The 115,343-nt window shown below is 41.0% G+C and carries 117 protein-coding genes, 2 tRNA genes and 2 pseudogenes; 49 read left to right on the plus strand and 72 right to left on the minus strand.

The window, feature by feature from the left end; genetic code table 11:
- Positions 1 to 56 precede the first annotated feature (56 nt).
- The 12 genes and pseudogenes from C2M33_RS08680 to C2M33_RS08735 all read right to left on the minus strand — a co-directional run bounded on the left by C2M33_RS08680 (position 57) and on the right by C2M33_RS08735 (position 11,644).
- A tRNA-Lys gene (locus tag C2M33_RS08680) sits at positions 57 to 132 on the minus strand.
- A gap of 168 nt (positions 133 to 300) precedes the next feature.
- A complete protein-coding gene (ybgF, locus tag C2M33_RS08685; protein WP_063704742.1) occupies positions 301 to 1,062 on the minus strand; it encodes a tol-pal system protein YbgF in 762 nt (253 codons plus the stop codon).
- A 12-nt stretch (positions 1,063 to 1,074) separates the two neighbouring features.
- Complete coding sequence (gene pal, locus C2M33_RS08690) at positions 1,075 to 1,617, minus strand: peptidoglycan-associated lipoprotein Pal (RefSeq protein WP_063704740.1); 543 nt, start codon at positions 1,615 to 1,617, stop codon at positions 1,075 to 1,077.
- A 34-nt stretch (positions 1,618 to 1,651) separates the two neighbouring features.
- On the minus strand, positions 1,652 to 3,010 hold the full coding sequence (gene tolB / locus C2M33_RS08695; protein ID WP_063704738.1) for a Tol-Pal system beta propeller repeat protein TolB: 1,359 nt from the start codon (positions 3,008 to 3,010) through the stop codon (positions 1,652 to 1,654).
- A gap of 9 nt (positions 3,011 to 3,019) precedes the next feature.
- On the minus strand, positions 3,020 to 3,958 hold the full coding sequence (gene tolA, locus C2M33_RS08700; RefSeq protein ID WP_063704736.1) for a cell envelope integrity protein TolA: 939 nt from the start codon (positions 3,956 to 3,958) through the stop codon (positions 3,020 to 3,022).
- A 1-nt stretch (position 3,959) separates the two neighbouring features.
- On the minus strand, positions 3,960 to 4,394 hold the full coding sequence (gene tolR / locus C2M33_RS08705; RefSeq protein WP_054561289.1) for a protein TolR: 435 nt from the start codon (positions 4,392 to 4,394) through the stop codon (positions 3,960 to 3,962).
- Complete coding sequence (gene tolQ, locus C2M33_RS08710; protein WP_063704733.1) at positions 4,381 to 5,085, minus strand: protein TolQ; 705 nt, start codon at positions 5,083 to 5,085, stop codon at positions 4,381 to 4,383. Before tolQ ends, tolR begins: the two co-directional genes overlap by 14 nt.
- Positions 5,086 to 6,137: 1,052 nt before the next feature.
- The gene (ruvB, locus tag C2M33_RS08715; RefSeq protein WP_105174274.1) at positions 6,138 to 7,142 is read right to left on the minus strand and encodes a Holliday junction branch migration DNA helicase RuvB; all 1,005 of its coding nucleotides are present in this window, start codon (positions 7,140 to 7,142) and stop codon (positions 6,138 to 6,140) included.
- Between the two features lie 7 nt (positions 7,143 to 7,149).
- Positions 7,150 to 7,770: a Holliday junction branch migration protein RuvA gene (gene ruvA, locus C2M33_RS08720; protein ID WP_105174275.1), complete on the minus strand. Its 621-nt coding sequence runs from the start codon at positions 7,768 to 7,770 to the stop codon at positions 7,150 to 7,152.
- Between the two features lies 1 nt (position 7,771).
- Positions 7,772 to 8,295 (minus strand): annotated as a pseudogene (gene ruvC, locus C2M33_RS08725) (crossover junction endodeoxyribonuclease RuvC).
- A gap of 138 nt (positions 8,296 to 8,433) precedes the next feature.
- Positions 8,434 to 10,935: an ABC transporter permease gene (locus C2M33_RS08730; RefSeq protein WP_105174276.1), complete on the minus strand. Its 2,502-nt coding sequence runs from the start codon at positions 10,933 to 10,935 to the stop codon at positions 8,434 to 8,436.
- Positions 10,925 to 11,644: an ABC transporter ATP-binding protein gene (locus C2M33_RS08735; protein ID WP_105174277.1), complete on the minus strand. Its 720-nt coding sequence runs from the start codon at positions 11,642 to 11,644 to the stop codon at positions 10,925 to 10,927. Before C2M33_RS08735 ends, C2M33_RS08730 begins: the two co-directional genes overlap by 11 nt.
- Between C2M33_RS08735 and C2M33_RS08740 the strand changes: the two genes are divergently transcribed.
- Both C2M33_RS08740 and C2M33_RS08745 read left to right on the plus strand, forming a co-directional pair.
- On the plus strand, positions 11,645 to 12,262 hold the full coding sequence (locus C2M33_RS08740; protein ID WP_105174278.1) for an arylesterase: 618 nt from the start codon (positions 11,645 to 11,647) through the stop codon (positions 12,260 to 12,262).
- A gap of 105 nt (positions 12,263 to 12,367) precedes the next feature.
- Positions 12,368 to 12,444, plus strand: a tRNA-Pro gene (locus C2M33_RS08745).
- Positions 12,445 to 12,606: 162 nt separating this feature from the next.
- Here the strand turns inward: C2M33_RS08745 and C2M33_RS08750 are convergent.
- Both C2M33_RS08750 and C2M33_RS08755 read right to left on the minus strand, forming a co-directional pair.
- Positions 12,607 to 13,713 carry a replication initiation protein gene (locus C2M33_RS08750; RefSeq protein ID WP_105174279.1) on the minus strand — a complete coding sequence of 369 codons (1,107 nt, stop codon included), beginning with the start codon at positions 13,711 to 13,713 and terminating at the stop codon, positions 12,607 to 12,609.
- Positions 13,714 to 13,787: 74 nt separating this feature from the next.
- Positions 13,788 to 14,006: a helix-turn-helix domain-containing protein gene (locus tag C2M33_RS08755; RefSeq protein WP_105174280.1), complete on the minus strand. Its 219-nt coding sequence runs from the start codon at positions 14,004 to 14,006 to the stop codon at positions 13,788 to 13,790.
- 210 nt (positions 14,007 to 14,216) lie between these two features.
- Between C2M33_RS08755 and C2M33_RS08760 the strand changes: the two genes are divergently transcribed.
- The 3 genes from C2M33_RS08760 to C2M33_RS08770 are packed head-to-tail and all read left to right on the plus strand — an operon-like array spanning position 14,217 to position 15,662.
- Positions 14,217 to 14,606, plus strand: a complete 390-nt coding sequence (locus C2M33_RS08760) for a hypothetical protein (RefSeq protein WP_105174281.1) — start codon at positions 14,217 to 14,219, stop codon at positions 14,604 to 14,606.
- A 25-nt stretch (positions 14,607 to 14,631) separates the two neighbouring features.
- Positions 14,632 to 14,940, plus strand: a complete 309-nt coding sequence (locus C2M33_RS08765; RefSeq protein ID WP_105174282.1) for a hypothetical protein — start codon at positions 14,632 to 14,634, stop codon at positions 14,938 to 14,940.
- Positions 14,940 to 15,662, plus strand: coding sequence for an NYN domain-containing protein (locus C2M33_RS08770; RefSeq protein ID WP_105174283.1), 723 nt, complete (start codon positions 14,940 to 14,942; stop codon positions 15,660 to 15,662). The genes C2M33_RS08765 and C2M33_RS08770 overlap by 1 nt, the downstream gene beginning before the upstream one ends.
- A 126-nt stretch (positions 15,663 to 15,788) precedes the next feature.
- Here the strand turns inward: C2M33_RS08770 and C2M33_RS08775 are convergent, their stop codons facing one another.
- Entirely contained in the window at positions 15,789 to 15,986 is a 198-nt protein-coding gene (locus tag C2M33_RS08775; RefSeq protein ID WP_105174284.1) for a hypothetical protein, read from the minus strand.
- A gap of 88 nt (positions 15,987 to 16,074) precedes the next feature.
- On the opposite strand from C2M33_RS08775, the gene C2M33_RS08780 reads away from it, so the two are divergent.
- From C2M33_RS08780 to C2M33_RS08795, 4 genes are all read left to right on the plus strand, one after another.
- A complete protein-coding gene (locus C2M33_RS08780; RefSeq protein ID WP_105174285.1) occupies positions 16,075 to 16,341 on the plus strand; it encodes a helix-turn-helix domain-containing protein in 267 nt (88 codons plus the stop codon).
- 93 nt (positions 16,342 to 16,434) lie between these two features.
- Complete coding sequence (locus C2M33_RS08785; protein ID WP_105174286.1) at positions 16,435 to 17,040, plus strand: hypothetical protein; 606 nt, start codon at positions 16,435 to 16,437, stop codon at positions 17,038 to 17,040.
- Between the two features lie 651 nt (positions 17,041 to 17,691).
- Complete coding sequence (locus tag C2M33_RS08790) at positions 17,692 to 17,913, plus strand: hypothetical protein (RefSeq protein WP_105174287.1); 222 nt, start codon at positions 17,692 to 17,694, stop codon at positions 17,911 to 17,913.
- Complete coding sequence (locus tag C2M33_RS08795; RefSeq protein ID WP_105174288.1) at positions 17,906 to 18,787, plus strand: site-specific integrase; 882 nt, start codon at positions 17,906 to 17,908, stop codon at positions 18,785 to 18,787. Before C2M33_RS08790 ends, C2M33_RS08795 begins: the two co-directional genes overlap by 8 nt.
- A 5-nt stretch (positions 18,788 to 18,792) precedes the next feature.
- On the opposite strand, the gene C2M33_RS08800 is transcribed toward C2M33_RS08795, so the two are convergent.
- From C2M33_RS08800 to C2M33_RS08880, 14 genes are all read right to left on the minus strand, one after another.
- On the minus strand, positions 18,793 to 19,479 hold the full coding sequence (locus C2M33_RS08800) for a hypothetical protein (protein ID WP_158685578.1): 687 nt from the start codon (positions 19,477 to 19,479) through the stop codon (positions 18,793 to 18,795).
- Between the two features lie 2 nt (positions 19,480 to 19,481).
- Complete coding sequence (locus C2M33_RS08805; RefSeq protein WP_105174290.1) at positions 19,482 to 20,636, minus strand: AAA family ATPase; 1,155 nt, start codon at positions 20,634 to 20,636, stop codon at positions 19,482 to 19,484.
- A gap of 137 nt (positions 20,637 to 20,773) precedes the next feature.
- Positions 20,774 to 22,045, minus strand: coding sequence for a tyrosine-type recombinase/integrase (locus tag C2M33_RS08810; protein WP_105174291.1), 1,272 nt, complete (start codon positions 22,043 to 22,045; stop codon positions 20,774 to 20,776).
- Positions 22,046 to 23,154: 1,109 nt separating this feature from the next.
- Positions 23,155 to 23,592 (minus strand): hypothetical protein, encoded by a 438-nt coding sequence (locus C2M33_RS08820; RefSeq protein ID WP_105174293.1) that lies wholly within the window; start codon positions 23,590 to 23,592, stop codon positions 23,155 to 23,157.
- A gap of 301 nt (positions 23,593 to 23,893) precedes the next feature.
- The gene (locus tag C2M33_RS08825; RefSeq protein ID WP_105174294.1) at positions 23,894 to 24,427 is read right to left on the minus strand and encodes a hypothetical protein; all 534 of its coding nucleotides are present in this window, start codon (positions 24,425 to 24,427) and stop codon (positions 23,894 to 23,896) included.
- 107 nt (positions 24,428 to 24,534) lie between these two features.
- Positions 24,535 to 24,993: a hypothetical protein gene (locus C2M33_RS08830; RefSeq protein ID WP_105174295.1), complete on the minus strand. Its 459-nt coding sequence runs from the start codon at positions 24,991 to 24,993 to the stop codon at positions 24,535 to 24,537.
- Between the two features lie 108 nt (positions 24,994 to 25,101).
- The gene (locus tag C2M33_RS08835; protein ID WP_105174296.1) at positions 25,102 to 25,539 is read right to left on the minus strand and encodes an SUKH-3 domain-containing protein; all 438 of its coding nucleotides are present in this window, start codon (positions 25,537 to 25,539) and stop codon (positions 25,102 to 25,104) included.
- A gap of 785 nt (positions 25,540 to 26,324) precedes the next feature.
- Entirely contained in the window at positions 26,325 to 26,834 is a 510-nt protein-coding gene (locus tag C2M33_RS08845; RefSeq protein WP_063704672.1) for a hypothetical protein, read from the minus strand.
- Positions 26,835 to 26,955: 121 nt separating this feature from the next.
- Positions 26,956 to 27,309: a hypothetical protein gene (locus C2M33_RS08850; protein WP_105174297.1), complete on the minus strand. Its 354-nt coding sequence runs from the start codon at positions 27,307 to 27,309 to the stop codon at positions 26,956 to 26,958.
- A 784-nt stretch (positions 27,310 to 28,093) separates the two neighbouring features.
- Complete coding sequence (locus C2M33_RS08860; protein WP_105174299.1) at positions 28,094 to 28,315, minus strand: hypothetical protein; 222 nt, start codon at positions 28,313 to 28,315, stop codon at positions 28,094 to 28,096.
- Between the two features lie 100 nt (positions 28,316 to 28,415).
- Positions 28,416 to 28,892: a hypothetical protein gene (locus C2M33_RS08865; RefSeq protein ID WP_105174300.1), complete on the minus strand. Its 477-nt coding sequence runs from the start codon at positions 28,890 to 28,892 to the stop codon at positions 28,416 to 28,418.
- A 120-nt stretch (positions 28,893 to 29,012) separates the two neighbouring features.
- A complete protein-coding gene (locus C2M33_RS08870) occupies positions 29,013 to 29,282 on the minus strand; it encodes a hypothetical protein (protein ID WP_105174301.1) in 270 nt (89 codons plus the stop codon).
- 117 nt (positions 29,283 to 29,399) lie between these two features.
- Positions 29,400 to 29,753, minus strand: coding sequence for a hypothetical protein (locus C2M33_RS08875; RefSeq protein WP_138625615.1), 354 nt, complete (start codon positions 29,751 to 29,753; stop codon positions 29,400 to 29,402).
- 208 nt (positions 29,754 to 29,961) lie between these two features.
- The gene (locus C2M33_RS08880; RefSeq protein WP_105174302.1) at positions 29,962 to 30,243 is read right to left on the minus strand and encodes a hypothetical protein; all 282 of its coding nucleotides are present in this window, start codon (positions 30,241 to 30,243) and stop codon (positions 29,962 to 29,964) included.
- A gap of 233 nt (positions 30,244 to 30,476) precedes the next feature.
- Here C2M33_RS08880 and C2M33_RS08885 point away from each other — a divergent pair, with 233 nt between their 5' ends.
- A complete protein-coding gene (locus C2M33_RS08885; RefSeq protein WP_063704664.1) occupies positions 30,477 to 31,001 on the plus strand; it encodes a hypothetical protein in 525 nt (174 codons plus the stop codon).
- Positions 31,002 to 31,192: 191 nt separating this feature from the next.
- Entirely contained in the window at positions 31,193 to 32,737 is a 1,545-nt protein-coding gene (locus tag C2M33_RS08890; protein ID WP_233999133.1) for a DUF4153 domain-containing protein, read from the plus strand.
- Positions 32,738 to 32,861: 124 nt separating this feature from the next.
- Here C2M33_RS08890 and C2M33_RS08895 read toward each other — a convergent pair whose 3' ends face one another.
- The 7 genes from C2M33_RS08895 to lrp all read right to left on the minus strand — a co-directional run bounded on the left by C2M33_RS08895 (position 32,862) and on the right by lrp (position 41,342).
- Positions 32,862 to 34,406 carry an arylsulfatase gene (locus tag C2M33_RS08895; protein WP_105174303.1) on the minus strand — a complete coding sequence of 515 codons (1,545 nt, stop codon included), beginning with the start codon at positions 34,404 to 34,406 and terminating at the stop codon, positions 32,862 to 32,864.
- 163 nt (positions 34,407 to 34,569) lie between these two features.
- On the minus strand, positions 34,570 to 35,874 hold the full coding sequence (gene serS, locus C2M33_RS08900; protein ID WP_105174304.1) for a serine--tRNA ligase: 1,305 nt from the start codon (positions 35,872 to 35,874) through the stop codon (positions 34,570 to 34,572).
- Positions 35,875 to 35,883: 9 nt separating this feature from the next.
- Positions 35,884 to 36,270, minus strand: coding sequence for a fluoride efflux transporter CrcB (gene crcB / locus C2M33_RS08905; RefSeq protein ID WP_082389253.1), 387 nt, complete (start codon positions 36,268 to 36,270; stop codon positions 35,884 to 35,886).
- The gene (locus C2M33_RS08910) at positions 36,263 to 37,600 is read right to left on the minus strand and encodes a replication-associated recombination protein A (protein WP_105174305.1); all 1,338 of its coding nucleotides are present in this window, start codon (positions 37,598 to 37,600) and stop codon (positions 36,263 to 36,265) included. Before C2M33_RS08910 ends, crcB begins: the two co-directional genes overlap by 8 nt.
- A 3-nt stretch (positions 37,601 to 37,603) precedes the next feature.
- Positions 37,604 to 38,230 (minus strand): outer membrane lipoprotein chaperone LolA, encoded by a 627-nt coding sequence (gene lolA / locus C2M33_RS08915; RefSeq protein ID WP_063704654.1) that lies wholly within the window; start codon positions 38,228 to 38,230, stop codon positions 37,604 to 37,606.
- Positions 38,230 to 40,731, minus strand: a complete 2,502-nt coding sequence (locus C2M33_RS08920; RefSeq protein ID WP_105174306.1) for a DNA translocase FtsK 4TM domain-containing protein — start codon at positions 40,729 to 40,731, stop codon at positions 38,230 to 38,232. The genes lolA and C2M33_RS08920 overlap by 1 nt, the downstream gene beginning before the upstream one ends.
- Positions 40,732 to 40,862: 131 nt before the next feature.
- Complete coding sequence (gene lrp / locus C2M33_RS08925) at positions 40,863 to 41,342, minus strand: leucine-responsive transcriptional regulator Lrp (protein WP_063704651.1); 480 nt, start codon at positions 41,340 to 41,342, stop codon at positions 40,863 to 40,865.
- 142 nt (positions 41,343 to 41,484) lie between these two features.
- Between lrp and ald the strand changes: the two genes are divergently transcribed.
- The gene (gene ald, locus C2M33_RS08930; RefSeq protein WP_063704649.1) at positions 41,485 to 42,606 is read left to right on the plus strand and encodes an alanine dehydrogenase; all 1,122 of its coding nucleotides are present in this window, start codon (positions 41,485 to 41,487) and stop codon (positions 42,604 to 42,606) included.
- Positions 42,607 to 42,708: 102 nt separating this feature from the next.
- Here the strand turns inward: ald and rluB are convergent, their stop codons facing one another.
- From rluB to C2M33_RS08950, 4 genes are all read right to left on the minus strand, one after another.
- Positions 42,709 to 43,581: a 23S rRNA pseudouridine(2605) synthase RluB gene (gene rluB / locus C2M33_RS08935; RefSeq protein ID WP_063704647.1), complete on the minus strand. Its 873-nt coding sequence runs from the start codon at positions 43,579 to 43,581 to the stop codon at positions 42,709 to 42,711.
- The gene (gene scpB / locus C2M33_RS08940; protein ID WP_105174307.1) at positions 43,578 to 44,168 is read right to left on the minus strand and encodes an SMC-Scp complex subunit ScpB; all 591 of its coding nucleotides are present in this window, start codon (positions 44,166 to 44,168) and stop codon (positions 43,578 to 43,580) included. The genes rluB and scpB overlap by 4 nt, the downstream gene beginning before the upstream one ends.
- Before the next feature lie 130 nt (positions 44,169 to 44,298).
- Positions 44,299 to 44,820, minus strand: a complete 522-nt coding sequence (locus C2M33_RS08945; RefSeq protein WP_063704643.1) for an EF-hand domain-containing protein — start codon at positions 44,818 to 44,820, stop codon at positions 44,299 to 44,301.
- Between the two features lie 206 nt (positions 44,821 to 45,026).
- The gene (locus C2M33_RS08950) at positions 45,027 to 45,461 is read right to left on the minus strand and encodes a hypothetical protein (protein ID WP_063704641.1); all 435 of its coding nucleotides are present in this window, start codon (positions 45,459 to 45,461) and stop codon (positions 45,027 to 45,029) included.
- Between the two features lie 246 nt (positions 45,462 to 45,707).
- Between C2M33_RS08950 and xthA the strand changes: the two genes are divergently transcribed.
- From xthA to C2M33_RS08965, 3 genes are read left to right on the plus strand one after another with little or no spacing between them, the layout of a single operon-like run.
- Positions 45,708 to 46,517 (plus strand): exodeoxyribonuclease III, encoded by an 810-nt coding sequence (xthA, locus tag C2M33_RS08955; RefSeq protein ID WP_063704639.1) that lies wholly within the window; start codon positions 45,708 to 45,710, stop codon positions 46,515 to 46,517.
- Positions 46,514 to 47,164, plus strand: coding sequence for an energy-coupling factor ABC transporter permease (locus C2M33_RS08960; RefSeq protein WP_105174308.1), 651 nt, complete (start codon positions 46,514 to 46,516; stop codon positions 47,162 to 47,164). Before xthA ends, C2M33_RS08960 begins: the two co-directional genes overlap by 4 nt.
- The gene (locus C2M33_RS08965) at positions 47,161 to 47,958 is read left to right on the plus strand and encodes a putative RNA methyltransferase (protein ID WP_105174309.1); all 798 of its coding nucleotides are present in this window, start codon (positions 47,161 to 47,163) and stop codon (positions 47,956 to 47,958) included. The genes C2M33_RS08960 and C2M33_RS08965 overlap by 4 nt, the downstream gene beginning before the upstream one ends.
- On the opposite strand, the gene yfbV is transcribed toward C2M33_RS08965, so the two are convergent.
- On the minus strand, positions 47,955 to 48,401 hold the full coding sequence (gene yfbV, locus C2M33_RS08970; protein ID WP_063704635.1) for a terminus macrodomain insulation protein YfbV: 447 nt from the start codon (positions 48,399 to 48,401) through the stop codon (positions 47,955 to 47,957). The genes C2M33_RS08965 and yfbV overlap by 4 nt on opposite strands.
- 290 nt (positions 48,402 to 48,691) lie before the next feature.
- On the opposite strand from yfbV, the gene C2M33_RS08975 reads away from it, so the two are divergent.
- The 7 genes from C2M33_RS08975 to C2M33_RS09005 all read left to right on the plus strand — a co-directional run bounded on the left by C2M33_RS08975 (position 48,692) and on the right by C2M33_RS09005 (position 55,327).
- Positions 48,692 to 49,906 (plus strand): acetate kinase, encoded by a 1,215-nt coding sequence (locus tag C2M33_RS08975; protein ID WP_105174310.1) that lies wholly within the window; start codon positions 48,692 to 48,694, stop codon positions 49,904 to 49,906.
- Positions 49,907 to 49,910: 4 nt separating this feature from the next.
- Positions 49,911 to 52,067 (plus strand): phosphate acetyltransferase, encoded by a 2,157-nt coding sequence (gene pta, locus C2M33_RS08980; RefSeq protein WP_063704632.1) that lies wholly within the window; start codon positions 49,911 to 49,913, stop codon positions 52,065 to 52,067.
- Positions 52,068 to 52,276: 209 nt separating this feature from the next.
- Complete coding sequence (locus C2M33_RS08985) at positions 52,277 to 52,669, plus strand: ACT domain-containing protein (RefSeq protein ID WP_054552960.1); 393 nt, start codon at positions 52,277 to 52,279, stop codon at positions 52,667 to 52,669.
- Between the two features lie 3 nt (positions 52,670 to 52,672).
- Positions 52,673 to 53,170: a PTS glucose transporter subunit IIA gene (locus C2M33_RS08990; RefSeq protein ID WP_063704631.1), complete on the plus strand. Its 498-nt coding sequence runs from the start codon at positions 52,673 to 52,675 to the stop codon at positions 53,168 to 53,170.
- A 5-nt stretch (positions 53,171 to 53,175) separates the two neighbouring features.
- On the plus strand, positions 53,176 to 53,520 hold the full coding sequence (locus C2M33_RS08995) for an ArsC family reductase (protein WP_105174311.1): 345 nt from the start codon (positions 53,176 to 53,178) through the stop codon (positions 53,518 to 53,520).
- On the plus strand, positions 53,520 to 54,650 hold the full coding sequence (dapE, locus tag C2M33_RS09000; protein WP_105174312.1) for a succinyl-diaminopimelate desuccinylase: 1,131 nt from the start codon (positions 53,520 to 53,522) through the stop codon (positions 54,648 to 54,650). The genes C2M33_RS08995 and dapE overlap by 1 nt, the downstream gene beginning before the upstream one ends.
- Complete coding sequence (locus C2M33_RS09005; protein WP_105174313.1) at positions 54,647 to 55,327, plus strand: M15 family metallopeptidase; 681 nt, start codon at positions 54,647 to 54,649, stop codon at positions 55,325 to 55,327. The genes dapE and C2M33_RS09005 overlap by 4 nt, the downstream gene beginning before the upstream one ends.
- Here the strand turns inward: C2M33_RS09005 and C2M33_RS09010 are convergent.
- On the minus strand, positions 55,314 to 56,183 hold the full coding sequence (locus tag C2M33_RS09010; protein ID WP_105174355.1) for a DMT family transporter: 870 nt from the start codon (positions 56,181 to 56,183) through the stop codon (positions 55,314 to 55,316). The genes C2M33_RS09005 and C2M33_RS09010 overlap by 14 nt on opposite strands.
- 137 nt (positions 56,184 to 56,320) lie before the next feature.
- Between C2M33_RS09010 and C2M33_RS09015 the strand changes: the two genes are divergently transcribed.
- The 4 genes from C2M33_RS09015 to C2M33_RS09030 are packed head-to-tail and all read left to right on the plus strand — an operon-like array spanning position 56,321 to position 59,221.
- On the plus strand, positions 56,321 to 57,685 hold the full coding sequence (locus tag C2M33_RS09015; protein ID WP_105174314.1) for a COG3014 family protein: 1,365 nt from the start codon (positions 56,321 to 56,323) through the stop codon (positions 57,683 to 57,685).
- An 8-nt stretch (positions 57,686 to 57,693) separates the two neighbouring features.
- Positions 57,694 to 58,119, plus strand: coding sequence for a YcfL family protein (locus C2M33_RS09020; protein WP_054552954.1), 426 nt, complete (start codon positions 57,694 to 57,696; stop codon positions 58,117 to 58,119).
- A 10-nt stretch (positions 58,120 to 58,129) separates the two neighbouring features.
- Positions 58,130 to 58,741, plus strand: a complete 612-nt coding sequence (lpoB, locus tag C2M33_RS09025) for a penicillin-binding protein activator LpoB (protein ID WP_054552953.1) — start codon at positions 58,130 to 58,132, stop codon at positions 58,739 to 58,741.
- A gap of 12 nt (positions 58,742 to 58,753) precedes the next feature.
- Entirely contained in the window at positions 58,754 to 59,221 is a 468-nt protein-coding gene (locus tag C2M33_RS09030; protein WP_063704626.1) for a glycine zipper 2TM domain-containing protein, read from the plus strand.
- Between the two features lie 25 nt (positions 59,222 to 59,246).
- Here C2M33_RS09030 and C2M33_RS09035 read toward each other — a convergent pair whose 3' ends face one another.
- Together C2M33_RS09035 and C2M33_RS09040 are read right to left on the minus strand one after the other, a co-directional pair.
- A complete protein-coding gene (locus C2M33_RS09035) occupies positions 59,247 to 60,464 on the minus strand; it encodes a pyridoxal phosphate-dependent aminotransferase (RefSeq protein WP_063704625.1) in 1,218 nt (405 codons plus the stop codon).
- A 93-nt stretch (positions 60,465 to 60,557) separates the two neighbouring features.
- Entirely contained in the window at positions 60,558 to 60,902 is a 345-nt protein-coding gene (locus C2M33_RS09040) for an Hpt domain-containing protein (RefSeq protein WP_063704624.1), read from the minus strand.
- 129 nt (positions 60,903 to 61,031) lie between these two features.
- Here C2M33_RS09040 and C2M33_RS09045 point away from each other — a divergent pair, with 129 nt between their 5' ends.
- Both C2M33_RS09045 and C2M33_RS09050 read left to right on the plus strand, forming a co-directional pair.
- Positions 61,032 to 61,631, plus strand: coding sequence for a tRNA-uridine aminocarboxypropyltransferase (locus C2M33_RS09045; RefSeq protein ID WP_105174315.1), 600 nt, complete (start codon positions 61,032 to 61,034; stop codon positions 61,629 to 61,631).
- Positions 61,631 to 62,407: a CLCA_X family protein gene (locus C2M33_RS09050; RefSeq protein WP_105174316.1), complete on the plus strand. Its 777-nt coding sequence runs from the start codon at positions 61,631 to 61,633 to the stop codon at positions 62,405 to 62,407. The genes C2M33_RS09045 and C2M33_RS09050 overlap by 1 nt, the downstream gene beginning before the upstream one ends.
- Here C2M33_RS09050 and C2M33_RS09055 read toward each other — a convergent pair.
- Both C2M33_RS09055 and dcd read right to left on the minus strand, forming a co-directional pair.
- Complete coding sequence (locus tag C2M33_RS09055; protein WP_105174317.1) at positions 62,373 to 64,868, minus strand: EAL domain-containing protein; 2,496 nt, start codon at positions 64,866 to 64,868, stop codon at positions 62,373 to 62,375. The genes C2M33_RS09050 and C2M33_RS09055 overlap by 35 nt on opposite strands.
- Before the next feature lie 133 nt (positions 64,869 to 65,001).
- Positions 65,002 to 65,589, minus strand: coding sequence for a dCTP deaminase (gene dcd / locus C2M33_RS09060; protein ID WP_063704618.1), 588 nt, complete (start codon positions 65,587 to 65,589; stop codon positions 65,002 to 65,004).
- Positions 65,590 to 65,870: 281 nt separating this feature from the next.
- On the opposite strand from dcd, the gene C2M33_RS09065 reads away from it, so the two are divergent.
- Positions 65,871 to 66,197 (plus strand): hypothetical protein, encoded by a 327-nt coding sequence (locus C2M33_RS09065; RefSeq protein WP_063704615.1) that lies wholly within the window; start codon positions 65,871 to 65,873, stop codon positions 66,195 to 66,197.
- Between the two features lie 92 nt (positions 66,198 to 66,289).
- On the opposite strand, the gene C2M33_RS09070 is transcribed toward C2M33_RS09065, so the two are convergent.
- The 3 genes from C2M33_RS09070 to apbC all read right to left on the minus strand — a co-directional run bounded on the left by C2M33_RS09070 (position 66,290) and on the right by apbC (position 73,370).
- Complete coding sequence (locus C2M33_RS09070; RefSeq protein ID WP_063704613.1) at positions 66,290 to 69,241, minus strand: TonB-dependent receptor; 2,952 nt, start codon at positions 69,239 to 69,241, stop codon at positions 66,290 to 66,292.
- A gap of 78 nt (positions 69,242 to 69,319) precedes the next feature.
- A complete protein-coding gene (locus tag C2M33_RS09075) occupies positions 69,320 to 71,971 on the minus strand; it encodes a glycoside hydrolase family 16 protein (RefSeq protein WP_105174318.1) in 2,652 nt (883 codons plus the stop codon).
- Between the two features lie 319 nt (positions 71,972 to 72,290).
- Complete coding sequence (apbC, locus tag C2M33_RS09080; RefSeq protein ID WP_105174319.1) at positions 72,291 to 73,370, minus strand: iron-sulfur cluster carrier protein ApbC; 1,080 nt, start codon at positions 73,368 to 73,370, stop codon at positions 72,291 to 72,293.
- 177 nt (positions 73,371 to 73,547) lie between these two features.
- Here apbC and metG point away from each other — a divergent pair, with 177 nt between their 5' ends.
- Complete coding sequence (gene metG / locus C2M33_RS09085) at positions 73,548 to 75,572, plus strand: methionine--tRNA ligase (protein ID WP_105174320.1); 2,025 nt, start codon at positions 73,548 to 73,550, stop codon at positions 75,570 to 75,572.
- Between the two features lie 92 nt (positions 75,573 to 75,664).
- On the opposite strand, the gene C2M33_RS09090 is transcribed toward metG, so the two are convergent.
- Together C2M33_RS09090 and lepB are read right to left on the minus strand one after the other, a co-directional pair.
- Positions 75,665 to 76,477 (minus strand): hypothetical protein, encoded by an 813-nt coding sequence (locus tag C2M33_RS09090; protein WP_063704608.1) that lies wholly within the window; start codon positions 76,475 to 76,477, stop codon positions 75,665 to 75,667.
- A gap of 88 nt (positions 76,478 to 76,565) precedes the next feature.
- Positions 76,566 to 77,225: a signal peptidase I gene (gene lepB, locus C2M33_RS09095; protein ID WP_063704606.1), complete on the minus strand. Its 660-nt coding sequence runs from the start codon at positions 77,223 to 77,225 to the stop codon at positions 76,566 to 76,568.
- A gap of 184 nt (positions 77,226 to 77,409) precedes the next feature.
- On the opposite strand from lepB, the gene C2M33_RS09100 reads away from it, so the two are divergent.
- Positions 77,410 to 77,868 carry a hypothetical protein gene (locus C2M33_RS09100; RefSeq protein ID WP_063704604.1) on the plus strand — a complete coding sequence of 153 codons (459 nt, stop codon included), beginning with the start codon at positions 77,410 to 77,412 and terminating at the stop codon, positions 77,866 to 77,868.
- Positions 77,869 to 78,075, plus strand: a complete 207-nt coding sequence (locus tag C2M33_RS09105) for a helix-turn-helix transcriptional regulator (protein WP_054552938.1) — start codon at positions 77,869 to 77,871, stop codon at positions 78,073 to 78,075.
- A 56-nt stretch (positions 78,076 to 78,131) separates the two neighbouring features.
- Here the strand turns inward: C2M33_RS09105 and C2M33_RS09110 are convergent, their stop codons facing one another.
- The 4 genes from C2M33_RS09110 to aceK are packed head-to-tail and all read right to left on the minus strand — an operon-like array spanning position 78,132 to position 81,688.
- Complete coding sequence (locus tag C2M33_RS09110) at positions 78,132 to 78,392, minus strand: DUF2999 family protein (RefSeq protein ID WP_054561248.1); 261 nt, start codon at positions 78,390 to 78,392, stop codon at positions 78,132 to 78,134.
- A 53-nt stretch (positions 78,393 to 78,445) separates the two neighbouring features.
- Complete coding sequence (locus tag C2M33_RS09115) at positions 78,446 to 79,408, minus strand: zinc-binding dehydrogenase (RefSeq protein ID WP_063704602.1); 963 nt, start codon at positions 79,406 to 79,408, stop codon at positions 78,446 to 78,448.
- Between the two features lie 8 nt (positions 79,409 to 79,416).
- On the minus strand, positions 79,417 to 79,809 hold the full coding sequence (locus C2M33_RS09120; RefSeq protein WP_063704600.1) for a hypothetical protein: 393 nt from the start codon (positions 79,807 to 79,809) through the stop codon (positions 79,417 to 79,419).
- A 49-nt stretch (positions 79,810 to 79,858) separates the two neighbouring features.
- On the minus strand, positions 79,859 to 81,688 hold the full coding sequence (aceK, locus tag C2M33_RS09125; protein ID WP_105174321.1) for a bifunctional isocitrate dehydrogenase kinase/phosphatase: 1,830 nt from the start codon (positions 81,686 to 81,688) through the stop codon (positions 79,859 to 79,861).
- Positions 81,689 to 81,793: 105 nt separating this feature from the next.
- Between aceK and C2M33_RS09130 the strand changes: the two genes are divergently transcribed.
- Together C2M33_RS09130 and C2M33_RS09135 are read left to right on the plus strand one after the other, a co-directional pair.
- Complete coding sequence (locus C2M33_RS09130; RefSeq protein WP_105174322.1) at positions 81,794 to 82,741, plus strand: LysR family transcriptional regulator; 948 nt, start codon at positions 81,794 to 81,796, stop codon at positions 82,739 to 82,741.
- A 111-nt stretch (positions 82,742 to 82,852) separates the two neighbouring features.
- On the plus strand, positions 82,853 to 83,296 hold the full coding sequence (locus C2M33_RS09135) for a hypothetical protein (RefSeq protein ID WP_063704594.1): 444 nt from the start codon (positions 82,853 to 82,855) through the stop codon (positions 83,294 to 83,296).
- A 5-nt stretch (positions 83,297 to 83,301) separates the two neighbouring features.
- Here C2M33_RS09135 and icd read toward each other — a convergent pair whose 3' ends face one another.
- The 6 genes from icd to C2M33_RS09165 all read right to left on the minus strand — a co-directional run bounded on the left by icd (position 83,302) and on the right by C2M33_RS09165 (position 93,624).
- A complete protein-coding gene (gene icd, locus C2M33_RS09140) occupies positions 83,302 to 84,567 on the minus strand; it encodes an NADP-dependent isocitrate dehydrogenase (protein WP_105174323.1) in 1,266 nt (421 codons plus the stop codon).
- 92 nt (positions 84,568 to 84,659) lie between these two features.
- Positions 84,660 to 87,341, minus strand: coding sequence for a 7TM diverse intracellular signaling domain-containing protein (locus C2M33_RS09145; RefSeq protein ID WP_105174324.1), 2,682 nt, complete (start codon positions 87,339 to 87,341; stop codon positions 84,660 to 84,662).
- Positions 87,342 to 87,378: 37 nt separating this feature from the next.
- A complete protein-coding gene (locus C2M33_RS09150; protein ID WP_233999135.1) occupies positions 87,379 to 89,643 on the minus strand; it encodes a TonB-dependent receptor in 2,265 nt (754 codons plus the stop codon).
- Positions 89,644 to 89,785: 142 nt separating this feature from the next.
- On the minus strand, positions 89,786 to 92,017 hold the full coding sequence (locus tag C2M33_RS09155) for an NAD(P)-binding protein (RefSeq protein WP_105174325.1): 2,232 nt from the start codon (positions 92,015 to 92,017) through the stop codon (positions 89,786 to 89,788).
- Positions 92,018 to 92,019: 2 nt separating this feature from the next.
- A complete protein-coding gene (locus C2M33_RS09160) occupies positions 92,020 to 92,967 on the minus strand; it encodes an acetoacetate decarboxylase (protein WP_105174326.1) in 948 nt (315 codons plus the stop codon).
- Positions 92,968 to 93,012: 45 nt separating this feature from the next.
- Positions 93,013 to 93,624 carry a hypothetical protein gene (locus tag C2M33_RS09165; RefSeq protein ID WP_158685579.1) on the minus strand — a complete coding sequence of 204 codons (612 nt, stop codon included), beginning with the start codon at positions 93,622 to 93,624 and terminating at the stop codon, positions 93,013 to 93,015.
- Positions 93,625 to 93,950: 326 nt separating this feature from the next.
- On the opposite strand from C2M33_RS09165, the gene C2M33_RS21190 reads away from it, so the two are divergent.
- Both C2M33_RS21190 and C2M33_RS09175 read left to right on the plus strand, forming a co-directional pair.
- Entirely contained in the window at positions 93,951 to 94,118 is a 168-nt protein-coding gene (locus tag C2M33_RS21190; RefSeq protein ID WP_165381452.1) for a hypothetical protein, read from the plus strand.
- 113 nt (positions 94,119 to 94,231) lie between these two features.
- Positions 94,232 to 95,095, plus strand: coding sequence for a TIGR02285 family protein (locus C2M33_RS09175; RefSeq protein WP_063704582.1), 864 nt, complete (start codon positions 94,232 to 94,234; stop codon positions 95,093 to 95,095).
- Between the two features lie 61 nt (positions 95,096 to 95,156).
- On the opposite strand, the gene C2M33_RS09180 is transcribed toward C2M33_RS09175, so the two are convergent.
- The 8 genes from C2M33_RS09180 to rnm form a co-directional block, all read right to left on the minus strand.
- Positions 95,157 to 95,735, minus strand: coding sequence for a YceI family protein (locus tag C2M33_RS09180; protein WP_105174328.1), 579 nt, complete (start codon positions 95,733 to 95,735; stop codon positions 95,157 to 95,159).
- A gap of 1 nt (position 95,736) precedes the next feature.
- The gene (locus C2M33_RS09185) at positions 95,737 to 96,291 is read right to left on the minus strand and encodes a cytochrome b (RefSeq protein WP_063529650.1); all 555 of its coding nucleotides are present in this window, start codon (positions 96,289 to 96,291) and stop codon (positions 95,737 to 95,739) included.
- A gap of 286 nt (positions 96,292 to 96,577) precedes the next feature.
- Complete coding sequence (locus C2M33_RS09190) at positions 96,578 to 97,429, minus strand: GNAT family N-acetyltransferase (RefSeq protein WP_063704576.1); 852 nt, start codon at positions 97,427 to 97,429, stop codon at positions 96,578 to 96,580.
- Between the two features lie 53 nt (positions 97,430 to 97,482).
- Positions 97,483 to 97,854 (minus strand): hypothetical protein, encoded by a 372-nt coding sequence (locus C2M33_RS09195; protein WP_105174329.1) that lies wholly within the window; start codon positions 97,852 to 97,854, stop codon positions 97,483 to 97,485.
- A 114-nt stretch (positions 97,855 to 97,968) separates the two neighbouring features.
- The gene (locus C2M33_RS09200) at positions 97,969 to 98,331 is read right to left on the minus strand and encodes a hypothetical protein (RefSeq protein ID WP_105174330.1); all 363 of its coding nucleotides are present in this window, start codon (positions 98,329 to 98,331) and stop codon (positions 97,969 to 97,971) included.
- A 229-nt stretch (positions 98,332 to 98,560) separates the two neighbouring features.
- The gene (locus tag C2M33_RS09205) at positions 98,561 to 99,364 is read right to left on the minus strand and encodes a segregation and condensation protein A (RefSeq protein ID WP_063706122.1); all 804 of its coding nucleotides are present in this window, start codon (positions 99,362 to 99,364) and stop codon (positions 98,561 to 98,563) included.
- A gap of 41 nt (positions 99,365 to 99,405) precedes the next feature.
- Entirely contained in the window at positions 99,406 to 100,026 is a 621-nt protein-coding gene (locus C2M33_RS09210; RefSeq protein ID WP_063704570.1) for an L-threonylcarbamoyladenylate synthase, read from the minus strand.
- Between the two features lie 9 nt (positions 100,027 to 100,035).
- Positions 100,036 to 100,875 (minus strand): RNase RNM, encoded by an 840-nt coding sequence (gene rnm / locus C2M33_RS09215; RefSeq protein WP_105174331.1) that lies wholly within the window; start codon positions 100,873 to 100,875, stop codon positions 100,036 to 100,038.
- Between the two features lie 524 nt (positions 100,876 to 101,399).
- On the opposite strand from rnm, the gene C2M33_RS09220 reads away from it, so the two are divergent.
- The 6 genes and pseudogenes from C2M33_RS09220 to trpA all read left to right on the plus strand — a co-directional run bounded on the left by C2M33_RS09220 (position 101,400) and on the right by trpA (position 107,959).
- The gene (locus C2M33_RS09220; RefSeq protein ID WP_105174332.1) at positions 101,400 to 102,968 is read left to right on the plus strand and encodes an anthranilate synthase component 1; all 1,569 of its coding nucleotides are present in this window, start codon (positions 101,400 to 101,402) and stop codon (positions 102,966 to 102,968) included.
- Entirely contained in the window at positions 102,968 to 103,573 is a 606-nt protein-coding gene (locus C2M33_RS09225; RefSeq protein WP_062565123.1) for an aminodeoxychorismate/anthranilate synthase component II, read from the plus strand. Before C2M33_RS09220 ends, C2M33_RS09225 begins: the two co-directional genes overlap by 1 nt.
- Before the next feature lie 9 nt (positions 103,574 to 103,582).
- Positions 103,583 to 104,602 carry an anthranilate phosphoribosyltransferase gene (gene trpD / locus C2M33_RS09230; RefSeq protein WP_105174333.1) on the plus strand — a complete coding sequence of 340 codons (1,020 nt, stop codon included), beginning with the start codon at positions 103,583 to 103,585 and terminating at the stop codon, positions 104,600 to 104,602.
- A complete protein-coding gene (gene trpCF / locus C2M33_RS09235; RefSeq protein WP_105174334.1) occupies positions 104,595 to 105,959 on the plus strand; it encodes a bifunctional indole-3-glycerol-phosphate synthase TrpC/phosphoribosylanthranilate isomerase TrpF in 1,365 nt (454 codons plus the stop codon). The genes trpD and trpCF overlap by 8 nt, the downstream gene beginning before the upstream one ends.
- Positions 105,960 to 105,966: 7 nt before the next feature.
- Positions 105,967 to 107,150, plus strand: a pseudogene (gene trpB, locus C2M33_RS09240) (tryptophan synthase subunit beta).
- A complete protein-coding gene (gene trpA / locus C2M33_RS09245; protein ID WP_105174335.1) occupies positions 107,147 to 107,959 on the plus strand; it encodes a tryptophan synthase subunit alpha in 813 nt (270 codons plus the stop codon). The pseudogene trpB and the gene trpA overlap by 4 nt, the downstream one beginning before the upstream one ends.
- A 60-nt stretch (positions 107,960 to 108,019) precedes the next feature.
- Here the strand turns inward: trpA and C2M33_RS09250 are convergent, their stop codons facing one another.
- Together C2M33_RS09250 and C2M33_RS09255 are read right to left on the minus strand one after the other, a co-directional pair.
- A complete protein-coding gene (locus C2M33_RS09250) occupies positions 108,020 to 108,592 on the minus strand; it encodes a type 1 glutamine amidotransferase domain-containing protein (protein WP_063704556.1) in 573 nt (190 codons plus the stop codon).
- Positions 108,593 to 108,729: 137 nt separating this feature from the next.
- Positions 108,730 to 108,999, minus strand: a complete 270-nt coding sequence (locus tag C2M33_RS09255) for an HU family DNA-binding protein (RefSeq protein ID WP_054561225.1) — start codon at positions 108,997 to 108,999, stop codon at positions 108,730 to 108,732.
- 193 nt (positions 109,000 to 109,192) lie between these two features.
- Here C2M33_RS09255 and C2M33_RS09260 point away from each other — a divergent pair, with 193 nt between their 5' ends.
- Positions 109,193 to 109,780 carry an inner membrane-spanning protein YciB gene (locus tag C2M33_RS09260; protein WP_054561224.1) on the plus strand — a complete coding sequence of 196 codons (588 nt, stop codon included), beginning with the start codon at positions 109,193 to 109,195 and terminating at the stop codon, positions 109,778 to 109,780.
- Between the two features lie 58 nt (positions 109,781 to 109,838).
- Positions 109,839 to 110,477, plus strand: a complete 639-nt coding sequence (locus C2M33_RS09265) for a CPBP family glutamic-type intramembrane protease (RefSeq protein WP_054552911.1) — start codon at positions 109,839 to 109,841, stop codon at positions 110,475 to 110,477.
- Positions 110,478 to 110,538: 61 nt separating this feature from the next.
- Here C2M33_RS09265 and C2M33_RS09270 read toward each other — a convergent pair whose 3' ends face one another.
- On the minus strand, positions 110,539 to 111,963 hold the full coding sequence (locus tag C2M33_RS09270) for a sodium-dependent transporter (protein ID WP_063704554.1): 1,425 nt from the start codon (positions 111,961 to 111,963) through the stop codon (positions 110,539 to 110,541).
- Positions 111,964 to 112,138: 175 nt separating this feature from the next.
- Here C2M33_RS09270 and C2M33_RS09275 point away from each other — a divergent pair, with 175 nt between their 5' ends.
- The 5 genes from C2M33_RS09275 to C2M33_RS09295 all read left to right on the plus strand — a co-directional run bounded on the left by C2M33_RS09275 (position 112,139) and on the right by C2M33_RS09295 (position 115,252).
- On the plus strand, positions 112,139 to 112,438 hold the full coding sequence (locus C2M33_RS09275; RefSeq protein ID WP_105174336.1) for a YciI family protein: 300 nt from the start codon (positions 112,139 to 112,141) through the stop codon (positions 112,436 to 112,438).
- 151 nt (positions 112,439 to 112,589) lie between these two features.
- Positions 112,590 to 112,841: a PepSY domain-containing protein gene (locus C2M33_RS09280; RefSeq protein WP_063704550.1), complete on the plus strand. Its 252-nt coding sequence runs from the start codon at positions 112,590 to 112,592 to the stop codon at positions 112,839 to 112,841.
- Positions 112,842 to 112,843: 2 nt separating this feature from the next.
- Positions 112,844 to 113,518, plus strand: a complete 675-nt coding sequence (locus C2M33_RS09285) for a response regulator transcription factor (RefSeq protein ID WP_063704548.1) — start codon at positions 112,844 to 112,846, stop codon at positions 113,516 to 113,518.
- Positions 113,512 to 114,849, plus strand: a complete 1,338-nt coding sequence (locus C2M33_RS09290; protein ID WP_063704546.1) for an ATP-binding protein — start codon at positions 113,512 to 113,514, stop codon at positions 114,847 to 114,849. The genes C2M33_RS09285 and C2M33_RS09290 overlap by 7 nt, the downstream gene beginning before the upstream one ends.
- Positions 114,836 to 115,252: a hypothetical protein gene (locus tag C2M33_RS09295; RefSeq protein ID WP_063704544.1), complete on the plus strand. Its 417-nt coding sequence runs from the start codon at positions 114,836 to 114,838 to the stop codon at positions 115,250 to 115,252. The genes C2M33_RS09290 and C2M33_RS09295 overlap by 14 nt, the downstream gene beginning before the upstream one ends.
- Positions 115,253 to 115,343: the final 91 nt, after the last annotated feature.

Consider the following 115,343-nt stretch of genomic DNA (forward strand, 5'->3'; position numbering starts at 1 on the left):
ATGCTTATAAAAGCTATACGTAAATCCGTCGATTAAAGATTACCATTCTAATAGAATGGTGGGTCATGATGGACTTGAACCATCGACCAATGGATTAAAAGTCCACTGCTCTACCAACTGAGCTAATGACCCGCTCTTTTTTCCGCAATTCGGCTGTTGTTACCAATCGCCTGCTGCGGGCGCTTATAATACTTATTTAAATGCTGAGTGCAACAGAAAATATCTCTTTTTTTAAGTTTTTATGTCTAGATGCCTAATTTTAGACCGCTTAAGTCAAAAAGCAGTCTAATCAGGTCAAATCTACATTTGCGACAAACGTTCTGTGGCTAATTTTGCAGCGGTTGTACTTGGGTACTGATTAATTAAATCATTAAAGGTTTTAAGGGCTTGTTCGCCTAAACCTTGATCCGCTAATAAGTTTCCTAATTTTAACATCGCATCAGGGCGCTTGTTAGAATTTGGGTATTCATTCACAACTACTTTAAAGTGCTCAGTCGCACCCGCTGGATCGTTTTGAATTGTTAAAAGCTGGCCTAACCAATAATGTGCATTCGATGCATACACTGAATTAGGGTAAGTCGTTAAGAATGTTTGAAACTCAGGTATTGCTTGCTCATAACGCTTATCTTTCATGATTAACGCCACTGCACGCTCATAGGCTTCGTTTTCAGATAAATCTGAACTAATTGCCTGTGATGGACCCACATCCGTATAAGTGTTCGTAGGTTGAGTTTGTGTTGCAGCAGGCTGGCTATACGCTTGGCTGACACGGTTCTCAATCTCTTGATAAAGCTCACGCTGACGCTGAAGTACTTTTTCAAGCTTATAGCTTTGCTCTTCAGTAATACCACGTACTTGGCTTACTTCGTCTTGTAAAATATTAAGCTGCTGCTGAAGCTCAGCTTGCAATAAATTACGTGACTTCATCATGTTTTCTAAAGCGACTAAACGCTTCTCAATGCTCGATTGCGAGCTTGCAGCTTCTGAAACAGGAGCGGGAGCAGCCCATAACTGGGTGCTCCCGCTTAAGATCATTGCTGCCAAAATAATTTTCGGCTTCATAATGACTCTTTATTAGTAAACTAATACTGCGCGACGGTTCTTCGCGAACGCTTCTTCAGTGCGAGACTTAACCATTGGCTTCTCTTCACCATAGCTCACAACTGACATTTGGCTAGCAGAAACACCTAAACTTTGTAGGTATTTTTCTACTGCTTGACCACGGTGCTCACCTAGTGCGATGTTGTACTCAGGTGTACCGCGCTCATCTGCGTGACCTTCGATTAGTACTTTAACTGAAGGGTTTTGTACTAAGAACTCAGCGTGTGCTTGTAAAAGCTCAGCATATTGGCTTTGGATTTTTGCGTTATCAAAACCAAAGTAAATGATTTGCTCTTGACGTAACGCTTCGTATTTTTCACGAAGTGCTTCTTCAGCTTGTTGCTCTGGAGTAAGTGTTGCAACTTCAACAGTATCAGTGTTGTTTGATTGCTCAACCATACCTTGGTTAGATTGGTTTGCAGAACCTTCATCAACACCTGAAGAAGAGCTACACGCCGCTAATGTCATCACTGGCACAGCAATAAGCAGGCCTTTTAAAGTTTTATTAAGTTGCATTTAATTGATTCCTATATTGAGTAAACCAGTAAAATTACTGTAAATAAGGCGACCAAGCTGGTGCCTTTACTTGTCCGTTTAGCACAGGTAAGCGTGCTTTAAAGCGACCGTCCATAGAAACTAACGCCAACACCTGTTTATTATTATGAAGCGTGCTGTAGATAATCATCGAGCCGTTTGGAGCGATACTCGGTGATTCATCTAGGCGAGTTCGTGTTAACACTTGGAACGCGCCTGTAGCTAGCTCTTTCTTAGCAAGATGGTATTGACCGTTGGTACGATTCACCATCACTAATTCTTTCCCGTCTGGAGAAATCGAACCTGCAAGGTTCATATCTCCGTCAAACGTCATGCGTTTTGACCTGCCAGTTTGCAAATTTAACTTATAAATCTGAGCATTACCACCCCTTTCAGACGTAAACACAATATCTTCACCATTAGGGAACCACGATGGTTCAGTATCTATACTACGGTGGTTTGTAAGACGTCTTTCTTTGCGAGTTGCAAGGTCTAAAACATACACTTCTGTTGCACCATTGCGGTCTTTAGAAAGCACTAAAAGTAACTTTTTACCGTCTGGTGAAAACTGTGGTGCACCATTAATACCCGGATGGCTTGTGATTAGCTCACGTTTACCCGTGTATAAGTCTTGGATGTAAATTTGGCTTTGACGATTTTCAAATGTTACATAAGCAAGCTTAGTACCATCAGGTGACCAGGCTGGTGACATTAACGGTTCTTTAGAACGAAGTAACACTTGCTCATTAAAACCATCATAGTCAGCAACAACTAGTTGATAAGGCTTTGGCTCTTCTTCACGTACAATCACATAAGCAATCTTTGTTAAAAACGCACCTTTTTCACCTGTTAATGCTTCATAAACCACATCGCTAATGCGGTGCGCGTAACGGCGAAAGCCATTTTCTGCAATAACACTTTCACGAGCATCTAAGATATGGTCTTGGCTTTTAACAAGTTGGCCATTGCTCATCATTTGAGTTTGGCCACCGGTAATTTGGCCACGGATCACATCGATGAGCTCATACTTTACTAAGTAACGACCACCCGATTGTTGTTCAACTTTACCAACAAGGATTGCTTCAACACCTTTATTTACCCACGCACCGTAATCAACGTCAGTGTCAGCAGCAGGAAGTTGCGGCATCGTGTTCACATCAATTGGCTTAAACTTACCACTGCGCATTAAGTCAGCTGCAATTACTGAACTTAGTTTTTCAGGGATCGTTCCCACACCTTGATATTGAAATGGCACAACCGCTATTGGGCGTGCACCATCAATACCATCGGTGATCACAATTTCTAGTGCAGCACTGGCAATGCCATGAAAGCCCAGTAATACAATAAAACATGCTGTTTTTATCTGGTTAAACATATCATTCCTTTAAAATTGAGGCGCTATAGTTAAATTAATGTTTTTAAGTTGCTCAAATACTTCACGGTCTGGTGATACTGGTAATGTATCTGCCATACGCACTGCGCGCATTGCCGCTTCACATACCAAGGTATCGCCGCCCAGTGATTTTACTTGAGTCACTAAGCCATTGAAACCAAGACGAATATTAAGACGACATTCTTTGCCTTTCATCTTCTCATCTTTTAAGAAGTTTTGCTGAATGCGCGCCATAATTAACGCTTTATATTTTTCAACTTCGCCCACTACTTGTTGCTGACGCACTTTATTACGTGCAGCCTGTTCAGCAGCTAATTGTTCTTGCAGCATTTGCTCTTGCAATGCTTGCTGACGTTTACGTTCGGCTTCTTCTTCTTTGCGTTTACGTTCAGCTTCTGCTTCGGCCGCTTTACGCTTGCGTTCTTCTTCCGCTTTCTTTAACGCTTCTTCTTCAGCTTTACGTTTTTCAGCAGCCTCTTTCGCAGCGGCTTCGGCTTCTTGCTTTTGCTTTTCTGCTTGCTGCGCTTTGGCACGTTCTTTCTCTTGAATTTCACGTGCTTTTTTCGCTTGTGCTTCTGCTTCTGCTTTTTCTTTCTCTTTTGCGCGGCGCTGCTGTTCTAGCTTTTTAAGACGACGGTCTTCAGCTTCACGTTGCTTACGTGCATCGTTTGCACGGCGCTCAAGATCACGAATACGTTTTGCTTCGGCTTGTTTTTTTGCTTCTTCTTGCTTTTTAAGCTCGGCAATTTTTTGCTCAACCTTTTGCTGATCAACAGTTACCGCAGCAACCGCTTTTTCAGGTTCCGGCAAAGCAGGATTCAGCGTCACTTCCATCACCTTAGGTGCTGGCATGTGAAAACTCGCTGTTGCTACTAATAAACCAGCTATAGCAAGATGCAAAAGAACTGACTTTACTACTGATGCACCCATACTAGCCTTTCGTCCCCTCAAATGATTCGGTCATAAGACCCACTGAAGGCACACCGGCATTTTTCAAAAAGTCCATAAGCAGCAGCACTTCTTGATAAGAAACACGGCCTGAACCTTTGATCATCACAGGTGTATCTGGATTCTTTTGCAATTGAAGTTTAATCACCGCCGCAACATCCAACGCTTCCATTGGCGCTTCAGGATCAGTACCAATACTTACATAGTACTTACCCTCAGCATCAATTGATGCAATGATCGGTGGTGTGTCTTTAGTATCAACTAAATCCGATTCTTCCATTTTCGGCAAATCTACTTTTACGCCATGGGTAATAAGCGGTGCAGTTGCCATAAATATGATTAGCAGTACCAACATTACATCAATGTAAGGTACTACGTTTATCTCCCCAACAGGGCGACGTTTCTTACGCTGATACATTCGCTTTAGCCTCTATTTGCGCAGCTGCTTGGCGGTGTAAAATATTGGCGAACTCTTCCATGAAGTTAATGTAATTACCTTCAAGCTTTTCTACTTTGTTAGCAAAACGGTTGTAAGCAATTACCGCAGGGATTGCAGCAAATAAACCCATTGCTGTTGCAATCAATGCTTCGGCAATACCCGGTGCAACCATTTGTAAAGTGGCTTGTTTAACTTCACCTAATGCGATAAATGCGTTCATGATACCCCAAACCGTACCGAACAGACCGATATAAGGGCTAATAGAACCCACGGTTGCTAAAAACGATAAGCTAGACTCAAGCTTTTCAACTTCACGTGATAACGCAACACGCATTGAACGGTGTGTGCCTTCCATAACAATGCTTGCACTTTGAAATGTATTTTTCTTATGACGTGCAAACTCTTTAAAACCAGCAACGAATAATGCTTCAACACCTGATGCACCACCAGGACGAGCTGATACTTCGTTATATAATTTACTTAGGTCAATACCTGACCAAAATTTTTGCTCAAAACGCTTTGCGCCATTAAGTGCATCAGAAATCGCTTTTTTACGTTGAAAAATAATTGCCCATGACATTACCGACATACCGACTAATGCCAACATTACTAGCTGGACAAGTACACTGGCTTCTAGAATAAGATCTAAAAAGTTAAGCCCTGATCCCACGTTAAACTCCTAAAATAGATTTCTATGTAATTTGTTATATTTTTTACACTTGCATTTATTGACCACAAAGGTGGCCAAAAGTTACATCTAGTGTATCTAGTCAGTTATGAACTGACAACGCTCTTGCTGTGAATTAGCGGCAAATAACGGTAAAAAGCAATTTGCTTAGTTATTTTTTAGCCATATTAGCTTTTATCAACACTTTTATGCATATTTTCACCTTAATAATAAGTCATTACAGTGACACTAAAAAGCAACCAAAACACTCAAAAACACGGCGTTTATTCATAAATAACGCATAAACACCCAAAAGCACTTTTGCAAATCTACTACATAATACTTAAACTAATCCTGAATAAAGATCACAAAATTTATAAAAAGCCTTTTATTCAGTGATTTAAAACATAAACAGACAAAAAGTGAACAAAAAGAAAACAATTAGATTTTTTGCTCACATTAGTTTTTTTTATCTGAAAATAAAATTTTTCTAGTTTGAAGAAAAATCCACCATTGCGTATTATTTACCTATACCGAGCTAGCAACCTCATGAAAGTTTCTTTCATTAAGCTCCGTTTTTAGCAATATGAAGTTTCGTATTGCTCAGGTTTGCTTAAATCTGGATAAAACCTTATTTAAGTAGACCGTAGTTCCCTGGATTACTTCCTTCAACTTGTTGTTTGCCCGCATTCTTATGCGGGCTTTTTTTTGCCTATTCAAACGTCAACGAGAATACCTACCGATAACTTAACAGCATGTGAATTACAGATGTTAAAATGAGACAACAATCCACTGGTTAGTGGTTAGTGGTTAGTGGTTAGTGGTTAGTGGTTAGTGGTTAGTGGTTAGTGGTTAGTGGTTAGTGGTTAGTGGTTAGTGGTTAGTGGTTAGAACAAAGTAAAACCAATTTCATAGATAGCAAGCTTTATGTTTAATTACACAAAAAAATAAAACCACCCTCTCGATCAACTGATATCTAACTTCTGAAGTCTAACTACTAAAAAACCTAACTTCTAATGTCTAACTACAAAAAACCCCGCTTCGCGGGGTTTTAGTTATTTCGCTGGCGTTAGCCCAAAGTGTAAATAAGCGATATCTGAAACAAGTCGTCCGCGTGGGGTGCGTTGTATAAAGCCTTGTTGTATTAAAAACGGCTCTATTACATCTTCAATGGTTTCTTTTTCTTCGCCAATCGCAGCCGCGAGGTTATCAAGGCCAACGGGGCCGCCCATAAATTTTTCGATGATAGCTAGCAAGTATTTTCTATCCATGTAGTCAAAACCGCTTTTATCGACATCAATCATATCGAGGGCTTGCTCTGCAACTGTAGCATTCACTTTACCGTCTGATTTCACTTGGGTGTAATCACGAACGCGGCGTAATAAACGGTTCGCTATTCGCGGCGTACCACGTGAGCGCTTGGCGATTTCTGTTGCGCCTTCATCGCACATCGTTAATTCTAAAAAGCGTGCTGAACGGGCAACAATTTTTGATAAGTCTTCAACAGAATAAAACTCTAATCGTTGAACAATACCAAAGCGGTCTCTAAGAGGTGAAGTGAGTGATCCTGCACGCGTTGTCGCGCCTATTAGAGTAAATGGTGGTAAATCGAGCTTTATTGAGCGCGCTGCAGGGCCTTCACCTATCATTATATCCAGCTGATAATCTTCCATTGCGGGATACAAAATCTCTTCGACTTGCGGGCTCAAACGATGTATTTCATCAATAAACAGTACGTCACCTTCTTCAAGGTTCGTTAAAAGCGCGGCTAAATCGCCTGCTTTTTCCAGTACTGGCCCCGACGTCGTTTTAATATTAACGTTAAGCTCGTTGGCTACAATGTTTGCAAGTGTGGTTTTACCAAGACCCGGTGGACCAAATATTAATAAGTGATCCAGCGCTTCGCCTCGATGGCGAGCTGCCTCAATGAAAATTTCCATTTGTTGCTTAACATGCGGCTGGCCTGTGTAATCGGTTAACAGTTTTGGTCGTATGGCGCGATCAACACTGTCTTCGTTACTTTGTTCACTCGCATCTATTAAGCGATCTGCTTCAATCATGGTTTACTCACAACATTGATTTTAGAGCTTCTTTAATTAGAACCTCGGTCGTCATATCTGGTTTGTTCACTGTTTTAACCGCTTTTTGTGCTTGCGGTAGCTTATAGCCTAATGCCACAAGTGCCGATACAGCATCATCGGCAGCATTGTTTGCCACAAGGGTATCATTACTTGATGGCTCAATGACGGCATTATCGCTAAATGGCGTAAATAAGTCATTACCCCAATTTTTAAGCCTGTCTTTCATTTCGAGCACTAAACGCTCAGCCGTTTTTTTACCAACACCCGGCAGTTTAACCAGTGTGGTCGCATCTTCATTATTAACACAACTTACAAATTGCTGCGCCGACATACCCGATAAAATAGCAAGACCAAGTTTTGGCCCTACACCATTGGCTTTTAAAAGTTCTCTAAATAAAGCGCGCTCGGTTTTGTTGTTAAAGCCAAATAATAGCTGGGCATCTTCACGTACCACAAAATGGGTATAAATAATCGCTTGCTCACCCACTGCTGGTAAATCATAAAAGCAAGTCATGGGCATTTGCACTTCGTAGCCTACACCACTTACTTCGATAAGAATTTCTGGTGGCTGCTTTTCAACAAGTAAGCCATTTAATCGACCAATCATATTACTTCCTTAATCGTCCTCTTACGGTTTTGCTCGCACTACCCGCAAGTTTTATTAAATTTTGTTCTGAGTGTGCATGACAAATAGCAATTGCTAAGGCATCTGCGGCATCGGCTTGAGGGGTACCTGGCAGCTTTAAAATGTTTTTAACCATATGCTGTACTTGAGACTATCGGCTCCGCCATTACCTACGACGGCCTGCTTAATTTGCCTAGCTGAATATTCATAAACTGGCAGCTCTGCCATTGAAGCACCAACAATCGCTGCACCACGTGCTTGGCCTAGTTTAAGTGCCGAGTCGGGGTTATGCGCCATAAACACTTTTTCGATAGCAAAACTGTCTGGGGAGAATTGCTCTACCAATTGACTGATCCCTTGGTAAATCATTTTTAAGCGTACCGGAAAATCATGATCGGCCAGTTTAATGCAGCCACTGCCTAAATAAGTGAACTTAGCACCTTGGTGAGCAATCACGCCGTACCCTGTTAATCGTGAACCAGGATCAATTCCTAAAATAATCGCCAACTAACTGACTCGTCTATTATCATTATTATCTGCGCTTAATAATGCCAGAGCACTGTATAAATTACCAGTAACCAATTGCAATTCATAAAAAATGCCCGCAATTGCGAGCATTTTATAGTCAACATTTAATTAAGACATTTACGCGAGCGAGCGTAATAAGCCTTGGGTATTTTTTCGCATTGTGCGCGCTATCATCAAATAACCTAAACATGCCACAAATAAGCCCCCCACTGCTGGGCCAATCACCCAAATATGAGGGTGGAACTTACCTGCTAAATCAAATATTTGTTTTTGTACTATTAACAGGGCAATATCACTGACGATGGCAGCCACTAAGCCTGCGGTAACGCCTAATAATAAAAACTCATATAAGGTGGCATTTTTAATTAAGCGCCCTTTCGCACCTAAGGTTCGCAAAATAACAATCTCTTGCATACGCTCGCCTAAACTTGCTTGCACTTGTGAAATAAGTACTAAAGCGCCACAGGCAACCACAATCGCGAGTACAAAGCCAATCGCTAACGATACTTGCTCTATGGTTGAACGAATTTGTTTAATGAAACTCTCAACATCTATCACGTTAACCGTCGGATATTGACGCATTAGCTCATTAAACTCTCGTTTTTTCTCTGCTTTTACATTCACTGATGAAATATAAGTAGCAGGAAAACTCGCTAGCACATCAGGACTTAAAATAATAAAGAAGTTAGGTTTAAGCGTTGTCCAATTAACCTTGCGCACACTGGTAATTTTTGCATCGAATGATTGCGCACCAATCAAGAAAGTAAGTGTATCGCCAATTTTTACATCAAGGCGTTCAAGCATCGACTCTTCGACCGATGCCTCGGCCACAGAGTTTTCACTAAACCATGCACCGTCGATAAGCTCGTTTTGATTAGGTAAGTCTTTACGCCAAGTTAGGTTTAACTCACGGCCAATACCAGAGCGGGCTTCTTCGTCTTTCTTTTCGTTGTCTTCTTGTGATACTTCGCGGGCAACCAACTCACCATTAACGGCATTTACGCGACCACGCACAACCGGATAGAAATCAGACGTGGGCATATCGTTTTGCGCTAAGAAGCTAGTAATAGGCTCTAACTCTTGCTCAGTAATGTTCACTAAAAATGAATTAGGTGCATTTTCAGGAAGCTGAGACTGCCAGTCTGAAATCATGTCGTTCTTAAGTACAATTAAAAACAGTAATAGCTTGATAGCCAAAGCAAAGCTAATTAATTGCACGGCATTCACATTGGCACGCTTTTGAATTGATGCAATCGCCAATGACCAACTATTGCCCGGACTCAAGCCAAGTTTGCGGCCACCACCAAAAATAACCTTTGATAGACCAAATAACACAGCAATTAAAAATGCCGTCGAAAGGAACAAAATTGCACTTATTTTGAGGTTGTTACTAAATAACCACATCAATAAAAACACAGTAAGTGCCGACATAGCCAAGTGCACTTTACTTACTAATAAACGGTCACCTAAGTTACGGCGAAGTACACGCAGCGGCGGAATATCGAATAAATCGAGTAGCGGTTTAATCGAAAACATTACCGCACAAATCACGCCTGTGCTAATTGCAATGATCCAAGGTTTTGCCGATGCACTAGGCAGTGCTGAACCCATGGTTTGTGCTAAATAATCAGTGGCAATCGCTTGTAAACCATAACCAATCAGTAAACCCACAATCACCGACATTGAACATACAAGGCTTAAGTGCAGTAAATAGATTTTACGGATCATAGCGCGACTTCCGCCAAGCGTTTTCATCATCGCAACTGGGTCGTACTGACGTTCACAATACCGTTTTGCCGATACCGCGATAGCAACAGCAGCTAAAATAATGCCAAGCAAACCTGCTAGCAATAAGTAACTCTCAGCGCGATTTAAACTATTAGAAATTGGTGACTGGCGGTCTTTAACACCATACCAATTTTGGTTTTCTTTCATTTGTGGTTTTAACCACGCATAAAAGGCATCTAAATTGTCTTTGTCGCCAGCATAAAGTTGACGGTAAAATACCCGACTCCCCGGCTGAATTACCTCTGTAACAGCAATGTCTGCTTCATTGATTAAGATCCGCTGGCTGCTTGAAAACACATTAAACGGCGCATCTGGCTCTTCAGCTACAACATGACTAGCCGTAAACGTAGCTGCGCCAAGCTCTACTTTATCGCCCACGTTAATATTCAGCGCATAAAACACCGATTCACTTAACCATACTTCACCACGGCTTGGGATCTCGGTTGTTACTTCTGCTTGGCCAGTCAGGCTAGTTTTTACTTTTAACTCACCTTTTAACGGATAGGTGTTTGATACCGCTTTAACCGAACCAAGCTGCATTTCGTCACCGGCAAATAACATGGTGTCGAAGTAGGTTATTTTTGCGGTGCGTAAGTTATCTTGGTTGGCTTTTTCTAAAAACTCGGCAGGTAAAACATGATTACTTGCTAAAACGCGATCAGCCGCAATAAAGGCACTGCTCTTTTCTTCAATACTTTGGCCTATACGGTCAGTAACCATGGACAGAGTTAAAACAGTGAGTACAGCTAAGGCTATTGCTGCACTGATCACTGTTAATTCGCCACGCTTAAACTCACGTGAAAACAGTTTTAGTGCTAATTTAGCCCACATTCGCTTGCACTCCTTCGCTTTCTTTTACAGTAACTAACTGCCCTGCTTCAATGTGTAAAATTTGCTGACACTTTTGTGCAAGCTGCTCATCATGGGTTACTAAAATGAGTGTCGTGCCGTGCTCTTTATTTAATTCAAATAATAAAGACTCAATTAACTTACCGTTTTTGCTATCAAGGTTTGCTGATGGTTCATCGGCAAATAAGATTTTCGGTGTGCCAATAAATGCACGCGCAATTGCTACACGTTGCTGCTCACCGCCAGATAATTGCGATGGGTAATGACCAACACGATGTCTTAAGCCTACCTTTTCAAGTAACTCAAGTGCTTGTTGTTTAGCATCTTTGCTACCCGCAAGTTCTGCTGGAAGCATTACATTTTCAAGAGCTGTTAAGCTTTGTACAAGCATGAAAGACTGAAATACAAATCCTACTTTTTCAGCGCGAAGTGCTGCGCGTGCTTCTTCATCTAATTCGTGTAATGCGGCTCCGTCTAAATGAATACTGCCTCCAGTTGATTGGTCAAGGCCCGCCAATAAACTTAATAAAGTAGACTTACCCGAACCAGAGGTGCCCACCACGGCAACTGAGTCACCCGACTTGACATTAAAGCTGATGTCACTGAGGATGGTCAGGTCGCCCTCAACCGTGGTGACCGTTTTAGTAAGTCCTTTAACTTGAATGATGTTTAATTGAGAAAGCGCTGACATATGATGCATCCAATCCTACGTTTTATATTCGTTTTACTGTTAGTAATCAAACCACTTACGGCAGCAGCTGACAACACAATTTTAATTCTAGGTGACAGTTTAAGCGCCGCTTACGGACTTAAACAAGAGCAAGGCTGGGTTAAATTGTTACAAGATAAGTACGATGAAAAAGACCAATCTGTATACCTAGTAAACGCCAGTATTAGCGGTGAAACCACAGGCGGCGCCCTAAGACGGCTCGACGCGTTACTGAGCGAATTTGAACCCACTCATGTACTCATTGAGCTTGGCGGAAACGATGGTTTACGAGGTTTCCCTATTAAACGCCTGCAAGCTAACTTACGTGATTTAATTGCAAAAAGCCAAAAAATTGGGGCGAAAACCGCCATAATGGAAGTACAAATTCCACCAAACTATGGCCCGCGTTATACCAAACTTTTCACCGATAGCTTTAAAACCATTGCCGATGAAACAGATTCTGAGCTCATGCCCTTTTTCATGCTTAGCATTGCAGGCCGGCCAGAACTTATGCAAAACGATAACCTGCACCCAAATGCCGATGCTCAACCATTAATACGCGACTTTATGTACAAAACGATCAACGATTGGCTAGATTAACCTCTAGCCCATTGATTTAATGTGGATTACCTGAACAATAAACAAGCAATCAAACTGCGGGGATATTGATTTTTATAAAAAAAGCCGTACTATGGCTTGCAACGTCGGCATATAGCGCAGCTTGGTAGCGCACTGTCATGGGGTGTCAGGGGTCGCAGGTTCAAATCCTGCTATGCCGACCATCTTTTCTACATCCTAGTCAATAAGTTAACTAAGTTTATACGAAGCAATGTAGCAACTTAGATCAGTTAACATTATATAGATGTAGCATATATGTAGCTTGCTCTACTTCTCCATTTAACAGCTACATACATACTACTTGTACTGCCCTAAATTTATATCCCTTAACCCCTAATACCCTGAGGGGCAGCATACTTAACATCATCAATTAATTGCTTATACTTCGCGACTGTTTGTCGAGTAAGTCCAGTCTCAAGTGCAATGTTCTTTTGAGTAAGTTTGTGGCCTGTGTCGATTAATTTACTAATTGCTTGCCTTAGTAACGCTTCAGAGGTTTCACGTCTTTTCTGATGGGTATAACGCGCGCCTTCACGTTGAGCCAGTGCTGTCGATTGGATAGGTATTTGATACAACCAAGTTCCTGCAACCCCTCGATTGTGGTTAGGAAAGTACTTTTGCCAGGTCCAAGACGCTACACTTTGAGTAATCGACTGCAATTCTTTGTATTGCATCGGATATTCTTTTTCTAGTCCGAATCCTGCAAAGTTATTTAAGGTTTCCGCAACCTCAAATAGATGTTTACGCCAATCTTCAAATCGCCAATTTTCTCTGGCGTAATTAATTCTTTTATAGGCAATGAACCGCAGTTGATGAAATAAGTAACAGTTACGGGAGTTGGCCACACTATTCCAGTCAAATCCATGACCATACTCTCTTTTAGGCTTATGTAAGAAGTCATTTAGTTCATTTAAACTGTATTCATGCGCATGTAAGAAGGTCGTTTTCCAATGGGAGTGGAGCGGGTTTTTACAGAGTGGTCCTGTATAGCCCTCGTCTGCACCTAGCTTTATTCGCATAGCTTGATTTACATACTTCAGAAACGCGATTGGTTTGCGCCTACCTTTAAGGCTCGTTGTAACGCCCTGAATAGCGTAAAGCAGATGCGCCCCCCCTTGCGCCTCTACTTTATCTAATTTGCTTATAGATGGACCACTAACAATTATATTTGGGGCTGGAAGTAAATTGTCTTCCCAAGAAAATGCTGATTCGTCATCAATATCAAAGATCAGCCAATATTGAATAGCTTTTGGATTAACTTGAACATGGAGGTATTCATCCAAAGCTATTTCACCAAAACGGTAACGTCCCTTCGTTATATCTTCATTTGTGCATAATGTTCTTGGTGGAGTGGTGTTATAAAGTCTTTGAATGAGCTTTTCTCGCACACTCAAAGGCACAGCAGAAACTAGCTGTTTCGCGGCATTTGTCATAAAATATCCGTGTTGGAGTAAATTCAACACGGCAGGCGGATAGTTTTGTTGCTTACGCCTGCCGTATTCGCAAGTTAAGCAACGTCGCCGTACTTTCTTAGCCACGCTTCAAGCGCAGACTCTTCAAAAAGTAATTTCCCGCCAATTTTGATCGCCTCTGGAGCAACCTTTTTAGCAAGATCAGAATCGCCTTGTGTAAGCGCAGCCTTGCGTCTATTTCGGATATTGTATAAATGCTGAGGTGAGCAGTTTAAAAACTTTGCAGCTTCTTTTGTGGTAATAAATGTGGACATGAGCCCTCCTAACTAACCAAACCTGTTAAAAACGTATCAACCGTGCTTATGAAAAGCCGTTTGTTTCCTCGTTACGTGTAACAGGCAGCTTGCTAGAAGCGCCTTTTTTGGCACTGGATTTAACCAGTCCATTTAGGCTAAGGTATGATTAGTTAAAAGTAAAGCTAACTCACTACTTGAACTAATAATTTTTAAAAGGATTTAACTTTCATGGCAAACAAAGTCAGTGATGAAGAGCTACTAAGCGTACTTTTTCATAAAACCCAAACCCGCGCTTTTTTACGCAGAGTGAAGAAAAATTATCCCGACCAGTGGCTTCGAGTTATGGGCAACGTATTGATGGCAACTGAAGAGCTCCGAGATAGAAAAGAAATGAAGATGGTATACAGGATTGGAATTTTCGATCCAAATACCGACCTGTCTTGGCCTTGGCACTTTTCCCATTATGATGGCATCTACCTATCTAACAATAAACGCCCTTGCAAGATGTCTAAAGCTGCTAGGTTTGACTCTAAAGAAGAAGCTAGGCTCTTTTTTCATGATTGGAGCGGTAATTCAAAATATAAAATGGAGCTGATAGAAACCCGTGAAGAGGCTTAACCCACCAATAATAGGAATAATTCCCATGTGGTTTTTAACAAAAGTATCCCAGTCAAAACTGTTCTATAACTCTTCAGGGCAAGCAACAGAAGTATCTGATGTAGATTGGACTTACTCGACTAAACACGGTAATCAAATAATTACTTCTTCACATCCTGTAATAGCTAACCCGATGCAAGCTATTGCTGCATTATATGAAGCTAATATACCTGGGTTTCAAACTAAAGCACTGGCAAAGGAATTTGGTAAAACGTTGCCTCAAGGATCTTGGAAGTATCTGAAAATAAAGTATGATATAAGCTATCTTAAAACCGGACCATGGACTGGAATCTAATGAAAAAACAGAATTTAAATATTGCCGTATACATTGACATGGAAAATGTAGCTTCATCGGAGTTTGTTTTAGAAGACGTAATGAACTCATTCTTAAGTGCTGATGATGACTATAACTGTATATTTGCAATTAAAGCAGCATATGGAAACCAAGCCAGAGCCAAAAAATCCCTAAAGAAACAAATAGTAGAACATAATTTTAATATTGTAGATACACCTAAAATAGGATCCGAAAAGAATCGCTCCGACCTGATTCTAAGTTTAGATGCATTTGAGTCACTTTACCTAGATACACCTAGGATTGACCGCTACTGCTTTATGACAAGTGATGCCGACTTTACTGTAATTGCGGACAAGTTGAGGAAGTTTGGTAAAGAAGTTTGGCTTGTATGTAAGAAGTCAGATAAAGATAGAGCTATCCTCACAAAGTCCTTTGATAATTTACTATTTCTTGATGATTTTTGCCCTGACACTGCGCCTAAAGTATCTAATGATATTGATAGGCTGTTTATTCAAGCAGTTAGAAACATGAATCAAAGTAACCTACCGACTAATGTTTCAGTGGCAAACGATAGGATGAAAGCAATAGATCCAAGCTTTAGAGTAACTAATACAAACTACAAAACATTCATGAAACTCATAAAGGATATGGAATCTAAAGGTTATGTAGTGTCGGAAACACTTGATACAGGCGAGAATAGAATTACTGAAATATGTGTATAATATAAAACACCTAACTCGCCAAAAAGTTACGTCTTGCGTATTTTAGTAAGCTACGCAGCCTAGGGCTGCGTATCCCAGTGCCATTGTAAAAACCCGAATTAAGGTTGGCAGTAATTATAAGATAAATCAATAATAAAACTCACCTCGGTCATGCGCGTCGCGAGCCTCTTGCTCTGTGTGCTCATCTCCATAAAAGTTTACATTCCCAGCGCCATCACCATGCTCTTCAATGAACTTATCTTGGTCTGATTTCTTCCTACCGTCATCTTCCAACATCACTTCCAATGCAATCAGCGCTGTAGCTTTTAGTGCTTTCAAAAACATATACACCCCACAAAACTAAGGATTCCTGAGTATCTAAATCATATTAAAGCTAAGAAAATCTTAGTTTTCAAGTTTACTTTGTATTTATATGAAAACTAACGATGAATCGCCTTTTCCGAAACGACTAAAAGAAGCTCGAAAGGCAAAAAGTCTATCCCAAAAAGAACTCGGAATTCTGGCAGGAATGGACACATTCTCAGCCTCTGCCAGAATGAACCAGTATGAAAGAGGTGTTCACACTCCTGACTTTAAAACTGTTAAAGCACTCGCGCTAGTGTTAGAAGTTCCAACTGCATTTTTATTCTGTGAAGAAGATACACTCGCAGAAGAAATACTCAAATACAAAAGAAACTAGCCCAGAGTGAATACCAGTTTGTTATAACAGTTAATAAAATTTACTGTGAACAAATTAGAGAGCAACAACAAACTGAACCTCCGGAGAATTAAAATGAATTTCGAAAGCCTATTCATATCTGAAGACAAGCCTTACAAAGGAAAATCCAAAAGAGACAAATTCCTATCAAGAGTCTTTGGCATATTTAACGAAGAAATCTTCAGAATATGGTGTAACAACGAAAGGTCACCTTTCGTCGATTTGGGAAGGCCAACTATTTACGATAAAGACGGTCGTCACTACACGCTTGATTTCTTATTAGAGGATGAAAAAGGCCGTAAATTCATAACCGAAATGAAATGCGAAATCGAATATCAAAAGTATAAATTTTTAACTTTGTACCACCGAGACCAGCTAAAGCACCATCGAAACAAAAGAGCCTTCCAACTATTATTAGAAGTTGCCCAAGAACCGGAGGGGTATGAAGTTAGTTGTAACAAGGAAGCAGTACAAATAGCTGGCAGCTCACTAGTTTGGGGGCGAACGACTCAGCAAGGAATAAAGGATGTCAAAGGCGCATTCCAACTATCACATGTTCTATCTACGGAGAGCGTCGTAGCGGATTTAGTAAAATGGGGTGACCAAAATTATTTAGAACTTATTGGCCTTTACGAGTATTGGTCTTCATCTTTATTTCATGGACTAACAGGTAGAAGCTAAGGTTACAATAAGCATGCTTCGCTTCAATTTTCTGTTTTGCTCTGAGACACGCTATGAAACAGCAAATAAAAGAACAAAACAACACCCAGGATGAGTAAGTTACTGACGATTACAGGACCCATACTTATACTCCAACGATCGATACCTATCTAAGCCTAAATCCGTTTGTACTCAACTGCAAATTTTCCTAAAAACCAAGCCCTATTTAACCGAGGCATCATGAGCAATTCCCTCCTCTTTTAAAAGGGGCTACGCCCCCCGCTATGTCGAAGCGATAAATCGCTCGCTTCATAGCGGGGGTCTTGGTTTTTCATAGCTTATACGCAGGTTTTTATTTGCAGATTGCACCTAAGCAATTTTAACGCTAACCTGATATTGAAATAGCCCAATGGGCATTTACAAAAAACGGCGCTGTTCAGCTGCCGACAACACGTAGTGAGGACCCTCACTCCCTTCAATCTAATAGTCATGTCTCACGCCACATTTAAGGCGTTATACCGGCGCTCTCTGCTGCCGTTTTCACGTAAAGAGGAAATAAATTAAGGCGAGATCGGTCCGAGCCTTTCGCATGTGCGAAAAACAGGGGCGAATAGGCTTTAGTGTCGCTGAGTAACCTAGTTGCCAGTTAATCTTACAACCTAGGAGAACACCATGACTTTTAATGCAAATACTGAAGTCGCTTTGTTAAAAGCGCATACTAAACTACGAGCCCGTAAGCGACATAAACCGTCCAAACTGGATAAATACCGCACTCATCTTTGCAAACTCTACGAAGCGGGTGCAAGCAAAGCTGAATTACAACGTTGGCTTGAAATGAAAGGTGTCAATGTAGAATGGACGACTGTTAAAAGGTGGGTCGACAAAAATGCCTAAGTTTGCGAAAGCTGAAACTCAAGCAAAAAATGTCATTAAAGGACTAACTAAAGCACAACGCATAAAGTCTTTAGGCACTGCTAGAAACTATATGCAGTCGCTAAAAACGGTTGCCAACTGGTCTAAAGATATCGGCATTAATGGTATTCAGGCTATGACTATTCAGCAAGCACGTATGTATCTTGATTACAGAGCTGAGGTCGTTGGTCAAAAAGCCCTGGATATGGAACGCCAAGCGATACAAGCCATGATGCAATTAAACGGTAAATTACAACCGAAAGAAACTCTCTACCGAGTAAAGTCATGTTTAGACGAGATAAGGTGCTCTCGAGCTTACACAACTGAACAAGCTACTGCTATTTCACATAGACAAACAGAAAGGAATCAACTCGCAACACAAATCGCTTATGCGGCCGGCCTTCGAGCCCATGAGCTGCTTACACTTGCCAAGACCAATGAGCGAAATCCAGATAAACGCCCTGCTCTAGACTCAAAATGGCAAGGCCGAAATGGTGAACTTTACACAGTAGTTGGCAAAGGCGGCTTGATTCGTCATGTTCTTATTCCCAATATCCTTGCTTCTCAGCTAGAGCAACAACGCTTAGCTCAACCAATCACAGTAATTGACAGAGAAATTAACTATTCTCAGCGTTACAACATAGCTGGCGGTAAAAAATGGTCAGACTCATTTTCAAAAGCTTCTAACCGCACTTTGCTATTCTCTACAGGCGCTCACGGTCTTAGACATAGTTATGCTCAGGAACGAATGGTTGAACTGAAAAGCTTGGGGTATAAGTATGAAACGGCCTTAGAGACCGTTTCACAAGAGATGGGGCATTTTAGGCCAGAAATCACGACGGTATATTTATTTTAGATGGCTTAAGCATAAGCTCTATGCTTTAAAGATATCTCCTCCATAATCCCTACAAAATTCTGAAACATTGGTAGGTGATCGGTTTCCTTAACTCTTTTAATAAGTTCATTTGTGAAGCTCTCGCACAATATGGCTTTAGGGTTTCCCTTTGAGTATTTTATTCTTTTATCCATCAAAGCCTTACGAAGGTATTCCGCATGAAACTGGGAATGGGTAAAATCATCGGAGAAATTACCCATTAGCTCGGGATCCTGTAACGTGACATCATGGTAATTGAAATAACTAACAAATTGCGCATTATTAGAGTTTCTAGGAATAACTTTTCTATTACCTAATAAAATAGTTTCAAAGCATCTTTTTTGAATAATTACTTTAATTTCGGTGCGCTCATTGAGATTTTGAGGAGCAGTTTTATTTATTACTTCTTGATAACGTTCTTTTTCACAATCTTCATCACAGTCTAAAACGATAAATAAATAGTCAACATTTCCAATATTATTTACATTAACAATTGCGTTATCAATTTCGTTTAGGATTGAAGGATATCCATCTCCAGACATCAAATAAAATCCGTTATCGCTACTCTTAAAGCTCTCATAATCGTTATGGAAGGGAAGTTTAGGCAAAAAAGCATTTACCCACTTTGGGTAAACCCTCATTTCTGTACCTCTACCCTCCACTAAAAAATACATTTTCATCCTACTGCCCCATTAAGATAGATTTCACTATTTATCAGTTGCAAAAATTTATCATGTTGGCTAGATGAGTTATTGATGCTTTCAGCTTTGTAAGTTTTAATTTCACCGCCTTTACGAGAAACGATTCGCCACTTGCTAGGCGGAATATTATTTATTACTTTAGGGTGGTGAGTACTTAATATCGCTTGAGAGCGATTAGACTGAATAATTTCTAGAATATCGGAAAGACAATTAATTCCTAAGCTATTTTCTATTTCATCGATAACTAAAATACTCTTATCTGATGAAAATAAAAGCTCAGCCAAAATAGTTAAGGATTTAAACATCCCTGAAGACATACTGCCTTGGTCAATAATTGTACCATCGCTCAACTCTAATCTAATAAGGATTGCTGATCGGTTTATTCTGTGACGGATATCTTGAAAGTCTTCGACTATAACCTTTTCTACATTCGTGAAGATAGATGTATACATGTATTCAAATTCTTCGAATGACTCTTTATCTCCGTTAAAGCAATAATACATTTTTTCACGACAAGTTAGTTCTGGAAACTTTTCGCTAAACTGCTTTATATTCAGGTTTTCGTCCGCCATGAGTTTTTTATTTTTCTCACATGCTTCATTTCTTACTAACTGTAGTGCTGTATTATTTGTAAAATCCCTTGAGTTATTTGTAGCAATTTTAACACTACTTAAAGAATCATACACAGTCTCAATGAGTTTATCATTTCTCATTAAATATAATAGGCTGGTGTTCTTATCAATAAGAGGCAAAGAGTTATCATTATATTTTATTGAGTCCTCGTTTCTTTCAAAGATTAATTTACCTTCGATATAAAGAAACTCATTTTCAACAGCTGAAACCTCTATTTCATCATCATCTTCATCATCAGATAGGTCTAACTCGATATTAGCTGAAAACGTTCCTGACCATTTAATTTCCCTATCATGATTGTCTATGAACTCGATATCCCAAGAATCTCCAGGAGAAGAATTCCCTTTCGCAATATGAATCACTGTGTAAATAGCATTCATGATGGTGGTTTTCCCTGCACCTGAAGTACCTACAAAAATTGTTAAATTTTCAAAAGTTGTGTTTTCTATTGTGATGTTTTTAAGACTATCTTTTAAATATATACTTTTAAGTTTCATCCCTTCACCTCTAATGTAGGTGTATTCTTAGTCTTAATCATACTCAAAGAGTAATTAATAAGATACACTAACGTATGAATTTACCCATTTTTGACTACAAAAGCCTTAGATTGGTGTGATTATGCTAATGAGTAATACTAAATTCTCGCTTTACCAAAAAGCTTACTTTCCCATTTTAACAAAGCAACCTTTCTATCCATCATATATTCTTGCAAGTTATAAACCTTTTGCATACCTTGCAACTGGTGGTTAAGTATCTTCTCAACCACAATCGGATCAGCGCCAATATCATCATCACCTAACCGTGTAGCCATTGTTCTTCGCAGATCATGGGGCACAAACTTTGGTACACCTAGCTCGTTTTGTTTTCGGTTTACCGCCCTTGAAAGTGAGTGCCTATCAATGGGCTGTTCACCTACTGCGTTCGTGGTACAGCTTGTACTAGGAAACACATATTTTGAGCCTAAATAGCTGAATGAAGCTCTTAATCCATCAAGCATAACTATCATATTTTGAGTAATTGGCACTTTGTGAATTCGCTCCCCTCCTTTGTTTTGTTTTACTCGCTCGGCAGGAATGGTCCATATCATCTTTTCAAAGTCGAATTCACTCCACTGTGCTCCAGTCACTTCTATCGGCCTGCAACCAGTTAACGCAATAAATTTCAACGCATATATAACTTGAGTACTTACACCTAGCTTAGGCAAGCGCTCAAATACTTGTATCAATTCTTCAAACTCAAGAGCGCGTGTCCGCGACTTTTCAATACCGCCAACGTTCTTTTTCTTTGCAGTGCTTATCGGATTGCCCTGCATTAGGTCTCGCTCAACAGCGAAGTCGAACATCTGTTTGAGAATTGAAAGAGTTTTATTGGCTTGAGTACCAGCTCCCCTGTCGGTTATTGGGTCTAATACTTTGCTTAAAATATCGCGGCGGGTAATGTCTTTTAATTTTACGCCTCCTATCGCTGGTAGAACGTCTTTATTAAACATACGCTCAACCTCTATAGGATCTTTACGGTGTACCTTGATAAAGCGCGTGTAGAACTCCTGAAATAGTGCCTCAACTGTGGGTGATGTATCTTCAATGAATTGCTGTTTAATATTCTGTTGTCTTGTTTCATAAACATCTTCGCCTGAAGCAATGCGACCTTTTAAACTTTCTACCTCTTTTCTCACTTGCTTTAATTCACGTTCACCGTAGTAGCCAAGATGGTAGTTACGCTGTTTGCCCTTAGCGCCACCCAAGCGATAATTCAAATACAGTGCTACACGAGCTGTTTTATTGGTGTTAGTTGGTTTGCCTACACGAGCATGGAAGCCACTCAGCTTAGTATCATTGATACGTTTTATTTGATCAGGGATATTACTTAACGTTGAGTCACTCAGAAGCATTTTTACTGTTGCCATATGTAGCACCTACTTTTAATAAACCAACTACATGCAGCATATATGTAGCATAAACGCAGAACAACTACTTATTTCTAATTAGAGCTAATCATCCCTAATTAAAAATATAATCAACTGATTTTATTAAATTAAAAAATATGAAATGCACCTACTTAATTCTAATTAAAGCTACTTAAAGCTAATCGTTATTATTATGGGGTGTCAGGGGTCGCAGGTTCAAATCCTGCTATGCCGACCATTTTTCTACACTCTATTCAATTAGTTAATTAACTTACCTATTTACTTTATCGCACCTAAACTCTACATTCTTTTATTTATATCGCACATTTATCGCACCATATTAATTTAAACTTATTTTCTCATTTTTAGGTCAGATTAGGTGTTGATTGGGGGGGGGATATATAGGAAGACAGCTAATGGCACCTCAGTTAGCCTTATAAGTTTTCACTTGCCACCGATACGATGGAGTGACGAATTAAAACAGTGTTCCAATTGTTCATAAATCATCAGATTTTTTTCAATATAGTCGTTCACCATTTCAATGAAGCTTTCAATTTCTTCTTTGTCATATGGTATCACAATAATTTTGGTGATCACCCTATGATTGATTTCGTTTAACCATTTGATCCTATCGAGCTTTTCGCTGAGATCCAATTCCTTATCCCACAAATAAACACGAACAGACACAGTTAATGAGTGAGCTAACATTCGAAAAAAGTCGCATCTTTCACTGTCAGATAGCGATTCTATTTTATCGATGAAACTATTGAGCTTAATACCAATCTCCTTTTGAGAACAGCGCCATTACTATTAGGCGCATAAATGCTTGGCTAAATCAGCGACGGAGAAGCAAACGCCGACTGTTTTATCCTTTTTTAATTTCTTGTTATGTTTGAATATCACTAATATATGTTCTTTTGATTTCATAATAGAATTGCCGAATCCAAAACAGCAACCTTTTTAAAAGGTCAAAAGGGATCACTACCAATTACGAGTAACGCAAATTCAGAGTTTTTAGTGAAATAGCGAGTTGCTATAGTAAGTATTTTAAAATAAACATCACAGCATTCGCTCTTTTAACAAATGCTGTGTAATTGACCTAGTTACCTTCACTTTTTAGAAGATAATGCCGCTTCTCTAGCTAGTGAAGTGATCTCATTAGTCAAAGCATCATCAAACGAAAATGAATAGACTCTCCAACCTTGCTTTACTTTAAAAAATTGAAACTCATAACGTAAAGGTTGTCTATCATAAGTAACTAAATAGGTAACATGCACAAAGTTGTCACCTACAAAATAGGTGTCTATTTTGCCTACGTTGTTTATCTCTCCAACGAGTCCTTCAAGAGCATTCAATTGAGTTTTAACATTTTTAACTTGATCAGGAATTGAAGATACGTATTTGTTCGTTTTGTAAATCGAATCTACGGCTTCATTTACCTTACCAGATTGGTAAAGCTTAAAAAAATCATCAATTTCAGATTGATAATCTGATGCTAAAGAATTGAAAGATAATAATGTCGCTATTAAAAACACTGATAACTTCATATTTGGTAATATTCCTTTAGTTATGAAACCCAAAATGGGCATATCAAGCTTGAATAAAATTCGCTAAAACGATCTCCTAGCCAACTTTAAACAACCTTCTTATTGTTTTTTTAGCTTACAGTTCTTATCCTTAAAGAGAAAGTTATAATTGTTTATCTTTAAAGTGTGTTGCATTGATAGTTGTACAATAATTCCTTGCGCGTTATCTTAAAGAATTATGAAAAACATTCCTCTTTAAGTTATTCCATATGAAGCAATTTACAGATTAAATCAAAACTTCTTTAAATGGATTTCTTAATATCTAAAACGTTAATAACGTTGAAAAGCTATACACTAATTTACCATCAACAGCCTCATGATCTTTAGCTACAAATTGTGCCGTCCAACCTTTTTTATCACTTGATGCTAAACCTGAAGAATTCAACTGACAAAAGAGTTGCTCTAAAAATAATGATTGGTAACTAATTAAGAGATCTTCCAACTCTGATTTACTTTTTGAAACTGGAATATTTATTTTTGCGTTGTAGATAGCGTTAATGGATTTTGGTTTATAAGCATTGAATTTAGTATATAAATCAATATTCTGATTGATAAATGAATCGAGTTCATCTCGCTCTGCTTGTTGCAAATGATAAACAAATGCTGAATCACAGCATTCTGTTGCAAAGGATCGCTTATAAGCGTCGTTTACAAAGCGTGAAGAGAAAACAACAGTTCTAGGTTTGTTAGTTTGACTTTGAATATCAAAATCATTGAGTTCTAGAATTCGATGAACTCTCCATATCCCTGAACCATAGCTTCTGACCCAGTCTCCGACCTTCATATTATCGCCCATACTTTCCTTGATGCCTAACGCAGTGATAAACGGAACAAAATAGCAGGCTACAATTTAGAGCGTACACGGCCTGATGTTTTCTGTTCGATTTAATTACCTTGTTAAGGTTATAAAGCACCTTTTTTGATTGAGTGTGCTTCAAGTTCTTTTGCTATTAAATCTCGATCTATATCTTTCGGTAATAAAAATGTAATTTCACTATCATCTGTAAACTTAAAAACTATGCCGTCAACAATAAAAGTATACGAAGATATCAGCTCCCAAGGTATCGAAGTTATATTATCTGCTTTGATTCTAATAAGACCTTTGGGGCCGGAATCAATTTTCACTGGTGACAGCCACCTGATCGTATACATGCCCCAAGCTAAAATGAAACCTCCTGCAGGCGCAATCCAAATAGTTTTAACCAGATGATTGATAAAGTCATCTTTAGTCAACAGACTTACAACTGCCAAAATAACGAAAAACAACGTCCAAATAAGGCAGCTGATTAACACCCCTTTTGAAATGAGGCTATATCTTTCTTGCTTTTGGATTGATTTAACCCAAGGCTCAGTCCACTTCATTGTCTGATTGTAACCCTAACGCCGCATAGAGGGCGGATAAAGCTTGGCTAAAATTAGAAACGAAGGAGCGCAAGCCAAGCGTTTTGCGTCCTTTTCATAATTACTTAATTAGGTTTTGCTTAGCGCATTTCGGTAATTTATACCAAGTAAGACTTTGTTAACTGTATCTTGAAACGAGCCACCGAAATATAATTGCTCATCTGGATCTGTAAAGATATAAAAGTTATTAAATTCATCGACAACTATTTGCATGTGATCTCGATGAGCTGAGGCAACAGAGAAGAGGCTATTTATGTTAGTCCAATATTTATCAAACTCTTTGCCTAAATCAAAAGTTTTAGAGTAAAAACAAATTTCACTCGCTGAAAAGTCTCGACCTGGAGCGACTTCACCTACGGTTAGACCTCCGTATTCTTTTAGAACTCTTATTGCGTTTTTGTATGCTGGCTTAAATAAATCCAAAATATTAGTTTGTACTTTTACATTTCTTCCTTCATACCAACCAGAGTCGTCAAACAATTTCTGAATATATTGCTCGGTGTCCATTAAAAACCTAACATGTTTATAGCGAGCAAATCGGGTGTTTTTCTACCACAGTATCGCTCGCTTTTCTGAATGACTCATTTGTAACAAACTTCTTAAGTAATTGCCAATACTACTAAAATGCAGGAGCTTTAGCTTTTTCTTAGGACAAGAACGAGCTATAGGATCGTTTTCCTGACTATAAAAGCTATATTCTTTGACGAAATAGAAAAGCAATTGTGTACAGACGAAGGACGGCTCTATAAAAGAAAGGCCTTGGTAACACCCAGTTAGGGGCTGATTAATGTTTGGCTAAAATGCAAAGGTAGCGAAATCGAACCAAGCTTTAGCAGTCCCATGCTTAAACAGCTTGTTAGGTTTTCTTATACACATAGAACCTAAATATCATTGCTTGGGACAATGCAGTCAGCGCAAATAATACAGAATCCTGACTTTGAACAAAATACAACGTTAAGCTTACTAGAATACTAACTACCATATAGATCTTGAAGGAAGCATTTGCATATTTACAAATTACCCAATGAACAGGAAAGCCGACACATAGCCACCCGACCAAGGATACAAGTAAATAGACACCTAGAAAAAGTAAACTTGATACAAATAAGTCAGCAATATCACTAGCGGTTGTAGATAGTGAAGCCATAACCGAAGTTATTACGATTATTCCTAAGGCTACCCATGACAGGCTTTTGATAATTGCGCTATCCCAGTTTCCTAAGTCCACCACTCCTCCATTAAAACATAACGATAAGCTCTGCTGCGTCGTTGCTTGAGTGCCTTGTTATGTGTTAGTTATTCGATTCTCTGCAATTACCATAATAATCGAATTGCATAGGTGAAGCTTCTTTTGATTTTCCATCAATACGGACTAATTCAGCTTTACAGTATGAGTCATAAGCACCTAACTTACCCGACACGTTTATTTCATAATTCTGCTCTGCTTTTGGCTTGAATGAAGCGTAAGTTGTACAATTGCTCATGCCTGCAACAGACATAATCATGAAGGTGTATTTTTTATCAGCAACAAGATTTACGCCATCTGGATTTAATGGCGAAATTAAAGGATTACTGTCATCCAAAATAACTAATTGAGCTGCACTTTCCGCACCAAACGATTTTCCACATGATTCCTCTTCTGAGTGAACATTTACAAATGTAGAGTAACCAAGAAAAGGCGCATTGAAATCATGATTTATTTTTAGTGTCGCTGTAGGCTGGTTTGCTAGAGGAGCTTTATACTTAGGTAAGCCTGCACAACCACTTACAATTAACGGTATTAATAAAAAGCCAACTCTCATAATAAATCCTTTCCTAAAATATTCGGGTAACAGCAACGCTTGCCTAACCGCCGCAAAATAGCAGGCTAAAATTAGCGACGTAGGAGCGCAAGCCTGCTATTTTGCGTCCTTTGTTATATGCCTAATTGCATGTGACACGATTGTCTTTGTGCACTGAAATAACAACACGTTTATTTATTTCGTTGTTAGTAACGTATCCGCAACTACCGTGATTTGCAACCGAATTTGCAGTGATAAATGTATAGTTGTATACACCCTCTTGCTGTTGCGCCAGAGAATAATGAAGGGTATTGCTTGCACCGTTAGAAATTGCACCAAAATCTAAGTGGCTATTTGGTAAATCAATTTCCGCTTGAGATATGGTTGCACCCGAATAATTCACGATTGTGATAGCAGGTAAAATAAAGAAGCTAGACCAATAAAGCACGACCAGTAAAGTGAGAACTGATAAGGCAATTTTCAACAGAAGTTTCATCTAGCTCCTATAGGCATATAACGCCGCCTTAAGAGGTGATTAATAGTTGGCTAAACTGTGAAGCGAAGCGGAACCGAGCCAACTGTTACGAATCCAACTTTAAGGCCTTGTTAGGGCATGTTATTTCAAAAACATATGCTTGATTTGGTGTCTCTCCGCAACCACCAGACCGACATTCGTAGCTAATGACAACAATCATGTCATCTCTCAGAGTAACTTCATAATTGCTGCCACAATATTTACCCGAAAACTTATTAATTTCTTCCAAATAAAATGAATAACTTCTAGAAGGATATGAGACTACTTTTGCCAATATTATCTCTGCATTTCGGCTCATTATTACAATACCTTCACCGGAGTCAGCATCATCTATGACTTTCAGGCTAGAAGAGCAGCCTGCAATAGCGACGATTAAAAATATGGTGAGGAATCTCATAGTGCCCTAACAATTTTATAGTGCGCGCGTCGCGCATCATTCTGCTGATGTCACGCTCATGTATTAATAAATCTATTTTTAACAAATAACGTAATGCATTGCCAATTCTAATTTTTTATTGATACTAAAGATATTCAGAAAAAGAAAATGCGCATACTACACAGTATGGAAATCAATTAACTCTTATTTTAAGCCAACCTAATGTTTAACTATCTATGAAAATAGATCTTTAGAGGATTTTTCGGGAACACTCTACTTGTGGACATTTATAGTTGGTTAAAACTGTTGCCGGCAGTGAAACCATCCAACTGTTAACTCACCCGCTTAAGTGCCTTGTTAGTGTGCTATTTACAACCAGCCATCTTTTTGCGGCTCATCGCCTAATACTTCAATTGCAACAGCACACAAATCCTCCCCTAATATTTGATTGGAACCCCAATTTTTATTCCATTTAATTGCACACTCCTCTGCAACACCACGGAAAGAGTACTCTTCGTTAACTCTCAAATGTTTAATCCATTTGGCAGCTTCAAGGCTTATCAATGGTCTTAATTCATCCTTAAAATCCAAACTTTTACTCCTTACACTCTAAAGCCCGCATAATAGGGAGATAATGCTTAGCTAAAATTAGCGTCAGCCAAGCTTTTTGCGTCCACCCTTAGTGCGATTGTTATATTGCATTGTAAACCATTGGCTCACAAGGCTTTGGTTTATATTCACAATACCAATATTCAATGGTTACAATTTGAGCGACAGCTTGCTCTTTTGATACTTGAGTAAATAAACCATTCTTTAATACATAAAATAGCTCATTTTTATTAGCTGCTACTTTTAGTTGATTCCATTGACCAGCATCAACCAAGGTTGAATGGTGATTGAAGCGATATTGTATAGTTGCATCTTCGGCTAATGTAATTGAACTGTAGGATCCAAAATATAGCTTACTATTAATGCCGTTAACTTTTACTTGTTGGTACGCACTCGGATCTTGGTATGCAACCGGAGATATTAGATATACGATTGTACTTTCGGTACTAGGCAGAATAGGAAATTGATACTCAGCTGATTTGGATTTTAAAATTTCAGCAGGAATTCCAACGCAAGATATTAGTGCCGAAGCGACTAAAATAATGATTAGATTACGCATAGCTCCCCTTGCAATATAACGCTTGCCGTAAACGGCACAAAATAGCAGGCTAAAATTGGCGACGAAGAAGCACAAGCCTGCTGTTTTGCGTCCTTTGGTTTGGGCACTTGTTATGTGTTTTTATTCAGGTTTTAAACCTGACAACTTAACGCTTTCACCTTTTGAAATTGACTTTGCTTGGTCTAAAGTAAACTGAAACCAAAATTCAGTGCGATTCTCATCGAAATAACTAAAGCAAAACTCCACTTCATCAGCGTCAAAGCCACCAACAAACGATGGAGACTGAAACATATCGCTCGACTCTATTTCAAGCCATTGATGAGTTGAGTAGTCTTGGTTAACTATCTCAATACAATTAGATTTTAATTCATCTTCAATTGGTATATCCATCACCGACCTATTAGAGCCAAAGCCCGCATAATGAGCGGATTAAGCTTGCTAAAATTAGCGAGGAATGAGCGCTAGCCAAGCTTTAGGCGTCCATTCATTGATGCGTTTTTATGTGCTTTATTTATACCTACATACTTGAGTAGCACTAATTTTATGACTTGCCACTTGGGATGAATCATTCACTGCAAAGCGCAAAAACAAACTGGTATAGCAATTAGGGACTATCTTGCTTTTTAATCTCTCTAATTCGGCTGAATTTGAATCACCACCAAAGTTTTTTTGCATATCATTTTTCATAGCATGAGCATTTAGCCAAACTTCTAAATCAGAATAGTCAGTAGATGCTTGAAGTTGGGCGCCAATTTTTACATTCCACGCGTCTTTCGCCTCTTTGATTGCTTGAATATCAATATTTTGTTGCTCTGAGCATCCGAAAAGAATAATCAACATCAAAAGCAAAGCGACACGCAACGGAAACCTCCTAGCACATAACAATTTTATAGTGCGCTCGTCCCGTATCTTTCTGCCGATGTTACGCGCATGTATAAATAAGTCTATTAGTAACAAATAACTTAAAGCATCGCCAACTCTAATTTTTCTATTAGTACTTAAAGATATTCAGAAAATGCGCTCGTCGTTCATCCTGGGGCAAAAATAAGTTACCCCAAACTCCTTTCAATTATTTATCCATCTGTACTTCAAACTCCTTAAAAATACTGTTCACATTCACTTTTGCGCCTAGCTTTACGGCGATTAAAAACAGGCCTGCTAGTTTTCTGTGAACGAACAAGGCATCTACCGGTGGTGCGTGCCAATGCTCTGAAGCGGTGCTCATTTTAAGGCCAAGTTCTTTAATGCGTTTTGGTAAGTCGCTATTTGCAAAGTCATACTCACCTTGGTGGCGCAGTGGCTCGCAGGCGAATAGAAATATATCAACGACATTATCTATATTCTTGAGCAAGTCCTTGTTGAAAATAGCCAATGTGCTGCTCTACTGTTGCAATACATGCACTGTATTATTGAGTTTCATTGCCTAATAATCTGAATTTAGTTAAATATTTTCAGTTACTTCAATTACCTGTTTACTTTAGATGTTTGTAGTGGAAATATGGGAACAGCTTAATAAAAATTAATTTTCCAGTAACAAACAATAAACTTAAGCCTTTGACGTACAGCTTATTAAAAGGAGTTATTTTGAAAGTATATTTACTATTTTTTATTGTTTTTCTGTGTGGTTGTAATTCTACTCCCGAGCAAGACTTATCAACAAAACCGCTGCAAACCACAGAAGTACCTAAGTCTCAAAAGATTTATTTCTTTCAACATAAAATTCTCCCCGAATGGACTTTTACAACAGAGGGGAAATTTTATGATGACCTGTTAAAAGGTGACTTGAGTCATTTAAAAACAGTAGCAACAGATATTATCTCGATTGAATATGCAAACGGCATTAGTAGTGAAGTGTTAGAAGACGCTGTGTTAATTAAATTCCCAAAACCAATTGCCATGGCAAACTGTTTTTTTGTTTTAATATTAAAATCTAACGATGGGTTTAAGTTTTATACTTACGAGAAGACAATGAGCTTTGGCGACGATGATCCTGTCATTGGTGTTGTTGGTAGCTGGTCACCCGAAGGTAGCCACGGAAACTTGGGTGGTAGAACATATAGCGAGGCAGCAAAATTTGTCTCTGATGTACTCGAAAATGCACATTTTTAAAAACTTATAATAAAGAAAACTATGGATACTCACTTACCCAAACGCCTTATAATTTCGTTCTCACTTATTCAAAGTATAGTTCTTACGTTGCTTTATCGTAGTGCTGAACATGAATTTTGGCCCGGAACAAGCCCTGTTTGGTTATTTTCATTAGTAACTTTTTTTATAAGCTTTCCTCTTTTAGTTTCTCTATGTATTACCAAGACAAATTTAAAAGATACAATAAAATTTTTTTACTGCCATTCTCAATTACTTTATCCCTTTTAGGTGCTTATGTAGGCTTTCAACAAGAACCAAAAGCATTTATAAACAATAGCAATATTATTTCAGTGTTTATTTTTACAGCTTTAATTGCCTGTTTTAAAGTACTTATGTATGTACAACAATACATCGATAATAAGAAATTTAGTTACAGCTCGTTAGTTGAGCTCTCTTGGCAAAACTTCATTGTTTTCTCTTTTAGCTGCCTATTCATTGGAGCACTTTGGGGAATTTTAAATTTAGGTGCTAGTTTATTTGCGGTGCTTGAAATTAATTTTTTCAAGGAGCTTTTAGAAAAAGATTGGTTTGTCATTCCTGTACTTAATATTGCATTTGGCTTTGCGGTCTTCATTTTTAGAAAAATAATACATACCGTCGAAACTGTTTCTACGATGCTACAAACTTTACTTAACTTTATGCTGCCTACGCTTACAGTTATCTCTTTAGGGTTTTTAGTTACCCTGCCTTTTACTGGATTGAGTTCTTTATGGAAAACCGGTTCTGGTAGTTTATTGATTTTGTGGTTACAAGCGCTTACTCTTTTCTGCGTAAATGCGGTATATCAGTACGGATCAGGGCATAAGCCCTATAGTCTACTTATTCACCGCCTTATTTTTATAGGTGTTGCGCTACTACCCATTTACAGTCTAATTTCTGCTTACGGACTTTGGCTTAGAATCGAACAATATGGCTTAACTGTTGATAGATGTTGGGCTATTTTAGTCTGGTCTGTTCTTACTAGCTTCTCCTTTGGTTACTTGATAGGCATTATAAAAAAAAGAGACGCATGGTTAGAAACTCTAGGCTCAGTAAACATTGCAATGGGCTTTATTGTTCTCACTCTTATGCTATTAGTAAACTCCCCTGTTTTAAATTTTCAGCAAATCTCTGCGAATAGCCAAATCGCTCGTTTAGATGAAGGTAAAGTCAATTTCGAAGAGTTTGATTATTATTATTTTGGGTATGCACTAGGTCGTCAGGGCTACTTAAAACTGCAAACACTCATTAATGAATCAAAGACTCTACCTAAAGAGCACATTGCAATTATTCAACGTATGTATATAAATCATAAACTTGCCAACAAAAACAGATCATTTACCAACTTTGAAAGTTTGATAACTTACTGGCCAAGCAAGGAAAGTATACCTGCCGATCTCGTAAAGAGTTTTTACGAAAGAGAAACACAATATGAGTGGTCTATTTATCAAACGAAAGATTATTACTTAATTGCAATAGATTTAGATGATGATACCAAGCCTGAGTTTATTGCAATTGAAGAGAGTAACGAATTAACAAATGCAGATATGTGGGTGATAGAACATGGACAATGGGTTGCAAAATACATGACTACATCTAACTCTGGTAAAGATAACTACATCAAAGAATTAATCAAAAGTGGTCAAATCGAAACGGTTAAACCCAAGTGGAAGAATATAAAGATTGGAAATTTAGAATTAAAATCACCAAACGATTAGTTAAAACCTATTTCAAATTCTTTTAGTTGTACTAGTTCAAAAATAAAAAAGCCGCATAGTTGTATATTAGCTTCCCTATGCGGCTTTGATTAAATTAAAACTCAATGAATCGCTTTATTGATTGTTACTGCTTACCAGACATCAACTGTTCCATTAACTGACTAAAGTCGAAGCTAGCCGCTTTTTGTAGTGGTGGATATTTTGATAATGACTGAATATGCTCACCAAGTAAGTGTTGCACAGGCTCATTTAGCCATTGCTTAGCTTGCACTATGTCTGAACGGTCAGTTAAGCCATCAAAGCTTTCAAACGGGTCCATGCGTAAGTTATAGATAATCGGGAACTTTTGTTTTTCGTACTGAGCGTAATAGTTTTCGCTCGTTTCGAAATGAAGTTTCCACTGTTTGTAACGCACAGCTTTAATGCTCGATTCGTAATAATACAGAAAGCTATCACGCGCACTCTCGTCCGTTTTACCTAACCAGTAATCTAAGTTATTTACGCCATCAATTGGTTGCTTGTGTTCTTTAAGGGCTTTTTTCACGATATTTGGTTCACCCGCTGCTGCTGCAAGGGTTGTATAAATATCCATGTGTGACTGAATGCCATTTAATACGGTATTTGCTGGAACTTTACCTGGCCAGCGAACAATCATAGGAACGCGTACGCCGCCCTCGTAAGTTGTCATTTTTTCACCGCGGAAGGGTGTTGTACCGCCATGTAATCGTGCACTGTGCTCAGGGCCATTATCAGTAGAATAAATCACAATGGTGTTATCTAGGGCGCCCATCTCTTCGAGCGCAGCCATCAACTCACCGACTTGTTGATCATGCTCAATCAAGCCACTACCATATAAATCATGCTCTGTGGTGTACTCTTCAGCTAAATAACGGCTTTCATCACTTAAACGCGTGTACATATGCATGCGGCTTGGGTTAAACCAAACGAAGAAAGGTTTATCAGCTTTTTGAGCTCGTTTAATAAAATCCAGACTCGCAGTCATAAACTCTTTATCGACATTTTTCATTCGCTCACGAGAAAGTTGGCCGGTATCTTCAATTTTTTGTTTACCCACTTTCCCAAAACGTGGGTCCACTGTTTTATCATCTACATTTGTGGCGTAAGTATGTAAAACACCTCGCGTACCATACTTTTTGAAAAATTCAGGGTCTTTTGGATAATCACGTTGCTCGAATTCTTCTTGCGTATTTAAGTGATATAAATTTCCGAAAAATTCATCAAAGCCATGAACTGTAGGTAGGTGCTCGTTGCGATCACCTAAGTGGTTTTTACCAAATTGCCCTGTTGCATAACCCTGCTCTTTTAAAACCTCAGCAAGCGTATAAGAACCCGCTTTTAAACCAAGCTCTGCGCCTGGTCGGCCTACCGTTGTCATGCCGCTACGAATTGGATATTGGCCTGTGATAAGTGCAGCGCGCCCTGCAGTACAAGATGGCTGCGCATAATGATCGGTAAACATTGTGCCTTCATGGGCGAGTTTATCGATGTTTGGCGTTTTGTAACCCATGGTACCTAGTCCATAAGCACTAACGTTTTGCCAGCCAACATCGTCGGGGAATATGATTAAAATATTAGGTTTGTCTTTAGCAAAAGCGACCGAGCTTGCTAAATACAAAGCAGCGGATGCTACGGCGAGTAGTTTTTTCATAACAGCAGTCCTTCGTGTATTGTGATTGAGTACTAATAAAATTTATTGTACGTTTTTCAGTCTACTAAAATTACTGTATACCGCAATTAATTATTATTGCTAGGCATAAAAAAACCGTATTTGCTTACACAAATACGGTTTTTAAACGTTATGAACTTAAATGTTATTTAATAACTTCTAAGCCACCCATGTAAGGGCGTAATACTTCAGGTACAACAATCGAGCCGTCAGCTTGTTGGTAGTTCTCTAAGATTGCTACAAGGGTTCGACCAACCGCTAAACCTGAACCATTTAGTGTATGAAGTAGCTCTGGCTTTTTCTCGCCTTGGCGACGGAAACGCGCTTGCATACGACGTGCTTGGAAATCAACCATGTTAGAACATGATGAGATTTCACGATAAGTGTTTTGTGCAGGTAACCATACTTCTAAATCGTAAGTTTTTGCTGCGCCAAAGCCCATATCACCCGTACATAAAATCACTTTACGGTATGGAAGTTCTAATGCTTGTAAGATTTGCTCAGCGTGACCTGTTAGCTCTTCTAGCGCTTGCATTGAATCTTCTGGTTTTACTAGTTGTACTAATTCAACTTTGTCGAATTGGTGCTGACGAATAAGACCACGTGTATCACGGCCATAGCTACCCGCTTCACTACGGAAACAAGGTGTATGTGCTGTTAATCGAATTGGTAAGTCGCTTTCGTCGTAAATTTCGTCACGAGCACTGTTCGTAAGCGGTACTTCAGCTGTAGGAATTAAGCTAAAACCTGGTTGTTGCTGACCGTCGTCATCAACTAAACCTAATGTGTGGAATAAGTCACCAGCAAATTTAGGTAATTGGCTTGTACCGTATAAGCTTGCGCTATTAACAAGGTAAGGCACATACATTTCTGTATAGCCGTTTTTGTCTGTGTGCGTATCAAGCATAAACTGCGTAAGAGCACGGTGCATACGTGCAACTTGACCACGCATAACAGTAAAGCGTGCACCACTGATTTTAACGCCCATTTCAAAGTCTAGGCCGTTTACGTCTTGACCAACATCTACGTGATCTTTTACTTCAAAGTCGTATGACTTAGGCGTACCCCAGGTTGAAATTTCAACGTTTTGGTCTTCATCTTCACCTACTGGTACTGACTCATCAGGTAAGTTTGGAATAGCAAGTGCAATTTGCTTAAGCTCTTCAAGTACTGCGTCTTGCTCAGCTTTAACGCTGTCTAGTTGATCACCAAGGTTACTTACTGAATCAAGCAGCTGTTGTGCTTTTTCGTGCTCGCCTTTCGCTTTTGCTTGGCCGATAGCTTTGGAACTTGCATTACGCTCGCTTTGAAGTTCTTGCGTTTGTACTTGTAATGTTTTGCGTTTTTCTTCAAGTGCAGTTACCGCTGCAATATCAAGTTCGAAACCGCGAGTTGCTAAACGTGCAGCCGCTTGTTCGATATCTTGACGTAAATATTTAGAATCTAACATGTTTGATTTTTAACCTTTTTGCATTACCAGCTGAAGGCCCAGCCAAGCCATAAATATACACACCACCACGTTTAGGGTGATATTGAGGGCCATTTTAAAAAAGTGACCTTGTTGCAAGAGCAACAACGAATCCATTGAGAATGTTGAAAAGGTGGTCAATGCACCTAAAAAGCCAATACCAATTAAGGTTTTAGCGGGGCTAACAGCGATTATTTCTTTTTCAATCAAGCCGTATAAAATGCCCATTAACAATGAACCAAGAATATTAACTGTCAACGTGCCAAAAGGGAATCCCCTACCGAGCAGTTTTAACATGGTTTCGCTAAGAAAATAGCGTAAACACGCCCCTGAAGCGCCCCCCATTGCAATCATCATATAAAGTTTCAAGCTATTCATAGCGTTTAATATCACTTTGCTCGTTGCGCTGGCTTAAATAGTCCAGCTTTTGTTTTATTTTTTGTTCAAGCCCACGGTCAGTTGGGAAGTAATACTGGCGATCATTAATTGCCTCAGGGAAATACTTTTCGCCAGCCGCAAATGCCCCTTCTTCATTGTGCGCATAACGATATTCAGCGCCATAACCCAAGTCTTTCATTAAGTTGGTTGGCGCATTACGTAAATGCTCAGGCACCGGATAACTCGGCTCATTTTTAGCATCTTGCAGCGCTTGATTAAACGCCATATACACGGCATTACTTTTCGGGGCACTGGCTAAGTAAATGGTGGCTTGTGCGATAGCGCGCTCACCTTCACTTGGGCCAACACGTTGAAAAATATCCCACGCGTTGAGTGCCACTTCCATTGCTCGCGGGTCAGCATTGCCAATATCTTCTGTAGCAATCGCTAATAAACGCCGAGCCACATAAAGTGGGTCGCCACCCCCTGCTAAAATACGGCAATACCAATATAAAGCGCCATCAGGTGAACTACCTCGCACTGACTTATGAAACGCTGAAATCAAGTCATAAAACTCATCACCACCTTTGTCGTACTTGGCTAAGTGAGTTGGCAGTACTTGGCTTAAAACATGTTGATCAACAAGGTATTTGCCCTGCTGCTCCGTAGTTAAATCAACCGCTTGTTCTAACAGATTCAGCACTTTACGTGCATCGCCATCACTTGCTTGGCAAAGCGCTTGTTTAGCGTTATCGGCAATGTCTATGTGTTTTTGACTAAGCTCTACGTCTTCACGTAAAGCGCGTTCAATGACGGTAAATAAGTCGGCTTGTTCAAGCGCTTTTAAAACATACACACGAGCACGAGACAGAATCGCATTATTAAGTGCGAATGATGGGTTTTCGGTGGTTGCGCCTACGAAAATAAAGGTGCCGTCTTCGATATGTGGTAAGAATGCATCTTGCTGAGATTTATTAAAGCGGTGCACTTCATCGACAAACAATAAGGTGCGTTGCCCTCGCCCGGCAAGGTTTGTTTTTGCTTCGCTTACTGCCTCACGAATGTCTTTAACACCTGCTGTAACCGCAGACATTTGAATAAGGCTGGCATCGGCATGGTTTGCAATAATCTGCGCTAAGGTGGTTTTACCAACACCTGGCGGCCCCCACAAAATAAGACTGTGGCATCGGCCTGCAAGAATCGCTTGGTAAAGAGGTTTATCGGGGTTTAAAAGGTGCTGCTGACCAATGTAGTCATTAAGTGTTTCAGGTCGCATGCGCGCCGCAAGTGGGCGCACATCAGGACCAAAATTAAATCCGAGGTTACTCAAGCCTTAATCACCTTGGCTTTGGTCGTCAACTTCAACGCCCTCAGGAATAGTAAATTCAAAGGTTTGAGCCGCCAGTGCTTCGTTTACCTTGGCATCTTTAAAGGTAAATAAAGACTGCTGACCTGAGGTATCTAATACCGTTAGTGATGCGAGGCCTTGCTCTTTAGCGTTAAAGCGAATGTCTAACTTTTCAACTTGGCTCTCAACGCCTTTGTTTGGCGTGACACTAAAGCCAGCATCGGTTGCCACAACTTGGTATTTAGCCCACTGCTCTGGATCTTTTGAGGTTAACAATACAAACGGTGTTGAATCAATCAGGCTGTGAGTATTCATAATCGTTACTTGCTCAGCAAAGCTGTCGAAGTAATACGTTTTATCGCCATTTGATACAAACAAGGTATCGTCTGGGCTTTGCTGTTGCCAACGGATCATCATAGGCTGCTGAAGGGCAATATTCCCCTCACCTTGCATGATAGCTTCACCTTGTGAATCGGTCACTTGCTGTGAGAACTGTGCTTTAAAACTTTTAATCGCAGCCAGCTGTTGTTGCAACGCTTCGCTGTCGTCTGCAAAACTTTGACCGCTTAATAAACAACCCACAATTAGGGCTAGGTATTTAATTTTTTTCATTAATTTGCTCCACCATTTGGCACTAAGACTTCGCGGGCACCGTTGTGACCTGGTGCGCTAACAATGCCTGATGTTTCCATTTGTTCAACTAAGCGTGCTGCGCGGTTGTAACCTACACGAAGCTTACGCTGTACACTCGATACCGATACTTTGCCGGTTTCAATTACAAATGATACTGCTTCATCGTAAAGCGGATCTGACTCTTCATCACCGTCTTCACTGGTTTCTCCTGGTAGTAAAATTTCTTCTGTGGCATCGCCACTTAAAATTTCATCAATATAATTTGGTTTGCCGCGTTTTTTCCAATCGTCTACAACCGCATGAACTTCGTGGTCGTCAACAAACGCGCCATGCACACGCACTGGTACACTGGTACCCGGCGGTAAGTAAAGCATGTCACCCATACCAAGCAAGTTTTCAGCGCCTTGCTGATCTAAAATGGTACGCGAGTCAATTTTACTTGAAACTTGGAACGCCATACGGGTTGGAATATTCGCTTTAATCAAACCAGTAATTACGTCAACCGATGGGCGCTGTGTTGCTAGCACTAAGTGAATACCTGCTGCACGGGCTTTTTGCGCGATGCGTGCAATAAGCTCTTCCACTTTTTTACCCACGATCATCATCATGTCGGCAAATTCGTCAATGACCACCACAATACTTGGCAGTTTATCTAGCTCTGCTGGGCCATCGGCCATGCCGTTGGTGTCTTTAAACAGTGGATCTAGAATCGGTTGACCCGCTTCTTTGGCATCCAACACTTTTTGGTTGTAACCTTTTAAGTTACGCACACCAAGTGCCGACATCAGCTTATAACGACGTTCCATTTCGCCTACACACCAACGCAATGCATTGGCTGCTTCTTTCATGTCGGTAACAACTTCACATAATAAATGTGGGATGCCTTCGTACACAGAAAGTTCAAGCATTTTCGGGTCGATCATGATCATACGAACATCATCAGGGCCCGATTTGTACAGTAAGCTTAATATCATTACATTAACGCCCACTGACTTACCTGAACCTGTGGTACCCGCAACAAGTAAATGTGGCATTTTGCCAAGGTCAGCACATACTGGCTCGCCAGCAATGTCTTTACCTAATACCATAGTTAGTGGTGATGGGTTTGATTCAAACTTAGGCGCGTTAATAACTTCACTTAAGCGCACGATTTCACGGTGTTTGTTTGGTAGTTCTATACCCACATAGGTTTTACCCGGAATTACCTCTACCACACGGACACTCACCGCAGACAGTGAACGCGCTAAATCTTTTGATAAACCTGTGATTTTGGCCACTTTAATACCCGGCGCTAAATCAAGCTCAAAACGCGTTACAACCGGCCCCGGGTAAACCCCAACCACCGCAGCTTGAATATTAAAATCAAGTAGTTTTGTTTCAACTAAACGCGAAATACCATCAAGCTCTTCTTGTGATAACGGGTTTTTAGCTTTGTCAGGGCGGTCTAATAAATCAAGCGACGGCAACGGATTTGCTGGCGGTTGCTCTTCAAGTAAGGCTTCAAACTTTTCTTTTGCCGTTGGCGGTGGCTGATACGCTGGTTTTGGTTTAGGCATTGGGCGCGCAGGCGAAACAACCGTTGTAACTGGTTTCTCTGGTTCTAAAACGGGGCTTTGATCAAGCGCATTAAGTGCTGATACTGTATCGAAAGATTCATCATCAAGGGCACTAAAACCAATTTCTTGGTCAAGAATATCGTCTAGTTCATCAAAACCTTGGAAGCCATCATTGGCTTTTTCAGCAGGCTTCTGCTGTGTTTTAGTCTGCTTTGGCTCATCTTTTTCAGCATCTTTAAAACCAATTGCAGGTTCGTTTTCTGGCTCGACAAAGTTTGCATCAGGCTCTGTGGTCGTAACGTCTTTGACGGCTTCTTTCTCGCGGTGCATCCAGGCAGAAAATTGCTCACGCAAAAAGTAGAATGTTTTCATCACCCATTTGCCAACAAAATCGACAAATTGTACCCACGAAATACCGGTTAATAAGGTTAAACCTGCAAAGAAAAAGCACAGTAATAAAATAGAGGTTCCGGTAAAATTAAAGGTCGGCATCATGGCTGTAGCGATGACATCTCCCACTACCCCACCGGATGAAAAATTATAAATATCATCAAAATTAATGCTGCTGATGGCTGTCGCTGAAGTAATAAACAGCGCAAAGCCAATTACACGTAAGGCAAGTGTGGTGTAATCAAGCTGAAAAATACGGTGTGGCTGTTTAAACAGTAAATAACCAAACAACTGAATAGCAACAGGCACTAAATAAGCAAGCCAGCCAAAAGTGAGTAATAGGATATCTGCAACCCAAGCTCCCGCTGTGCCGGTAATATTCTTAACATTAACAAATTCACCGGTTTGCGACCATGAAGGGTCGGCAGGATCAAAACTGATTAATGCACATAAAATAAATACTGCAGCAAAGGTGCTGATGATTAGCCCTGTTTCTAACAGTCTTGAACACCATTTAGGCGCATAGCTCCCTATTCCTTATTATTCTTTACTTATCGATTAGCAGTGAAATACCTTAGCAGGAAATGCCGTTTGATGCACTTTATCTTAACCTTGATGGACTGATAATGAACAAGTTTTTGTTACTCAATGTGTATTTTAACAGTTTAGGCGATATATGGGCGAATAATGACCCCTTGTTCACCTTTTACTTCTTCCATTACCACATAAGTTCGGCTTTCACTGACGTTGGGTAGTTTTAGCAGAATATCACCCAGTACATTGCGATATTCAGACATATCATTTACCCGCGTTTTTAATAAAAAGTCGAAATTTCCCGACACTAAGTGACATTCGATTATTTCGTCGTGTTTTTTAACTGCAGCGTTAAACTCTTCGAACACATCTGGCGAGGTTTTCGTGATAGTGACTTCTACATACACGGATAATCCTTGACCGAGCTTAGCAGGGTCTACTACCGCTTTGTATCCAAGTATATAACCTTCTCTTTCAAGCTTTTTAACCCGCTCTAAACATGGGGTGGCGCTTAGGCCTACACGCCGCGCGAGCTCTACATTAGAGATCCGACCATCGAGCTGTAATTCCATTAAAATTTTACGGTCTATCCTGTCGAGTAATTGGTGCATATGGCAAACCAGAGTTTTAAACTGTTATATATTAATTTTCAGAGTATATCACTAGAATACCACTTAAAAAAGGTGAGACACACTGGCAGGTCATGAATATAATAGTCAAAAATTTTACCCCGTTCTATTAAGGCGAAAAACTATGATTATTGGTGTACCTAAAGAAATTAAAAACCATGAATACCGTGTAGGTATGGTTCCTGCGAGTGTTCGTGAACTAGTAAACCATGGCCACCAAGTATTTGTTGAAACTGATGCTGGTATGGGCATTGGCTTCACAAACGAAGATTATGTAGCAGCAGGTGCTGAAATTTTATCAACAGCGGCAGAAGTTTTTGCTAAAGCTGAAATGATCGTAAAAGTGAAAGAGCCACAAGCTGTTGAGCGTGCAATGTTACGCGAAGACCAAATTCTATTTACTTACCTTCACTTAGCACCGGATCTTCCACAAACTGAAGACCTAGTGAAAAGTGGCGCTATCTGTATCGCTTACGAAACAGTAACTGATGCACGTGGCGGTTTACCTCTTCTTGCTCCTATGAGTGAAGTTGCTGGTCGTATGTCTATTCAAGCTGGTGCACAAGCATTAGAAAAATCTAACCACGGCCGTGGTATGTTACTTGGTGGTGTACCAGGTGTTGAGCCAGCTAAAGTTGTTGTTATCGGCGGCGGCATGGTTGGTCGTAGCGCAGCGCAAATGGCTGTTGGCCTAGGCGCAGACGTTGTTGTTCTTGATCGTAACATCGATGTATTACGTGCTTTAGACGCACAGTTTGGTAATAAAGTTAAAGCACTTTACTCAACTGCTGACGCGTTAGAAAAACACGTACTAGAAGCTGACCTTGTGATCGGTGGCGTACTAATCCCAGGTGCTGCAGCGCCTAAACTAGTAACTGCTGAGCACATCAAAGCAATGAAACCTGGTTCTGCAATCGTTGACGTTGCAATCGACCAAGGTGGTTGTATCGCAACTTCTAAAGCGACTACTCACGCTGATCCAACTTACATCGTTGATGACGTTGTTCACTACTGTGTTGCTAACATGCCAGGTGCTGTTCCACGTACTTCTACGTTCGCACTTAACAACGCAACGTTACCGTTTATCATCAACCTTGCTAACAAAGGCTACAAGAAAGCGCTTCTTGACGATGCACATTTCTTAAAAGGCTTAAACGTGATCAAAGGCCAAGTTACTTATAAAGAAGTAGCTGAAGCTTTCAACATGGAATATGTTGACCCACGTACAGCGGTTGAAAATGCTTAATAAGCATTGTGAATCGAAATAAAAAAAGCAGCGATATCGCTGCTTTTTTATGCCTGTTTGCAAGTGAAGAGCTCTACCTGCAAACAAGTTTGAATATAGTTTTTAACGACGCTTAGTTTGTTTAGCACGTTGATTGTGCTTTTTAACCGCTTTACGGATTTGGTTAATTTTAGCACGTTTATCTTTACGCTTTTCAGGAATAACCGACAGCTTAGTTTGCGTTTCGCGGCCAAGTTGTACTGTTTTACGTAAATAGTTAACCGTGTCTAAATCAAGCTCAGCCCAACCACCTTGTGGCAAACGCTTATCAAGCTCTAACTTACCGTAACGAATACGGATAAGACGCGATACTTCAACATCTTGTGATTGCCATAAACGACGAACTTCGCGGTTACGACCTTCTGTTAAAGTCACATTAAACCAACGGTTGATACCTTCACCACCCATAGGTTTGATGTTTAAGAATTTCGCAGGACCATCATCAAGCTCAACACCTTTTGTTAAAGTGCGCAGCGTTTCGTTTGTCACTTCACCAAATACGCGAGCAGAGTACTCACGCTCTACTTCGTAGCTTGGGTGCATTAAACGGTTGGCAAGCTCGCCATCGTTAGTAAACAGCATTAAACCTGCGGTATTAATATCTAGTCGGCCAACTGCAATCCAGCGCTCGCCATCGACACGTGGTAGGCGGTCAAATACAGTACGACGACCTTCAGGGTCTTTACGCGTACATAACTCACCTTCTGGTTTGTTATACATAAGCACACGACAAATTCGGTCGGCTTTGTCTTCGATTTTCACCACGTGACCATCAACACGAATTACATCGGTTGCTTCTACGCGGTCGCCTAAACGGGCCACTTTACCATTCACGCTCACGCGATTGGCATCGATGTATTTTTCCATTTCACGACGTGAACCCACGCCAGCACGGGCTAATACTTTTTGTAACTTTTCAGTTTCTACATTACTCATTCAGATAGTTCTCTCACAGAAGGATCGCTCAATAACTGGTTGATTTTACTCTCCTGAAGTTCAGGTAACGGCGGTAATTCATCTAAACCAGCTAATGAAAAATAATCTAAGAAAGCGGATGTTGTAGCATACAACGCTGGGCGCCCTGGCACTTCTTTATGGCCAACAACCCTAATCCACTCTCTTTCTATTAAGGTTTTAATAATCCCTGAGCCAACAGTCACACCCCGCACTTGTTCAATTTCACCACGGGTAATAGGTTGTCTGTAGGCAATCAAGGATAAAGTTTCTAGTAGTGCTCTTGAGTATTTAGGTGCGCGTTCTTGCCATAAGTTTGCCAGCCAAGGGGCTAAACTGGCACAGGCCTGAAACCTGTAACCGCTGCCAACTGCAACAAGCTTGATGCCTCGGGTTTGATAATGCGTTTGAATCTGTTCGATTGCATTATTAATGCGTGGCATAGATACGCTTAAATCAGCTAATACTGTCTCTTTTAAATGACGTTTAGACACAGGTTTTCCAGCAACAAAAATCGCGGCTTCTATGATCTCGACTAACTGTTCATCACTGATACGTTTTGTGGCCATTGCTACTAAAGGTCATTTTAAATCACTAACGCACTATTATGACAGAAGTCAGCCAAGGTTGGAAAAATTATTGTAAAAAAGCCAGTGTAAAACACTGGCTTTGGGGGATTTTTATGAATGAATATTGAAATTAGCTCTTTTTGACCATTTCAAGGGCATCATCTTCTGCCACATCGCTGCCATATTTGCTAATGTAGCTAATGAACTCGGTGCGACTTACACGCTTATCTTTGTTGCTATCCATGTAGCCAAAATGATTTGCGATGTCGTCGTCATCCGCTTCTTCAATAGAGATGTAACCATTTTTATCGTTGTCTAACGATTTAAAGTCACTTTCGATCGGGTCAAACTTAGCGATTTCTGCTTTAAATGCTGATTCAGACACCTCGCTATCTGTTGCCACTTTGCCTGTATTTAACTGCATGTAGGCGTTAAATTCTGTACGGCTAATTTGCTCATCCATGTTGGTATCGATGTTTGAGAAATGCTCCCAAATTGCATCGTCATCTGCTTCTACTTTCGAGATATAACCATCATGGTCGTTATCTAGGCTGCCAAAATCGCTGTCGATTTTTGCTAAAGAGTTACTTGCAGAACATGCTGATAGGCTTAATGCTGCTAAAATTGTTGATGCTAAAGTTAACTTGTTCATAAGACATTTCCTTGTAGTCGATTAGATTCAGTTAGACTATTTCAAGTTGAATGCCAAAATGCCTTATTGACTAAAATCAAGCACTTACAACTAAGTTAAGTTTTGGTTAAGCCTATGATTTAGAAAGCTTTTCATGGATTTCTGTAATTTTTTCATAAAAAAAGCGCTCCGATGAGCGCTTTTTACAAATCGCTAAAATGTCGCGATTAGATAGCTGCGTTTTGGTAACGCTTAACGAAATCTGTTACTGCTTCGCCATTACATTTTAAGGTATTTAAGTTACCAATTTTTTCACGCACAGGTGTTAAACCTTGCTTAAGTGCAGTAATACAAAGCTGAGTTTCTTTTTGCTCATTTTTAGCAAACACTTCAACAGCTGCTTTTGTTGCTGCTTCTTGTGATTGTGCTTTTTTAGCAATTTCACGGATATCTGTGCCGTTACATAAAATGCTTTGTGAAAAACGTGACATTGAAATGCCGTGTTTTGCTGCTTCTTTACGTGCAGCGGTAAACCCTTCGTTCGCACTTAAGCTACATAACTTTGATTCGATACGGTTATCAGCTGAAAAGTAGTGCGGGTTGCTTGCTAATGAGCCAAATGAGATACATGCAAGAGAAAGCATCACTAATTGTTTTTTCATGGTTTACCTTTAAATAGTACATAATATGAACGGGTGGTTTGCGCGCATTATATAAACAAAAATCAGTAGATCAACTGAATTATTTATTTAATTTAATAATTAATAATGAGTTAACAATGTCTTTAAAATAAGCAGCAATTGTTCAACATTTACTCAATTTGATTTTCGTAATTTGCTCATGAATAAGCCCTAGTTTGATGATAGAATTGCGCTAAACGAATAATCAAAAATACAGATAGGTAAACCATGAAGGTAATCTCATTTAACATTAACGGGCTGCGCGCTCGTTTACACCAATTGCAGGCCGTAATTGATAAACATCAACCAGATATCATCGGCTTACAAGAAATCAAAGTGCACGATGAGGCCTTCCCTCTCGAAGACGTACAAAAAATGGGCTATCACGTTTATTTTCATGGTCAAAAAGCACATTACGGTGTGGCAATGTTATGTAAGCAAGAACCTAAATCTGTAGTAAAAGGTTTTGCAACCGATACCGACGAATCACAGCGCCGTATGATCAGCGTAACAGTGACACAAGAAAATGGTCGCGACTTAACGGTAATGAATGGCTACTTCCCGCAAGGTGACAACATTGCCCATGAAACAAAGTTTCCTTATAAGCGTCAATTCTATAAAGATTTAATGACCCATCTAGAAGATAACCACACGCCTGATCAAGATGTTATCGTGATGGGTGACATTAATATTTCGCCAACTGATCTCGACATTGGTATTGGTGAACCAAACCGTAAACGCTGGTTAAAAACAGGTAAGTGTTCTTTCCAACCTGAAGAGCGTGAATGGTTAAGCACGTTATTAAACTGGGGCTTTAAAGATACCTTCCGTGAACTTTATCCAGAAAAAACAGAACAATATTCGTGGTTTGATTACCGCTCAAAAGGGTTTGATGACAACCGCGGTCTGCGTATTGATGTGATCTTAGCAACCCCTGCTCTTGCTGAGCGTTGTGTTGAGTCTGGTATTGATTACGAGTTGCGCGGTATCGAAAAACCATCTGATCATGCGCCAATTTGGTCAACATTTAACGCATGATAGACACACTGCAATGGCAGCTCCCATTGTGGAGCTGTGTGGCTATAATAATTTGGCTCAGCTTTGATAAGCAAAGCGCATCACATTTGCTGGCAACACCGATAAGACAAGTGGGTGTACTCGCATGTGCCCTTGTACTTGCGGTACTGTGGCGTATTAAAGCAGGCATATTACCTGGCCTCGAATTGCATATTTTGGGGGTCACCGCAGTGACCCTAATTTTAGGTTGGCGACTGGCTATTTTTGCAAGTACCTTGGCGAGTTTGTTGTTAGTGCTGGTTGCACAATTGCCAATCAGTTTATTGCCTGTGCATTTGTTATTTACAGCGTTCATTCCAATTACGTTGAGCTATCTGTGCTTTGTAATTTGTTATACCTATTTACCAAGACACTTTTTTATTTATATCTTTTTATGCGCGTTTTTAACCGCAGCTGTTATCGCCTGTATTAAAATACTCACCAGTGGTGTGCTTTATTACTTGCTTGGTGATTACAGTTTTATTGAGATTTCAGAAAACTATTTGATCCTGTGTGCCATAATTTGGTTTCCTGAAGCGATGCTCAATGGCATGGCAATCACCTTGTTGATCACCTATCGCCCTTACTGGGTTAAAACCTTTTATGATAAGGACTACTTAGACTCATGAGTCTTCACTATCACTGCCCGCTTTGCAAACTTGAACTGACGCTCACCGATAAAACGTACCGCTGTGACAATAATCACAGTTTTGATATCGCCAAAGAGGGTTATGTCAATTTACTTCCCGTGCAAAATAAAAAGTCGAAACAACCGGGCGATAACCTTGAAATGGTGCAAGCACGCCGCGTATTTTTAAGTGCCGGGCACTATTTGTTTTTACAGCACGCTATAGCTGAATTAGTAGCATCTCTCGCTCCAAGTTCAGTGATTGATTTAGGCTGTGGTGAAGGTTTTTACACTCAAGCAATTGCAGCACAATCAAGTGCCGATGTTTATGGTGTTGATATTTCGAAGCCGGCGGTAAAATACGCCGCTAAGCGGTATGAAAATGCGCATTTTAGTGTCGCGTCGATTAGCCAAGCCCCTTTTGGAGATGCCAAAGCGGATGTACTTGTTAGTGTGTTTGCCCCTTTATTTGCACAAGAACTTGCCCGCCTTGCCAAACCGCAAGCTAGTTTAATTGTTGCAAGCCCTGGCCCTTGGCATCTTAAAGAGTTAAAAGCGTTTATTTATGCCGATGTTAAACCGCATACAGAGATAGAACCACCAGCAGGCTTCAGCAACGAGTCAACAACATTATTAGAGCAACAGGTGCTGTTGTCTGTTGATGAGATTAAACATTTAATTATGATGACGCCGTTTGCGTGGAAATTCCGCCCAGAGCATTGGCAGCAGATTGAGCAGCAAGGCCCACAAAAAGTAACGTTATCGTTTTATGTGAGCCAGTTTATTCGTGATTAGAAGTGTTCTTTAGTAAAGGCTTTATCCATTTTTTCGAACATATCTTTTAATAGTTGAGCTAAATCTGAATAGCGTGGTTTTTCAGTCGTTAATTGTGACTGATAACCATGCGCTTTCATTTTACTGTGCAGCTCTGTGTACCAACTAAGCATTGCTGGTTCTAAGCGAGTTTCTGCACGGCGGCCTAGCCACAACAAACCTTGCAGCGGTAGTGATAAAAAGAAAAGCGCGATAGTGATTGCTTGTGGAAAATAATCACTACCTAAATAATTAACTTGCATGAATACAGTCAGCATTGCCAATATTGGCATCACTGTAATAGCCAGATCTGTGGCCTTGATCACTCTAAATTCGGCAAACAATGGAGCGAGCTCTTGTCGCATCGGCCATTTTTTAGCGTATTGACGACCTGTTTGCACTTGTGACATGACACCTTTTTGCATCATCACTCCTAGGGTCTTCATCTTGTTTCACAATCGAGTGTAACACACTCCCGGATACAATCCCTGCAAAACCTGTCCTAGTTTTAATACCAAATTAATGGTAATGAGACTAACGTTTAATGTCTAAATGAGATAAAATGTTATCGGCTTAAGTCAACCAGACTTTAGTATAATTACAGCCTAGCTTTGTTAAGTGTAGCAACAAAATACTTATTTACTATACTGGCAAAGAATTCTAATTATCAAGCCTTAATATACACTGACTGATATCGTATTTTTAGGACCTAGCTATGTCGACGCACCTTTGCTCACCACAACATGTTTTAGTACTGAACTGTGGTAGTTCAAGTTTAAAATTTGCCATTTTAGATGCCACTACTTCTGACGAAGTTATTTCTGGTTTAGCTGAGCGCCTTGGCTCAGACACGCCTTCAATCAAATATAAATATAATGGTGAAAAACAACTTATCGAACTGGCAAAGGGCCAAGCCCATGATGCAGCCATTGCTGAGCTTGTGAAGCTAGTTAATGAGTTAGGTCTGGCAGATAACTTAATTGCTGTGGGTCATCGTGTTGTGCACGGTGGTGAGCATTTCACTGAGTCTGTGCTTATCGACGATAATGTACTTACAGCTATCGAAAAAACAGCGGCACTTGCTCCACTTCATAACCCTGCAAATTTATTGGGCATTCGCACTGCACAGCAAGCGTTCTCAACGCTGCCACAAATTGCAGTGTTTGATACGGCATTTCATCAAACGATGCCAAATATTGCGTACTTATACGCCCTACCTTACTCGCTTTATAAAGAGCATGGCGTAAGACGTTATGGTTTTCATGGTACAAGCCATTATTATGTTGCTGGTGAAGCGGCAAAATTGCTAGGTAAAGAGCGTGAGCAAACCAATGTGATCAGTGCGCATTTAGGTAATGGTTGTTCGGTTTGTGCGATTAAAGATGGTAAGAGTGTTGATACGAGTATGGGTCTTACACCGCTTGAAGGCTTAGTGATGGGCACGCGCAGTGGTAGCATCGACCCGGGTTTATTCACGTTTTTAACTCAGCAACTTAATTATTCAGTGCAAGAAATTGATGACTTACTTAATAAGAAAAGTGGCCTGTTAGGTATTAGTGAATTATCAAATGACTGTCGCACTATTGAAGAAGCCGCTGTTGAAGGTCACTCGCAAGCAAACCTTGCACTCGATATTTTCTGCTACCGTTTAGCAAAACAAATCGCCGCATTCTTAGTGCCTGTACAACGCCTTGATGCACTTATTTTCACCGGTGGTATCGGTGAAAACTCAGATATCATTCGTGACAAAGTGATCACCCAATTAGGCTTTTTAGGCCTTGAGTGTGACGAAGCTGCAAACTTAGCGGCACGTTTTGGTAAAGAAGGCTTAATCTCAAAAGGCCAAGCACATGCTAAAGCGTTTGTGATCCCGACCAACGAAGAATGGGTTATTGCTAACGATGCAGCCCGCATTGCAAAGGAGGGTTAAGTAAATGGCACGTAGAATTATGTTGATCCCTATTTCGACAGGGGTTGGTTTAACATCTGTTTCTGTTGGTCTAGTGCGTGCGCTTGAGCAAAAGGCGCTTAAAGTAAACTTTTTCAAACCAATTGCACAGCCGCGTTCTGGCGATACAGGCCCTGAAAAGTCGACACAAATTGTCACCCATGGCTCACCAATTAATCCGCCTACTCCCTTCGATTTGAGCTATGCAGAACAAATGATTGGTGATGGTAAAGGCGACGACTTACTTGAAGAAATCGTCGAGCGCTTTGAAAACACCATTAAAGAAGATGAAATTGCAATTATCGAAGGTATGGTGCCAACACGTCGTCAGCCTTACGCAGGCCGTGTAAACCGTGAAATCGCGCAAACTCTGGGTGCTGATATTGTTTTTGTTTTAACGCCTAGTAACGATAGCAACGACCAAATTGAAGACCGTTTAGAAATCGCCTCAGGCAACTATGGCGGTGTTAACCACCCTCGCGTGTTAGGCTGTATTTTCAATAAAGTTAATGCACCTTTAGATGACGAAGGTCGTGCCCGTGCTGACCTTGTTGAAGCCCATGAGCCTGAACAACTTGAAAACGAATTAAACCGTTTAGCATCGCTGCCTATTTTCAGAAAGCACCCATTTAAATTATTAGGTTCAATCCCGTGGGATTTCGACCTAGTAGCGCCGCGTGTGCGTGATTTATGTGAATACTTAAAGGCCGAAGTTATTAACGAAGGCGACATGGCTCACCGTCGTTTACGTCGCGTTACTTTCTGTGCCCGTACAGTATCGAATATTTTAAGCCACTTTACCCCAGGTGCATTACTGGTCACTCCGGGCGATCGCTCTGATGTATTAGTTGCCGCTTGTTTATCGGCTATGAATGGCACCAAGCTTGGGGCTATTTTATTAACCGGTGGCTTTAAGCCGGAAGATCGCATCATGAAATTATGCGAACAAGCGATGGATACCGGCCTGCCAATTCTTGCAACAGAAGAAGATACGTGGCGCACGTCTTTATTACTGCACAACTTCAATATGGAAGTACCGTGTGATGATGATCAGCGTATCGATAAAGTAAAAGATCACAACGCCAGCCACATTGACTCTGATTGGTTAGACAGCCTAGCGCAAAGTGTTGGTCGTACTCGTAAAATGTCTCCGCCAGCGTTTCGTTTCTTACTAACAGACAAAGCCCGTCAAGCGAATAAAACCGTTGTTTTACCAGAAGGTAATGAGCCGCGTACAATTAAAGCTGCGGCAATTTGTGGCCAACGTGGCATTGCAAAAACAATCTTACTTGGTGACAAAGAAGAGATTTTACGTATTGCTGAGCAACAAGGTGTTGAGCTTAACGATAACGTAACTATTGTTGAGCCAGCGGATGTGATCAACGATTACGTTGCGCCTATGGTTGAAATTCGTAAAAACAAAGGCTTAACAGAAGTGGTTGCCCAAGAGCAATTACTTGATAACGTGGTGCTTGGCACCATGATGCTTGAACAAGGTAAAGTAGATGGTCTAGTGTCGGGTGCGGTTAACACCACAGCGAATACGATTCGCCCCCCGCTACAGTTAATTAAAACTGCACCGGGTTCATCGTTGGTATCGTCTGTGTTCTTTATGTTATTACCTGATCAAGTTCTGGTTTACGGTGACTGTGCAATCAACCCTGACCCAACAGCAGAGCAACTGGCCGATATCGCGATCCAGTCAGCTGATTCAGCGGCTGCGTTTGGTATTGAACCTCGTGTTGCAATGATCAGCTACAGTACGGGTACTTCGGGTTCAGGTGCTGACGTAGAAAAAGTGCGTGAAGCCACTAAACTTGCCCAGCAAAAGCGCCCTGATTTAGTGATTGATGGCCCGCTTCAGTACGACGCTGCAATTATGGAAAATGTAGCAATTAAGAAAGCACCAGACAGCCCGGTTGCAGGTAAAGCAACGGTGTTTGTATTCCCAGATTTAAATACCGGTAATACAACCTATAAAGCAGTTCAACGGAGTGCCGATTTAATTAGTATTGGCCCAATGCTGCAAGGTATGCGTAAGCCGGTAAATGACTTGAGTCGTGGTGCATTAGTAGACGATATTGTTTACACCATTGCCCTTACAGCGATTCAAGCTAAGCAAGTTGAAAGCTTAGAAAATTAACCCTTCAAAATTTAGGCTAATTTATAAAACCCTTATAAATTAGCCTATTACCTTCTTTATACTGACCTATTCCCATATTTATCCACAGAATCTGTGGACAACCTCAACAGCGATATTGAGTAAAACCTCAGCAATCAAAATTATTGCGCTTTATCTTAACTTTGTTTACCTATACTATAAATTCAAAGGCTTCAAAGATAGGATCGCAGATGTCAAAACAAACGTTACAACTTCATAGTGAAGAACTTACCATTCATAGTTTAGATGTCGATGCAACGATTGACCCTGCCTTACTCCAACAAGCTATTTTCTTTATTGCAAAAACGGCTGATGAGCTGTCTATTGTCTGCCCAAGTAGTTTCCAGCTCGACAGCCTGGACCAAGAAACCGACTGGCAAGCACTGGAAGTCATTGGCCCACTTGGTTTTTCGTTGACTGGTATTATGGCGAACATTTCTGGCGTGCTAGCAAAAGCGTCGATTTCGATTTTTGCTTTATCTACTTACGATACCGATTATGTATTAGTGAAAAAGCAAAGTATGGCCAAAGCCATTACAGCTCTGAAAAAAGACGGTTACCATGTGCTAGGTGATGTTAAATAAGCCATGACTAACGAAGTTCAATACTTACCCGAACGCAGCCTCAGAAAAGCGCGCTGCATGGCCATTAAAAGCCCATTTAGTGGGCGTGTAAAAAGCATTAACGAGCACCCTGAGCCATTTTTTCGTTTTGCCACCCTTGGCCCAGGGATTAGTGTTGAACTAACCAGCCACAACATCATTGCGCCATTCGATGGCACCCTATTACAAGTTAAAAATGCTGGTAAAGAATACATTTTACAAGCAAAAAACGGTTTAAAAGTTTTATTAAACTTATCGTTTTCATCGGTTGAAGAACATATCAACCACACCAATATCGCTAAATTAAACGGCAGTAAAATTAGCCAAGGTGAACGATTAGCCTATTTTGATTTACGCGAGTTGAGCAGCCCTATGCTTGGTACGCTTTGCGTTCTCAATAGCCAACACCTTGGACCCCTTTATTATTCACTATCTCAGGTCACTGCTGGGGTAGACACATTACTCACTGTAACTAAAAAGTAGAATTTATGACTATCATGTACGGTATCAGCAATTGCGATACAATTAAAAAAGCCAAGAAATATTTAACTGATAACAATCAAGAATTTACTTTCCATGATTACCGTAAAGACGGCATTAGTGCTGAGCTAGTTAATGAGTTAGCAGCGCATATTGATTGGCAAGATTTAGTTAATAAACGCGGCACAACTTATCGCCAATTATCTGATGAGCAAAAGCAAAACCTAGATAAAGAATCTGCATTAGCATTACTTGTTGAGCAACCTGCGATGATCAAGCGCCCGGTACTTGTGCATAATGGCCAATACCACTTAGGTTTTAAACCCGCTCAATACGATGAGATTTTTGCCTAATGACTCACCCTGTTATTGAACTTGCTCAAGCGCTTATCCAGCGTGAATCAGTGACGCCTGAAGATGCTGGTTGCCAAGCGTTAATGAACGAACGCCTTGAAAAACTTGGCTTTAATATTGAATCACTGTTTTTCACCGATACGCTAAATACTTGGGCTCGTAAGGGCGATGCGTCACCGCATTTTTGTTTTGCTGGTCACACTGATGTTGTACCAACAGGTCCTGAAAAAAATTGGCAGCACCCGCCTTTTTCTGCACTGGTAAAAGACGGTATGTTACATGGTCGCGGCGCAGCCGATATGAAAGGTTCACTGGCTGCTATGGTGGTTGCCACTGAGCGTTTTGTGGCTAAGCACCCAGATCACAAAGGTTCAATTTCGTTTTTAATTACGTCTGATGAAGAAGGCCCGTTTATCAACGGCACAACCCGTGTTATCGATACCCTCGAAGCACGAGGCGAAAAGATTGATTTGTGCCTAGTTGGCGAACCCTCTTCACGAGATGTGCTTGGCGATGTGGTAAAAAATGGTCGTCGCGGTTCATTAACTGGCTTTTTAACCGTGAAAGGTGTGCAAGGCCATGTTGCTTACCCGCATCTAGCGCAAAACCCAATTCATTTAGCTGCTCCTGCGTTAACTGAACTGAGTCAAACCGAGTGGGATCAAGGTAACGAATTTTTCCCTGCAACGAGTTTTCAGGTTTCGAATATTAACGGCGGTACCGGTGCCGGAAATGTGATCCCAGGTGAACTTGAGATTCAATTTAACTTTCGCTTTAGTACTGAAGTAACTCACCAACAGCTACAGCAGCGAGTGGTTGATATTGTTGAGAAACACAACCTCAATTACGAGCTAAATTGGATTGTCAATGGGCTGCCTTTTTTAACCGATCATGGCCCGTTAGTTGATGCTACCGTGCACGCTATAAAGCAGGTGACTGGACGCGACACCGCGCTTGAAACCACCGGTGGTACTTCTGATGGTCGCTTTATCGCACAAACGGGCGCCAAAGTCATTGAGCTTGGTCCTCGTAATGAAACCATTCATAAAGTAGATGAATGTGTTAGCACGGATGATTTAATTCAACTAGCTGATATTTACGAAGTGATTTTAGAGCAACTGCTTACATGAACCCAACCGAGCTTAAACAATGCGCCACGGGGTTAAGTAGCTCACATTTAGTTGAGCTACAAAACCATCGCTTGCATTGTGATATTGTCGATGATTTTTTAGCTCTGCAGCAAGGAGCAAAAGAAGCTGGTATTGATCTGACAATTGCCTCAAGCTTTCGTGATTTTCATCGTCAAAGTGCTATTTGGAATGCTAAATTTCAGGGCCTTAGACCGGTTTACACCCTTGAGCAACAAACGGTAGATTTAGAAAATCTAAGTGATACTGAAAAGTGCCACGCTATTATGCTTTACTCAGCACTGCCTGGGGCAAGTAGGCACCACTTTGGTACCGACCTCGACATTTACGATACCCGCCCTATTGACGATGATTACCAGCTGCAATTAACCCCTGATGAGTATTCGCCCACAGGGCCCTTTGCCAAGCTTGCTGCATGGCTTGACGATAACCTAGAAAAATATGGTTTTTATCGCCCTTATCAGGAGTACAAAGGTGGGGTTGCTCCTGAGCCTTGGCATATCAGTCATATTGGTGTGTCTGCTAAGATGATGGCGTTTTTGTCAGTTGCAACATTACAGCACTGTATTGAACAAAGTGAGCTGAGCGGCAAACAAGCGATACTAGCTGAACTTAACACCCTTTATGAACGCTACGTATTAAATATTAATACGCCCTAATTTTAGCCATTAAAAATACCAGTACAGCGCCAAGAATTAAGGCGCTGGCTAAAACTAAACGCGCTGTTAATTGCTCATCTAAAACCACCACCCCAGCTAATGTGGCAAGCACAGGCACGGTTAGCTGCACCACCCCTGCTTGGCTACTTTTAAGCCTAGGTAATGCTATGTACCAAATGCTATAACCAAGCCCGGACGCAAGCGCTCCTGAAGCTATCGCCAAATAAACCCCACTGGCAGTAATACCTTGCCAATCAACCACGGCTAGAAACACTAAAATTGGCACGAGTATTAAACTTCTTAGAAAGTTAAAGCTGGTTGCTTGCAAAGGTGAGCTGCATGATTTTCCGCGAATACTGTAAACACCCCATGCCACACCACTTAACGCCATGAGCATTGCCGGCATCAAAGAAGGCACCGTGGCTGAGGGCAGCATTAAGTATATAAAACCCACAAAAGCGACAAACAAAGCCCCCCACTGCACTTTACTGAGTGGTTCTTTATTTAAAACACTATGGCTTATCATGGTTAACTGTACTGCTGAAAATAAGATAAGTGCGCCTGTGCCTGTGTTTAAATCAACATAGGCAACTGAAAAGCACAGCGCGTAAACAAATAAGCTAAGCGCACTGATATTGTTACCTTTATCGGTTAAAGGTTTAGCTGTTGGCGATTTTGTTCGCCTTAGCTTTATTTGCCATAAAAGTAAGCCAAGCAACATAAACGCCCCACTGGCTAAGCGAATAGCAGTAAAACTTAACGGATCAATATCACCACTTTGTAATGCCATTCGGCACAGCAAAGAGTTAGCTGCAAACGCACAAAGTGCAATCAAGGTATACAGTATGGTGCTCAACAAATGAGTTATCCTTTTGGTTTTAAAAAAGATAAGACCTAAAATTAGACAATTAACTTACGATTTTTTACATAATTTATCATAGAAGGTTAAGCCGCGTATGCTAATCTCAGTACATTGTTTAAAAGGAGTGTTCAGTGCATCGACGTTTATTTATTGGAGCTGCTCTACTGTTATCTGGTTGCAGTACCATAGGTATTACTGATCTATTCCAAGATTATGCGACGCAGCTAAGACCTGTGCGCCAAGCTGTTTCTCAGAATAACATAGCAAGTGCGCAGCAACTTTTGCCAAGTAACAGCCGAGGCCATAGTAACTATTTGTTAAATCAGCTTGAAACGGCCCGTCTTGAGTTTTTGGCTAAACAAAATTCTCAGGCTAATGAGACCTTTGAAGCTGTTTATCAAAATATGGAAAAAAAGCGTCAAGCAGCCAAAGTACAGCTAAGTGCAGGCCTTGAGCAAACAAATTCATTATTAACCAATGACTCAGTGATTGGTTATGAGCCAGCAGCCTATGAAATGACCATGCTGCATAGCTACAAAGCACTGAGTTATGTATTTGATAAACAACTTGAATCTGCATTAGTTGAAGTTAGACGTGCAAATAAAGTTCAAGAAGATGCACTAAAAGACAATCAAGCTGTACTTGATGAACAAGCAGAAAAGGCCGCTGAAGGTTACCCTGATATGGCTGAGCTAATTGGTAATGTCAAAAATGGCTTTCAAAATGCCTTTACGTTTTATTTGTCTGGCCTACTTTATGAGGCAGATAAACAATTTGATGATGCCTATATCGATTATAAAAAAGCACTCGAAATAAATAGCGAAAATAGCTACTTACAGCAAACAGTGTTACGCCTTGCCAAAAAACAAGGGTTTGATCAGGACTTTGAAGAATTTAGCAAACGCTTTGGCAAGCTAAAACAGACTCAAGCAAACACGGGCCAAGTAATTGTAATTGCAGAGCAAGGTTTGATACCAGCAAGGCAAGAGTTTCATTTACGATTACCCATTTATACCTCCCGGGGTGATGCACGCTTTTACAGTATTGCCATGCCAGTTTATCGCGATGCGCCCTATGCGGGCAGTAATAAAACAGTGACTCTTGATGGCGAAAATTTGCCACTGACGCCCATTGTTAGGCTTGAAGCACTGGCAGCAAAAACATTGAAAGATCAAAGTGCTGGCAGAATAACCCGTCAAGTAATGCGTTTGGTAGCAAAAGAAAAGATGCGCGCAGAATTGGCAAGAAGCGGCGGCGATGTCGGTAATATTTTAGCGAATATTTATAACATAGCATCAGAGCAAGCTGATACGCGAAGCTGGTCGACTTTACCAAGTCAACTGAGTATTGCACAGCACGCGATGTCAGCAGGTCAGCACGCTTTAAGCGTGCCGGGACATGGCGAAATAGACTTTACGGTTAGTAAGCAAGGGTTAACCTTGATTTTCCTAACCTCTATAAATAACTACTACGACACACATGTTGTACAACTCTAGGAGCAATGATGAAATACTTAGTGCCACTATTAACCATTTTACTTGTTGCGGCTTGCTCCTCACGCCCTACCACTTCTGGCATTGGTGTTGAGCAGGCATCACAACAGTATAACCAACAACTGATTGTTAATAACCCTGAACTTGGCAAGAAATTAGCCATTACAGATGTAAAAACACGCCAAACAAATGGCTTAACCGATGTTGTTGTGACACTGGCAAGCCAGTATAAAAAGTCTCAATACTTACAATATCAATTTACTTGGTATGACGCTGATGGCTTTGTTATTCGCGGCAACCATTCACCTTGGCAACCCATTACATTATTTGGATTTGCTAAGACCCAATTACCGGGCCTAGCCCCGACAGCAAATGCTGTCACCTTCTCGCTTGCAGTGCGTGAAGTGTCAACAGAAGCACAAGAATTTGAAGATTAAGGATACTACAATGAAATTACTTTCTGTTAAGTCGGCTGCGGCCGTTGCAATGACAAGCGCTTTGTTGCTGTCTGGTTGTGCTAATAAAGCCGTTGTTAGCTATGGTGATGCGCAAGCTGTTGAAACCACAGATATCAATTTTGGCTCAACGGATCTACAAAAAGTAGCAAGCCAAATGACAGACTCGTTACTTGCTTCACCTGTGGTTGGCACCATGACAGCAAATACTCGCCCTATCGTGTTTGTTGAGCGTATTAAAAACAAAACGAGCGAGCACATTGATACTGAATCAATCACCGATTCAATCTCAACACAGTTATTACGCAGTGGTAAGTTCCGCTTTGTTGATATGACCCGTGTTGAAGCTGTGCGCGAACAACTTAATTTCCAAAACGTTGATCCTCTTGTCGATCCAAATACCGCTATCGCTTTTGGCCAGCAAGTTGGTGCGCAATATATGTTATACGGCAACTTATCGAGCATTGTTAAATCAAATGCTGACAAGGCTGATGTGTATTACAAATTCACCATGCGTTTAATGGATTTAAAAAGCGGCCTAGTTGAATGGGCTGATGAAACTGAAATCCGCAAAACACGTGAGAAATCAACTTTTGGCTGGTAGTCAGGAGGGGTTATGAAATACCTAGTAGCAATCCTAGCAAGCTGTTTATTACTGAGCTCGCCTAGTTATGCTGACTATCAGCGTAACAAAGCAGTACCAGTACAACAGGTGTTATTTGGCTCAGTACAATCAGTGCGAACCATTACCGAACAAGAACTGGTCAGAGACAGAACCAATGGCTGGGAAACCTTTGGTGGTGCGCTTATTGGCGGTGTTATCGGTAATCAGTTTGGTGGCGGCAGTGGCCGCACTGTAGCAACCATTTTAGGTTCGATGATTGGTGGCTCTGTTGCTCACAACCGCCAACAAAACAGTCGCGTCATACAATATCAGCTCGTTGAATTGATGATCAAAGTAGAAAGCGGCGAACAGTTTATGGTTGTGCAAGACAAAGACAACCAAATGCTGTTCAACCAAGGTGATAAAGTACGTTTGGTGTACCTCACCGATAACACGGTGCGTGTTGATAAAGCTTATTAAAAAAGCGAGCCTCGGCTCGCTTTTTTTAACTTTGTCGATAATCAGCGAAGAATCGCTGCATCTTACTCATGGCTTCTGTTAAATCATCTTTGTTTGGTAAAAATACCAATCTGAAATGATCAGGATCAGGCCAATTAAATGCGCGACCATGCACTAATAAGATTTTCTCAGCTTTGAGTAAATCTAAAATCATGCGCTCATCGTTTTTAATATTAAAGTGCGCCGTATCCACCTTCGCAAATGCGTAAAGTGCCCCTTTAGGCTTTTTACAGCTAATACCATCAATGGCATTTAAACCACGCCATGCAATATCACGCTGCACATACAATCGACCACCAGGGTTTATCAAGTTATCGATTGACTGCACACCGCCTAAAGCTTGTTGAATAGCATACTGAGCAGGCACATTGGCACATAAGCGCATGGATGCCAGCATATCTAGGCCACGACTTAAATCTTCCATCATGCTAGTACGACCGCTTAACACCATCCAGCCCATACGCAATCCTGCCGCGCGGTACGTTTTTGCTAGGCCATTAAAGGTGATAATTGGCACATCATCACACAGCGCACCAATCGAGCTGTGGCTGACACCGTCATACAAGATTTTCTCGTAAATCTCATCGCTCAGTAACAATAACTTGTGCTCGCGAGCAATATTAATAAGTTCCATCAACAGATCATCGCTATACACCGCACCGGTTGGGTTATTCGGATTTATAAGCACCAACGCTTTAGTCTTTGACGTGATCTTCGATTTAATATCAGCAATATCAGGAAACCAATCTTGTTCTTCATCACATAGATAATGCACAGGGTTACCCCCTGCTAATTTAACCGAAGCTGTCCATAGCGGATAATCCGGTGCTGGAATAAGCACTTCGTCGTCATTATCAAGTAATGCTTGTGTGGTCATTTGAATTAATTCGCTGACCCCATTGCCAATATAAATATTATCGACATCAAGATTAAATAAACCGCGTTGCTGATAGTGTTGATAGACAGCCACACGGGCTGAGTAGAGGCCTTTAGAGTCACAGTAGCCTTGGGCTGAGTATAAGTTACGAATGATATCTTTGTGCATATCTTCAGGCATATCAAAGCCAAAGGCAGCAGGATTGCCAATGTTTAGCTTTAATACTTTTTGCCCTTCGTCTTCCATTTTTCGAGCTTGTGCAAGCACAGGCCCACGTATGTCATAACAGACACCGTCTAGTTTGTGACTCTTTTTGATTTGTGACATGGTTACCTCTACTAATTAGCCTTAAGACTAACCCAGTACGGGGCCACCACGCCAGAGGATTTTTGCGGTTATAACTGAAATAAATTCAAGTTTTTAGCGGCCAGCAAGCCATACTTGTAATTTTTCGACTGAACCTGAAACTTGTTCATCAAGGGTTTGTGATTTTTCTTGTGCTGTTGCGACATCACCTTGGTTCAAGGTCAGTTCTATTTCTTGCGCAAGTGCTGACAAACTCATGGCACCAAATTGGGCGGCATTTGATTTTAAACTGTGTGCATGCCTTGCTGCTGCTTCATTATCTGAACCAAGATTTGCAAGTACTTCAGAGCCTAAACGCTGAAATTCACTGCAACAAAAGGTTAAGGTGTCGGCAAATTGGTCACCTAAAAGTGATTCCATTCCTTCAAGCGCACTCTCATCAATTGTGATTGTCGTCATCTTTATCCCTTAATCAAAAACGTAATTATATAAATCGCAACTTTAGCGGTTCATAGCCAAAAAGCAAACCTGCTTTGCGAGTTAAGCTCATGTATACTAGGCATAGTTTTGATTTACACCTGAGTTTGTATGGCTAGAGAATTGTGCTCACATTGTGGCTTTTCAGTTAAAACCTGTTTATGTGATTCAATAAGCATAATCAATAATAAACTAAAAATCATTATATTACGCCACCCTAGTGAGGAAAAAGTTACTAAGAACACCGCTAATTTGCTGAATTTAGGATTAGAAAATTGCCAGATCTTTGCAGGTGAGTCAGAACAAGACTTTTTACAGCTTGCAACATTGCCAAAATCAACAACCGCGGTACTCTATCCTGCTGATGATGCATTATGCTTAGATGAGCACACGGCCACTTCAAATGCTTTCAAACAGTCTTTGAGCCATTTAATTGTGATTGATGGTACGTGGAAAAAAGCTTACAAAATGCTGCAATTAACTCCAAGCCTTCAGGGGTTTCAGGCTGTGAGTTTTAAGCAAATACCCCAAAACAAATACGTCATTCGTAAAGCACCACGTGCAGATAGTTTATCTACTTTAGAAGCCGTTGCTCATAGTCTAAAACTGATTGAAGGCCTTGATGTAACACCGCTATACAGATTATTAGCGGCACTGGTCGATAAGCAAACCCAACATATGCCAGATGATGTTAAGGCGCGCTATTTATAATGCGTGTATCAAAACGACTTAGCGCGGGTTTTCATCGTCAAGGGCCAGACTATCGCTTTGATGATCAGGTTGATTTTGACGATATTCGCGACACCTTTGGTTTTCGTACCATGGTGGTTGGCAATTGGGTTAATAAGCAAGAGCGGCTTTTAGCAGCAAATTTAATTTACGATGCCTTAGCTGATCTTGCACAAATTCTGACTTTGCCACCAACAGCGATTGGCCTTAGGGGTAAGCTTAATTTTGCCTTTGGTCATGGTGGCCAAAAAGGTGTGCAGGCTCATTACAATGCCCACAGCCAAACTCTTGCGCTAGCTAAAAATGCTGGCGGTGGCGCTCTCGCCCACGAATGGTTTCATGCGTTTGATCACCATATTTGTCAGCATTTATTTAAGAGCAGAAAGAGCATGCAATTTTGCTCAGCGCTGTGGCTCGAACAGTCACCAAATTTAAGCCATCCACTAAATCAGCGTTTAAATGAATTTTACCATCAGGTTTTTTTAGATACCTCAGGTGCAAATCCAAATGAGTTCGTTAAGCAATCTATCGCTTTTGATAAGCAGGTAAAACAACTATATATGAGTATGCCTGAGGAGCTAGCTGCCCGCTGTTTTGAAAAGTGCATTACCATGCACCCTGATATAAAAAATAGCTTTTTAGTGAGTGGGTTATCGACAAGTGGCTTAATCTACCCAGATGAACAGCATACAATGCGCTGCTTTTCTGCACTGCTGAATTACTTTAATCAATTAGGTTTGCTGTTGCATCAAGGCTAATTTCAACTTTCTGCACATCGCTTATCCAAGCTAAGTAGTCATCTGCACAAAGCGGTTTTGAAAAATAATACCCTTGTCCAAACTGGCAGCCATAACTTTGCAGCATTGCTAAGCTTTGTTCGTCTTCAATACCCTCAGCAACCACCTGCGCGCCCAGAGTGGCAGCAATGTCGCAGGTTGCTCGACAGATACTCTGATCATTTACTGAAAACGGCAGATTTAACACAAATTGCTTATCTATTTTCACTTCGTCAAAGCCAAGTTGACTTAAATAAGCAAGTGAAGAATAGCCAGTACCAAAATCATCAATCGCGAGTTTTAAGCCAATTAAACGGTAGTCATCAAGTGTGGCTTTAATCTTTTTACTTTCTTCCAAAGTGGCTGATTCAGTCAGCTCTAACATCACGGATTCGGCACGCACTTTTTGCTCATTTAAAATGGTGATTAACAGCACAGGTAGGTCTTTATTTAATAGATCTTTTGCTGAAATATTAATAGAAATAACGTGATCGGGTATCAGTTTGCAAAACTTCGCTTGCCACTGGATACCATTTTCAACCACCCACTCTGTAAGCTGATTGATCACCCCTGCTGATTCTGCAATTGGAATAAATACATCAGGGCTCACCGCACCAAATACAGGATGATGCCATCGCAGCAATGCTTCACAGCCCACTACTTTTCCGGTTTTCAAACAAATCTGTGGCTGAAAATGTAAGCTTAACTGGTTTTCATCTATCGCCATTTTAAGCGCTGCAGCAATGGATAACCTTTGTTCAGAAAGCCGCGCACTCTCTGAGTCGAACATGCGCCAACGCTCACCTTGTAGGCGCTTTTCGGTCATTGCTTGTATTGCACATTGCAATATTTGCTTTGCGGTATTGCCATGCATCGGGTAATAAGCAACACCAATATCAACACTATCGACTAAGTTAATATCTTCATGGGTGAGCCCTTCTTCAAAGACCCCATGGATCAAACATGCAAACTGCTCTATATGACTGAGCTCTAATTCGCCAATAACTAAGCAACCAAATGTACTGTCATCAACGTGAGCAAGCCATGCGCTCCTGCTGGCTTGAATTTCAAGCTTTAATGCATTCATGGTCTGTAGCTGAGTATTTAAGATACTTAACCTTTCATTTATACAAATATTGGCTTGCTCAAAACCAAATGTAGAACGCGCGTTTGAAAGTACATGAGGTTTAAATAACAAAACTGAAAAGTGTTGTTTCTGCGATACTTTCTTCACCATTTGCGCGAGTAAAAATTGCTTATTTGGCAGTTTAGTGTCTGCATCATGCAGCATAGAATAACTAAATGCTGAAATTTGCTGACGATCTTTTAACAACAGCACAGAACATATCGCCAGTGATGTGATAAGCAAAATGGTGTTGTGAACTCCATGATAACCAATACCAAAGCCATTCCAAATAAATAGACTAAATACCTGAGTCACAATTGTCAGAAGCATAAAACAACGAAGATGAGTGCGGCTATTTTTACGCTGCATTAAACGCAAAAATACAGCAGCTGCAAAACTTAAGAACCCGATGCATGAAACTATAAATAACCATTGGCGATTAAATTGAGGCAGTAGTGATGACAACACGGCTGCACTGAGTAAACAAACCATCATAGCTTGCCACGCTTTTTTAAAGCGAGGTTTATAGGTATGGATTGCTAGAAAGTGATATAAAAAGTAGCTCGCAAAACATAATGCAAACTCATTAACGGGCCATTTTGCTTCCCAATCTAAACCATTAACGAGATAGTTTATTAACCCGTTATCAATCAAAAATCCGATACAAACCAACACGAAGTACGCATTCAGCACCAAGTATTTTGGTTGCTGCGATACAAAAAAATAAACAGCGCACACAAACATACATAAAATTAAGACGCCTAAGATTGCGCCATAGCTTAATATGATTTGATGGAGGTTTATTTCGAACGCTTTTGCAGCAACAACCCCAACTTCTAAAGTCAGTGCCCTATCGTGCTCAAAGTTAACCAATGCCCAGCGATGTCCTTGACTATGCTCTATTAACCAATGTGGTCGCACATTTGATAAGTTTTCGAGTGAGGCGAGCCGCTGATCATCAGTCGCCTGATAACTTTCATCTAACAGATAGAACTTTGCCCAGGTTAAGTTAGGCTCACCAAGATAGACAACGTAATTTTTATTGTCGGGTAGTTGGAATAAATCGATTATTAACCAGTGGGATGTTTGCGGGGCAAGACGAATGGAACTGCTTTCGAGTGCATTCAGCTGTTTAGCATTTTGTACTGATTCTTGCAGGGTTCCACTTAATTTGGCAAGTGGCTCGGGGGAGTCAAGCAGCCAAACCGAGGCATTATCACTGGCAGCAAAAGTGCTAACGCTGTGTAAAAATACACAACACATTATTATGGGCAGCGTTCTAACAACCCGATGGATGTGCTTGCCAATAAAATGCATTTTAGCTCCGTGCTTTAAACACCAGCTAAAAGTATGGGAGGAATACGCTTAAATTGCCAATTATGCAGGATTTAATTAGGTAAAAAGTTCAGTAACAAAATGTTATGTGGCCCGAAAGCCACACAAACTCTAATTATTTATTATCATCACTGATACGACTTGCAACCGCCGTATTTTGATCTTTATATTTTGCGTCTTTACGCGTGTTATACGGATTTTCTGCAGGACTTGTCATGGTTTCAAAGCTCATGGCACCAATTTTCATCATTGGGCGAAGCGCCAATGGCAATTTACCTGAGTTATAAAACTCTAACACGATATTACCAGACCAGCCTGGATCAATACGATGTGCTGTAACATGTACCATCAAACCAAGGCGAGCTAACGATGAACGACCGTCTAACCAACCAACAATATCTGCTGGTAATGTGACTTTTTCATGGGTAATTGCCAGTGCCAGTTCACCTGGGTGCAGGAAAAATGCTTCTTCATCAGCAAGCACAATTTCGTCACTCATGATTGATTCCATCGCCTTATTTAACTGATCTTTTGGACCACTTAAGTCAACATAGGCTGCGGTATGATCTTGGAAAACTCGAAACTTGTTGCCCAAACGCAAGTCTACCGTCACACCTGAAATCATTTCTTTACTCGGTGTTGGCTCAATAACAATGCGGCCTTCGTCAATATACTGCTGAATATGGGTATCTGATAATCTCATTTATTATTCTACCTAATACAACTTAAACATATGATTTTAAGTTGAAAAAACACGCTAAGCTTTAAACTAAACACACCAAAAATCGAGTGTGTATCAGCAAAGCCAAATGGGGTGGCTATAGTGTGCCATATATTACACAAATCATCAGCGTGTTGCGCGAATAATTCTCAACTAAATAAGATAAGCCATCTCAGGTAATAAGATCAGCTCTTTCTGATTTATCTGAAGTACTGAGTTTTGTTTTAATGCCCCGATTATAAGGAGAATGAGGATAAGTTGTTATGGATTACGTCATTTTATCCGTAATAACATTGCCAGCATGCGTTGCCGCTATTTTAATTGCCAAACATTACGCTAAAAAGCATGATTTATGGCATGGCTTTCTCGTTTTTATCGGTTCATTACTATTAACTAGCTGGTCGGTGGTTGGCTTAGTTGCAAACGAAACGTTCTTTTTCCCACTGCCTTCATTACTCACTATTGTCTTTTACTTCTATTGTTTTGGTGAAACCGATATTGTGTTTATGCCTAATTTATTAATTAATCCTGGCATTGCCTTTTTTTGCTATTTTTCGAGTTACTTCTTTTATCGCAAGAAACCTTTCTAAACCCGTGTTATTAATTGTCACTTTTTGAAAATCACGTTTTTAATAAAAAAAGCCGCTCATTGAGCGGCTTTTGTTCCTTTGGGGATCACATATTAAAAGCTATAACGGGCACCGATTGTGTAACGCGGTCCGTACTGGCGAGCAAATAAGAACTGCTCTTCGTAACGACCGTAGCCACGCTCAGTTTCGTTGTTAAGGTTTATACCTTCAAAGAAAACGGTCATGTTTTCGTTAATGTCGTAGTTAACGCTTAAGTCCCATTGACCGTAGGTATCGCCAAATTGTGGCGGCGCATCAGATGAGCCTTGCGATTGACCTACACCTATTAAGTACGAATCACGCCATGCGTAAGTTACTTTTACTGATAAGCCATCTTTATCATAGAAGGCTTGGAAGTTCGCTGAATCACTTAAGCCAGATAAAGGAGCTTGCTGAGTTAAACTTGCTACATCAAATTCAACATCACCATCAACAAACGTGGCATTAACCCCTAAGCCAAAGCCGCTTTCACCAAACAAGTGTTGTACAGCAACTTCAAAGCCATCAACTGATTTACTATCTGTATTTTGTGGCTGAGAAATATTCCAAACCATCAATGGATCAGAACTCGTTGGCTCAATGGCACCATCCGCATTACCATAACCTAATGCCAACATTTCATTGAAAACAGCGTCACTCGTAGCCTGCTCGCCACGCGCTTCAACAGATGCAACAGCTTCAAGGTAACGTGGACCATTTAAGATATCGTATAAACCATCAATGGTTGTTTCAGTGATTTGCGTTTGAATAAAGTTATCTACGTCTTTTTTGAAGTAGCCGACCGATGCATAGCTGCCTTCACCGTAGTAGTACTCAAGCGATAAATCGAGGTTTGTTGATTCAAATGGCAACAAATTAGTATTACCTTGGCTACCTGTCCGAGCACCCGGTTTAGGGCTACCCGTTAAGCTACGGCCACCAGCCAAATTACCCAGCGGCGCACGTGCCATGGTTTTACCCCACGAAACACGACCAACTAACTCGTCTGTAATTTCAACTTTTACGTCAATGTTCGGCAACCAAATATCGTAGTTACCTTCTTCTTGATAAAAGTTATCTGTGCCACCAGTTTCGTACTGCATGATCCACTCAGAGGCACTTACCCAGTTCACTTGGCTTTCAACACGTTGACGAACCGTACTGGTTACATCAGTATCTTCGTAGCGAAGACCTGCATTAATTTGGACAAAGTAATTTGCAACTTCAAATTCCCATAAACTGTTCACATAGAAGCTTTGCGTTTTTTCTTCTACGTAGCTTTCACTGTCGATACCATCATAGAAAGGGTCAATTGAATATTGGTTATCGCCCAATAAGTCTTCATTTAAATAAGCAAGTTGACGCGCTAACGCTTCTTCAAAGCTATAGGTGTAGTAATAATTAGGCTCAAGCGCACTACCACCACCAGAGAACTGATCTAACATGTCGCCAGTATCATTATAAGTGAACATGCCGTCTGGGAAGATTTCAGTGAATGATGGGTTAAAGCCCGGACCACCACGCAGACCACTCCAAGCGGTAAAACCACCCATCGTTTGCTTGGTGTGAGCCGCACCAAATTTCACTTTAACAAGCGGAATTTCAAAGCGCTCATTAAACCACGTTGTGTGAAGCTGAGCTTGCTCTACCTTAGACTCACCTGGTGAGTAGCTAAACTGGCTGAAGTTTGAATCAATTTCACTTGGATCCAGCACCGTTGTGCCGTTGTTCCAGTTAACGTAGGCGTGTGGAATTTCTCCAGTGCGGTAATCATACACTTTACTCTTTAACTGATCTGAGCCAAGAATGATTTGCCCTGTTGAACCTAAACCATCATCTGCACCATTATCTGTTTCGTTTTTCGAATCATGATAATCGAACTCAACTTCCCACTCATCGTTAATTTGCCACTCTAGGTTTAAACCAATTGAGCGCGCTTTAACTTCAGTGGTGCCTCGGCTAGCTGTAAATGAGCCATCGTTACCACTGATGTCGGCATAAATCGCTGTACCATTTTCATCAAGCTCATAGCCATTGATATTACTACCAAACTCATTCCAAATACCCCAACCCACGGTATTTACACCGGTAATTGCACGGCTTGCGGTGTAATCAACCGTCGCTGTAAAGTTTTCAACAGGTGAGTACTGTAACGTTACTTGGCCATTCGTTCTTTCACGTTCAACATCAGCAATGCTGTAGTTCATGTCTTTCGGGAAGAAGTAATTACCTGTTGGGTTACCGTCGCTATCAACTGGGCGAGCATCAATGTAATCGCCTTCATCGAGTGTTGGTAAATCAACATTGGCCTGCCAACCTTGGATATTGGCATTTTGTTGTTGGAAGTCACGCTCTTGGTGCGAGAAAGACACCGCAAAACCAAATGTATCATCAGCATAGGTGTTACTGTACATCGCTGAAAACTCAGGCGTTACATCATCACCCGCTTCATTAGATGAATCGTGAATCGCTTTAATTGATGAGCTAAATTTTTCACCTGGGCTATTTAACGGGCGCGTAGTAATAATATTTACCGTAGCACCTAGACCACCACTTGGTACATCTGCTTGCCCCGATTTTGCAACTTCAAGTGCACTAACACCATCAGCGGCAATGTTCTCAAGGGCGTAAGAACGCGTATAACCCGTACCCGGCATTTGACGACCATTTAGGGTGATAAGGTTAAACTCAGGACCAAAACCACGTACTGTAATTTCACTCCCTTCACCGTTAGAACGACTCACCGATACACCGGTAATACGTTGTAATGATTCAGCCAAGTTAGTATCTGGGAACTTACCCATTTCTTCGGCTGAAATTGCATCTACAACACCTGTTGCATCGCGTTTCATATCCATGGCGCGGATCATACTGCCACGAATACCTTTAATTTCGATAACTTCGATTTCGTTATCAGCCTTCTCTTGCTCATCCTGTGCGTAAGCCGACATAGTGCCTAGCCCTGCGGTTAAGATCATCGCAACTGACGCTGCAAGAGGTGTTTTAATAAATTTTGTGCTTTTCATGATTTACCTGCTTTTGCAATATATTGTCATGGATACTGGGTGCCGTATTCAGCACCCATCACTTGTTGCCAATGTTAATTACGGGTTTGCAATTACTGCATTATCAATACGGTAAACCGCACCTTCACCCATCCCCCATGACGGGAACACCATGACAACGTCGATTGCACTAATATCAAGACCTGCACTGAGTAAGTCAGCAAGTGTATACGTATAGGTTTGCCACTCACCCACAACTGGCTCGACACCTTCTTGGCTTGCACTTAACGCAAGCTCCACAGCTTGACCTGCATCGTTTGATTCAATTTTGAATAACCACTGAGCATCTTGGTTGCTGGCGTTTGAAACAATCTTCATTTCAAAACGAACCACACCTTCAGATAATAAGTGAGATGCATCAAAGCTCACGCCATCATCAGCTAAGAACCCCATTACCGTAGCGGTAGAACCAATTTGAAATTCTGCCACTGAGCCATGGGTTTCGTCATCCGTTTCGACTGTTGGTGTACTCCCTGCACAACAATCCCAAATGCTCCACAGATCTGCCACGTTTTCAGCAAATAGCGTTAGCTCTGAAGCTGTAGATTCTTGCTCTGGAGCATAGATACGTGCATTGTCAACACGGTAAACAGCACCGTCACCTTGACCCCATGCAGGGAAAATCATGATGACATCAATCGCACTTACATCTAAACCAGCGTTTAATAAAGTACTGATTGGGAATGTATAGGTTTGCCATTCACCCGCTACAGGGTCAACGCCTTCTGTGCTTGTGTTTAGGTTAACTTCAACCGCTGTTGCACCTTCATTTGACTCAACTTTTAACAGCCAAGGCGCATCTGGCGTTGATGATAAAGAGGTGATCTTCATCTCAAATTGCAACATGCCATCATCAACCAGTGCTGATGCATCAAACTGCGTACCACTACCACCTGATGAAGTACGGTTGATAAAGCCCATTACGGTAGGTGTTGCACCAATCGAGAATTCAGCAGTCACACCATGTTCTTCGTCGTCGACTACTTCAACAGGTGTTGAACCACCACAACAATCCCACAGCGGCCAATCAAGATTCGTTTCATCGGTGAATAAGGTTAATGAAGGCAATGTTGTTGTGCCGCCATTGGTAATTTCAACATTATCAACACGGTATACTGCACCTTCACCTTGACCCCACGCAGGGAAAATCATGATCACATCAATCAGTGATACATTTAAACCCGCATCAGCTAATGTTTGCAGTGGGAAAGTATAAGTTTGCCATTCACCAGCAACTGGGCTAACACCTTCAGTACTTGCACTTAGGTTTAGCTCAACAGCTGTCGCACCTTCATCACTTTCGATTTTGAATAACCACGGTGCGTCAGGCGTTGATGGTAAAGACGTTACTTGCATATCAAACGTTACATAGCCGTCTTCTAACATCGCACTGGCATCATAAGGCGAGGCTTCACCGTTTTCATCGGTAATAAAGGCATCACGGCTGATAAAACCATTTACCGTAGCCGTTGCACCCACACTAAACTCAACCACATTGCCACGGTCGGCATCTTCAACTAACCCTGGCGTTGTGCCACCACAACAGTCCCATGCAGGCCAGTTAGGGTTAAAACTGCTATCAAAAATAGTCAGCGGCGTAACAGTACCATCACTTGGTGGTGTTGGCGCCGGCGCTGCACCTTGTACAAGTGCATCTTCTAAATCGTCGTAGCCAGGGCGGACGGTTTCACAACCTTTACCTGTGTCTGGGTTTTGCGAACACTCATAAACACGTACATAGTCAACTTCAAAAGTTTGACCGTTTTCGAATGCACTTGCATCAACACCAAGGGCATTAACGTTTTCAGGCCAATCACCACCTACCGCAAAGTTTAAAATTAAATAAAACTCTTGGTTAAATGGTGCAGCGTCCCAAAAAGTCGTTAACTCACCAGTTGTTTGATCATAATACTCGGTGTACCAACCCTTATGTTTAAGAGCCAGCGCTTCACCGCTTGCGTTGTAAAGCAATTCTGATTGGCGCTGCGTTGCGTATAAATAGTTATCTACATACCAACGAATTTCGCCTTCTTGCCATTCAATCGCATAAGTATGAAAGTCATCTGCCGGATTTGAATCTTGCGCGAAGGTGTATGCTTGACCACTACTGTCGTTATTTGGCCACGCTTGACCATAATGTAACGTGCCGTAGATATTTGACTCTAAGCCATCATCATTTTCGACTTTTAAATTCACTGATTCTAAAATGTCGATTTCACCTGAACGAGGCCACTCACCGTATACTTCGTCGGTTGGCATCATCCAAAACGCAGGCCAAGAACCTTGACCGCTTGGTAGTTTTGCTCTTACTTCAAAGCGGCCATATTTAAAATCGGCTTTGTAGCGAGTATTGATACGTGCAGATGTATAAGGCTTTGCAGCACCGTCTTCTGCAGGCAATGCAACGATATTAAGAATACCATCTGCAACAAAGGCGTTTTCTTCACTGTCGGTATAACATTGTTTTTCGTTATTACCGCCACCTGCACAGTCTATTTCGAAACTCCATTTATTTTCATCAATGGCATCACCATCAAAGTTATCTTCCCAAACCATGACCCAGTCTGAAACGGGTTCAGTTGTATCAATTGTATCAATTTTTGTATCTGTGGCAGAGCCACCGCAGCCAGCTAATGTCGCTACTGAAAGCGCCATTGCAAGTTGTGTTAAGTGTGTTTTGAATTTGTTCATTGCATTGAACCCTAACATTATGTGTTTGTTAGTACTCAACTGATCTATATGAATATTATTTTAATCAGCCAATTGTAAGCGCTTACATGAGAAGGCAAATAAAAAGGCCCAACAATGTAAGCGCTTTCATTAGAGTATGTCACGGTTATTAAAACGTCAATAAAATATTAACATTTACTGCGAATTTGTTTTTAGACATGTTTAACGAAAATACAGGCTTTATACGGCTAAAAATGGGGTTTGAGAGTGAATTTAATACAAAAGAAGCAATCAAGATCTTGTTAATAAGAAAAACCCATTAACAAGATCTTTGCAACAATTAATCTTCAGTAATGACAATTTCAACTGCGCTTGTGTGCGCCTGTTGATAATACAAGCTACTAGCAAGCACACGAGCCGCGGTTTTGTAGGTTTCACTTAATTTCGCCGTATTATCTTTGGCAATTAAGTCACCCTGCTCCGAGCTTTCACGAATTTCAATGGCCAGCGGAATATTCGCTAGTACAGGCACACCATGACGATGCGCTAATTTTACAGCGCCATCTTTACCAAATACATGATTGGGCTCACCACAATGGCCACACAAGAAGTAGCTCATGTTTTCAATTAAGCCAAGCACAGGGACGTTCACTTTATTGAACATAGCAATGCCCTTTTGTGCATCGGCTAGGGCTAAATCTTGAGGCGTGGTGATGATCACCGCACCACTTGCTGGCACTTTTTGGCTCATGGTTAACTGAATATCGCCCGTACCTGGAGGCATATCAACAATAAGATAATCAAGCTCTCCCCAAGCGGTTTCGTTCATTAACTGATTGAGTGCTCCCGATGCCATTGGGCCGCGCCAAACGGTCGCGTCATCACTTGGCACTAAAAAGCCGATCGATTGCGCCTTGAGGTTATGCGCTTCAAAAGGAAGTAAATTTTTATTATCTGCTGTTTTCGGCTCTGCCCCTTGTAGACCCAGAAGCAATGGAATAGATGGGCCATAAATATCGGCATCGAGAATACCCACTTTGGCACCCTCTTGCTCTAAAGCCGAGGCAAGATTCACTGCTGTGGTTGACTTTCCAACGCCCCCCTTTCCTGAGGCAACGAGTACAATATACTTAATTTGCTTAAAGCTATATAGGCTAGGTAATTTCACTTTAGCGCTAATTGACACAGGCACTGATAGTTTATCGGTGACAAATTTTTCAATGTCGTTTATTTCACTCAAGCCAGCAAAAGGGAGGTTTAATTTGACTTGCCAGCTTTTATCGCTGTTTTGATTAAGCTCTTCGAGCCAGTCTTGCTCAATGCCAATGGCAAATGCGTTACTACGATAGGCGGCTAAGGCATCAATGATAGGCGCTTTTTCAGCCGATTTACTTGAGAATAGTTTTGACAGTCCAAACATAACAATAAATTAGCGTTTCTTTGATGAAAAGTGCTGCGGAATTATGTAACATTCAAGGCATTAAAACCAGACAATTAGATAATATCATTCTTTGAGTTGTCTATGAGCAACTTACAATGTATTAAATAATGATATTCGAGCATATTTGCATCGAACTAATCTCAATTCGGAATGATTATGGCACAGCGAAAGATCCTGATTACTAGCGCATTACCTTATGCCAATGGCCCGACTCACTTAGGCCATTTACTAGAATATATCCAAACAGATATTTGGGCGCGTTTCCAAAAACAACAAGGTCATGAAACCTATTACGTTTGCGCGGATGATGCTCACGGCACACCAATTATGCTTAATGCGCAAAAGCAAGGGATCACGCCAGAAGAGATGGTTAAAAACGTCAGTGTTGAACGTCAACGCGACTTTGCTGATTTCAACATTGAATTTGATAACTATCACAGCACGCACAGTGAAGAAAACCGTCATTTCAGCGAGTTAATCTACAACCGTTTGAATGAAGCGGGTCACATTAAAAAGCATACTATTTCTCAACTTTTCGACCCAGAGAAAGGTATCTTCTTACCAGATCGCTTTGTAACGGGTACTTGCCCAACGTGTAAGTCAGAGGATCAAAACGGTGACAGCTGTGATTCTTGTGGTGCTACATACAGCCCAACTGAACTTATTAACCCACGCTCTGTAATGTCGGGTGCTGAGCCAATCTTAAAAGACTCGGAGCACTACTTCTTCGACCTACCTGCTTTTGAAGACATGCTAAAAGAGTGGTTACACTCAGGTACGATTCAACAAGAAATGGCGAACAAGCTTGATGAATGGTTTGCAGATGGCCTACAGCAGTGGGATATCAGCCGTGACGCACCTTACTTTGGTTTTGAAATCCCTGGTGCGCCGGGTAAATACTTCTACGTGTGGCTCGATGCGCCTATCGGCTACATGGCGAGCTTTAAAAACCTGTGCGACAAAAAAGGGATTGATTTTGATGCATTCTGGCGCGAAGACTCAGATGCAGAGCTTTACCACTTCATTGGTAAAGACATCATCTATTTCCACAGCTTATTCTGGCCGGCAATGTTAGACGGTGCAAAGTTCAGAAAACCTACCAACGTTTTTGCACACGGTTTTGTGACTGTAAATGGCTCAAAGATGTCTAAATCAAAAGGCACCTTTGTTAAAGCGCGTACTTACCTTGATAACTTAGATCCTGAGTATCTTCGTTATTACTACGCAGCAAAACTAAACAACGGCATCACTGACCTTGATTTAAACCTTGAAGACTTTGCACTACGTGTAAACTCTGACTTAGTAGGTAAAGTGGTTAATATCGCAAGTCGCTGTGCAAGTTTCATCACTAAGAAATTTGACGGCAAGCTTAGCGACACCGTAATGGATGAAGCACTATTAGGTGAGTTCCAAGCGGCTTCTGCAAGCATTGCAAATCACTATGAAAACCGTGATTACAGCCGTGCAATTCGCGAAATCATGGCGCTTGCTGACAAAGCAAACCAATTTATCGACGCAAAAGCGCCATGGGTGTTAATTAAAGACGAAACAAAACAACAAGAAGCACACGATGTATGCTCACTTGGTTTGAATATGTTCCGTGTACTTATCACTTACTTAAAACCTGTTCTACCAGGTATGGCTACAAACGTTGAAGCCTTCTTAAACGACGGTTTAACATGGCAAGGCGCGCAAACAGCGCTGGTTGGTCACGCAATCAATAAATTCAAACCTTTAATGCAACGTGTTGAAATGGATAAAGTAAACAAAATGATTGAAGAGTCAAAAGAAAGTCTAGTTGCTGAGAAAGATAAAGTTGATCCAAACAGCCCACTAGCTAAAGAGCCAATCAGCCCTGAAATCGAATTTGACGACTTTGCTAAAGTTGATTTACGTGTAGCGAAAATTGCTAAAGCAGAACACGTAGAAGGTGCTGAGAAACTACTTAAACTTACCCTAGATTTAGGCGGCGAAACGCGCCAAGTATTTGCAGGCATTAAATCTGCGTATGCACCAGAAGATATCGAAGGTAAGCTAACGGTTATGGTAGCAAACCTTAAGCCTCGTAAGATGCGTTTTGGTATGTCTGAAGGCATGGTATTAGCAGCCGGCCCTGGCGGTAAAGAAATTTATATTCTTAACCCAGATGAAGGCTCAGAGCCTGGCATGCGTGTAATGTAATTACACAATTACTAGCTACTATAAAAAACCGTTGTGTTTAGGCACAACGGTTTTTTTGTGTTTAATGCGTGCTTCACATCGATGTAGTTAGTTTATGAACTTGGACATGCAGGGTGCTCAGCAAGCACTTGGGTAATTATTTGCCCAAACTGCTGGTGTTGTTGCTCGCTAATAGCAAAAGCGGCATTGTAAGCAAGGGTATCGGCAAGCTCACCCGTTATGACCTCATAAAAAGTCATCGCGGTCAGTAAGTGCCCTGCGTTTGATGCATGATTACCATCTGCACTGTAAAAATTAAGTTCAGGTAATGCGGCAATTGCTTTATCCCAAACTAAACCGATTGGGGCAACACAGCTTGCCTCTTTTTCACTAATCGACAAATGCAATTGATAGACAAGCTCCCCTTCTTTGCTGTCACCTTGTTGAGGATGCTCAGGAAACAAAATAGGCGTTATTTTCAGCTCTTTTGCACTGGCAATTAATCGCTCAGCCTCATTCGTAGAATAATTAACAGAACCAGACTGAGAGTACTTCTGACCTTGAAAAATAGCATGAGTCCAATTGGCTTGCTGTAGCTTTTCAACATTGCCAGATGTGTTCACTATTTCATCTAAAAAGCGACCACTGACGGTAAGTGTTGAAACTTGAGCGTTGGTTAACTCACTGGAAATAAGCTGTTCAAGCAAATCACCTAATTTAGCACTATGGCTATTGCCATAAATAATAATTTGATAGTCAGCACTACCACTGTTATCAACAATGGCAGCGCCAGAATTGGGTATTGATGTATCTGGGACGGACGTCGAATTTTCTGTGTTAGAGCCAGAACCACAGGCCACCAAGCCTATACAACAGCTTAGTAATATATAAACTGTTAAAGGCCTAAACCGCTTGTTTTCAGTCATTTATCGTTCCATCTATTGGCTTATTATTTTTATGTCATCAATATTGAGACATAAAACGCTAAATTGCCAATATTTGGACGATATTTAGCTAAGGGGCTAAGTATAAATCATGTAAAACCCGTTCTTTTCGAGGTAAGTGATAATCATCATAATCGAGTGACACAAGCACCCTCTTAGCTTTGCCTAATAACTCACTGCGAGGCACTAGCCCAATCACTCGTGAGTCTGCACTATTATCGCGGTTATCGCCCATCGCTAAATACATATCGCTGGGAATAACGACAGGGGCAAAATGCTGCATCACCGAGGGCGTTTTGGATATCTGAATAGCGTGCTGAACACCTGCAAGGTTTTCAATGAGTGTTTGCTGCTCTTGTTTGTCATCTGTTAATGCGTAATCAAGCGCTTTACCGTTAATGATCAATTTATTATCTATTAAAGTCACTGTATCGCCCGGCACGCCAATAACACGCTTTATTAAGCGATTATTTGCAGCCTTAGAATCAAATACAATGATATCACCGGCTTTTGGCTCATCTGTGCGCATTAGCGAAATATGACTAAATGGCACACGCAGATCATAAGCCATTTTATCCGTTAAAATTCGGTCCCCTTCAACGATGGTCGGATTCATTGAGCCTGTTGGCACTTCATACCAATCAGCCACCGCACTTCTAAACACACTCATCAAACAGATGAATAAAATCAAAGAGCGGTTATTTTTCCATACCTTCAAAAGCCAGTTCATATTCGTTCCTTATTTGTTGTTTGTTTTCATAAGAGCTTGTGCGGTACAAATTAGTTCTCAACTAAATGTAACGAAATACGTCAATGATAAAAATACCATACATGATGTTAAAAATATTTGACACAGCAAACAATGAGTAGTTTACTTAACACCAAGTCAAATATTTTTTACATTGGATGATACGATGAGCTACAAAGAAATGACAATTTGGGGCACCTTGGTGGTAACCATAGGCCTGTTAAGCTATTACCTATTAGGCATTAATTCACTACAAGCTGCGGGTGATCTTAACCAAGATACCATGGTGTCTTATTTGTATAAGGTTGTTGTAGTTGCGGTGATCTTAGAGATCATTATGCAATCTGTGCTTGCTGGTATTAAACACAAAGAAGCAGACTTAGGGGATGATGAGCGCGACAAGCTCATTGAGCTAAAAAGCACCAAGCTTGGTCACTGGTTTTGCTCTGCAATTATCTTAATGTGTGTATTTTTAGCAACGCAAATTGAACGTGTATCTGGGCGTATGTTGTTACCTGAGGTCTCTGATCTATATAATATTATGCACTTTCTTATTATTGGTTTTTTAGTCAGTGAAATTATTACTATTGCCAGCAAAGTGTATTTATACCGAAGAGATAGCTAGATGACAAAACAGCTCAGTAATACCATTCGGGAACTTCGATTTCATCATAATGAAATGACTCAGCAAGCATTGGCAGAGGCAGTTGGCGTTTCAAGGCAAACCATAGTAGCAATTGAAAAAGGTAAATATTCACCGTCGCTAGAGGTGGCTTTTAAGATTGCTCAATTGTTTGATAAAAAACTAGACGACGTGTTTTCGTATCAGTAATTAACAAAAAAGGTTACCTAAATAGCTAACCTTTTATAAAGTCGTATCATTTAATTTTATGACTGCTGATTTTTGAACTGCGCTTTGGCTTGCTCAACTTCATCATCACTGATACCCACTGATTCAGCCGCTTCTTTAATAAGGTGTGGCTGCGTCATCACTAATGCCATCAATTGTTGAAGCTTTTCTGGTGGGATACCTAACTGTTGGACCAGACCCATTGCCATCATTGGGTTTTCCATAAACGCTTGAAACAGCTCACGCACTTTCTCGTCACTTACATTGTGCTCTTTGAGCATTGCAATAATAGGGTTCATATTAACCTTTACTTTTAACTACTAATAAAACCAATAATATGGGCAAATTGATGTTATTCAACTAACATCACCACTTTTCCCGAGTTTTCGTTGTTATCTAAAATACGGTGCGCCTCATTAGCCTCTTGCCAATTTAAGGTTTTGTAGATATTGCAATCGAACAGCCCGTTGGCCAAGTCATCATAAAATCGCGATATAAACTGCTCTTTTAAATCACGTTTAAATTCAATCGAACGGTTACGCAAGGTTGATGCATGAAATGATATGCGCTTACTAAGTAACCTTGCAAAGTCAACCTCAGCAAAGCGTGCATCTAAAAAGGCTAACATTACAATTTGACAATCCATTGCTGCAACGGCAGCATTTTTATTTAAATAGCGTCCTGAGACAGGATCAACAATGGTATTAGCCTGTAAATTATTGGCTTTGAAGTACTCTACAAAGTCAGTGGTTTTATAATTAATGGTGTGGTCTGCACCAAGCTGTTTGGCATGTTCGCACTTTTCATCGCTACCTGCAGTGATCACCACTTGAGCACCTGCGCGTTTTGCCATTTGAATTGCCGCCCCACCGACACCACTGGCTCCCGCATGGATCAGTGCCGTTTGCCCCGATTTAAGCTGACCAAATTGAAATAAGGCAGAAAAAGCCGTTAAGTATACTTCACTGATAGCAGCGCCCTCTGCCATTGTCATTTCATCTGGTAACGGCATCACTTGTGCGGCATCAACGGCAACATATTCACTATAAGCACCACCCGCACACAAGGCAAAAACGCGCTTATTAAGCAGGTCACCCGATACTGCACTACCTTGCTCAACAATGGTACCGGCGCATTCTAACCCTAAAATTTCACTGTCACCTTTTGGGGCTGGGTATTTACCTTGTCGCTGTAAACAATCAGCGCGATTAACGCCGATTGCTGCAACAGCAATAAGAACTTCGTTATCTTTTAAAACTGGTTTATCTGTTTGCGCAAAATGTAACTGTGAATCTTCGTGCTTAATATAACGCATATCACCTTCTATTTAATTCGTTGCCAGATCTCAGCTTCGACTAATTTGCCATTTTCATACAAGGTGTGATGCCACAAGTCACCTTCTAGTTTGTAATCAAATGCCATGGTCTTACCAAGTAGTGAAGGTACATTACCATAGGAAAAAGTTTCGATAAATTGCTGGTCTTGCAAAACATATTTTCCGCCACCAGCATAATGAAAGTTGCCTTGCTTTTGGGTGATATAGCTAAAATGACTAGGTGTAATCAGTTTAACTGAAGTTATTTCTGGCGCTTTTGCCGTCACATAGCCGTCATTGGTTGCATATTTGCCTTCAACAAATTGCCAGCTACCTAATAACGGATTGGCGCTTACCATAGACGAAATAAATAAACTCGATAATAACAGTGTGTTTTTCATAGTGCGTTCCTTAGCTTTTTGAACAGCATACGCTAACACTATGTTCCTATTAAACGGTTATAGATTGAGATTTTTTCATTTGAGCTCTCATCGAAGAAAAGCGCCAAGACTGCTTATAAGGATAAACATCAAGCAATTGCCCATCGTTTATAGCTGTTTGTAGTTGCTGCCACATTGTGGCGGTAAAAATATCTTGATGCGCAGCATTAAAGTGATCAAACGCCCGCTTATTGGCGCTAAAAAAGATTTTAAACTGGCTCGGAAATACGTCGTTTTCTGCGATATCAAAGTAACTTTCGCTACTGAGTTCATCTAATGAATCCTCGGTTTTGGGCAGCTCTCTAAATTGGCACTCTGTCATAGGGCAAATTTCATCGTAGTCGTAGAACACCACTCTTCCCCAACGAGTTACACCAAAGTTTTTCATCAGCATATCACCGGGAAAGATATTAGCGCCCGCAAGCTCTTTTATTGCTTTACCGTAATCAACCATTACTTGCTGCAGTTTTCGCTCATCACAGTCGTTGATGTACAAATTAAGTGGTGTCATTTTGCGCTCTACATACACATGACGCAAAATAAGTGCATTACCCGAAATCACAAGGCTGTCACCAATTTGCTGTTGCATTGTTTGTATGAGCTCTTCACTAAATCGGCTCAAATCAAACGCTAAATAGCGAAATTCATGGGTATCGACTAGCCGGCCAACTCGGTCAGCTTGTTTGACAAAATCGTATTTAGCCATCACTTGCTGTTTGGTAGCCGTTTTTGGCGCACTAAATTTATCTTTTATTACCTTGTACACATAATCTGAGCCTGGGGTGGTAAATACCAGCATCACCATACCCGGCGTCCCCGGCGCAAGTGTGTATTTATCGTCAACGGGGCTATTACGCGTAGTATCAACTTTGTAACGATAAAACTCGGTTTTCGCGTGTTTGATAAAGCCTATGGCATTGAACAATTCAAAGCGTTGCTTATGAGGCATTAAAACACTGAGGTAATCAACGTATCGGGCGGGTTGGTCAGTGTCGACCATAAAATAAGTACGCGCAAAGCCAAACAACAAGCTGAGTTGATCAGCTCCCATCATCACGGCATCAATGTGCAACCCTTTTTCACTGTTTAATAGCGCAATCGCAAATGGCATGTTATCGCCGTTTTTAGCAATACAGCGGCCTATGATGTAGCAGGCTTTATTTCTAAAAAACAATGAATTAGCGTATTCAATATAGCCATCGTTGAGAGCTAGCAGCTCATAAACTTGTGGGCATTGTTGTTTTGCTCCAGCAATCAAGGTGCGCTGTAACATGGCCACATCATCAGCAAAGTTAGCGTATTGTGAGCGAAACACATGGCGTTTAATCAAGCTGCTGATGGCACTTTTAAAGCCATTTTGCAGGGAAATGCGGCTAACCAGTGAATCAAACGGCCTTGGCCCCAGTTGATAGCGCGCTTTTAGTACAAACAAGTGCACATTGCGGATTTTTCGTGAGTCCCAAATTGCGCCGAAGGTTGAATTAAAAAACGTATGAGCAATGGGCTGGTTTTCGTGGCTTTGCACCATTTCTGCGTATATTTGTTTGGCTAATAACCAAAGCGCAGGGTCGTCTACTTCACTATAAGCAATAATTTTTACCGCTTGGTTTACCTTTTTGACTTGCCCTTCGTAAACTTGCAATCGCGATTTCATAGCCCCTTGAACTTGATGCCATTGGCGCTGCTCAAAGCGACTTTGAGCGCCGAGAGTTATATTTAAAAACTCTGCAAACATAGCCTCAAAACCGGCATACACCGCACGGGCAAGCTTAGTCGCTACGACCTGATTTAACTGTTCGCTGTGTGATTTAACAGCCAAATGTGAACTCTGCTGTGGCATTATTTTTATCGCTTATGCTGATTATTTTAGTCGCCTTGTTTACACACAATAGCAAGCGCGCTTTAATTTAGGTAATTAATAAAGATAATAAATAAGATTGATCAAATGAATATTAGGCACGTCGACCTCAACCTATTGGTGTATTTAAATGTCCTCATTGATGAACAAAGTGTGTCTAAAGCCGCCAATAAACTGGCTTTGACTCAACCTGCAATGAGTAACGCCCTTAAGCGTTTGCGTGATTTGTTTGATGATCCATTATTAGTGAGAGCCGCTGGCACAATGACGCCAACAGCAAAAGCGCTCAGCCTTAAACCTGAGATAGAATCACTGTTAAAAATGGCCGAAGAAATTACTCAGCCAAGTGAAGTATTCGACCCGAGTACCGCGAATATAACGTTTCGGATCATGGCAAACGACTACCTTGAATCAACGCTTATTGCGCCGTTTATCACCCAGCAGCTAGCAAAGAACCCAGGGCTTAATTTTGATATTTTGAGCCCAAGCGATGTTAACCTTCAAGATATGGAAAAAGGCACCATCGACCTTGCCATTAACCGCTTTAATGGCCTGCCCCGCTCATTCCACCAAGCCAGTGTATGGCGCGACAATTACTGCTGCTTAACACACCCAGACAACCCTTACTTACAACAGCAAAACCTCGAAGGCTACCTTGCACAAGAGCACATTTGGGTGAATCGGGCTGGTTGGGGCGTAGAAGCGGCCGTAACGAATAAATCCGGCAGCAAAAAACTCGGCTGGGTCGACGAGGCATTATGGCAACTAGAACAAACCCGCAATATTCGTGTATTTACCCGCCATTACATGGTGGCAAGTTTGCTGTGCCAATCACCAAAACTTATCGCTACATTACCTCGTCGCCAAGCGATGTTATTAGCAAAACACACTGATTTGGTAATAAGTCCAGTGCCATTTCAAATCGTGCCTATTGAAGTAAAAATGTTATGGAGCCCTTTGTTACACCACGCAAACCCGCACCAATGGCTGCGCAGAGAGCTACTCGCCTTTGCCGGTACGGTGGCTGATCGCTAAAAACAATATAATATTGATTAAATCAATATCAGTTATTGAAAACAACAATTTCATAAATAATGAGTGAAGGGCTAGAGTGAAGTTAAGCACATAAACAAAGAGAAAATGATTATGGAAACTTCAGCGCAATTCACTCAACAGGACGGCCTTTACATCAATGGTCAATTACACTCATTCATCGAGCAGCAGCTTTGTAAAAAAAGCAATTTAGCTTGCGAAGAAATTTACCAAACGCTTGCAACAATGGTTGATGAGTTTGGCTGCCAATGCCGTAAAACCAAACATCAAGATGATGATGTTTTACAAGCAGACACGCTGTTAAAAGCATATAGCTCTGTACGCACTCACCCGCATTGTCATGTTGATGCACAAACAACAACCGCAGTACTTGATGAATACTGCTGCCAAGTTCCGGCTATTTTAGTGGTTGCGTTAATGGACACATTAACAGGCATGACAAGCAACGAGCCTGGTGCAGAACACATTTATCAACGTGCAGCACAATTAACAGGCAAACCATGTGTCTACGCTGTTAAAAGCGCCAATGCCGCTTAATATGGTTAATTATTTGAGTTACTTATTCGAGCGATGATGCTTTTTGCAAAACCACTGCAACTAAGCATCGTCGCACCGGCTACTAGGTTAGCCAAGTCAAACGTCATTTCATTTGCGCTAAGCGTCTGTTCTAGGGCTTTTTCTATTTTATTCGCCGCTTCGTGCCAACCCATAAAACGTAGCATCATGACCGCACTTAAAATGCTGCTTGTTGGATTTGCAGTGTCTTCCCCGGCAATGCGATTAAATGTGCCATGAGTCGGTTCAAAAAAAGCCACTTCATTATTTAAGTTTGCCGCAGGCATTATACCTACCCCACCAACTTGTGCGGTTAGCATATCAGCTAAGTAATCGCCGTTTTGATTGGTTGTTACCACCACATCAAATTGCTCTGGAGTGAGCAGTGCTTGTTGTAGCATGTTATCGGCAATGACTTCTTTGATGATTAAATCATCTTGATTGTCTCGTTTGATCACTAACCAACGACCATTTTCATGCGCTTCAGCGTTAAACTCTTGCTCAGCAAGGGCAAATGCCCAGCGTTTAAAAGCGCCATCGGTAAATTTAAGTACATTGCCTTTGTGCACCACCGTCAGAGATTCACTGTGCTCTTTAAGGGCAAAGTTGAGTGCGTAACGCATTAGTCGCTCTGCAGCCTCTTTCGAGCTATTTTTTATGCCAATGCCACATTGGTTATCAAAACGAAGTCGAGTGACCCCCATTTCTTGGCACAGAAAATCAAGCATACGTTCGTTGTCAATACTACCAGCCTGCCACTCAATGCCGGAGTAGACGTCTTCTGAGCTGTCGCGTATTACTGTGATTTGGGTTTTTTCAGGCTCTTTTAAGGGCGATGGTAAATGCGGATAACTGCGAATGGGCCGCATGTTAACGAATAAATCCATCTCATGACGAAGAGCCACATTTAATGAGCGAAAACCTCCGCCAAGGGGGGTTGTTAACGGCCCTTTTATGGCAATTTTATACTGTCTAACGGCATGTAGGGTTTCTTGCGGGAACCAGTCGCCATCGTAAAGCGCTGCTGCTTTTTCGCCATTGAATACTTCCATCCAATGTATTTGTTTATCACCTTGATAAGCATGTTTCACCGCAGCGTCGACAATATCACGCATCACCGGACTTATATCTTGACCCACACCATCGCCTTCAATGTAAGCTATAACCGGGTTATCAGGAATATGCCATTGGCCCTTACTATTAATCGTAATTTGCGCGCCATTCGAGGGTACTGAAATATGTTGATACTGCATCATGCCTTCCCAGCAAGGTGTTTTAACAATATTAATATCAAGAAATAGCGAATTTGTCTGTGCTTACAAAGAAATAGCCGCTATTCAAGCAATCAATGCGTTACCTTGGTTATTTCGTCTTGCATAGCACAAAATAAGGAAGCAATAAGCTGCGTATCGAGCGTGACGGTATCTTTTTTAAGCGCAGTATCTACTGCAACGGCTTTAACATAGAGCATTTCACACTCAAACATATTCGCAGCACCTTTGAGCATATGAACATTTCTGCTTAAGCCATCTATATCCATATTTTTGTATTGCTCGCGCATTTCTCGATACTGTTCTTCAAGACCTTTTATATAGTCATCTTTAAGCGCCTGAAACTCTTTTTCAGGTAACTTGATATCGGCCAACTCATCACAATCTAAGTAACTGGCAATTTTATGACTAAAGCCATTGCGATCAATTGGTTTGGCTATTAAATCATTAAAGCCTTGCTTCATATAACGGGCAATTTCATGCTTCATGGTATTCGCTGTCAATGCAATAATTGGCGCGCTAACCCCGGTTGCTTGCATCATTTTTAATGCCTCTTGACCGTCCATAATGGGCATTTGAATATCGAGCAAAATAAGGTCAAAGCTGTCTTCGAGGGTTGCTTGCACTGCGTCTTTACCATTTTCGACGGTGGTCACTGTCAGTCCCATCCGCTCTAATATTCGCGCAATTAAACGTCGGTTGTCTGGATGGTCTTCGGCAAGTAATACCCGTCCCTTCAAATTTTGTGGTGCATCAAGCTTACTAAACGGTGAGGTTTCAATAAGCTTCACTTCGCTCATGTCATTGAGCCAACGTGTGTTATCTGTGGTATACACCGACATGGTGAAAATAAATTCACTGCCAGAGCCGACATTACTTTTAACGCTGATATCCCCATCCAATTTTTGCGCAAGGCTCTTTGAAATGTTAAGGCCAAGCCCGGTACCGCCATACTGGCGAGAAATACTAGAATCCGCTTGATAAAAAGCACTGAACAAAGCTTGTTGCTCTTTGTCTGTCATGCCAATACCGGTGTCTTTTACGCTTATCGACAACTTATCGTTATGACAGCTCACCGTTAAGGTTATACGCCCCACTTGAGTGAACTTAAGGGCATTAGTGGTCAAGTTTAATAAGATTTGCCTTAAACGACTCGGATCGGTGATCAAGTAGTCTGGCAAAGGGAACTGATAATCAACACTGAACTTTAAGCCCTTATCGCGAATTTGCTTGCCAATAAGTGACTCAATATTGGCAATCGTGGCAAACAAATCTGTTTCGACTAAATCAATCTCTAGCTTATTGGCTTCAATTTTCGACATATCAAGTATATCGTTTATTAAGCCAAGAACATGACGGCTATTTTGCAAAATAACCCCAATCCCATGGTTGCGCTCATGAGGCTTAATATCCCCGAGCATAATGCCATCTGCATAGCCAATGATTGATGTCATTGGGGTACGAATTTCATGACTGATATTCGCTAAAAAACGACTTTTAGCTTCATTGGCATCGCGAAGCTCTGAGGCGAGTTCTTCAAGCTCCAACGTTCTTAAATGAACTTTTTCTTCAAGGTTTTTGTTGAGCTCTACGTTGTCATCGTGAAGCAACCTAAACTTATCGGCAACAGCGAAAGCCAGTAACATGGCGTCCATGGCAGTGCCTATCAAACCCAATAAATATAAATTAATGGAGGTTGCAGGCAGCAAGCCTAAATTAGTTAAATTTCCGACCATATTCGGTAGCATCATGGCAATGTAAGCAAGCACAAAATAGCGTGCTGGCTTAAAGCCAATGAGCATACAGCGTATACCTATGTATAAGCCTAAACATAAAGCGACACCGGTGACTAACGTTGACCAATAAAAACCAAAGCTTGGCCATAAAACACAAAACGGAATACCCAGAGTAGCGATTACACCCACCGTCAGGGATAATTGCGCCAGTTTGGGAAATGTCTCTTTGAGTTTAAGTAAGTTGTTGTAAAACAGAATATTGGTTAAGGGTGTGAGGGCAAAGCCGAGCCAATGAAGATGTGGGTTATAGTAACCAAACAGCTGATCAGAAATATGGAAAAAATGGCTCCAAGCAAACACCCAGGATGCAGTAAATAGCGCGTAGTAAAGGTGTGTGACATCACGAGAAACCAAGTATATTAATAAGTTATATAAACCAAGTGCAATACCCACCCCAAAGCACAGCATCATGATCATATTTTCAATGGTTATGTTTTGAAAATAATCTTGATAAGGCGTTAATACCAGTTTTGCGGGAGTATAAAAGTAGTCACTCTCAAAATAAGTGATAAGCGTATAGTGCTTACCTTTTTCAAGAGATAAGCGATTACCATAGTGAAAAGCAAATTGATTCGGCTCGACCCCACCGGTTACAAAGTGCTGTATCGGGGCTGTTGGATCAGTTATATCGTAAATGCGGCTTTCTATTTTCGAAACCAAGGTGTTATACGGATAGAGCACTAAATCTTCGATATCACTTTGATTTTCAATTTCAACAATTAACCAATAACTACCGCCAACCGAGCTTATTCGAGATTGCGGTTTTTTGCTTGCTCGCCAAGCATCAATCGCAGCCACCGATTGCGGAAACATATTATCGTTTGCCGTAAACACTTCACCAACATCATGAAGGTTTTGATCAGCCGCAGCATCAGTGTAGACAAACGTCTGTTGTGCATTAGCCGAAAGACTCAATAGCAATAAAAACAGCAGAGTACTTAAATACAGCTTTAACCGCATTCACAAAACCCCTGTACCATTTTGGAGATGGCAACGACTAGAATTGCAGTGAAACATCAAAGCCATAGCGACGCCCTTCCCCTTTAAAGTCTTCAAGCATGCCTAGGAACGAGCTTAAATCGAACTTTAACTGACTGTATTCAGTATCAAATAAATTTTTGCCCCATAAAGTAAATGACCAATTATCAACATCATATTTTAGATGCGCATTAACAATGCTAAAGCCGTCTTGGCGGGCATATGGGTTCATGTTCTGGTCAAAATAAAACTCAGACTGATAATCGTAAATAATGTTGGCCGATAACGGATACGACGCCAAGCTGGTATCGTATTTTAATCCCGCTGATACATTCCATTTAGAGGTAAATGGCAGTTGGTTATCAGTAATACTGTTGCCAAGTGGGTCAACGTAATCTTCAAATTCAGCATGAGGGATATAGCCAACTGAAAGTAGCATGGCTAATTGTTTAGTTGCTTGGTAATTAATTTCAGTTTCAAGGCCGTAAATGATTGAATCAGCCACATTTTCAAGTAATTGCACTGGGGGCATTTGCGGTGTTTCTGAGGCTTGATTCATAAACACTTGTTGGTCGTTATAGTCATAGTAAAACGCCGCCCAATTCATTCTAAGTTGCTTCCCAGGCCAGAACGACTTTAAGCCAATTTCATGGGCATTTAAGCGCTCTTTGCCATAGTTTGCCAAGATTGCTTGTTCTTCAGATGACAAAAAGCCACCATTGTAGCCGCCACTTTTACTACCATTTGCAAAACGATAGTAAAGATTGCTTGTATCTGAATAGCGATAATTAACGGCAAATTGGCCGCTAAAGCCGTTATCTGATTGCTCATCGGTAACGCGATAAAATGGTACAAGCACTCCGTCTAAGTCGTTCACATCAACCACCGCATTTAACGTGGCGATTGAGTCATACTCAAGTGACTCATAGTCATATCTAAGGCCGGCTGTAATCATCCATTTATCTGCGACAGGCACTTCAATTTGGCTAAATACTGCCAAATTTTGCATCTTGATTTCGTTATCGTAGATAAAGGTCGCGGTTAAGTTTGTCGGTAAAATGCCGCGGAAATCGCGCAAAATATCATTTAAATTATCTTGCTCAATCGTCTCATCGGCAAAATAAACACCACTGGTGAGTGTGTAATCAGCAAATTCGTTTAATAATCTGAATTCTTGGCTAAAAAGTTGAGTATCTAACCCTAATACCCCTTCGCACAAACGAGCTGGCGAGCCATCGCAGTTAAAAGCGTGGCTTCTTTCGAGATCGTTAAAGCTCGAAAGCGAGGTAAAAGTACTTTGCTCGTTTAAATGCCAATTCAGTTCAGCAATAAAGCCATAAGCATCAGATTTATGAGGTGAGTCATTGTTAACGCTCACTGCAAAAAAATCATCACTGCCATCATTAAAACCAAAGTTATCAAAACAGCGGGTTGACCCTGCATCTGCAGGTGAACACAACTCACCCGTTAAAGGGTTTGCGACAACACCAATATTGCCTACAGGCTGGGCAATACCATCCCAATCTTCAATATGTGCTTGCAGGTAAAGTTCAACGTTATCCCACTCAGACAAAAAAGACACACGGGCATTTTTTTGCTCCATGCCAGCTGTGGGTGAGTCTGCATAGATATTATTTGTTGAGTATTCGTAGTCTTGATAGTTAACCGCAATTCGCAATGCACTAGAATCTGATAGTTGTTGGTTCCACATACCATCAACGCTGGTGGCGTTGTTATTGGCAACACCTAATGTCAACGCGCCATAGCTATCAAACTCAGGGCGATTTGAGCGTATAAGTATTGCACCACCGGTAGAATTACGGCCAAACAAGGTACCCTGCGGGCCGCGTAAAATATCGAGCTGTTCAATATCGTATAAGTTAACAATTTGATTATTAGCAGACCCAACCGCAACGCCATCAAGATACATGGCAACAGGTGAAGTATTCGCCGTATTATAATCAAGTAACCCCACCCCACGGATGCTCACAGCGGGAGGTGTCCCCTCTGCGGCGTTTTGGGTAATTTTAACGTTTGGCGCAAACAAACCAATTTCAGTTGAATCTTTAAAATGCTGAGCTTTTAAAATTTCGCCATCCACTTGGCTTACCGCTACACTTACGTCTTCAATTGCTTGCGGACGCTTTTGTGCATAAACGCTAATAACTTCCATGTCTTTTTCAGTCTCAGCTCCTTGTGCAACAGCGCTTGCCATTACACATGCCGCCAAGCTGGTGCTCGACAACATCATAAACTTAGGATCTTTAAGAAAAGGACGCTTCATTGGCTTTTAGACCTTAAAAGAGGGAAACTTGTTAAATTGTTGTAATTTAGTGGTAAGTATAGACCAAACAATAGATTAAAGTCGCATATAAATCATGAAATTTCATGACTTATACGCATACTTTTTTACAACTTTATTCACACTAACCTTTTTCGAATGCATGCTCTCCGCTGATTTCGCTTGGCCAACCACATATTGCCCGCGCTGTTTGCATACCGGCCATCACAGCAGCCTCAACACAGCCTGCATTAACGCCGGTTTTTATCCAGTCGCCAGTGATGCGCAAATTGACAAACTGACTGCCATCTGTAGCCAGGCGGTATTTACTCGAATCAACCACAGATAAGACATAGCGCTCACTAGGATCGACATTAACGCGCCAATATTGCTGCTCAAGAACAGGTAAAATGCTATGCGGATCACTGTAAAAAACCTGCCAATCAAACTTGTTATCAATATAGGCTTCAGGCCAAAGTGGCCGCATATCTGCGCTAAACAAATTATGCATATTCAATTTTACTTCGGCTTTCATTTGCTCTGGGAATTGATGTGCACTGGCAGGTGGGTAGTTTTCGCAGCTAAATGCACTGCAAAAATAGGCAATGTTCACAGGCGTATTTTCACTTGGCCAATCTTCTTTATCGAGTAAGTTGCCCATTGCAGCCCAGGTATCAAAAGGCTCGACAAAGCCACTCAAAATAGGCCCTTCGTGAGCAGCATTAGTTTGCGTAAAGCCAAGTTGTGGGTCGGTTTTATTCAACCATACTTGGCAAGCCTGAGTCGCCACACTTTGCACTTTTGTTGCTTGTTGAGAAAGCGCGTAATCTACAGCTAAAAGTTCAGAGGCAACGTGTTCAAGTGAGGCAACCGACACACCTAAAATCAATGTATCAAAATCAATACCATGGCGAAGCGTCACTGTTGGCAATGGAGTACTAAAGTGTTCTTGATACACCTCGGGCCAATTACTCCAAAATGACTCTAAATTGATTTGATATTCTTGCAATAAGTGCGCTTGTTCAGGGCTGATTTGCTCATACAGGGGTTCACTTGGCCAGCATGGCAGCTGCTTTACATCTATGAGCGGTTCATAGTCTTGGCCAACTAAACTGACCTGTTGGCAAAGCTCAATCTCACTTACCTGCGGCTCACCTTGGTCAGTTTGCCCAGCAGATAAGTTAGTTAACTGATGGAAAAACTTAAACTTAACGCCGCGCTGCTTTAAAAGCTCATAAATTGGACCGAAAATGACATCGCCCATGCCTGCTTGCATTTTCCACATCACGCCGCCTTTATAGCAAAGCCCTATACGTAACATGGCGAGGGCGGCAACGCCTGCTTCAACATTAGGTTTATTAAAGTCACCTTTCGGGTAAGCAAACACCAAATCATAAAAGCCGCGCACTGGCGCTGAATCGACACTGTAAGTTTTGTTAGCACCATTTTTTTCGAGCCACTGACGAAAATCGTAGCAATTAATGACACCAAAACCGTCGCGATATACTTTGTCTTTAATCAGTCCTGTGAGCATTGCAATCGCAAGATCGGCACAAATATAAAGTCTGCGCAGCTCTGGGTTGTCATCGAGTAAATCAATAACTTGGTCTTTAAACCAACGTTTTAACTTTCTGACGATATACCAAATCACCAGCCGATCGGCCTGTTTATCTGTATGGGTGGCCTGCTTTTCGGTGAACTGCAGCAAATGAGTTATCAATGTTCGTGGGTTCGAGGCAATTTCAGTTGCGCCTGCTTCAATATCATCGATGAATTGCTTTGCGCCATTTAAATGGGTATCAATGTCTGCTTTGATTTCTTGATACATGTGTTTGAGTAACGATTGATCCCGTGACTTTTTAGTCACTAAAGTGGTTTTAGCGTCTTGCTGCTGACAAACATGTTCAATGCCTTCGGTCCATTTTTTTAGCCATGCTAATGTCATGGTGACAAAGTCCCACACTGTTATATCGAGGCTGCCATCAGCGGGGTTCCCTTCAACGGTAGGAAAATCAATCGGCCAAGTTTGCCATTCGTTATCAATAAACTCTTGTAAGGCAATAAAACTGTGTGGTTTAAATGCCTGCTGCCAAGTAGCCAATGAACAACTAGCAGGTCGATTGAGTGAGTTATACACCCCTTCTAAGGTGCGAAAGCTATTCACGTAGGCGCCAAACCAAACATGCAAACCATGCTCTTCGATTCGCTGTCCAAAATGGCCGTTTCGGCCACTCGCCCCTTTACCGCCAAGGCGCCAACCCTGTTGATAAACGGTAATCTCGCGCTGGCTTTGCCAATTAGCTTGCTCGGTTAGATACACTGCCGCAGTCATCGCTGCAACACCGCCACCTACAATGGTGATTTTTTCTTTTTCCATGATTACCCCTGTATTGGTAACAGTTGTGTTGCGCCAAGCTGATCAAAGTCCATATTGACGTAAAAAGGTAAATGAACCGCTTGTTTGCCAAGTGCAATGCCAAACATGTCATTCAGAGGAAAGCTCGCAAGAGCTTTTACATCCAAACTAAAATCATTGTGTAAAAGTTTTAATTGGTGAATTTTTTTGATTAACGATGGTGAGTGAACCACGCTTTGATAAACGGCTTTATCTCCTTGGCCATCGGGAAATTGTTTAAACAAAATCTGATCCATCTGCGGATGAATAAACCCGTCTAACAATTGTTTAAGAAGCGATAAATCAATGCCTTTAATTTGCGCATCAAACAAATCGGTAACGTGTTTAGAAAAATGCGATAAGTTATCGAGTAGGTTTTCCTTGGTACTTGCCTGTGTTTGTTCAATGGTTAATAGCTCATGCATTGCTAATTTAGAGTCTGGGTTAAACACATCAAAACATTCTAAAGAAATACTAAAGGCGCCCGCATCACTCACAGTCGCAGGCATTTGATATTCACACAGGTATTTATTGTAGCCCCAGGCTTCTCGGCCATTAATCAAAGCATAAATGTTATTGACGCTAATAAATGCCGGATACCAATATAAATGACTAATATCACCACCTTGCATTTTTGCTACTGGGAGCCAAATAATAATATCAGTTTCTTGCATCCAGCCATGCTCTGAAAACGGTGGCGTTAACGAAGAAATTTTTTCGATATCAGTGAAGGTAAGTAAACACGTGCTCCCTAACACATTAAACGAGGTTGATTCGGTTGCTAATAAATTTAAAGTTGCATCAACATACTGCTGCATTTTTTGCTCACACCCAGCAACAAAAAATCCGTACATTTGCGCATTGATCATTCGACAAGGTGGTTTAGCAACCGGGTTAGATAAGAAGTGGCTGTAATTTGATTGGTCCGTCATAGTCATTACTTATATTATTGTTTAGTAATGACTATAGACTAGTTTTTAATGGTTGGTGGCAACTTCTGGATGGCAACTTTCTTTCAACAGTTGTTCTGTAAATTGCTGATAGCCAAGCTGATTAAAATTTTCAGATAATGGATTCATAAAACCATGTCCAAAGTCGGCTATTTCACAGCTCACCTTCGCTTTACTTTTTAATGTTGCAATCACAGGCTTTATATCAAAATGTTCTTCACTGTGAGGAAAAATAAATCGGCAAGGGACTTTGGCTTCAAGCTCGAGATGATGCCTGACTTGGGATGGATAAAAGGCAATAATTTTTTTAATGAATGAATTTTTTAACTCTGCTTGAGCTCGCCAAACAGCCGCTGCGCCTGCACTAAATGCAATAATCGTGGTTGGCTGACGAATAGCGGCCATTTTGACATGCACCCGTTCAAAATAACTATCATGACCGCAATGAGTAATAAAATGCTGATATTGAAACTGCTCGTTTATAGGGAGCTGAATTTCTCCTAAATAGGGATCGCAAAGACTCACTTTACCGCGAAGCTGCTGAGCAAGCAGCGATAAATGCGCTGTTTTACCAAATATATCTGACACCAAAAGGTAATTCATAAGCATACTTCTTATTGTTATTTTGTGCCTAATCACAATACGCCTGTTTCTGTTAAACATCCAGAAATTATTTTTGATGTTTAAAAAATAAACCTTGCGCTTAGTTAATTCTTACAGTAATCTACTTGTCTGGTTTTTAGAAACCACGCGGTTAACCCCTTACCTTGATCCAGTAATTCCCGCATATTCGTATAAATACTTGCAGCTTGTTTGCTAAATGACATTTCGATGAATTTTCAAATCATCACCAAACTGTCACAAACTTAGTCAACACTGTTAGCAAGACAACAAATGTCGGTCTGTATTTTTAAATGCCTTTTAAAGCTCTACAGACACTGACAAAAGAAAGAGTGAGTTTTATTATGTCATATAAATACAACGGATCTTTGATCCAGATCGCACATCCAGTGCAATCAATCTCGGTAAATAAACAGCGTGTAATTTTTAGTGACACGCAGGGCTTAAAAAATGCCATCTTCCAAAAGGCCAGTGATGCACGCCAATTTGTGAAGTGGTTAAAAGCCAACTAAACCCTACCGATAAACGCCAGCCAACAAGCTGGCGTTTTAGTTTTCACCACCAGCCTGCATATAGCTAAATTCCTGCTACACTTATATTTTTAGCCCATAAATAGGTAGTAAAAATGCGTTGTGTGTGGTCTATTTTACTATTACTTTTTTGCCTGCCTGTTGCTGCAACCAAGCAACCGAAGACCATTGAGTGGATCATGGTCGATTTTGCCCCCTACTACATCATGAATGATAAGTACGAAGGCACAGGTCGTGATGAAAGTGTGATCAAATTACTAGAAAAAGCACTCCCTGAAGTGTCATTTAAACGCACTTTATTGCCGGCTAGTCGTGCCGTGCATGAACTATCAAACCCGCACAACAATTACTGTATGCTGTCGTTGTATCAAAACGAACACCGTAAGCAGCATATTCAGTTTACGAAACACTCATCAACAGTGGGTTTATCACCCTCCATTGCCATACGTAAAGAGTTAGCCGCAAAGCTTGAGTTAGACGTCACAAAACCAGTGTCCTTAAAATCGTTATTAGACGATAAACACTTGGCATTAGGGGTATCAATGAGCCGCTCTTTTGGCGCCGATATTGATAGCGTGATTAACGAAAGCCATGATTCAAATATCATCTCACGCCCTGGTAGAGACACCCTCGCAAGCTTGACTTATATGCTACAAAAAAAGCGTATTGATATATTACTTGGCTACCCAAGCGAGCATTACTATTTGGCGCATTCTATGGGCTTTGAAGATGAATTGACCCAACTGTCACTCACTGAAGCACCTGCATTAAGTGTTGGTTACATAGGTTGTACAAACAACGAACAAGGTAAAGAAACAGCAAAATTATTAGATGAAACCCTTGAAAAAATAGCGCATACAGATGCTTTTCATGACGTTTTAGTACGCTGGCTACCCGATAATTTGCAACCAATTTTAGAAAAGAGGTTAAAAGATAGAAACGAAAGTGCCGCTCATTGAGCGGCACTTTTATATTGACCAATCCGAGAGTAAAGCGAATTGGTGGTCGTATGAATGGTGCTTACTTACGCACACCTTCAATAAATAAACCAATATCAACATGCGTAGAAGCAGGGCCAAGATTGTAGTCGATACCAAAGTCAGCTAGTTTTAGGCTTGTTTCACCTTCAAAACCAACACGGTAACCACCCCATGGATCTTTACCTTCACCAATTTTATCAATTTCAAAAGTAATGGTTTTAGTCACACCATTTAAGGTAAATTCACCTGTTACATCTGCTTCATCACCCTCTTCATCAAATTTGATTGAGGTACTTTTAAATGTTGCAGTTGGGTATTTATCAACATTTAAGAAATCTTTGCTGCGTAAGTGCTTGTCACGCTCAGCATGGTTTGAGTCGATGCTTTTAGTTTCAATCGTTACATTAATTTTAGACGCATTTGGCGCTTTATCGTCATAGCTAAAATCACCTGAGAAAGCATTAAAACGACCATGTAACCAGCTGTAACCTAAGTGCTTAATTTTAAATGTAACAAATGCGTGGGCACCGTCTGTATCAATAACGTAGTCAGCTGCATTTGCGTTTGCTGTTGAGAAAAGTGCAGCACTTAGTGCTGTTCCTAATAGTAATTTTTTCATGTTAATCATCCTTCAATGGTTTGATCATTCTAATTAAGGTTTTATCTTTATCGATAAAATGATGTTTTAGTGCCCCTAAAGCATGTAAAACAACCACAGCTATTAGCCCATACGCGGCATAAAAGTGAATTTTACCTGCAATATCTTCTTGGTTCGCCACCGACTCTGGTAATGCCGGCACAGCAAATAAATTAAATACTTCAATTGCACGGCCATCAGCCGTAGAGATTAAATAGCCAGATGTCACAATGACGATTAAAGCTAAATAAATTAGTTTATGGACTGAGTGAGCAACATGATTCATTGCTTTTGAGCTACCTGCAACAGGCTCAGGTTGAGTACCTAATAAGCGCCAACCAAATCGAAACAACAACAATGCCGCTAAGGTAATACCCACGCTTTTATGCAAGTCCAAAGAGCCTTTGTACCAAGCGTCGTAATAAGTTAGCTCAACCATATAAACGCCTAAGCCAAACAAACCAAACACCCCAAGTGCCATTAACCAGTGCACTAAGATGGCCACCCAGCCATAACTTGACTTTGAATTCTTTAACATACTCATTTCCCATGAGAATCGTGAAACTAGATACATCTTAAATGACGGCTTATATAATTAAAATAGCGTAAAACGAACAGCTTCTGTGCGTATATGCACACCCAGGGAAAGAGGAAAGTTGTAAGGGGAAAGGAAAAAGAAGGTGCTAGGTGCTAGGTGCTAGGTGCTAGGTGCTAGGTGCTAGGTGCTAGCAGTAGTATGAATCCTCGTTAATAAAAGCGTCTAATTCTTAACGTGATAAATTTTTAGTTTTCTCACAACCGATTAATCGCTCACCCCAATAAAATCAGCCGATTTCAAAAGAAGTAACACCGAAAATACGGTTTAATGGCAAACTCGGAGAGTCGTTGGTATACATTCTGGCGGTTTCAAATGACACCTGCATGTTGTACTTCTGTGCTAAAGCAACAGCAGCTTGATTGATTTCTGGCGTATCAAGGAAAATAGCGTCAGAGGCACCCACTTTAGATTTTAAAGCTAGAAATAGAGATTCAGCCATTTCTGGTGAGTCGGCAAATAGAGGGCCAATTTTAAAGCCATTCTGACATTTGCGAATAACGCCGTATCCTGCCAATTCCCCATTTTGCATTACGCCAAACGCATCGCACTGGGGTTGGCTTAACCACGCTTTAGTAAAGTTTGCCCTATTTACCGGGAAAAAAGCCTGTTCGTATGCGTCAATAATTTCGAATGGCACAGCATTAAGATCTACAATATCTGCATTTTGCGGTGACCTACCACCGCCTACTCCTGCAAAACGGATATTGCGATAAGCCAGATTAAAACCAGACTTTTTATAGTTTTCTTGCTGTTCCACCACACCATCAAGGCCGATATTCAACCCTTCAAGGCGTTTTAACGCGGCATTCCAGATTTGTATTCCGTAACCTTTGCCACGGTAACCGGGTTTAACAATGTAGAAGCCAATAAAGCCAAATACATCGTGGTAATTAATGGCAGAAATTGTAGCGATAGGCTCATCGTCTAGAAAACCAACTAGAAATCCTTCAGGATCAGCTGCAAAATAACACTCTGCATCATTAAGGCCTGGATTCCAACCTTCTGCTGCAGCCCAATCAATCATGAGTTCGACTTCCTTTTTGGTCATGGTTTTGATTGTAAAGTGTTTACTCTGCATCTGCTTTCCTTAAAAAATTGAGATAGTTATAAGTCTATCGTTTTTATAGCTGTTTACTTGTGATACTTCTCACAGCTAGTTGACCAATCATATTTTATAAATTTAGTAAACTGAGGATAATCATCATCTGTTTTGTAGGATACGACCACTCCCCCATTACCTATAACATTTACTTTAAATGCTGGTGAATCATACGTTTGCCCTGGGACAAAACTAGCATAAGATGTTTTCCAACCATCCTTGTGTTTGACTAATACCTTTTTCAGCTCGTCATACGCAAGATCGCCCTCAGTTATTATTGTTTCGCAAAACTCAAACTCTGGAGGAATGAGATCAACCCTAATCTGTTGATCACGATTAATATATAAGTAAGTTGCAGCCAACAGAATCATTATAGATAAAATTATTAGTGATAAAGCTTTCATAGTAATCTCTTAAACTAGAATCTTTGTAAAACCTCTATCCCAGTCATTTTAATGATTTCTTGCACTACTCGGTGTTTAGTATTTTCAATAAACACCTGAGTAGATAGTTAGCAATTATATTTTACTTGCTGTTATTTCAATCCTATACACTTCAACACCCTCCGTTCCAACCTCAATCGTTGCAGGTTCGTTAAGGTTTACCATTAACTTAGGTTCTTGAAATTTATTGTAAGAGCCATTTTCAAATTTATAGAGTGCTGATGTTAGTGTCACAGTTTGCTCGTTCAACGTAGGGGTTACATCAAATTTAAGAATATCATCTGCAGTGACTGTTTCAGTTTTGTCTTCTTCAGTTTTAACAACGTGCGTTTTTACAAGTTGATTATTCAAATAAAGGTTAAGGTCTAATTGCAAACTTTCTGCAGCTGAGGCACCAAATGCAGCGAGAGATAACAGTACCATTCCTAACTTTTTCATTATATTTTCCTTAATAGTTGGCTTACCCCAAAATGGGAAAACCAACTTATCAGTTACTGAGACTTGGCGCAATTGTTTAACACTCTGTAAGTTAAGTGTTTTATTCGCATATGAAGCAAATTTTCGTGACGAGCTACTTCTTCACTGATCATAGCCACTTGGCATGAAAGAAGTCACAACTTTGAAACTTAAAACTTACCGCTTAAAGCTTTTAACTATTAACTTCCAGCTATTCGCTTTCTTCCACTAAACCAACATAAATCTGGCTGTTGGCATCTACCTGAAAGCAGCTGATCAGGTTTTCTTTCACCAGCTCTAACATGGCGATAAAGCTTACTACAACACCACTTCTGCCCTCTTCTACCGTAAAAAGAGTGCTAAAAGGCAGCTGTGATTGAGCCTCTGAGAGTTTATCTAAGATTAAGCTCATCCGTTCACGGGTCGATAAGGCTTCTGCGGTAATATGATGGTGTTCAAATGTTTTAGCTCGGGCCATAACGTCGCTTAGCGCAACTAACAAGTCTTTCATGTCAACGTCAGGTAACAGTACCTCACGCTCACTGAATTCTGGCACCAGTGCTTCGGCAACAAAAATATCGCGGCCTTCGCGAGGGATCTCATCAAGATTTTCTGCGGCTTTTTTAAATTGTTCGTATTCTTGTAAACGTCTTACAAGCTCAGCTCGTGGGTCTTCTTCCTCTTCAAGCTCTTCATGTTTTGGTAATAATAATCGTGATTTAATTTGTGCTAATAGCGCCGCCATCACAAGGTATTCACCTGCCAGCTCAAGCTGAAACTCGCTCATCATTTCAACATAACTCACGTATTGCTCAGTAATACTAAAAATAGAGAGCTCTAGCACATCGAGTTTATGTTTTTTGATTAAATACAGAAGTAAATCGAGAGGACCTTCAAAGGTTTCTAAAATGATCTCTAGCGCATCGGGGGGAATATATAAATCTTCAGGTTTATCAACCACTGCTTTGCCATGCAAAAAAGCCAGTGGCAGCTTTTGCTGTACTGGCTCTTGCAAATTATCTGGCGCGTCAAGCTCTGGGCTAGTCAATGAAGTCTCTACTCAAATGGTTTGGTATCACCACAACCGACACGTAAGATTTCGATGCTATCATCTGACAAATCAATTACTGTGGTTGCCTGTTCAGGAAGATAACCACCATGAATAATTAAATCAACTTGCTTTTCAATGCGATCGCGAATTTCATCAGGATCAGCCTCGGTATATTGCTCACCCGGTAAAATTAAAGAACACGACATTAACGGCTCACCTAATTCAGCCAATAAAGCGCAGGTGATTGGGTGTTCGATAACACGAATACCAATGGTTTTTTTCTTTTCGTTTAATAAACGCTTTGGTACTTCTTTAGTGCCTTTAAAGATGAATGTATAAGGCCCTGGGGTGTTATTTTTAATCAATCTGAATAACTGATTATCAACGCGAGCATAGGTAGATAGTTCCGATAAGTCACGGCAGACCAAAGTAAAGTTATGGTGTTTTTCAATGCCACGAATACGTTCGATGCGCTCTTTTGCTTGCTTATTACCAATGCTGCAACCAAGTGCGTAACCCGAATCGGTTGGGTATACAATAACACCGCCCTGCTTAATAATATCAACCGCTTGGCTGATTAAGCGTGGTTGCGGATTATCTGGATGAATATGGAAAAACTGACTCATTACACGCTCCTATTGCCCTTCCCATGCTTGCCAAACCCCTTGGCAATCTTTTGGTAAGTATAAATTTTTACCTAACTCCAACCAACTGGTCGGAAAATGAAAATCTGACCCTTGCGACGCAAGTAAACCATATTCACGGCAAAGTTCACCTAAAAACTGGCGCTCACTCGGCGCTTGCTGTGGCTGTGCAACTTCCATCGCATCACCACCTGCGTCTTTAAACTCAATAATTAACTTACGTAGCCACTTATTCGACATTTGATAACGCCCAGGATGGGCAAGAACGGCAACCCCACCCGCTTGGTGAATGGCAGCAATTGCCGTTTTCATATCGCACCAACTACTTGGTACATAGCCTGTTTTTCCTCGCCCTAAGTATTTTTTAAATACCCCCGGGAAGTTTTTAGCTACACCACGTTCAATCAGTGCACGGGCAAAATGCGCGCGTGTGATCTGGGCGTTTTCGGCAAATGTTTTTGCTTGATCGTAAATGCCTTCAAAACCATTTTTAGCGAGGCGACGACCTATCTCTAAAGCGCGCTCTTCACGCTTGCCTTGTTGCGCTTGTAATAATGACAACAGTGCGTCATTTTCATCATCAACATTTAAGCCAACAATATGAATTTCAAAGCTTTCCCATTTTGTTGATACTTCAACGCCAGCAATTAATTTAAGCGGTAAATTATCATCTGCAATGACTTGGCGAGCTGGTTTTATCGCACTTAACGTGTCGTGATCGGTAATTGCAAACACATCTATGTTTTTCTCAACCGCGCGGTGTAACAATTGCTCGACTGATAGCTGACCATCTGAGTATGTGGTGTGGCTATGTAAATCGTATTTTATCAAAGGGAAAGACTGCTTTACGTAAGTTCTTGAATCAATGATGTGAGTATAACAAAAATTTACTGCGAGGGCGTGATTATCTTTTTAGGTTAGACATATATACCCACATAAATGGGCAATTACGAGAGGTAAATTCCGAACACGTATTAATATGTAAATTAATGCTTGACAGTATCGGCATAGGTACGCTTTACTGTATGCACTTTCAGACACGTTAAATAAGCAATAACAATGAAAAAAACAATTCAAATCACAATTTGGTGGTGGCACTCGTAACTAGCGGGTGACGAATTGTCGTGTCTAACGATTTCAAAACCCGCTCAAGTAGCGGGTTTTTTTATATCTAAATTTTAAGGTTTTATAATGAATTACATAGCAACTCTTACACATCATTGGTGGTGGCGCCTGGCTTAGCGGGACGGTGAGGGTCTATCTAATTTATAGGCATCTTTATACGAACCCCGCCAAGCATCGCTTCGCGGGGTTTTGTTTTTTAAAGAGTTTTTGGGAATGAGGGAGAATGAGGTTTGATTTTTAGTCATATAACAACGACACCGGGTGAAGTAACCAGTATCACTCAAGTGCGCGACTACATCAGTAGCCCACTTGCGTTATACAGTTTACTCGATAAGCCTAATTCACTGCTGTTAGAGTCTGCTGAAATTGATTCTAAAGACAGTGTAAAAAGTCTAATTTTGGTTGACTCAGCGCTACGTATTGTTTGCCAAGGCAAACAGGTCACACTCACTGCACAGTCAAATAATGGCAAGCAATTACTGCCTTATTTACAAACTCATGTGCAAAACTGCTCTGCAGAGCTTGTAGAAGATACATTAACGTTAACCTACAACGCGGTCGCAAGCGATATTGATGAAGCCAGTAAATTAGTAGCAGATAATGCATTTAGTGCGCTACGTAGCTGCATTAACAGTATTAAAAGCACCACAGACAACCCATTCTCTGTGTTCTTAGGCGGTGTGTTTGCCTACGACATGGTTGCTAATTTCGAAACCCTTTCTGATGTACCTGACGGCGAAAACAGCTGCCCTGATTATGTTTTCTACCTCGCAGAAACGTTAGTTGTCATCGACCATCAAGCAAAAACAACCGAGCTAATTGGCAATGTATTTAACGGTCCTGAAGTTCATGCTAATTGTTTTGAGGTTGGTCAACAGTTAGAGCGTTTAAATGCCGTATGTGACAATGCACAAAGCTATCAAGGGCAAAAGCAAGTAGGCTCAAACCCAATTTCTGTTGATGTTAGCGACGAGCAATACTGCGAACATGTCATCAAGTTAAAAAAGAACATCGTTGATGGCGATATTTTCCAAGTTGTACCATCTCGTACTTTTTCTCTCGCCTGCCCTGACTCACTTCATGCTTACAGCCAATTAAAACAACAAAACCCAAGCCCATATATGTTTTATATGCGCGATGAAGAGTTTGTGTTATTCGGCGCATCACCCGAGTCAGCCCTCAAATATTGCGCTGAGAGTAAACAAGTTGAGGTATACCCTATTGCCGGCACTCGCCCTCGTGGCAAGTTTGCTAACGGGCAAATTAATCCAGACCTAGACAGCCGCATTGAGCTTGAACTTCGCAACGACCAAAAAGAGCGTGCAGAGCACCTGATGCTAGTTGATTTAGCGCGAAATGATGTTGCCCGTATTAGCGTACCAGGCACACGTCACGCGAAAGAATTATTAAAAGTAGACCGCTACTCACAAGTGATGCATTTAGTTTCACGCGTTGTGGGTACTTTAAAACCTGAACTCGATGCGCTACATGCTTACCAAGCTTGTATGAACATGGGCACCTTAGTGGGTGCACCTAAAGTACGCGCTGCTGAGTTAGTTCGTCAAACCGAACAAAAACGCCGCGGCAGCTATGGTGGTGCTGTGGGTTATTTAACAGGTGATGGTGCCATGGATAGCTGTATTGTTATTCGCTCTGCCTTTGTTAAAAACGGCACAGCCTATGTGCAAGCAGGTGCAGGTGTGGTGTTTGATTCAGATCCACAATCAGAAGCCAATGAAACCCGTGCTAAAGCACAAGCTGTGATCACTGCGATTCAATCGACTTACGAGGCACAATAATGACGACAACATCAGCCTATAAAATCTACTTTTTAGATAACTTTGATTCATTTAGTTATAACTTAGTCGATGAACTTTCTATGTTAGGGTGCCAGTTAGTGGTATACCGTAATAACATCAGTGCACAAAGCATCTTCGACAAAATGTGCCAAGAGACAGTGCCTGTATTATTAGTGCTTTCACCGGGTCCTGGCGCACCATCTGATGCGGGTTGTTTAATGGAGCTCATTGAACTGTGTAAAGGCCGCTTCCCTATGCTGGGTATCTGTTTAGGACAGCAAGCTCTAACACAAAGCTACGGCGGGGTTATTGGTCATGCCGGCGAAACTGTGCACGGCAAGTCATCAATTATTACGTTGACTGAGCACCCAGTATTCGCGGGTATGGGCGATAAAATGCCGGTTGCTCGTTATCATTCATTAATGGCAACTAAAGTCCCTGATGATGTTGAAGTAATTGCTTGTTATGAAAATATTCCGATGGCAATTTACCATCAACAAGATAATGCCCTTGGTTATCAGTTTCATCCTGAGTCAATTTTAACGCCAAATGGCGCATTGCTATTACAACAAAGCATTGAATTTTTAACCGCACGCGTGCAGTAGAGGAATAACATGGAAGCAACAACTCAAACCCAGTTAAACCAATTATTAGCAAAGCAAGATTTATCATTTTCGCAAGCAACTGCACTGTTTGACGCCATCATGAATGGCAAGCTTAATGATATTGAATTAACTGCGGCACTTATCGCCCTAAAACTGAAAGGCGAAACAAGTGATGAAATCGCCGGTGCGGCGGCATCAATGCGCGCCAATGCAGTGCTATTTCAAACCAGCAAAACCTTACTTGCTGATAGCTGTGGTACCGGTGGCGATGGCTCAAACACAATTAATATTAGTACCACAGCTGCTATTGTTGCCGCCGCTGCGGGCATCAATATGGTCAAACATGGTAATCGCAGTGTGTCGAGTAATTCGGGCTCAGCGGATTTACTTAAAGCCTTGGGTATCAATATCGATATGAGCCCTGAGCAAGCAGCGCATTGTTTAGACAATACTGGGTTTACATTTTTATTTGCACCGCATTATCACAGTGGTGTACGCCATGCGATGGGCGTGCGTACGGCTCTTAAAAGCCGCACAATTTTTAATATCTTAGGGCCACTGGCCAACCCTGCTGCCCCTGAGGTGCAATTGCTTGGTGTTTATGACCCTTCACTGTGTTTACCAATGGCCGAAACCCTAAAAACCCTTGGCACAAAACGCGCTATGGTGGTTCACGGTGCAGGCACTGACGAAATTGCCTTACATGGGACAACCAAAGTGGTCGAGCTTAATAACGGTGAACTGAGCGAATATACGCTAACAGCGAGCGATTTTGGTCTTGCAAACTATTCACTTGAACAACTAGCAGGCCAAGGCCCAGAATATAACGCAAAAGCAAGCTTAGCGATTTTACAAGGTCAAGGTGAAATGGCGCATAACGCTGCCATTATAGCCAACGTCGCCGCCCTTCTTTATTTAACCGATAAAGCAGGTGATTTAAAAGCAGCCGCAGATCAAGTAAGCGAATTATTAGCATCAGGCAAAGCGATGGACACATTGAACGCAATTATTGAGGTAAGTCATGGCTAACGTGTTAGACAAAATTGTTGCCGACAAACGCATTGAATTAGAACAAAGAAAAGCACAGCGCCCGCTTGAATCGTTCATTAGCGATGTTGTGCCAACCAAGCGAGACTTTGAAGCGGCGTTAGCAGCAACAGGCACACAATTTATTTTAGAGTGTAAAAAGGCCTCACCGTCAAAAGGGCTTATTCGCGAACCATTCAATTTAGACGAAATTACATCGGTTTATAAAAAATACGCAACTTGTATGAGCGTATTAACTGACGAAAAATATTTCCAAGGTAGCTATCAGTACCTCGAATACGTGCGCAGCCAAGTGGAACAGCCGCTTATTTGTAAAGACTTCTTTATTGATGAGTACCAAGTTTACTTAGCACGCTTATCTGGTGGTGATGCCATTTTATTAATGCTCTCAGTCCTTGATGACGAGCAATATTTAGCGCTTCACAAAGTGGCTGACTCTTTAAACATGTCGGTACTAACAGAAGTCAGTAATGAGCAAGAAGTAAGTCGTGCACTTGCACTTAATGCCAGCCTAATTGGTATTAATAACCGCGACCTTCGTGATTTAAGTACTGATCTTGCAACAACTGAGCGTTTACGTCAGCTTATCCCAAATGACAAAGTAGTGATTTCAGAATCGGGCATTTATACCCATAAAGATGTAAAACGTCTTGCACCATTGTGCGATGGCTTTTTAATTGGCAGCTCACTGATGGCTGAGCGCGACTTAGAAGCCGCATGCCGTAAAGTCATTTTAGGTGAGAACAAAGTGTGTGGTTTAACCCGTTCACAAGATGCGATGGCAGCCTACGCCAGTGGTGCTGTGTATGGTGGCTTAATTTTTTATCCTAAGTCACCGCGCTATGTCGATATCGACTGTGCCAAGCAAGTTACGCAAAGTGCCCCGCTCGCGTATGTGGGTGTGTTTGTCAATGCACCTCTAGAACAAGTGGTCGATTATGCACAAAGCTTAAAATTAGCTGCAGTGCAATTACATGGTGACGAGAATAGCGAGTATATTCAAAGTCTCAGAAAGCAATTACCGCTTGGCTGTGAAATTTGGAAAGCCCAAGCCGTTAAAGGCGAATTACCCAAACCGCTTGAAGGGGTTGATCGCCATTTATACGACACTTACAGCAAAAGCCAAAAAGGCGGCACAGGCGAAGCATTTGATTGGTCAGTGCTAGAGACGGCAACCGTGCCGTTTATGTTAGCCGGGGGTTTAAACCCAGAAAATATTCACGCAGCGCTTTATCGCGGTGCTAACGGCCTTGACCTAAATTCTGGCGTTGAAGCGTCAGCGGGTAAAAAGTGCCAAACAAAATTACAAAATGCGTTTTCGCATATCAGAAATTATTGAGGTTAGAATGCAAAATCCAGCTTATTTCGGTGAATTCGGTGGTATGTTTGTACCACAGCTGCTTGTGCCAGCACTCAAGCAACTAGAAGCAGAGTTTAACAAATCACAAAAAGATCCAGCTTTTCAGGCTGAGTTTGAAAAACTGTTAAATGAATACGCAGGTCGCCCTACGCCATTAACTCTGACACGTAACTTAGTTAAAAATCCTAAGGTAAAACTTTATTTAAAGCGTGAAGATTTACTCCACGGCGGTGCGCACAAACCAACCAAGTACTTGGTCAAGCACTTCTGACCAAACGCATGGGTAAAAAAGAAGTGATTGCAGAAACAGGTGCCGGCCAACACGGTGTTGCAACGGCCCTAGCCTGTGCCCTACTTGGCTTAAAATGCCGTATTTACATGGGCGCAAAAGACGTTGAACGTCAGCAACCAAATGTATTTCGTATGAAACTAATGGGCGCAGAGGTTATTCCTGTCACGGCAGGCTCTGGTACCTTAAAAGATGCCGTAAACGAAGCACTGCGTGACTGGTCAGCTAATTACAAAGATGCTCACTATTTACTAGGCACTGCAGCAGGCCCTCACCCATTCCCTACCATGGTGCGTGAGTTCCAAAAAATGATTGGTGAAGAAGCAAAACAACAAGTGATTAAAGCTGAAGGTCGCTTACCGGATGCTGTGCTTGCTTGCGTGGGTGGTGGCTCAAACGCCATTGGTATGTTCACAGACTTTATTGATGAGCCAAGTGTAAAACTAATTGGTGTAGAGCCAGCTGGTAAAGGCTTAGATACCCATCAACACGGTGCTACGCTATGTAAGGGCACGAAAGGCATTTTACACGGTACCTATACCTATATTATGCAAAATGATGATGGTCAAATTGAAGAGTCTTACTCTGTTTCAGCAGGCCTTGATTACCCAGCTGTTGGTCCACAACATGCTTATCTTCATGAGACAGGCCGTGCAGAATATGTGGGCATTACTGATACTGAAGCACTTGAGGCATTCCAACTACTGGCTAAGAACGAAGGGATTATTCCAGCGCTTGAATCAAGCCATGCCCTCGCATATGCCCTTAAATATGCCGAGCAACAAACCGAAGACACTATTTTAGTGGTTAACCTAAGCGGCCGAGGCGATAAAGATTTGGCTCACGTACACAGTGTTTTATCAGAAGGAGGCGCACTATGAGCCAGACTAACCGTTACGGACAACTGTTCGCCACATTAAATGAAACAAACCAAGGTGCTTTTGTACCCTTCGTTACGATTGGTGATCCTAATAAAGCACTGAGTGTAGAAATCATCAAAAGCTTAATTGATGGCGGCGCTGATGCCCTTGAACTAGGTATTCCATTTTCAGATCCGATTGCAGATGGCCCGGTGATCCAAGCTGCCAACATTCGTGCACTTGATGAAAACATCAATACCCAAGATTGCTTTGATATCATCAAGCAAGTGCGTGAGTACAATGCCGATATTCCAATTGGCCTGTTATTGTATTCAAACCTAGTATTTAAGCGTGGCATCGAAAAGTTTTATCAAGATGCTAAAGAAGCCGGTGTTGATTCAATTTTAGTGGCTGACGTGCCGCTGCACGAATCAAAGCCATTTCGTAAAACAGCAATGCAAAATGGTATTGACCCAATTTTTATTGCTACACCGAATGCTGATGATGACACTTTACGAGAGTGTGCGTCATATGGCCGTGGTTACACATACCTTCTTTCACGCGCAGGTGTGACAGGCACAGAAACCAAGGCACAAATGCCAGCAGATTCATTAGTTAAAAAACTAAAAGATTACCATGCTGCACCGGCATTATTAGGCTTTGGTGTATCAACACCAGAAGATGTTAAATCAGCACTTGAGTCAGGAGCCGCTGGTGCGATTTCAGGCTCTGCGGTTGTTAAAATCATCGAGGCAAATCTTGATGACCAAGCAGTGATGCTAACTGGTTTAAAAGAGTTTGTAGCCAGTATGAAAGCAGCTACAAAGTAATTTATTGTATTGCTTAAAAAAGGGCCTTAAAGGCCCTTTTTTGTGCTTAACAATTTATGATTAATGATGGCGATGCTCGCCCTCTTTAATTTCTTCTATGAATTTTCGATTAAAGGCTTCAAGGTCGGCTGGGCTTCGGCTTGTAACTATGCCCTTATCAACACATACCTCTTGATCAACCCAATTAGCTCCTGCATTGATCAAATCCGTTTTGATACTTGGGTATGAGGTTACTTTGCGCTCCCGTAGTTTGTTAATTTCGGCTAATAGCCATGGACCGTGGCAAATCGCGGCAATGGGTTTGTTTTTACCGGCACTGAAAAATCCATCAACGAATGCTTTTGCTTCGCTATCTTGACGTAACGTATCTGGGTTGAATAAGCCTCCAGGAAGCAGTAACGCGTCATACTCTGCAGAGTCTGCTTCGCTGACTACGCGGTCAACACTGACTCGCTCACCCCATTGGTTTTCATCCCATGCGGTGATATCGCCACGCTCAAGTGACACAACTTCGACAAGTGCACCAGCTTCTAATAATGCGCTTCGTGGTGACAATAGCTCGCTTTGCTCAAAACCATTGGTTGCAAGAATGGCAATCTTTTTACCATTCAGCTGGCTGTTTAAATTTGACATGTTATCTCCTTATTTAGGTAAACCTAAACAATTAACAGCAGACAACATGCCAAACTTAATAGATTGAAAGTATTGAATAAATTCCCAAGTGCTCTATGTGTGCTCTGTAAATACTACACCCGCTTTGCAAATCCTGCTTATAAACCGTCTTTAAGTGCTTTTGCTGGTTTAAAAACTGGCTTATTAGCGCCTTCAATTTCAATTTCTTCACCGGTTTGCGGGTTGCGCCCTTTACGTGCAGGGTAATAACTTAGGGCAAACGTACCAAAACCATTAATTTGCACTTGGTCACCCTCAGAAAGAGACTTTTCAATCGCATTTAACATACTCGTTAAAGCAGCTTGAGTGTCTTTTTTTGTTAATTCACTATGGGCAGCCATTTGTGATACTAACGCGGCTTTATTCATAAAAATGCTCCAAAATACGCCGCTTAATCATCTGAGGTTAAGCGGAAAAAGATAAGGTAAAACAACCTAAACGCAGGTTTAGGCCAGATTGGCTCGGGAGGCTAAGCTTTCAGGGCTGCTAAGTCAACCTTGTATCTTGCGTGATAACTTGATACAACCCAGTATCTTTTTAAATTAGAGCATTTATAAATTTATGCATGCGATTATTGAATACATCCCGCTGATCCTGTTTTTTGCGGTTTTCAAGTTAGTTGATATTTATTGGGCAACAGCCTTGCTGATGCTAACCACCTTAATTCAAGTTGCTTACTGTTATTTTAAAGATGGTAAAGTGCCAACCCGTCATTGGGTGTTTTTTGCCATAGCGGTGGTATTAGGCACGCTCACCTTAGTGTTCCACGACGAGCAGTTCGTAAAATGGAAAGCCACCATTGTGTATGCCATTTTCAGTGTTACTTTATTAGTAAGCCGCTATGTACTTGGCAAAAACTTAGTGAAAAAAGCACTTAGCTCGATTTTAGAAAATGCCTCTGAGAGTAAACAAGAAATCAACGTACCTGAAGCGCTCTGGAATAAGCTTAACCTATTTTGGGTTGCCGTGACTGCAGGTATCTCGGCGCTGAATATCTACATTGCCTATAACTTCTCGCTCGATTTTTGGGTTAACTTTAAAGTGTTTGGCTTAATGGGCATTACCTTTGTTTGCGTGTTAGCAACGATCATCACCCTATTCAAATACTTACCTGAAGATGACGAAGAGAAAGATCCAAAGCAATCTTAATGTCATAAATTTGTCGTCTTAGCTTGTTAGCGTAAACAAAAAACACGCTGAGACAACATTGAACGCTAACCAATACCGCTGGCTTGAATTTACCCTCATATTTGTTTCTTTGCCGCTATTAGGCTTCTTTCTTCGTGCCTATCTCGCTAACTGGCTTATTCCTGCCCTTATTATTTTAATGGCCGTGTGCGGCATGTTGCTTTTATCTGATCCCCATTTTAAACGCTTTCGTTTAACCAGCCTTGGGCAATTTAGTGCGGTAAAACGTCGCTTATTTAGTTTCTTCTTTTTAGGGGCGCTATTCTCCGGAATGTTTTACGGCATCATGAATCAAGAAAATTGGTTTTCACTGCCTCGAAACTCATTTAACGATTGGCTAATGTTGTTATTGCTCTACCCTATCTTATCAGTGATGCCACAAGAGCTTATTTTTAGAACCTATTTTTTCCATCGTTATAAACGCATTATGCCAAGTAAAACAGTGCGTATTATTGTCAGCGCATCAGTGTTTGCGTTGGCGCATATTGTCTATGCGAATGTATTGGCCGTATTGTTGGCATTTTTAGGGGGGCTGTTGTTTTCTTATACGTACGCGCAAAGCCGCTCGACCTTCGTGTGTGTGATTGAACACAGCTTATGGGGACTTTGGATGTTTACCCTTGGCTTGGGTGATGTGCTTGATGCCGGGGCCTTTTAATATAAAAAAGAGAGGCATAAAAAAGCCGCGCAAAGTGCGCGGCTAAGTATTGAACTGGTTCTTAAAATCCGAAAATACTAAATGCGAAGAACTTAGTCGCCACTGTATTTACAAAGATTAGTAATAAAATGGCAGGGATAAACGTTGAAAGCGAGAAGTTCACATACTTCTCTGTAAAGCTGCCAACATAGCCGTCACAGCCTTGGCTTAGCTCTGCTGATAAGTTTGCTTTTTTCCAACGATACATAACGAATAAACACACCATTAAACCGTTAAGCGGTAAAATTGTGTCGTAAAACACATCATAAACAATATCAAATAAGCTCTTATCTGCACCGCCATAGCTAACAAACTTTGTAAGTGAGTCAACCATACCAAATGACATGGTACACAGCACAGTTAATACACCTGTAGATAAGGTTAAGATAGCCAGTGCTTTTTTGCGGCTGATACCCTTACGATCGCTTAATGTTGCTGTTGGTACTTCTACAATTGATACAAGCGACGTAATTGCAGCAAAAAAGACAAGTAAGAAGAATACAAACGCAACAATTGATGCACCCACGTAACCAATGTCAGCTTGAAGTGCTAATAAAATTTTTGGTAGGTATACAAAAATCATTGATACCGAAGAGTCTGATAAAGTACTTGGATCAGTATTCGGATTAAAACTAAAAATAGCTGGAAGCACCATAAGACCGGCAATGAATGCAACCAATGAATCGGTTACCGCAACCATTTTTGCACTGCCAACAATGTCGTCTTTCTTAGAAATATACGATGCATAGGTCATTAAAATACCCATACCTAACGACAATGAGAAAAATGCTTGAGCCAGCGCACCATTTAGTACACTCGCATTCATTTTACTGAAATCAGGAACGATATAGTACTTTACACCCGCCATCGCGTTATCAAGTGTTAATACATAAACAACCAGCGCGGTAAGTAGCACAAATAAAGCCGGCATCATAAACTTAGCCGCTTTCTCGATGCCCTCTTTAACACCACCCACTAAAATCAAGTTAACGATGATTGCAACCACAGCCATATAACCAAACACGGTGTAGCTATTGATAAAAGTGCCAAAATTATCAGGCTGGGCCAAGGCATCTAAATTACCAAATGCAGTTTGCGATAGATAACCGAAAATCCATACTGTGATCACCATATAAAAAACAGCAATCATAAATGGCGTTAATACGGCTAAAAAGCCAGCAAAGTTCCATTTTGGATCATTGCCTGCTAATAATTTGTATGAACCAAGTGGATCTTTTTGCGCTTTACGACCCATGGCCATTTCAGCCATCATCACTGGCAAACAGATAAAAATGACAAACAATGCATAGACTAAAAGGAAAGCACCACCGCCGTTTTTTGTAGCTGAAACAGGAAAACCTACTAAGTTTCCGATACCTACAGCAGAACCGGCTGCCGCTAAAATAAAACCGAGGCGGGAGCTAAAATGCTCGCGTTTTTCGCTCATTTAAAAACCTTATTATTATTTTCTCAACCCAGCGACTCTACCAGTGTTACACCGCGTATTTCAAGCTTTATAAGTTAAAGTTATATGGGTTTGTGTAAAGATTATTACGCGAATAATCTCTCGTCTATTGCTAAGAATATGCTACTATTTTTTAAAATAACATTGAGAACACACCATGCTGTATATGATTTATTCAACGGATGTTGAAAATAGTTTAGAAGCTCGCAAATCTGCGCGCCCTGCTCACTTAGCACGCCTTCAAGAATTAGACGATCAAAATCGTTTATTTACGGCAGGCCCCCTTCCAGCGATTGATAGTGAAGATCCGGCTGATGTTGGTTTTACTGGTTCATTAGTGGTTGCAGAATTTGACTCATTAGAAGCAGCACGTGAATGGGCAGCAAACGATCCGTATATTGCTGCGGGTGTTTACGACAACTCAGTGGTAAAACCATTTAAAAAAGTATTTGGTTAATCCCTGAACTTAACTGAATCAATAATTCAGTGTTTGTTCACGGCTTATTAACTAAGATCTGGCTATCGAATTACAGAATTTAACGTAATTACTTGAATTTTAGTTAATTGGTTAATTAAACTAAATGGGTCTGGTTTAGGAGTTCCCCGTCATGCGCATAGTATTAGCCTTCAGTTTTAGTCTTTTATTTGCATTATCAAGCTTTCATGCTGATGCCAATAAGAAGCAAGCCCCAGAGGTGACTAAAAAGCAGGCTGTGATGATTGCCCAAAAATCTGAAGACGGCCGAACCCTGAAAATCACAGAGCAAGATAAAGTATTTACCGTAAGAATTTTAAAAACGAACGGCCACGTGGTTGATGTCCATGTGAACAAAAAGACTGGCGAAGTGAAAAAGGATTAAGAATGCGAATTTTAGTTATTGAAGATGATTTACACTTAGCAGATAACCTTCGTAATGCCCTAGAAAAAGAGCGTTACAGCGTAGACCTTTGTCACGATGGTGAAGCTGGTTTATTCCATATTACCGAGTACCCGCTTGATATGGCGGTAGTAGATTTAGGCTTACCAAAAATAGATGGTATCGAATTAATTACCAAAGCTCGTGCGCAAGGTATTACCATTCCTATTTTGATTTTAACGGCACGTGACCGTTGGCAAGATAAAGTAGAAGGCTTAGACGCAGGTGCAGATGACTACCTTACTAAACCTTTCCACGTTGAAGAGCTAATCGCTCGCTGTAATGCCCTTATCCGCCGCAGCGCAGGTAAAGCAAACCCAGAAATGACAGCAGGTCCTATCAAAATTCATACTCGCTCACAGCAAGTATGGGTAAACGATAAAGAACTTAGCTTAACAGCATACGAATACAAAGTTTTAGAATACCTAATGGTTAATCCACAAAAGGTAATTTCTAAATCTGAACTAACAGAGCACATCTACGACCAAGACTTCGATCTTGATTCAAACGTAATCGAAGTATTCGTGTTGCGTTTACGTAAGAAGCTTGACCCTGACGGTACCCTTAACCCAGTTGAAACATTACGCGGCCGTGGTTATAGGCTAAAAAGTCAGTGGTAGCATCGCAGATACCGCTTAAAGTAAGGCAAGGATTTATCCTTGTCTTTGTTTTATTAGTCGCCCTACCAATTCTGTTTTTCTCAATTGGTAAGGCTTACTACGCCTCCTTGGTCGAAGCGACCGAAAAAACCCTCGAAGCTCACTTATATTCATTAATCTCTGAAGTCGATTTCACTGAACGCGGCATTGTTATGCCAAGTACTATCTTAACGCCAGAGCTAAACCGACTAAATTCAGATACCTACGCGATGATTTATCGCGGTGACTTACCCGTTTGGTATTCTGAATCAGCGACCAATATCAATTTTATTCCTGATAACTTTGAAGCCCCTGCAGGCTCTGCGGATTTTCGCCGTGTTGAATACAACAATACTGTGTATTGGCAATTAACGCTTACCGTTATTTTAGAAAACATTGACCAATCTGAGCATGCGCGTTTCATTTTATTAAAGCGTAATGATGCCCTACTCAGGCTGATGGATGGCTTTAAACAAACACTCGTAAATTGGATGTATATCATGGGTGTGGCCATTGCTGCGCTAATGGCGATTGGTTTTGTTTGGAGTGCAAGACCACTGCAACGACTCGATAAAGAAATTAAAGCTATTGAATCGGGTGATAACCAACAAATTAAAGGTCTTTACCCAGTTGAGCTGCAAACCATTAAAGCCGATTTAAATTTATTACTTGAATCACAGCAGCGCCAAAAAGAGCGTTATCGCGCCTCATTGAGCGACCTTGCTCATGCATTAAAAACACCATTAGCGGTGCTTAAATCTAGTCCTTTGGCCAATGATGCTGATGCACAAGAGCAGTTAGACCGCATCAACGTGATGATCGAACACCAATTAAAACGTGCTGCCACAGGTGCGTCTGACACCTGGAAAAAACAAACTCACATCAAGCCTGTTATTGATTCAATCTTAAGCGCAATGAGCAAAGTTTATCGCGACAAAGATATTATTTTCACCTGTGAAGTCACAGAAAAAGACTATTTCTTGGGTGATAAAACCGATTTAATGGAACTACTCGGTAATTTAATCGATAATGCCTGTAAAGCTTGCCGCTCACAGGTCGATATAAAGGTTAAGCAGAACAAAAAGTTAACGCTCAGCATTAGTGATGATGGCCCAGGTGTCCCTGAACACAAGCGTGAATCATTACTGACTCGCGGTACCAGACTCGATACCTACGAAAGCGGCCACGGTGTCGGCATGGCTATCGTGTCTGATTTAGTCAACTCGTATAACGGCACCTTAACCATTAAAGATGCAGAGAAACTAGCGGGTGCTGAGTTTATATTAGAGTTTAATTACAATGATAAGAAATAAAAAATCGTTACTTATTAAAGGTATGCTACTAGCCCTATGCGCGGGTTCAGCGCATACTCAAGCTCAGCAAAGTTGTGAGCTTACGAGTAACAATACAGATGAGACTAAACGTTACATTCAATGTCTTGATCAAGTTATTGCCGATTTGCATCGCGACCAAAAGATGTGGATTAATAAGCTCACGATGGATCTTGAAAAAATTAAAGAAGATAGCGGTAACAGCCAATTGCTGCCTATATTCAATCGCAGCATCAAGAACCAGGAGCGTTATTTAGAAGACAGTTGTCGCTGGCGCTACTTACAAAAAATGCCAAATGGTACGAAAGCTGCCATTGCCTACAAGCAATGTGAAATTGAAATTCTGAAAAGCCATATACAGGTTTTACAACGGCCTCTAAAGTAATAATACCAATCCGCAATAATACTTAATCATTTTGAGGGATTAAACCTGTCGCTACCTGCGTTAAAAATTTCTGATTTAGAACAACTAAATA

Origin of the sequence: Pseudoalteromonas sp. T1lg122 (genome assembly GCF_002964825.1) — a bacterium.
GTDB classification, from domain to species: domain Bacteria; phylum Pseudomonadota; class Gammaproteobacteria; order Enterobacterales; family Alteromonadaceae; genus Pseudoalteromonas; species Pseudoalteromonas gelatinilytica.

Coding starts and splice junctions, on each gene's coding strand:
- scpB (WP_105174307.1), bottom strand. CDS start 44,168: ATGGCCACAAAACGTATCAGTGATGAACAGTTAGTCGAGATCATAGAA.
- ruvA (WP_105174275.1), bottom strand. CDS start 7,770: ATGATTGGTCGATTAAATGGCTTACTTGTTGAAAAGCAGCCACCAGAA.
- C2M33_RS09035 (WP_063704625.1), bottom strand. CDS start 60,464: ATGTCACAAATCAAAAAGAGTCACAAACTAGACGGTGTCTGTTATGAC.
- C2M33_RS08800 (WP_158685578.1), bottom strand. CDS start 19,479: ATGTATTTTTTAGTGGAGGGTAGAGGTACAGAAATGAGGGTTTACCCA.
- C2M33_RS09120 (WP_063704600.1), bottom strand. CDS start 79,809: ATGAAAAACACACTGTTATTATCGAGTTTATTTATTTCGTCTATGGTA.
- lpoB (WP_054552953.1), top strand. CDS start 58,130: ATGAAATTACTTTCTGTTAAGTCGGCTGCGGCCGTTGCAATGACAAGC.
- dcd (WP_063704618.1), bottom strand. CDS start 65,589: ATGAGATTATCAGATACCCATATTCAGCAGTATATTGACGAAGGCCGC.
- C2M33_RS08805 (WP_105174290.1), bottom strand. CDS start 20,636: ATGAAACTTAAAAGTATATATTTAAAAGATAGTCTTAAAAACATCACA.
- C2M33_RS09105 (WP_054552938.1), top strand. CDS start 77,869: ATGACAAAACAGCTCAGTAATACCATTCGGGAACTTCGATTTCATCAT.
- C2M33_RS09020 (WP_054552954.1), top strand. CDS start 57,694: ATGAAATACTTAGTGCCACTATTAACCATTTTACTTGTTGCGGCTTGC.
- C2M33_RS08810 (WP_105174291.1), bottom strand. CDS start 22,045: ATGGCAACAGTAAAAATGCTTCTGAGTGACTCAACGTTAAGTAATATC.
- C2M33_RS09065 (WP_063704615.1), top strand. CDS start 65,871: ATGGATTACGTCATTTTATCCGTAATAACATTGCCAGCATGCGTTGCC.
- C2M33_RS09100 (WP_063704604.1), top strand. CDS start 77,410: ATGAGCTACAAAGAAATGACAATTTGGGGCACCTTGGTGGTAACCATA.
- C2M33_RS09115 (WP_063704602.1), bottom strand. CDS start 79,408: ATGCGTTATATTAAGCACGAAGATTCACAGTTACATTTTGCGCAAACA.
- C2M33_RS08785 (WP_105174286.1), top strand. CDS start 16,435: ATGAATTTCGAAAGCCTATTCATATCTGAAGACAAGCCTTACAAAGGA.
- C2M33_RS09255 (WP_054561225.1), bottom strand. CDS start 108,999: ATGAATAAAGCCGCGTTAGTATCACAAATGGCTGCCCATAGTGAATTA.
- trpA (WP_105174335.1), top strand. CDS start 107,147: ATGAGCCAGACTAACCGTTACGGACAACTGTTCGCCACATTAAATGAA.
- ruvB (WP_105174274.1), bottom strand. CDS start 7,142: ATGATTGAAGCAGATCGCTTAATAGATGCGAGTGAACAAAGTAACGAA.
- tolB (WP_063704738.1), bottom strand. CDS start 3,010: ATGTTTAACCAGATAAAAACAGCATGTTTTATTGTATTACTGGGCTTT.
- C2M33_RS08975 (WP_105174310.1), top strand. CDS start 48,692: ATGTCGACGCACCTTTGCTCACCACAACATGTTTTAGTACTGAACTGT.
- C2M33_RS09175 (WP_063704582.1), top strand. CDS start 94,232: ATGCGTTGTGTGTGGTCTATTTTACTATTACTTTTTTGCCTGCCTGTT.
- C2M33_RS09190 (WP_063704576.1), bottom strand. CDS start 97,429: ATGCAGAGTAAACACTTTACAATCAAAACCATGACCAAAAAGGAAGTC.
- C2M33_RS09210 (WP_063704570.1), bottom strand. CDS start 100,026: ATGAGTCAGTTTTTCCATATTCATCCAGATAATCCGCAACCACGCTTA.
- C2M33_RS09295 (WP_063704544.1), top strand. CDS start 114,836: ATGATAAGAAATAAAAAATCGTTACTTATTAAAGGTATGCTACTAGCC.
- C2M33_RS09180 (WP_105174328.1), bottom strand. CDS start 95,735: ATGAAAAAATTACTATTAGGAACAGCACTAAGTGCTGCACTTTTCTCA.
- C2M33_RS09250 (WP_063704556.1), bottom strand. CDS start 108,592: ATGTCAAATTTAAACAGCCAGCTGAATGGTAAAAAGATTGCCATTCTT.
- C2M33_RS08740 (WP_105174278.1), top strand. CDS start 11,645: ATGATGCATCCAATCCTACGTTTTATATTCGTTTTACTGTTAGTAATC.
- C2M33_RS08950 (WP_063704641.1), bottom strand. CDS start 45,461: ATGAAAAAACAATTAGTGATGCTTTCTCTTGCATGTATCTCATTTGGC.
- C2M33_RS08770 (WP_105174283.1), top strand. CDS start 14,940: ATGAAAAAACAGAATTTAAATATTGCCGTATACATTGACATGGAAAAT.
- lolA (WP_063704654.1), bottom strand. CDS start 38,230: ATGAAAAAAATTAAATACCTAGCCCTAATTGTGGGTTGTTTATTAAGC.
- C2M33_RS09280 (WP_063704550.1), top strand. CDS start 112,590: ATGCGCATAGTATTAGCCTTCAGTTTTAGTCTTTTATTTGCATTATCA.
- C2M33_RS09050 (WP_105174316.1), top strand. CDS start 61,631: ATGCGTGTATCAAAACGACTTAGCGCGGGTTTTCATCGTCAAGGGCCA.
- C2M33_RS09195 (WP_105174329.1), bottom strand. CDS start 97,854: ATGAAAGCTTTATCACTAATAATTTTATCTATAATGATTCTGTTGGCT.
- tolA (WP_063704736.1), bottom strand. CDS start 3,958: ATGGGTGCATCAGTAGTAAAGTCAGTTCTTTTGCATCTTGCTATAGCT.
- C2M33_RS09130 (WP_105174322.1), top strand. CDS start 81,794: ATGAATATTAGGCACGTCGACCTCAACCTATTGGTGTATTTAAATGTC.
- C2M33_RS09225 (WP_062565123.1), top strand. CDS start 102,968: ATGACGACAACATCAGCCTATAAAATCTACTTTTTAGATAACTTTGAT.
- C2M33_RS09185 (WP_063529650.1), bottom strand. CDS start 96,291: ATGTTAAAGAATTCAAAGTCAAGTTATGGCTGGGTGGCCATCTTAGTG.
- C2M33_RS08795 (WP_105174288.1), top strand. CDS start 17,906: ATGCCTAAGTTTGCGAAAGCTGAAACTCAAGCAAAAAATGTCATTAAA.
- pta (WP_063704632.1), top strand. CDS start 49,911: ATGGCACGTAGAATTATGTTGATCCCTATTTCGACAGGGGTTGGTTTA.
- xthA (WP_063704639.1), top strand. CDS start 45,708: ATGAAGGTAATCTCATTTAACATTAACGGGCTGCGCGCTCGTTTACAC.
- C2M33_RS09160 (WP_105174326.1), bottom strand. CDS start 92,967: ATGACGGACCAATCAAATTACAGCCACTTCTTATCTAACCCGGTTGCT.
- C2M33_RS08995 (WP_105174311.1), top strand. CDS start 53,176: ATGACTATCATGTACGGTATCAGCAATTGCGATACAATTAAAAAAGCC.
- C2M33_RS08960 (WP_105174308.1), top strand. CDS start 46,514: ATGATAGACACACTGCAATGGCAGCTCCCATTGTGGAGCTGTGTGGCT.
- C2M33_RS08890 (WP_233999133.1), top strand. CDS start 31,193: ATGTATTACCAAGACAAATTTAAAAGATACAATAAAATTTTTTTACTG.
- lepB (WP_063704606.1), bottom strand. CDS start 77,225: ATGAACTGGCTTTTGAAGGTATGGAAAAATAACCGCTCTTTGATTTTA.
- C2M33_RS09045 (WP_105174315.1), top strand. CDS start 61,032: ATGGCTAGAGAATTGTGCTCACATTGTGGCTTTTCAGTTAAAACCTGT.
- C2M33_RS08825 (WP_105174294.1), bottom strand. CDS start 24,427: ATGGGCGATAATATGAAGGTCGGAGACTGGGTCAGAAGCTATGGTTCA.
- C2M33_RS08735 (WP_105174277.1), bottom strand. CDS start 11,644: ATGTCAGCGCTTTCTCAATTAAACATCATTCAAGTTAAAGGACTTACT.
- C2M33_RS08780 (WP_105174285.1), top strand. CDS start 16,075: ATGAAAACTAACGATGAATCGCCTTTTCCGAAACGACTAAAAGAAGCT.
- crcB (WP_082389253.1), bottom strand. CDS start 36,270: ATGAATAGCTTGAAACTTTATATGATGATTGCAATGGGGGGCGCTTCA.
- C2M33_RS09075 (WP_105174318.1), bottom strand. CDS start 71,971: ATGAACAAATTCAAAACACACTTAACACAACTTGCAATGGCGCTTTCA.
- ald (WP_063704649.1), top strand. CDS start 41,485: ATGATTATTGGTGTACCTAAAGAAATTAAAAACCATGAATACCGTGTA.
- tolR (WP_054561289.1), bottom strand. CDS start 4,394: ATGTATCAGCGTAAGAAACGTCGCCCTGTTGGGGAGATAAACGTAGTA.
- pal (WP_063704740.1), bottom strand. CDS start 1,617: ATGCAACTTAATAAAACTTTAAAAGGCCTGCTTATTGCTGTGCCAGTG.
- dapE (WP_105174312.1), top strand. CDS start 53,520: ATGACTCACCCTGTTATTGAACTTGCTCAAGCGCTTATCCAGCGTGAA.
- rluB (WP_063704647.1), bottom strand. CDS start 43,581: ATGAGTAATGTAGAAACTGAAAAGTTACAAAAAGTATTAGCCCGTGCT.
- C2M33_RS09070 (WP_063704613.1), bottom strand. CDS start 69,241: ATGAAAAGCACAAAATTTATTAAAACACCTCTTGCAGCGTCAGTTGCG.
- C2M33_RS08990 (WP_063704631.1), top strand. CDS start 52,673: ATGACTAACGAAGTTCAATACTTACCCGAACGCAGCCTCAGAAAAGCG.
- C2M33_RS08790 (WP_105174287.1), top strand. CDS start 17,692: ATGACTTTTAATGCAAATACTGAAGTCGCTTTGTTAAAAGCGCATACT.
- C2M33_RS09110 (WP_054561248.1), bottom strand. CDS start 78,392: ATGAACCCTATTATTGCAATGCTCAAAGAGCACAATGTAAGTGACGAG.
- C2M33_RS09200 (WP_105174330.1), bottom strand. CDS start 98,331: ATGAAAAAGTTAGGAATGGTACTGTTATCTCTCGCTGCATTTGGTGCC.
- C2M33_RS09030 (WP_063704626.1), top strand. CDS start 58,754: ATGAAATACCTAGTAGCAATCCTAGCAAGCTGTTTATTACTGAGCTCG.
- C2M33_RS08750 (WP_105174279.1), bottom strand. CDS start 13,713: ATGACAAATGCCGCGAAACAGCTAGTTTCTGCTGTGCCTTTGAGTGTG.
- C2M33_RS08985 (WP_054552960.1), top strand. CDS start 52,277: ATGTCAAAACAAACGTTACAACTTCATAGTGAAGAACTTACCATTCAT.
- C2M33_RS08730 (WP_105174276.1), bottom strand. CDS start 10,935: ATGTGGGCTAAATTAGCACTAAAACTGTTTTCACGTGAGTTTAAGCGT.
- C2M33_RS09135 (WP_063704594.1), top strand. CDS start 82,853: ATGGAAACTTCAGCGCAATTCACTCAACAGGACGGCCTTTACATCAAT.
- serS (WP_105174304.1), bottom strand. CDS start 35,874: ATGTTAGATTCTAAATATTTACGTCAAGATATCGAACAAGCGGCTGCA.
- C2M33_RS09150 (WP_233999135.1), bottom strand. CDS start 89,643: ATGAAGCGTCCTTTTCTTAAAGATCCTAAGTTTATGATGTTGTCGAGC.
- C2M33_RS08775 (WP_105174284.1), bottom strand. CDS start 15,986: ATGTTTTTGAAAGCACTAAAAGCTACAGCGCTGATTGCATTGGAAGTG.
- C2M33_RS09260 (WP_054561224.1), top strand. CDS start 109,193: ATGCATGCGATTATTGAATACATCCCGCTGATCCTGTTTTTTGCGGTT.
- yfbV (WP_063704635.1), bottom strand. CDS start 48,401: ATGCAAAAAGGTGTCATGTCACAAGTGCAAACAGGTCGTCAATACGCT.
- C2M33_RS08755 (WP_105174280.1), bottom strand. CDS start 14,006: ATGTCCACATTTATTACCACAAAAGAAGCTGCAAAGTTTTTAAACTGC.
- C2M33_RS09275 (WP_105174336.1), top strand. CDS start 112,139: ATGCTGTATATGATTTATTCAACGGATGTTGAAAATAGTTTAGAAGCT.
- C2M33_RS08965 (WP_105174309.1), top strand. CDS start 47,161: ATGAGTCTTCACTATCACTGCCCGCTTTGCAAACTTGAACTGACGCTC.
- C2M33_RS09155 (WP_105174325.1), bottom strand. CDS start 92,017: ATGGAAAAAGAAAAAATCACCATTGTAGGTGGCGGTGTTGCAGCGATG.
- ybgF (WP_063704742.1), bottom strand. CDS start 1,062: ATGAAGCCGAAAATTATTTTGGCAGCAATGATCTTAAGCGGGAGCACC.
- icd (WP_105174323.1), bottom strand. CDS start 84,567: ATGCAGTATCAACATATTTCAGTACCCTCGAATGGCGCGCAAATTACG.
- C2M33_RS08895 (WP_105174303.1), bottom strand. CDS start 34,406: ATGAAAAAACTACTCGCCGTAGCATCCGCTGCTTTGTATTTAGCAAGC.
- C2M33_RS09270 (WP_063704554.1), bottom strand. CDS start 111,963: ATGAGCGAAAAACGCGAGCATTTTAGCTCCCGCCTCGGTTTTATTTTA.
- C2M33_RS09285 (WP_063704548.1), top strand. CDS start 112,844: ATGCGAATTTTAGTTATTGAAGATGATTTACACTTAGCAGATAACCTT.
- apbC (WP_105174319.1), bottom strand. CDS start 73,370: ATGTTTGGACTGTCAAAACTATTCTCAAGTAAATCGGCTGAAAAAGCG.
- trpCF (WP_105174334.1), top strand. CDS start 104,595: ATGGCTAACGTGTTAGACAAAATTGTTGCCGACAAACGCATTGAATTA.
- C2M33_RS08765 (WP_105174282.1), top strand. CDS start 14,632: ATGTGGTTTTTAACAAAAGTATCCCAGTCAAAACTGTTCTATAACTCT.
- C2M33_RS09145 (WP_105174324.1), bottom strand. CDS start 87,341: ATGCGGTTAAAGCTGTATTTAAGTACTCTGCTGTTTTTATTGCTATTG.
- C2M33_RS09005 (WP_105174313.1), top strand. CDS start 54,647: ATGAACCCAACCGAGCTTAAACAATGCGCCACGGGGTTAAGTAGCTCA.
- lrp (WP_063704651.1), bottom strand. CDS start 41,342: ATGCACCAATTACTCGACAGGATAGACCGTAAAATTTTAATGGAATTA.
- C2M33_RS08850 (WP_105174297.1), bottom strand. CDS start 27,309: ATGAAACTTCTGTTGAAAATTGCCTTATCAGTTCTCACTTTACTGGTC.
- C2M33_RS08865 (WP_105174300.1), bottom strand. CDS start 28,892: ATGCGTAATCTAATCATTATTTTAGTCGCTTCGGCACTAATATCTTGC.
- C2M33_RS08760 (WP_105174281.1), top strand. CDS start 14,217: ATGGCAAACAAAGTCAGTGATGAAGAGCTACTAAGCGTACTTTTTCAT.
- C2M33_RS08835 (WP_105174296.1), bottom strand. CDS start 25,539: ATGGACACCGAGCAATATATTCAGAAATTGTTTGACGACTCTGGTTGG.
- C2M33_RS21190 (WP_165381452.1), top strand. CDS start 93,951: ATGTCATATAAATACAACGGATCTTTGATCCAGATCGCACATCCAGTG.
- C2M33_RS09040 (WP_063704624.1), bottom strand. CDS start 60,902: ATGACGACAATCACAATTGATGAGAGTGCGCTTGAAGGAATGGAATCA.
- C2M33_RS09090 (WP_063704608.1), bottom strand. CDS start 76,477: ATGACTGAAAACAAGCGGTTTAGGCCTTTAACAGTTTATATATTACTA.
- C2M33_RS08830 (WP_105174295.1), bottom strand. CDS start 24,993: ATGAAGTGGACTGAGCCTTGGGTTAAATCAATCCAAAAGCAAGAAAGA.
- C2M33_RS09055 (WP_105174317.1), bottom strand. CDS start 64,868: ATGCATTTTATTGGCAAGCACATCCATCGGGTTGTTAGAACGCTGCCC.
- aceK (WP_105174321.1), bottom strand. CDS start 81,688: ATGCCACAGCAGAGTTCACATTTGGCTGTTAAATCACACAGCGAACAG.
- C2M33_RS08820 (WP_105174293.1), bottom strand. CDS start 23,592: ATGAAGTTATCAGTGTTTTTAATAGCGACATTATTATCTTTCAATTCT.
- C2M33_RS08845 (WP_063704672.1), bottom strand. CDS start 26,834: ATGAGAGTTGGCTTTTTATTAATACCGTTAATTGTAAGTGGTTGTGCA.
- metG (WP_105174320.1), top strand. CDS start 73,548: ATGGCACAGCGAAAGATCCTGATTACTAGCGCATTACCTTATGCCAAT.
- C2M33_RS08870 (WP_105174301.1), bottom strand. CDS start 29,282: ATGGATATACCAATTGAAGATGAATTAAAATCTAATTGTATTGAGATA.
- C2M33_RS08945 (WP_063704643.1), bottom strand. CDS start 44,820: ATGAACAAGTTAACTTTAGCATCAACAATTTTAGCAGCATTAAGCCTA.
- trpD (WP_105174333.1), top strand. CDS start 103,583: ATGGAAGCAACAACTCAAACCCAGTTAAACCAATTATTAGCAAAGCAA.